Origin of the sequence: Flagellimonas flava (genome assembly GCF_900129665.1) — a bacterium.
Taxonomy (GTDB): Bacteria; Bacteroidota; Bacteroidia; order Flavobacteriales; family Flavobacteriaceae; genus Flagellimonas; species Flagellimonas flava.
Window position 1 is genome coordinate 1 of record NZ_FQWL01000003.1, and the last position, 115,343, is coordinate 115,343.

The 115,343-nt window shown below is 42.7% G+C and carries 100 protein-coding genes and 2 tRNA genes (1 of these 102 running past the window's edge); 32 read left to right on the forward strand and 70 right to left on the reverse strand.

Annotated features, from left to right (window positions below):
- The 5 genes from BUC10_RS09620 to BUC10_RS09640 all read right to left on the reverse strand — a co-directional run.
- Window positions 1-571, reverse strand: a 571-nt coding sequence (locus BUC10_RS09620; protein ID WP_222843721.1) for a hypothetical protein, incomplete at its 3' end; no start/stop codon positions are given.
- 158 nt (window positions 572-729) lie between these two features.
- Window positions 730-1,611 carry an ACP S-malonyltransferase gene (gene fabD, locus BUC10_RS09625; RefSeq protein WP_073178943.1) on the reverse strand — a complete coding sequence of 294 codons (882 nt, stop codon included), beginning with the start codon at window positions 1,609-1,611 and terminating at the stop codon, window positions 730-732.
- 107 nt (window positions 1,612-1,718) lie between these two features.
- Window positions 1,719-2,234 (reverse strand): gamma carbonic anhydrase family protein, encoded by a 516-nt coding sequence (locus BUC10_RS09630; protein WP_073178945.1) that lies wholly within the window; start codon window positions 2,232-2,234, stop codon window positions 1,719-1,721.
- A gap of 10 nt (window positions 2,235-2,244) precedes the next feature.
- The gene (locus BUC10_RS09635) at window positions 2,245-2,976 is read right to left on the reverse strand and encodes a LytR/AlgR family response regulator transcription factor (RefSeq protein WP_073178947.1); all 732 of its coding nucleotides are present in this window, start codon (window positions 2,974-2,976) and stop codon (window positions 2,245-2,247) included.
- Entirely contained in the window at window positions 2,976-5,189 is a 2,214-nt protein-coding gene (locus tag BUC10_RS09640) for a histidine kinase (protein WP_073178950.1), read from the reverse strand. The genes BUC10_RS09635 and BUC10_RS09640 overlap by 1 nt, the downstream gene beginning before the upstream one ends.
- A 208-nt stretch (window positions 5,190-5,397) precedes the next feature.
- On the opposite strand from BUC10_RS09640, the gene BUC10_RS09645 reads away from it, so the two are divergent.
- Window positions 5,398-6,567 carry a VWA domain-containing protein gene (locus BUC10_RS09645; RefSeq protein WP_073178952.1) on the forward strand — a complete coding sequence of 390 codons (1,170 nt, stop codon included), beginning with the start codon at window positions 5,398-5,400 and terminating at the stop codon, window positions 6,565-6,567.
- Window positions 6,568-6,623: 56 nt separating this feature from the next.
- On the opposite strand, the gene BUC10_RS09650 is transcribed toward BUC10_RS09645, so the two are convergent.
- The gene (locus tag BUC10_RS09650) at window positions 6,624-7,619 is read right to left on the reverse strand and encodes a PorP/SprF family type IX secretion system membrane protein (protein WP_073178954.1); all 996 of its coding nucleotides are present in this window, start codon (window positions 7,617-7,619) and stop codon (window positions 6,624-6,626) included.
- 126 nt (window positions 7,620-7,745) lie between these two features.
- Between BUC10_RS09650 and BUC10_RS09655 the strand changes: the two genes are divergently transcribed.
- The 4 genes from BUC10_RS09655 (at window position 7,746) to BUC10_RS09670 (ending at window position 11,958) form a co-directional block, all read left to right on the forward strand.
- The gene (locus BUC10_RS09655; protein WP_073178956.1) at window positions 7,746-8,642 is read left to right on the forward strand and encodes a NifU family protein; all 897 of its coding nucleotides are present in this window, start codon (window positions 7,746-7,748) and stop codon (window positions 8,640-8,642) included.
- Window positions 8,643-8,713: 71 nt separating this feature from the next.
- A complete protein-coding gene (locus BUC10_RS09660) occupies window positions 8,714-8,914 on the forward strand; it encodes a dodecin family protein (protein ID WP_073178959.1) in 201 nt (66 codons plus the stop codon).
- Window positions 8,915-9,046: 132 nt separating this feature from the next.
- Window positions 9,047-11,083 carry a thioredoxin domain-containing protein gene (locus BUC10_RS09665; RefSeq protein WP_313785884.1) on the forward strand — a complete coding sequence of 679 codons (2,037 nt, stop codon included), beginning with the start codon at window positions 9,047-9,049 and terminating at the stop codon, window positions 11,081-11,083.
- A gap of 47 nt (window positions 11,084-11,130) precedes the next feature.
- Window positions 11,131-11,958, forward strand: a complete 828-nt coding sequence (locus tag BUC10_RS09670; protein WP_073178963.1) for a mechanosensitive ion channel family protein — start codon at window positions 11,131-11,133, stop codon at window positions 11,956-11,958.
- Here BUC10_RS09670 and tsaB read toward each other — a convergent pair.
- The 17 genes from tsaB to cyoE all read right to left on the reverse strand — a co-directional run bounded on the left by tsaB (window position 11,955) and on the right by cyoE (window position 27,485).
- The gene (tsaB, locus tag BUC10_RS09675; RefSeq protein WP_073178966.1) at window positions 11,955-12,632 is read right to left on the reverse strand and encodes a tRNA (adenosine(37)-N6)-threonylcarbamoyltransferase complex dimerization subunit type 1 TsaB; all 678 of its coding nucleotides are present in this window, start codon (window positions 12,630-12,632) and stop codon (window positions 11,955-11,957) included. The genes BUC10_RS09670 and tsaB overlap by 4 nt on opposite strands.
- Window positions 12,633-12,652: 20 nt before the next feature.
- A complete protein-coding gene (locus BUC10_RS09680) occupies window positions 12,653-14,002 on the reverse strand; it encodes a TolC family protein (RefSeq protein ID WP_073180053.1) in 1,350 nt (449 codons plus the stop codon).
- 40 nt (window positions 14,003-14,042) lie between these two features.
- Window positions 14,043-15,155, reverse strand: coding sequence for an efflux RND transporter periplasmic adaptor subunit (locus tag BUC10_RS09685; protein WP_073178968.1), 1,113 nt, complete (start codon window positions 15,153-15,155; stop codon window positions 14,043-14,045).
- 41 nt (window positions 15,156-15,196) lie between these two features.
- Complete coding sequence (locus BUC10_RS09690) at window positions 15,197-16,453, reverse strand: ABC transporter permease (protein ID WP_073178970.1); 1,257 nt, start codon at window positions 16,451-16,453, stop codon at window positions 15,197-15,199.
- A gap of 2 nt (window positions 16,454-16,455) precedes the next feature.
- Window positions 16,456-17,685 carry an ABC transporter permease gene (locus tag BUC10_RS09695; RefSeq protein ID WP_073178972.1) on the reverse strand — a complete coding sequence of 410 codons (1,230 nt, stop codon included), beginning with the start codon at window positions 17,683-17,685 and terminating at the stop codon, window positions 16,456-16,458.
- On the reverse strand, window positions 17,678-18,379 hold the full coding sequence (locus tag BUC10_RS09700) for an ABC transporter ATP-binding protein (RefSeq protein ID WP_073178974.1): 702 nt from the start codon (window positions 18,377-18,379) through the stop codon (window positions 17,678-17,680). Before BUC10_RS09700 ends, BUC10_RS09695 begins: the two co-directional genes overlap by 8 nt.
- A 97-nt stretch (window positions 18,380-18,476) precedes the next feature.
- Entirely contained in the window at window positions 18,477-19,589 is a 1,113-nt protein-coding gene (locus BUC10_RS09705; RefSeq protein WP_073178976.1) for an efflux RND transporter periplasmic adaptor subunit, read from the reverse strand.
- Between the two features lie 32 nt (window positions 19,590-19,621).
- Complete coding sequence (locus BUC10_RS09710; RefSeq protein WP_073178978.1) at window positions 19,622-20,881, reverse strand: ABC transporter permease; 1,260 nt, start codon at window positions 20,879-20,881, stop codon at window positions 19,622-19,624.
- Window positions 20,882-20,904: 23 nt separating this feature from the next.
- Entirely contained in the window at window positions 20,905-22,149 is a 1,245-nt protein-coding gene (locus BUC10_RS09715) for an ABC transporter permease (RefSeq protein ID WP_073178979.1), read from the reverse strand.
- Window positions 22,150-22,263: 114 nt separating this feature from the next.
- A complete protein-coding gene (locus BUC10_RS17840; protein WP_165614882.1) occupies window positions 22,264-22,404 on the reverse strand; it encodes a hypothetical protein in 141 nt (46 codons plus the stop codon).
- A 124-nt stretch (window positions 22,405-22,528) separates the two neighbouring features.
- The gene (locus BUC10_RS09725) at window positions 22,529-23,065 is read right to left on the reverse strand and encodes a DUF420 domain-containing protein (RefSeq protein ID WP_073178980.1); all 537 of its coding nucleotides are present in this window, start codon (window positions 23,063-23,065) and stop codon (window positions 22,529-22,531) included.
- Window positions 23,062-23,808 carry an SCO family protein gene (locus BUC10_RS09730; RefSeq protein ID WP_073178983.1) on the reverse strand — a complete coding sequence of 249 codons (747 nt, stop codon included), beginning with the start codon at window positions 23,806-23,808 and terminating at the stop codon, window positions 23,062-23,064. Before BUC10_RS09730 ends, BUC10_RS09725 begins: the two co-directional genes overlap by 4 nt.
- The gene (locus tag BUC10_RS09735) at window positions 23,786-24,421 is read right to left on the reverse strand and encodes a hypothetical protein (RefSeq protein ID WP_073178986.1); all 636 of its coding nucleotides are present in this window, start codon (window positions 24,419-24,421) and stop codon (window positions 23,786-23,788) included. The genes BUC10_RS09730 and BUC10_RS09735 overlap by 23 nt, the downstream gene beginning before the upstream one ends.
- Window positions 24,422-24,499: 78 nt before the next feature.
- A complete protein-coding gene (locus BUC10_RS09740) occupies window positions 24,500-24,883 on the reverse strand; it encodes a cytochrome C oxidase subunit IV family protein (RefSeq protein WP_073178988.1) in 384 nt (127 codons plus the stop codon).
- Window positions 24,884-24,929: 46 nt separating this feature from the next.
- Window positions 24,930-25,904 carry a cytochrome c oxidase subunit 3 gene (locus BUC10_RS09745; RefSeq protein WP_073178990.1) on the reverse strand — a complete coding sequence of 325 codons (975 nt, stop codon included), beginning with the start codon at window positions 25,902-25,904 and terminating at the stop codon, window positions 24,930-24,932.
- A gap of 92 nt (window positions 25,905-25,996) precedes the next feature.
- On the reverse strand, window positions 25,997-26,578 hold the full coding sequence (locus BUC10_RS09750) for a cytochrome c oxidase subunit 3 (protein WP_073178993.1): 582 nt from the start codon (window positions 26,576-26,578) through the stop codon (window positions 25,997-25,999).
- Between the two features lie 4 nt (window positions 26,579-26,582).
- Window positions 26,583-27,485: a heme o synthase gene (cyoE, locus tag BUC10_RS09755; RefSeq protein ID WP_073178995.1), complete on the reverse strand. Its 903-nt coding sequence runs from the start codon at window positions 27,483-27,485 to the stop codon at window positions 26,583-26,585.
- 125 nt (window positions 27,486-27,610) lie between these two features.
- On the opposite strand from cyoE, the gene BUC10_RS09760 reads away from it, so the two are divergent.
- Window positions 27,611-28,498, forward strand: a complete 888-nt coding sequence (locus BUC10_RS09760) for an MBL fold metallo-hydrolase (protein WP_073178997.1) — start codon at window positions 27,611-27,613, stop codon at window positions 28,496-28,498.
- Window positions 28,499-28,728: 230 nt separating this feature from the next.
- Here the strand turns inward: BUC10_RS09760 and BUC10_RS09765 are convergent, their stop codons facing one another.
- On the reverse strand, window positions 28,729-28,968 hold the full coding sequence (locus tag BUC10_RS09765; protein ID WP_073179000.1) for a helix-turn-helix domain-containing protein: 240 nt from the start codon (window positions 28,966-28,968) through the stop codon (window positions 28,729-28,731).
- Between the two features lie 124 nt (window positions 28,969-29,092).
- Here BUC10_RS09765 and BUC10_RS09770 point away from each other — a divergent pair, with 124 nt between their 5' ends.
- Complete coding sequence (locus BUC10_RS09770) at window positions 29,093-29,512, forward strand: hypothetical protein (RefSeq protein WP_073179002.1); 420 nt, start codon at window positions 29,093-29,095, stop codon at window positions 29,510-29,512.
- An 18-nt stretch (window positions 29,513-29,530) separates the two neighbouring features.
- Here the strand turns inward: BUC10_RS09770 and BUC10_RS09775 are convergent, their stop codons facing one another.
- Window positions 29,531-30,115 (reverse strand): hypothetical protein, encoded by a 585-nt coding sequence (locus BUC10_RS09775; RefSeq protein ID WP_073179004.1) that lies wholly within the window; start codon window positions 30,113-30,115, stop codon window positions 29,531-29,533.
- A gap of 235 nt (window positions 30,116-30,350) precedes the next feature.
- Here BUC10_RS09775 and BUC10_RS09780 point away from each other — a divergent pair, with 235 nt between their 5' ends.
- Window positions 30,351-30,722, forward strand: a complete 372-nt coding sequence (locus BUC10_RS09780; RefSeq protein ID WP_073179006.1) for a SnoaL-like domain-containing protein — start codon at window positions 30,351-30,353, stop codon at window positions 30,720-30,722.
- 86 nt (window positions 30,723-30,808) lie between these two features.
- Here the strand turns inward: BUC10_RS09780 and BUC10_RS09785 are convergent, their stop codons facing one another.
- The 8 genes from BUC10_RS09785 to gtfA all read right to left on the reverse strand — a co-directional run bounded on the left by BUC10_RS09785 (window position 30,809) and on the right by gtfA (window position 45,851).
- Complete coding sequence (locus BUC10_RS09785) at window positions 30,809-31,513, reverse strand: energy transducer TonB (RefSeq protein ID WP_073179008.1); 705 nt, start codon at window positions 31,511-31,513, stop codon at window positions 30,809-30,811.
- A gap of 52 nt (window positions 31,514-31,565) precedes the next feature.
- A complete protein-coding gene (locus BUC10_RS09790) occupies window positions 31,566-31,967 on the reverse strand; it encodes a VanZ family protein (protein WP_073179010.1) in 402 nt (133 codons plus the stop codon).
- A complete protein-coding gene (gene gcvH / locus BUC10_RS09795) occupies window positions 31,960-32,340 on the reverse strand; it encodes a glycine cleavage system protein GcvH (protein WP_073179012.1) in 381 nt (126 codons plus the stop codon). Before gcvH ends, BUC10_RS09790 begins: the two co-directional genes overlap by 8 nt.
- A gap of 114 nt (window positions 32,341-32,454) precedes the next feature.
- Window positions 32,455-39,594: a T9SS outer membrane translocon Sov/SprA gene (gene sov / locus BUC10_RS09800; protein WP_073179014.1), complete on the reverse strand. Its 7,140-nt coding sequence runs from the start codon at window positions 39,592-39,594 to the stop codon at window positions 32,455-32,457.
- 5 nt (window positions 39,595-39,599) lie between these two features.
- On the reverse strand, window positions 39,600-40,181 hold the full coding sequence (gene ruvA / locus BUC10_RS09805) for a Holliday junction branch migration protein RuvA (protein ID WP_073179016.1): 582 nt from the start codon (window positions 40,179-40,181) through the stop codon (window positions 39,600-39,602).
- 55 nt (window positions 40,182-40,236) lie between these two features.
- Entirely contained in the window at window positions 40,237-42,534 is a 2,298-nt protein-coding gene (locus BUC10_RS09810) for an NADP-dependent malic enzyme (RefSeq protein WP_073179019.1), read from the reverse strand.
- A 112-nt stretch (window positions 42,535-42,646) separates the two neighbouring features.
- On the reverse strand, window positions 42,647-44,242 hold the full coding sequence (locus BUC10_RS17965) for an MFS transporter (protein ID WP_245812811.1): 1,596 nt from the start codon (window positions 44,240-44,242) through the stop codon (window positions 42,647-42,649).
- Between the two features lie 145 nt (window positions 44,243-44,387).
- A complete protein-coding gene (gene gtfA / locus BUC10_RS09820) occupies window positions 44,388-45,851 on the reverse strand; it encodes a sucrose phosphorylase (RefSeq protein ID WP_073179023.1) in 1,464 nt (487 codons plus the stop codon).
- A 286-nt stretch (window positions 45,852-46,137) separates the two neighbouring features.
- On the opposite strand from gtfA, the gene BUC10_RS09825 reads away from it, so the two are divergent.
- A complete protein-coding gene (locus BUC10_RS09825; RefSeq protein WP_073179025.1) occupies window positions 46,138-47,184 on the forward strand; it encodes a LacI family DNA-binding transcriptional regulator in 1,047 nt (348 codons plus the stop codon).
- Here the strand turns inward: BUC10_RS09825 and queG are convergent.
- From queG to ruvB, 4 genes are all read right to left on the reverse strand, one after another.
- Window positions 47,152-48,048, reverse strand: a complete 897-nt coding sequence (gene queG, locus BUC10_RS09830) for a tRNA epoxyqueuosine(34) reductase QueG (protein WP_073179028.1) — start codon at window positions 48,046-48,048, stop codon at window positions 47,152-47,154. The two genes, BUC10_RS09825 and queG, sit on opposite strands and share 33 nt — an antisense overlap.
- A gap of 151 nt (window positions 48,049-48,199) precedes the next feature.
- Window positions 48,200-48,598, reverse strand: a complete 399-nt coding sequence (locus BUC10_RS09835; protein WP_245812812.1) for a DUF4242 domain-containing protein — start codon at window positions 48,596-48,598, stop codon at window positions 48,200-48,202.
- Between the two features lie 95 nt (window positions 48,599-48,693).
- Window positions 48,694-49,794 (reverse strand): nickel-binding protein, encoded by a 1,101-nt coding sequence (locus BUC10_RS09840; protein WP_084732614.1) that lies wholly within the window; start codon window positions 49,792-49,794, stop codon window positions 48,694-48,696.
- A gap of 154 nt (window positions 49,795-49,948) precedes the next feature.
- Window positions 49,949-50,971, reverse strand: coding sequence for a Holliday junction branch migration DNA helicase RuvB (gene ruvB, locus BUC10_RS09845; protein WP_073179033.1), 1,023 nt, complete (start codon window positions 50,969-50,971; stop codon window positions 49,949-49,951).
- A 118-nt stretch (window positions 50,972-51,089) separates the two neighbouring features.
- Between ruvB and BUC10_RS09850 the strand changes: the two genes are divergently transcribed.
- Complete coding sequence (locus BUC10_RS09850) at window positions 51,090-53,354, forward strand: acyl-CoA dehydrogenase family protein (RefSeq protein ID WP_073179035.1); 2,265 nt, start codon at window positions 51,090-51,092, stop codon at window positions 53,352-53,354.
- 2 nt (window positions 53,355-53,356) lie between these two features.
- On the opposite strand, the gene BUC10_RS09855 is transcribed toward BUC10_RS09850, so the two are convergent.
- The 9 genes from BUC10_RS09855 to BUC10_RS09895 all read right to left on the reverse strand — a co-directional run bounded on the left by BUC10_RS09855 (window position 53,357) and on the right by BUC10_RS09895 (window position 65,994).
- Window positions 53,357-54,181, reverse strand: coding sequence for a GIN domain-containing protein (locus tag BUC10_RS09855; protein WP_073179037.1), 825 nt, complete (start codon window positions 54,179-54,181; stop codon window positions 53,357-53,359).
- A 121-nt stretch (window positions 54,182-54,302) separates the two neighbouring features.
- Complete coding sequence (locus tag BUC10_RS09860) at window positions 54,303-56,120, reverse strand: cytochrome c oxidase subunit I (protein ID WP_073179039.1); 1,818 nt, start codon at window positions 56,118-56,120, stop codon at window positions 54,303-54,305.
- A 46-nt stretch (window positions 56,121-56,166) separates the two neighbouring features.
- Complete coding sequence (locus BUC10_RS09865) at window positions 56,167-57,225, reverse strand: cytochrome c oxidase subunit II (RefSeq protein WP_073179041.1); 1,059 nt, start codon at window positions 57,223-57,225, stop codon at window positions 56,167-56,169.
- 27 nt (window positions 57,226-57,252) lie between these two features.
- A complete protein-coding gene (locus tag BUC10_RS09870; protein WP_073179043.1) occupies window positions 57,253-58,596 on the reverse strand; it encodes a quinol:cytochrome C oxidoreductase in 1,344 nt (447 codons plus the stop codon).
- Window positions 58,597-58,611: 15 nt separating this feature from the next.
- Entirely contained in the window at window positions 58,612-59,181 is a 570-nt protein-coding gene (locus tag BUC10_RS09875) for a c-type cytochrome (RefSeq protein ID WP_073179045.1), read from the reverse strand.
- 4 nt (window positions 59,182-59,185) lie between these two features.
- A complete protein-coding gene (locus BUC10_RS09880; protein WP_073179048.1) occupies window positions 59,186-59,713 on the reverse strand; it encodes a DUF3341 domain-containing protein in 528 nt (175 codons plus the stop codon).
- Window positions 59,714-59,715: 2 nt separating this feature from the next.
- Window positions 59,716-61,440, reverse strand: coding sequence for an NrfD/PsrC family molybdoenzyme membrane anchor subunit (gene nrfD / locus BUC10_RS09885; protein ID WP_073179050.1), 1,725 nt, complete (start codon window positions 61,438-61,440; stop codon window positions 59,716-59,718).
- Window positions 61,441-61,472: 32 nt separating this feature from the next.
- Complete coding sequence (locus tag BUC10_RS09890) at window positions 61,473-64,607, reverse strand: TAT-variant-translocated molybdopterin oxidoreductase (protein ID WP_073179052.1); 3,135 nt, start codon at window positions 64,605-64,607, stop codon at window positions 61,473-61,475.
- 31 nt (window positions 64,608-64,638) lie between these two features.
- Window positions 64,639-65,994, reverse strand: coding sequence for a c-type cytochrome (locus tag BUC10_RS09895; RefSeq protein WP_073180059.1), 1,356 nt, complete (start codon window positions 65,992-65,994; stop codon window positions 64,639-64,641).
- Window positions 65,995-66,229: 235 nt separating this feature from the next.
- On the opposite strand from BUC10_RS09895, the gene BUC10_RS09900 reads away from it, so the two are divergent.
- The gene (locus BUC10_RS09900) at window positions 66,230-66,601 is read left to right on the forward strand and encodes an SPOR domain-containing protein (protein WP_073179054.1); all 372 of its coding nucleotides are present in this window, start codon (window positions 66,230-66,232) and stop codon (window positions 66,599-66,601) included.
- A gap of 185 nt (window positions 66,602-66,786) precedes the next feature.
- Here BUC10_RS09900 and infB read toward each other — a convergent pair whose 3' ends face one another.
- The 5 genes from infB to BUC10_RS09925 all read right to left on the reverse strand — a co-directional run bounded on the left by infB (window position 66,787) and on the right by BUC10_RS09925 (window position 73,109).
- Window positions 66,787-69,483 (reverse strand): translation initiation factor IF-2, encoded by a 2,697-nt coding sequence (gene infB, locus BUC10_RS09905; protein ID WP_073179056.1) that lies wholly within the window; start codon window positions 69,481-69,483, stop codon window positions 66,787-66,789.
- A gap of 43 nt (window positions 69,484-69,526) precedes the next feature.
- Window positions 69,527-70,759 carry a transcription termination factor NusA gene (gene nusA / locus BUC10_RS09910; protein ID WP_073179059.1) on the reverse strand — a complete coding sequence of 411 codons (1,233 nt, stop codon included), beginning with the start codon at window positions 70,757-70,759 and terminating at the stop codon, window positions 69,527-69,529.
- 13 nt (window positions 70,760-70,772) lie between these two features.
- Complete coding sequence (gene rimP, locus BUC10_RS09915; protein WP_073179061.1) at window positions 70,773-71,234, reverse strand: ribosome assembly cofactor RimP; 462 nt, start codon at window positions 71,232-71,234, stop codon at window positions 70,773-70,775.
- Window positions 71,235-71,361: 127 nt separating this feature from the next.
- The gene (locus BUC10_RS09920) at window positions 71,362-72,945 is read right to left on the reverse strand and encodes a sulfatase family protein (RefSeq protein WP_073179063.1); all 1,584 of its coding nucleotides are present in this window, start codon (window positions 72,943-72,945) and stop codon (window positions 71,362-71,364) included.
- A 92-nt stretch (window positions 72,946-73,037) separates the two neighbouring features.
- Window positions 73,038-73,109 (reverse strand) — tRNA-Gln (locus BUC10_RS09925).
- A 170-nt stretch (window positions 73,110-73,279) separates the two neighbouring features.
- Between BUC10_RS09925 and BUC10_RS09930 the strand changes: the two genes are divergently transcribed.
- Window positions 73,280-76,618, forward strand: a complete 3,339-nt coding sequence (locus BUC10_RS09930) for a glycosyltransferase family 117 protein (protein WP_073179066.1) — start codon at window positions 73,280-73,282, stop codon at window positions 76,616-76,618.
- Between the two features lie 23 nt (window positions 76,619-76,641).
- Here the strand turns inward: BUC10_RS09930 and BUC10_RS09935 are convergent, their stop codons facing one another.
- From BUC10_RS09935 to BUC10_RS09945, 3 genes are all read right to left on the reverse strand, one after another.
- On the reverse strand, window positions 76,642-76,938 hold the full coding sequence (locus BUC10_RS09935) for a thioredoxin family protein (protein WP_036382448.1): 297 nt from the start codon (window positions 76,936-76,938) through the stop codon (window positions 76,642-76,644).
- 90 nt (window positions 76,939-77,028) lie between these two features.
- On the reverse strand, window positions 77,029-78,264 hold the full coding sequence (locus BUC10_RS09940; RefSeq protein WP_073179068.1) for a metallophosphoesterase: 1,236 nt from the start codon (window positions 78,262-78,264) through the stop codon (window positions 77,029-77,031).
- Window positions 78,265-78,318: 54 nt separating this feature from the next.
- Window positions 78,319-79,041 carry a copper homeostasis protein CutC gene (locus BUC10_RS09945; RefSeq protein WP_073180061.1) on the reverse strand — a complete coding sequence of 241 codons (723 nt, stop codon included), beginning with the start codon at window positions 79,039-79,041 and terminating at the stop codon, window positions 78,319-78,321.
- 40 nt (window positions 79,042-79,081) lie between these two features.
- Between BUC10_RS09945 and BUC10_RS09950 the strand changes: the two genes are divergently transcribed.
- The 4 genes from BUC10_RS09950 to BUC10_RS09965 all read left to right on the forward strand — a co-directional run bounded on the left by BUC10_RS09950 (window position 79,082) and on the right by BUC10_RS09965 (window position 85,481).
- Entirely contained in the window at window positions 79,082-80,077 is a 996-nt protein-coding gene (locus BUC10_RS09950; RefSeq protein WP_073179070.1) for an isoaspartyl peptidase/L-asparaginase family protein, read from the forward strand.
- 100 nt (window positions 80,078-80,177) lie between these two features.
- The gene (gene polA / locus BUC10_RS09955) at window positions 80,178-83,012 is read left to right on the forward strand and encodes a DNA polymerase I (RefSeq protein ID WP_073179072.1); all 2,835 of its coding nucleotides are present in this window, start codon (window positions 80,178-80,180) and stop codon (window positions 83,010-83,012) included.
- Window positions 83,013-83,054: 42 nt separating this feature from the next.
- Window positions 83,055-83,921: a YihY/virulence factor BrkB family protein gene (locus tag BUC10_RS09960; protein ID WP_073179074.1), complete on the forward strand. Its 867-nt coding sequence runs from the start codon at window positions 83,055-83,057 to the stop codon at window positions 83,919-83,921.
- A gap of 24 nt (window positions 83,922-83,945) precedes the next feature.
- Window positions 83,946-85,481 carry an arylsulfatase gene (locus BUC10_RS09965; RefSeq protein WP_073179077.1) on the forward strand — a complete coding sequence of 512 codons (1,536 nt, stop codon included), beginning with the start codon at window positions 83,946-83,948 and terminating at the stop codon, window positions 85,479-85,481.
- A 27-nt stretch (window positions 85,482-85,508) separates the two neighbouring features.
- Here BUC10_RS09965 and BUC10_RS09970 read toward each other — a convergent pair whose 3' ends face one another.
- Window positions 85,509-85,952: a MarR family winged helix-turn-helix transcriptional regulator gene (locus tag BUC10_RS09970; protein ID WP_073179079.1), complete on the reverse strand. Its 444-nt coding sequence runs from the start codon at window positions 85,950-85,952 to the stop codon at window positions 85,509-85,511.
- Window positions 85,953-86,114: 162 nt separating this feature from the next.
- Here BUC10_RS09970 and hppD point away from each other — a divergent pair, with 162 nt between their 5' ends.
- From hppD to BUC10_RS09995, 5 genes are all read left to right on the forward strand, one after another.
- A complete protein-coding gene (gene hppD / locus BUC10_RS09975; protein ID WP_073179082.1) occupies window positions 86,115-87,248 on the forward strand; it encodes a 4-hydroxyphenylpyruvate dioxygenase in 1,134 nt (377 codons plus the stop codon).
- An 81-nt stretch (window positions 87,249-87,329) separates the two neighbouring features.
- Complete coding sequence (locus BUC10_RS09980; protein ID WP_073179084.1) at window positions 87,330-88,487, forward strand: homogentisate 1,2-dioxygenase; 1,158 nt, start codon at window positions 87,330-87,332, stop codon at window positions 88,485-88,487.
- Between the two features lie 98 nt (window positions 88,488-88,585).
- On the forward strand, window positions 88,586-89,806 hold the full coding sequence (gene fahA, locus BUC10_RS09985; RefSeq protein ID WP_073179086.1) for a fumarylacetoacetase: 1,221 nt from the start codon (window positions 88,586-88,588) through the stop codon (window positions 89,804-89,806).
- 29 nt (window positions 89,807-89,835) lie between these two features.
- Window positions 89,836-90,747 carry a flavin reductase family protein gene (locus BUC10_RS09990; protein WP_073179088.1) on the forward strand — a complete coding sequence of 304 codons (912 nt, stop codon included), beginning with the start codon at window positions 89,836-89,838 and terminating at the stop codon, window positions 90,745-90,747.
- Entirely contained in the window at window positions 90,747-91,853 is a 1,107-nt protein-coding gene (locus BUC10_RS09995; protein ID WP_073179091.1) for a pyridoxal phosphate-dependent aminotransferase, read from the forward strand. Before BUC10_RS09990 ends, BUC10_RS09995 begins: the two co-directional genes overlap by 1 nt.
- Window positions 91,854-91,886: 33 nt before the next feature.
- Here the strand turns inward: BUC10_RS09995 and BUC10_RS10000 are convergent, their stop codons facing one another.
- Both BUC10_RS10000 and BUC10_RS10005 read right to left on the reverse strand, forming a co-directional pair.
- Window positions 91,887-92,384: a lipocalin family protein gene (locus BUC10_RS10000; protein ID WP_073179094.1), complete on the reverse strand. Its 498-nt coding sequence runs from the start codon at window positions 92,382-92,384 to the stop codon at window positions 91,887-91,889.
- 72 nt (window positions 92,385-92,456) lie between these two features.
- Window positions 92,457-95,108 carry a DUF5916 domain-containing protein gene (locus BUC10_RS10005; protein WP_084732616.1) on the reverse strand — a complete coding sequence of 884 codons (2,652 nt, stop codon included), beginning with the start codon at window positions 95,106-95,108 and terminating at the stop codon, window positions 92,457-92,459.
- A gap of 247 nt (window positions 95,109-95,355) precedes the next feature.
- On the opposite strand from BUC10_RS10005, the gene rplM reads away from it, so the two are divergent.
- The 4 genes from rplM (at window position 95,356) to tsf (ending at window position 98,433) form a co-directional block, all read left to right on the forward strand.
- Entirely contained in the window at window positions 95,356-95,811 is a 456-nt protein-coding gene (rplM, locus tag BUC10_RS10010; RefSeq protein ID WP_073179096.1) for a 50S ribosomal protein L13, read from the forward strand.
- Window positions 95,811-96,197 carry a 30S ribosomal protein S9 gene (gene rpsI, locus BUC10_RS10015; protein WP_073179099.1) on the forward strand — a complete coding sequence of 129 codons (387 nt, stop codon included), beginning with the start codon at window positions 95,811-95,813 and terminating at the stop codon, window positions 96,195-96,197. Before rplM ends, rpsI begins: the two co-directional genes overlap by 1 nt.
- Before the next feature lie 206 nt (window positions 96,198-96,403).
- Window positions 96,404-97,552 (forward strand): 30S ribosomal protein S2, encoded by a 1,149-nt coding sequence (gene rpsB, locus BUC10_RS10020; protein ID WP_073179101.1) that lies wholly within the window; start codon window positions 96,404-96,406, stop codon window positions 97,550-97,552.
- 56 nt (window positions 97,553-97,608) lie between these two features.
- The gene (gene tsf / locus BUC10_RS10025) at window positions 97,609-98,433 is read left to right on the forward strand and encodes a translation elongation factor Ts (protein ID WP_073179103.1); all 825 of its coding nucleotides are present in this window, start codon (window positions 97,609-97,611) and stop codon (window positions 98,431-98,433) included.
- Between the two features lie 66 nt (window positions 98,434-98,499).
- On the opposite strand, the gene BUC10_RS10030 is transcribed toward tsf, so the two are convergent.
- The 4 genes from BUC10_RS10030 to BUC10_RS10045 are packed head-to-tail and all read right to left on the reverse strand — an operon-like array spanning window position 98,500 to window position 101,594.
- Window positions 98,500-99,315, reverse strand: coding sequence for a DUF4097 family beta strand repeat-containing protein (locus BUC10_RS10030; protein WP_073180066.1), 816 nt, complete (start codon window positions 99,313-99,315; stop codon window positions 98,500-98,502).
- A gap of 4 nt (window positions 99,316-99,319) precedes the next feature.
- Window positions 99,320-100,186 carry a DUF4097 family beta strand repeat-containing protein gene (locus tag BUC10_RS10035; RefSeq protein WP_073179105.1) on the reverse strand — a complete coding sequence of 289 codons (867 nt, stop codon included), beginning with the start codon at window positions 100,184-100,186 and terminating at the stop codon, window positions 99,320-99,322.
- 57 nt (window positions 100,187-100,243) lie between these two features.
- Window positions 100,244-101,038, reverse strand: a complete 795-nt coding sequence (locus tag BUC10_RS10040) for a HEAT repeat domain-containing protein (protein ID WP_073179107.1) — start codon at window positions 101,036-101,038, stop codon at window positions 100,244-100,246.
- A gap of 4 nt (window positions 101,039-101,042) precedes the next feature.
- Window positions 101,043-101,594 carry an RNA polymerase sigma factor gene (locus BUC10_RS10045; protein WP_116465771.1) on the reverse strand — a complete coding sequence of 184 codons (552 nt, stop codon included), beginning with the start codon at window positions 101,592-101,594 and terminating at the stop codon, window positions 101,043-101,045.
- A 163-nt stretch (window positions 101,595-101,757) separates the two neighbouring features.
- Here BUC10_RS10045 and pyrH point away from each other — a divergent pair, with 163 nt between their 5' ends.
- From pyrH to BUC10_RS10075, 6 genes are all read left to right on the forward strand, one after another.
- On the forward strand, window positions 101,758-102,465 hold the full coding sequence (gene pyrH / locus BUC10_RS10050) for a UMP kinase (RefSeq protein ID WP_073180068.1): 708 nt from the start codon (window positions 101,758-101,760) through the stop codon (window positions 102,463-102,465).
- A gap of 42 nt (window positions 102,466-102,507) precedes the next feature.
- Complete coding sequence (frr, locus tag BUC10_RS10055) at window positions 102,508-103,062, forward strand: ribosome recycling factor (RefSeq protein WP_073179111.1); 555 nt, start codon at window positions 102,508-102,510, stop codon at window positions 103,060-103,062.
- Between the two features lie 75 nt (window positions 103,063-103,137).
- Entirely contained in the window at window positions 103,138-105,534 is a 2,397-nt protein-coding gene (locus BUC10_RS10060; RefSeq protein WP_073179113.1) for an efflux RND transporter permease subunit, read from the forward strand.
- 87 nt (window positions 105,535-105,621) lie between these two features.
- A complete protein-coding gene (gene asnS / locus BUC10_RS10065) occupies window positions 105,622-107,055 on the forward strand; it encodes an asparagine--tRNA ligase (protein WP_073179115.1) in 1,434 nt (477 codons plus the stop codon).
- A 45-nt stretch (window positions 107,056-107,100) separates the two neighbouring features.
- Window positions 107,101-108,558, forward strand: coding sequence for an RNA polymerase factor sigma-54 (rpoN, locus tag BUC10_RS10070; protein ID WP_073179117.1), 1,458 nt, complete (start codon window positions 107,101-107,103; stop codon window positions 108,556-108,558).
- Window positions 108,558-109,160: a hypothetical protein gene (locus BUC10_RS10075; RefSeq protein WP_073179120.1), complete on the forward strand. Its 603-nt coding sequence runs from the start codon at window positions 108,558-108,560 to the stop codon at window positions 109,158-109,160. Before rpoN ends, BUC10_RS10075 begins: the two co-directional genes overlap by 1 nt.
- Here BUC10_RS10075 and BUC10_RS10080 read toward each other — a convergent pair.
- The 8 genes from BUC10_RS10080 to BUC10_RS10115 form a co-directional block, all read right to left on the reverse strand.
- Window positions 109,155-109,853, reverse strand: coding sequence for a porin family protein (locus BUC10_RS10080; RefSeq protein WP_073179122.1), 699 nt, complete (start codon window positions 109,851-109,853; stop codon window positions 109,155-109,157). The two genes, BUC10_RS10075 and BUC10_RS10080, sit on opposite strands and share 6 nt — an antisense overlap.
- 159 nt (window positions 109,854-110,012) lie before the next feature.
- Entirely contained in the window at window positions 110,013-110,495 is a 483-nt protein-coding gene (locus BUC10_RS10085; protein ID WP_073179124.1) for an ExbD/TolR family protein, read from the reverse strand.
- 11 nt (window positions 110,496-110,506) lie between these two features.
- The gene (locus tag BUC10_RS10090; protein ID WP_073179126.1) at window positions 110,507-111,112 is read right to left on the reverse strand and encodes an ExbD/TolR family protein; all 606 of its coding nucleotides are present in this window, start codon (window positions 111,110-111,112) and stop codon (window positions 110,507-110,509) included.
- Between the two features lie 13 nt (window positions 111,113-111,125).
- A complete protein-coding gene (locus BUC10_RS10095; protein ID WP_073179128.1) occupies window positions 111,126-111,563 on the reverse strand; it encodes a hypothetical protein in 438 nt (145 codons plus the stop codon).
- Window positions 111,564-111,588: 25 nt separating this feature from the next.
- Window positions 111,589-112,323: a MotA/TolQ/ExbB proton channel family protein gene (locus BUC10_RS10100; RefSeq protein WP_073179132.1), complete on the reverse strand. Its 735-nt coding sequence runs from the start codon at window positions 112,321-112,323 to the stop codon at window positions 111,589-111,591.
- Between the two features lie 78 nt (window positions 112,324-112,401).
- Window positions 112,402-112,489, reverse strand: a tRNA-Ser gene (locus tag BUC10_RS10105).
- Between the two features lie 67 nt (window positions 112,490-112,556).
- Complete coding sequence (locus BUC10_RS10110; protein WP_073179135.1) at window positions 112,557-113,588, reverse strand: asparaginase; 1,032 nt, start codon at window positions 113,586-113,588, stop codon at window positions 112,557-112,559.
- Window positions 113,589-113,591: 3 nt separating this feature from the next.
- On the reverse strand, window positions 113,592-114,359 hold the full coding sequence (locus BUC10_RS10115) for a TatD family hydrolase (RefSeq protein WP_073179137.1): 768 nt from the start codon (window positions 114,357-114,359) through the stop codon (window positions 113,592-113,594).
- Between the two features lie 37 nt (window positions 114,360-114,396).
- Between BUC10_RS10115 and BUC10_RS10120 the strand changes: the two genes are divergently transcribed.
- Window positions 114,397-114,837 carry a retropepsin-like aspartic protease family protein gene (locus BUC10_RS10120; protein ID WP_073179140.1) on the forward strand — a complete coding sequence of 147 codons (441 nt, stop codon included), beginning with the start codon at window positions 114,397-114,399 and terminating at the stop codon, window positions 114,835-114,837.
- A 30-nt stretch (window positions 114,838-114,867) separates the two neighbouring features.
- Here the strand turns inward: BUC10_RS10120 and odhB are convergent, their stop codons facing one another.
- Window positions 114,868-115,343, reverse strand: the 3' portion of a protein-coding gene (odhB, locus tag BUC10_RS10125; protein WP_073179142.1) for a 2-oxoglutarate dehydrogenase complex dihydrolipoyllysine-residue succinyltransferase. Its footprint extends 745 nt past the window's final position; the window shows 476 of its 1,221 coding nt (coding positions 746-1,221); the start codon falls outside the window, past its right edge — the gene reads right to left on this strand; its stop codon occupies window positions 114,868-114,870.

Below are 115,343 nucleotides of genomic sequence, written 5' to 3' on the forward strand. Positions count from 1 at the left end.
TCACCGTAAGCACAACGTTCGTCAAAGGCTGGCTGTCAAGCACAACCGTGAAGTCGTCCGTGGTGCCACTCTCCGAGGTCGCCGTCGAACCGCCGCTCTCGACTATCGTGAAGCCCGGAACTTCGTCATCGGCATTGTCCACAGATACCGTCTGCGGGAGTACTCCGGCATAGGCGGCATCACTGCTACCCACATTCACGCTGATTGTTATATCGTAGTTCTGGGTGCCGTCCACAAGTGCATCGTCCACACCGGTGACCGTCACCGCCTGGGGCGTGCCGAAGTTCGCCGGGGTAAAGGTCAGTGTCGCAACGTCAACGGTACCCTCCCCTGTGTCGTCCGACACAACGTCAAGGACAACATCGGTCGCAGGCTGAACGTCAAGCACAACCGTGAAGTCGTCCGTGGTAACAGTCTCCGAGGTCGCCGTCGAACCGCCGCTCTCGACTATCGTGAAGCTCTGCCCAAAACCAATGGAAAAACCGAATAGCAGAAATGCAAAGGCATGTGCTTTCCGTAAATGGAATATGAAGGATTTAGAAAAAAGATATTTTACTAAGAAGGTTAACATCACCTATTTAATGATTTCATTTGGGTTCTTTACTCCATAAAATAGGTTGGCAATTTGGGAAGAGCCAATATTACCAAAAATTTAAAGAAAGCACCAACTTTGTGGATTAAAACTAAGTTTCTTGGGTGAAATACATTTGCACCTCCTAAAAAAGAAATTTATAAGGCCGCGGAAGCAGTTTCCACACCAGATTCAATCTTCCTAACCAATCCCTGTAACACCTTACCAGGACCTACTTCCACAAAGGATGTCCCCCCATCTTTCACCATTTGCTGTACACTTTGTGTCCATTTCACCGGAGCGGTAAGCTGAAGGATAAGGTTATTTTTAATTTCTTCAGAATCATTTACAGCAGTCGTAGTCACATTTTGATAAATAGGGCAAATAGGAGTATTAAAACTTGTGTTTTCGATAGCTGCCGCCAATTCCTCCCGGGCTGGTTCCATTAAAGGTGAATGGAATGCACCTCCCACCGGAAGTAACAGTGCCCTTCTTGCTCCAGCTTCTTTTAGTTTCTCACATGCTGCATTTACCGCATCAATTTCGCCTGAAATTACCAGTTGACCTGGACAATTATAGTTTGCAGGTACCACAATCCCATCTGTGTTTTGACAAATATCCTCAACGACCTGATCTTCAAGACCTAGAACGGCTGCCATGGTACTTGGCTTCAATTCGCAGGCTTTCTGCATTGCCTGGGCCCTTTGGGAAACCAGTTTAAGCCCATCCTCAAAATTTAAGGTATCATTGGCTACCAAAGCCGAAAACTCACCCAATGAATGACCTGCAACCATATCGGGTTTGAAATTATCCCCTAAAACTTTGCTTAAAACTACAGAGTGCAGGAAAATAGCAGGTTGTGTGACCTTCGTTTGCTTTAAGTCTTCAGCTGTACCTTCAAACATAATATCCGTAATGGAGAATCCCAAGATATCATTGGCCTGCTCAAAAAGTTCTTGGGCCAATGGATGGTTTTCGTACAGATCCAAGCCCATTCCTACAAATTGGGCGCCTTGGCCGGGAAAAATATATGCGTTCATTTAGTTCGGTTTTAGTGCCGCTAAAATAGGGATAATTTGCATTGCGCTGGCTTATGACATCCTTTAAAAAACGTACGGAAAAATGGTCAATTATTTAAGGTTGAAAATTAGTCTTCCTTAAACCAACCTGAATAGATAACATAGGCTTCTGCAATTCGGTCAATTTCTCCGGAGCTCAGTTCGGGACTAATATCCTTGATTTTCTTGGCGGGCATTCCTGCATAGATACTACCTGCCTCTACATGTGTACCTTGGGTGACAACGGCACCCGCTGCGATTATTGAATTACTTTCCACCACACAATTATCCATGATTATACTTCCCATTCCAACCAGCACATTATCTTTTAAGGTGCATCCATGCACAACGGCGTTATGACCAATGGAAACGTTGTTTCCGATGGTAGTCGCGGCCTTTTTATAGGTTCCATGGATTACCGCCCCGTCCTGAACATTCACTTTGTCGCCCATTTTAATGTAGTTTACATCTCCACGAACCACGGCATTGAACCAAACACTGCATTGATTCCCCATGGAAACTTCGCCTACAATAGTGGCATTCTCGGCTATAAAACAATCTTCCCCAATCTCTGGAGATTTTCCTCTTACGGGTTTAATTATCATAAGTTAATTTTTATTGAAAATAAGACAACAAGCCGGCTTTTTTGGATGCTGAAACAGAGAGTTCCTTCCCATTGGACAACACCACACTTCCCCCTTTACCTTTTTTATACTTTACGACCTCACCCACATTTACAAGATACGATTTATGGATTCTTGAAAATGCATAGTCTTTCAAGGTATCTTCAAAATATTTGAGGGTCTTACTAACCACAATTTTTTTGTGTTCCAAATAAATTTCCGTGTAGTTATCATCTGCCTTGCAAAAATATATATCCCCAACCTCTAACACTTGAAATCCGTCTTGCTGTGGTATGGTAATCTTACCCTCCGCTTTTATTGGTTTAGCCTTGAGAACCTGACCTTCCAGCGCATTTTCTTTTTCCTTAATGTCCTTCACATAATCCACTGCCTTAATCAACTCATCAATATTAATGGGCTTCATAAGGTAGTAAGCTGCATGGTTGTTCAAAGCATCCATGGCATACTGATTATAGGCTGTCACAAAAACCGTTTCAAACGAACGGTCAGGGACTTTATCCAATAGGTCAAAGGCATTTCCAAATGGCATTTCCACGTCCAAAAAAACCAAATCGGGCTTATGCTTTTGTATCAGCTCAAGACCTTCATCTATGTTGGAGGCCTCGCCCAAAAGCTTTACTCCTGGGCAGTACTTCGCCAAGTAGTTCCTTAGAATTTCCCGGCTATTGGCCTCATCTTCCACAAGTATCGCCTTTAAATCCATTAATTCTTCTTTAATTTCAAGTTTACCAAGGTGCCCGTTTGGTCTTCTAACAAATCTGAAACCGATACTTCCACTTTGTTTTTATACATATCGTTTAAGATTTGAATCCGTTTCTTTATGTTGCCCATCCCTTTGGATTTCTGTTTCTTTTGATTTGCAGTCTTGATGGCAGCAGATTTCTTTCGGCCAATACCATTGTCCGCAATAGTAATTTCAAGCAAATCCTTGGTCAATTCCTGCACATTTATTTTTAAAAAGCCTTTTTCCTCCTTATATCTAAGTCCATGCCAAATGGCATTTTCAATATAGGGTTGCAGCAGCATTGGAGGTATTTGATAAGCCTCGATGTCGATTTTGTCATCCACATCAATGGTGAAGTCGAATTTGTCGGAAAACCTAGAATGTTCCAATTTCACATACAGTTCCAGCAATTCCAATTCTTTGGCCAGGGGGATAAAATCCTCTTCGGAGTTTTCCAACACGCTACGCATCAGTACCGAGAAATCGCTCAAAAACCGATTCGCACTACGTTCATCACTTTTTGCAATGAAATTGTTGACGGAATTCAGCGCATTAAAAATGAAATGTGGGTTCATTTGGGTACGCAAGGACTTTAGCGCTAAGAGGTTATTGGCCAATTTCTGTTGCCTACTACTGCGATAGTACAAAAATGTGGTCAATGCCATTAGTGCCATTCCAAAAACCAAGGAATATATGATCCACTTTTGTCTTTTGCTAGTCTCTGCGAACAACTGCTGCTCCGTTACCGCCAAGCTATATTTGCTTTGTGAAAGCTCCCGCTCCTGCTCCAAACTTGAAATTCGGTTTTGCTTGGTGGCAATTTCCCGATTAAATCTCGCCGCCCTTGATATTTCTTGCTCCTTCCTGGCGTAGAGGCTATCCACCACCGCTACATAATCTTGATACGACTCCAGAGCCTTGGTAAAATCACCTTTGTACCGATACACTTCGGACAGTCTTCGGGTGGCATCTTTTTGCACCACCAAATCATCCTCGTTGTCTGCCTCCACAATACTCTTTTGCAGATAAGGAATGGCCTCATCCAATTTATCTTGGGCTATATAGGCCCTGCCAATCTTATAATTGATTTGTTGTGAGGTTATGGAATCAGGAAGGCCTGCCAATGCGCTATTATTATTTATGGTATTGCTCGGCAACTGTTGCAGTTCCACCAAACTTTGTTTGCGCAACTGTATCTCGTCATCATAGCGATTTTCCTCATTGTAGAAATCTGCCACCTTCTCATTTTCCTGGATCAACCGCTCGGGGGCCACTTCCCTCGAAAGGTTTAGCGAATTATTGAAAAAGCCCTCTGCCTCAATAAAACGATCATCACCGGCATAGGTATCGGCTATTTTCGAGTTTAGGTCTATCACCTTTGGTGAAATTTGGTTTTTCTGGGCTATTCGCAGGCCCTCCTGATAAAACTCCAGAGCCAATTCTGTTTTTGACAACCCTTTGTTGGCATCGCCCAACGCCTCATACAACTCTGTTCTTTGATAGGGCACCATTCCCTTTACTTCTTCCAAGGGTTTTAAAGTGGCCTCGGCCAAATTAAATTCATCGGTTAAAATGTATGCTTGTCCTAGCAACAATTCTGTTTTCACCATTTTATTTGCGGCCAAGGCATCCTTGAAACTTGTTATTGCCAAATCGTACTGTTGATGGTAGAGGTAAATTTCGCCCAAGGCCGTCAATGAGTTGGACAACTCCGTTTTGCTCCCTCTTTTTCCCAGTTGTGCAATGGATTTGGCTATGAAGTCTATACTTTTTTCCAGATTCGACTTTTTGTAGTGGTTGGCCGAATCCAAAAAACGCTGGTGCCCAAGGGCTGTTCTTGAACCCATGCTCGCCTTCTTTTCCCTTTTTGAACTTCTTGATGGAGCGTATCCTTCTACCTGCACTGCAATATCCTCATCTGAGGTAATTCTATGTTGGACTGTTTCAAAATCAGGACTCTCAAAAGTCAACAAATCTCCTACCGAAGCCCTTATTGAAAACTCTCCCAATCCATTGGTTGTTGCATAATAACCAGTATCTGTTGAAACCGAAACCCCCGAGATGGGCATGAAATTCCCCTTCCCCTTTACGGTTCCGTTGATTTCAAGCAATGGGCGTCCACTTCGCTCTTGGGAGAACCCAAATAGACTTGTGATGAGCAGGAAAATCAATATGTATTTTCGATTCAACATTTTATGGCAATACAATGGTAAACTTACTTCATCTAGAGCGTTTTAAAAAATGGCTTCGCACCATATAAGCGTAAAAAACCGGGCTATTTACCCTCTTTACAAAACCATTTGGACCATTCACTCACTGAGTGGGCGTGTTGCCTCATTTTCGGTTTTTATCCAAAAAAGTTGGTGCTAGTTTTAGCCTAAAATCAGAAAATATTGAATCATGAAAAATTTAAAACATCTATTAGGTATAACACTTTTTACCATAGCCGCAGGTACCGTTTATGGATGCAACATAAAGGTCAAGGAAAAAGAAGATATGGCCTTTTTAACCACAAAAGTATCTGAAAAGCCAGCCAAACAATATGTGAAAATCGCCCTCTTGTTGGATACCAGCAATAGTATGGACGGTCTTATCAATCAGGCCAAAGCCCAACTATGGGATATTGTTAATGAATTTACCCATGCAAGATGCGGTACTTCTTCCCGGCCATCCCTTCAAATTGCACTGTACGAATATGGAAATGATGATTTGGCCTCAAGGGAAGGCTATATTAGGCAGGTGATAGGGTTTAGCAGCGATTTGGATGAAATCTCTGAAAAACTGTTTTCCCTGACCACCAATGGAGGTGAGGAATATTGTGGTCAGGTGATTCAAACCTCCCTAAAGCAATTGGACTGGGGTAAAAATGCCGATGACCTAAAAATGATATTCATTGCAGGAAATGAGCCTTTTACCCAAGGGAAACTCAACTATAAAGATGCGGCCCACAACGCCAAGGAAAAGGATGTTATTGTAAACACAATTTTCTGCGGGAATTACGAGCAGGGTATCCATACCGATTGGAAAAGTGGCGCCATGTTAACAGGTGGAGAGTATATGGCCATTGATCATAACCGTCAAGTGGTACATATTGAAACTCCCTACGATGATGTCATTATTAAACTGAACACCCAATTAAATGGCACCTATATCAGCTATGGAGGCCTGGGAGCCGCTAAGGTGGCGGCCCAACGCGAGCAGGATTCAAAGGCTTATGGCATGAACAAAAGTGTTGCGGTAAAACGATCCGTGAGCAAAAGTTCACGATTGTATAAAAACTCCCAATGGGATTTGGTAGACGCTGTTGAAGACGATGAGTTTGAAATCGAAGAGTTGGAGGTAGAAGCCCTTCCGAAGGAACTACAGGGAAAAACGGAAGAAGAAATCAAGGCTTATGTTGCCGTCAAAAAGAAAGAGCGCGAAAAAATTCAAAAGCAAATTCAAGAATTGAATGCGAAGCGTGAGGCTTATATCGCCAAAAACCAGAAGGAGGAAACTGGAGAATTGGAAAATGCATTACTGTCCGCTATAAAGAACCAGGCGGCCAAGAAAAACTACAGGTGGGATTAGATTTTTGGTTGATTGTATGTAGTAAGGATGGTCCATCTTAATTGATGGGCCATTTTTTAGTTGTTGGCTGCAGGGCAATAGCAGTCGTAACGCTTGCCTTGATCGCTTTGTCCAAAATCGTAACCCAAGGTAATCTGATGGAACCCTCCATTATCAAAACGGATATCCCCAGTCTGGTACGAATAATTATAAGAGAACAGAAAGCGGTTCACATTGACCCCAACAATGGGAGTGAAAAGTTGCAATCGTTGTTCCCCAACTCCACCGTTGGTCAAAAATTGCGCTCCATCAAAGCTTCTTCTATATGATAATCCGGCCCAAACGGTTCCGAAACTTACATCGCGATAGACTTTTGCATTGATGTCCAAGGTCTTCTCTTGGGTAAACTCGGTCAATTGAAAAAGTATGGAAGGCTCTATCCTTGTTTTATTCCCAAAAACATATCCAACCGAAAAAAGATACCTTCTCAGGTTATCAAATTCTGCTAAACTATAAAGATCTCGCCCCGAGCCCAAAAGGTTTAAAACGGCGGCATGGGCATAAAATTCAAAAATATTATAGGAAACCCCTAAATCAACATTAAAGTAGCTGGTGGTGTTTTTTGTTCCAGTAATAACCGGATCGGGAATCACCGACCTAAACTCTGTTTCATCCAAACTACTAAGAATCACTCCGGCACTAAGACCAAAGGACAATTGGTTCAACGTCCTAAAGTCCCCTGCCAACTGTAAATGATGGGCATACGTAGCTTTAAAACCGGTTTGCGAATGATATCCATTTCTATCGTTGAACATAATGGCTCCCACTCCGCTTCGCTCTCCTACCCTTGAATTGAGGTTCACGGTCTGTAAACTCGGTGCTTCGTCCACATTGAACCACTGTTTTCTGGCTGTAAGCCTGATTTTGGTTCCCTCGGCAATACCTGCCATGGATGGATACACCAGATAATAATTGTCCGCCAAATAATCAAAATACACAGGTATACCTTCCTGCGCCTTTCCGGCAAGACCAAAAACAACGGTTAAGATGAATGAGGTTAGATAGCGTCTCATGCAGTGTTTGGGGCTATAAATTGGGGTTTAAAGGTAATCAAACAATTAAATAACGACCTCCGGCCCACATTATTATATATTTTGCCCCTCATCTTTACTTTGGTATTTTTGTACCAAATCTCAGCTATGAAAGAATTCAACATAACCGTTGTACCTACCAACAATCCCAAAATCCTAAAATTTGAGGCCAATCACTTCTTGAGCAAGGGAAATTACGAGTTCAAGAACATTGATGAAGCCAAGAATTCGCCCCTCGCACAACAGCTGTTCTACCTGCCCTTTATCAAAACGGTATATATTTCCGGAAACTTTGTGGCCATGGAACGATTCGATATTGTGGAGTGGGAAGATGTTAAAGACGAAGTGGCCCAGCAATTGGTGGATTACTTAAATGAAGGAGAGCCCGTGATACATGAGGAAAAAATCCAAAAAAAACAGCCCATCACCGTGTATGCAGAGGTAACACCCAACCCGGGAGTAATGAAGTTTGTTTCCAATAAAAAAATAGTGCCCGCGACATACGAGTTCAAGAATATTGATGAGGCCAAAGATTCCAAACTTGCCCAAGAATTGTTTCATTTTCCCTTTGTTAAAGAGGTTTTTATGGATGAAAACTATGTATCTGTCACCAAATATGATATGGTGGAATGGGATGAGGTCAACATGGAGGTAAGGGAGTTCATCCGCGATTTTCTGGCCGATGGCAAAGAGGTGGTATCGGAAGCCAGCATCGAAAAAAACAAGGAATCGGCCGAACAACAAAAGGCCCAAGTACATCATGATGATACTTCCAAACAAATCATAGATATTTTGGAGGAGTATGTAAAACCTGCAGTAGCGAGCGATGGCGGGAACATCTTGTTCCAGTCCTACGAAGAGGACAGCAAAACCGTAAATGTGGTGCTTCAGGGAGCATGTAGCGGGTGTCCTTCCTCTACTTTTACGCTTAAAAATGGGATTGAAACCATGCTCAAGAACATGATGGGTGACAAGGTGAACGAGGTAGTTGCCATTAACGGCTGATTTCAGCTGGATACCCTGCCAGATATGGTCAATTTTTCCTAAATTGAATAAATTTAAAATCATTAACTATTATGGCAGTATTAAAAGTAATCGAAGTATTGGCCAACTCGGACGAGAGTTGGGAACAGGCGGCTAAAAACGCTTTGGATCAGGCATCCAAATCTGTTAAAAACATCCGCTCTGTTTATATCAATGAACAAAGCGCATCTGTTAAAGATGGCAAAATAGATGACTATAGAGTCAACGTAAAAATTACCTTTGAGGTAAAATAATCAAAGGGCATCTATAAAAAGCGCCCAAATGGGCGCTTTTTTTATGTTCTTACAGCAACTATGATCAGAAAAATCTTCCTTTTGGCCGTCCTGTTTTCCCTAACACAAGGCTGTACGCAAAAAACAAGCAAAGTGACGCATAAACATACCAATGCCCTTATTAATGAAACCAGCCCCTATTTGTTGCAGCACGCCCATAATCCAGTAAACTGGGAAGCATGGAAACCTGAGGTGCTTGAGCGAGCTAAAAAGGAGGACAAACCATTACTTATCAGCATTGGATATGCGGCGTGCCATTGGTGCCATGTCATGGAGAAAGAGTGTTTTGAGGATGAGGAAGTGGCCCAAATGATGAACGAGAACTTCATTAACATCAAAATTGATCGGGAAGAAAGACCCGATGTGGACCAAATTTATATGGATGCCATCCAAATGATGTCCGGGAACGGCGGGTGGCCCTTGAACATTATCGCTCTGCCCGATGGCAAACCTTTCTGGGGAGCGACCTATGTTCCTAAAGACAATTGGATAAAATCTTTAAACCAATTGATTGAACTGTACCAAAACGATAGGTCCAGAATAGTGGACTATGCTACCAACCTATCCAACGGAATTACGGCCATCAACCTAGTTGAAAACAAATCGGACTCAGGCCTGTTCAACATGGAACAACTAGATCAATCCGTAACCGGTTGGGCCAGACATTTTGATAATTATTTAGGTGGACACAAACGGGCGCCCAAATTTATGATGCCCAACAACTGGGATTTTCTGCTGCATTATGCCCAGACCAACGACAAACCAGAATTGATGGAACAAGTCAATGTTACCCTTAAGCGAATGGCCTACGGAGGTATCTTTGACCATATTGGCGGAGGGTTCTCCAGATATGCTGTGGACACCAAATGGCATGTGCCTCATTTTGAGAAAATGCTCTATGACAATGGCCCACTTACCAGTCTATATTCCAGAGCATATGCAGTTACCAAGAACAAACTCTACAAAGAAGTGGTGGAAAAGACCATTGCCTTTGTTCAAGAAGAATTAACCGACGATAAAGGTGGTTTTTATTCTTCCTTGGATGCAGATAGTTTGGATAAAAACGGGGAACTGGAAGAAGGTGCCTATTATGTGTGGACCAAGGAACAACTTGGTCAGCTTTTGGGAGCTGATTTTGAAATTTTCAAGGATTACTTCAATATCAATTCTTATGGTCTTTGGGAACATGGCAATTACGTATTGATTCGGGATAAAGACGACGTTGAAATTGCAGAAAAGTATAATTTATCCGTTCCCGACCTAAAAGAAAAAATGAACAAGGCCCTTAGCGTACTTAAAACAGAACGGATAAAGCGCTCCAAACCGAGACTGGACGATAAAATCCTGACTTCTTGGAACGGACTTATGCTCTCCGGATTAGTTGATGCCTACCGCTATCTCGGAAACGAAGAGTATTTGACCATGGCCCTAAAAAATGCAGAATTTCTGGAGCGGGAAATGATTGGAGACGACTATTCCCTATTCCGAAACCACAAAAATGGCAATAGCGATATTGACGCATTTTTGGAAGATTATGCCGTTTTAAGCGAAGCATATCTTGGCCTTTATGAAGTGACTTTTGATGAAAAGTGGCTCAAACATTCCAAAGGATTGATGGAATATGCCAAAGCTCACTTTTATGACATCAATTCTGGGATGTTCTTTTATACCTCAGATAAGGACAAATCCCTCATTAGACGTTCCATAGAGACGATTGATAAGGAAATATCGTCATCCAACTCCATTATGGCTAAAAATCTGTTGAAGTTCCATAAACTTTATCCTGATGACGGTTATGGCGCTATGGCCAAACAAATGCTCAAAAATGTACAGGATGATTTTGCGGAGAGTGGTCAAGGGTTTGCCAACTGGTTGAATCTTGTTCTGTTTGAAAATCAAAACTTTTACGAAATCGCTGTTGTAGGTGAAAACTACAAAAAGATTGGAAAGGATATCAGCCATTCCTATCTGCCCAACAGTATTTTGGTGGGTTCAGAAAAAGACGGACCGGTGGAATTGTTGACCAACAGATATGCCGAAGGGGAAACGTTCGTATACGTTTGTATTGAAGGTGCCTGCAAGCTCCCTGTTCAGACCGCGGAAGATGCCGTGGGATTGATGACCAAATAGAATTACATATAATAAAACCGTACTGTTTTAAATTGCTAAGTCAAATCATGGAAGAACTAAGGAATTTTGAAAAGCACTTGGAAAATGCCATAGATTGGTTTTGGGGGTTTATGCCCGACCTGATCCTGGCCATCATTATCTTTTTTGTAGGACTCTGGATTGTCCGTTTCATCAACAAGATGGTACGTCGATTCTTTGACAAAAAGGATTATGACGAAACTTTAGAGAGTTTTCTACAAAGTTTTATCAGTATCACCCTAAAAGTACTCTTGTTTGTGGTGGTCGTTACCCAGCTTGGTGTAAAATCTTCCTCCTTAGTTGCTATGGTAGGCGCTGCAGGGCTAGCAATCGGTTTGGCCCTTCAAGGATCTTTGGCAAATTTTGCAGGCGGCGTATTGATTTTGGTTTTCAAGCCTTTTAAGGTAGGCGATTGGATTTCCGCCCAAGGTTTGGACGGCTCGGTAAAGCAAATTAGCATTTTCAGCACCAAGCTGAATACGTTTGGAAACCAAGTTGCCATAATCCCAAATGGTCAACTATCCAATGGCAGCATTGTCAACTATAACATGGAGGATACCAGAAGGGATAAATTTGACGTGGGCATTGGCTACGGATCGAATATTAAAACTGCCAAGGACATTCTACTTCAAATCTGTGCGGACAACCCCGATATTCTTAAGGACCCCATACCTGAAGTTTATGTTGGGGAATTGGGGGATAGCTCAGTAAATCTTACGCTACGATTTTGGGCAAAAAACGAACTGTTTTGGCCAGCTCATTTTTATGTTATCGAAGAAACCAAACTTCGCTTTGATGAGGCCGGTATCGAAATTCCATTCCCGCAGCGGGTAATCCATGGGATAGACAGCGATTAGGCTTTCTTTTTGCCTTGAAGCACAAAATCCTTTAAATAGTAGGGCTCAAAATAGGCGACATCTTCAAACTCACTTTTTTGAAACTTTGCAAATGCCAACCGGGCCATTTCATTGGCCGAGGGTATTACTGAAGTATGAAACTGAAAATTGTTATGCGAAATGACATCCTTGCATTTTTCTGCACCACTGCCCACGACATGAATTTTATCAAATTGCACAAACTCTGAAAAAGAATTTCCGTCTACGATTTCTGCCTTTGTTTCCCTGATTTGTTTCCTGGATTCATCAAAAACCGCGGCGTACACCTCCATACGCCTGGCATCCAAAGCCGGAATCACAATTTCATTAGGGCCTGTTTCAACTTGCTGGGCCATACTTTCAAGGGTAGGGATTGAAATTAGGGGCAAATCCAAGGCAAAACAAAGGCCTTTTGCCGCAGAAACCCCAATTCGCAATCCGGTATAGGACCCTGGCCCTTTACTAACCGCAATAGCATCTATTTCTGAAAAAGATAAGGAAGCCTCTTCCAAGACTTCCCTTATAAAGATGTGTAGCTGTTCCGAATGCGAATAACTGGCTGCATTGTTCTCCTTAAGAACAACAATTTCACCTCCATTGGATACACTTACCGAACAATTGGTAGTGGCAGTTTCTAAATTGAGTATTCTGGCCATAGCGGCCACAAAGATAACTACTAGTTTAAAGATATGGGAATACCAAAGTAGAACTCCAAAATCTTCAATCGGAAGATGTAGTCGTACTTTGTTCGGATGGCATCCGCCTCTGCGTTATCAACCCGCGATTGTGCTTGACTGAAATCAAAGGCGTTCATCAAGCCCACATTAAAACGTTCCTTGGCATAATCATAAGCCAAACGTCTAGCTTCCAACGTTTTTTCAGCCGCCTCATAGGCCTTGAAAAAGGTAGTTACATCTACATAGGCCTGCTGGATGTTGGTTTCCAAATCCAATTTATCCTGTTCAAACTGCAGTCTCGCTTTTTCCAGATTAATCTGAGATCGCTTTACATTATTGCGTGTACTCCACCCATTAAAAATGGGTACATTCACTTGTGCTCCGTAGGAAATACCATCAAAAATCCATAACTGGTCCGTAAAGTTTGGGGTAAACGGAACCCCATTGGCATCAGGAATCTGGGTTACATCCGAGTACCTTGTTCCGTATTGAAGGAAGGCCGAAAGCGTTGGGTAGTATGAACCCTTGGCTATTTTTAAATCATCTTCAGCCAGTTTTACATTGGATTCCGAGAACTTAATGTCGTTTCTAAAGCTTAAAGCTTTGTCAAAAATCACCTTGGCCGAGTTATTCAAAATGTCCGAAGGTGGAATCTCAAATTCCTCATCGGCAATATCAAAATTCTCATAGTCAGTTATCTGAAGTAACTGTGCCAGGTTGATTCTAGAGATCAAAACCAAACTTTCACCATTGACCACCTGCTGTTCCTGGTTAGCCGCTGTAGCTTCAATTTCCAATAAATCCCCTCGTGGCACAACCCCTGATTCTACCAATTCCTTGGTTCTATTCAGGTCTTGCTCTGTAACTGCCAATTGAGCCCTAAAGGTTTTCAGTTGTTCCTTGTTTGAAATCACCTGAAGATAGGCGTTGGCCACATTTAGGCGGATATCATCTTTAAGGTCGTCCAACCTATATTGACTGGCGATGGCATTCAGTTTTGCCCGATTCATTTGCCGTATGTTCCGCAACCCGTTAAAAAGGGTCACGTTAGAACTTATGGAACCATTAACGTTAAATGCTGTACTGTTGGTGGGCAAGTTGTTTGTAGGATTAATGGAAAAACCGGTGTTGCTGGACACGGTACTAGATCCATTTAAATTGGGAAGCATATTTCCCAAAGCATCCGACTTGTCAATTTTAGCATTTTCCAAATCCAGCTCAAACTGTTCAATGGACAAGTTGTTTTCAACCGCATAGGCAACACATTCTTCCAAGGTCCATTTTCTCATTTGGGCATTGGTCGCGAACACGGCACATAGTGCCATGAGTAAAAAGATCTTAAGTTTCATTCGTTTTTTGATTTTTTGATTGATTATTGATTGGTCGGTCTTAAGAGTCCTCATCTGTTTTCTTCTCCAATTTGTTCCAAACCTTGACCTTGGCGCCTTCATCCAATCCGGAAACCACTTCCACATCAATTCCGTCACTTACACCTAGTTCCAAATCTTTGCGTTCAAACTCGTTTTCCCCAGTTTCCACTTCTACATAAGGTTGCTCCGTATCCTTATCAAATTGTAATAGGGCCTCTTTTATGGCAAGTACATCTTTCTTTTCTTCCAGAACAATAGAGGCATTTGCGCTGTAACCAGCTCGTACATAGGTGCTATCATTAACTGCCAAGTCGCCTTCTATCTTAAATTGTACCGCACCCTCTTCCTCAACACCTTTTGGGGCGATAAACTTCAGCTCTGCGTTAAACTTGTTTTTCTCCAAGGCACCCAGACTGATTTCCAATGGCATTCCAACATGTAGTTTTCCTACCTCTGCCTCATCCACTTCGCCCTCAAAAATCATTTTGTTCATATCCGCAATGGTTGCGATCGTGGTGCCATCGTTAAAGTTGTTACTTTGGATGACCTGATCACCTTCCTCAACAGGAATCTCCAAGATAGTACCGGAAACTGTAGCCCTGATATTGGTATTGGCAGTGGACGAACCACCTGCTGAACCTCTTCTGATGATTTGATAGTCGGCCCTTGAGTTTGTCAGCTCTTGGACGGCTTGGTCATAGGTCAACTTTTGGTTGTTAAAATCCTGGCTTGAAATCACACCTTTATCAAAGAGCGCCTTGTTTCTATCGAACTCAATCTTGGCATTATTGAGTGCCAATTCCGCATTTCTTACTCTACCGGCAGCTTGATTCAAAGATTGTTCATTGGGCACCACCTTGATTACCGCGATCAGATCTCCGGCCTTTACATCAACACCTTCGTCCAAATATATCTTGTCGATAATACCAGAAATCTGAGGCTTAATATTGATCTCATCTTCTGGGATAACCTTTCCAGTTACGATAACCTTGTTCACGATATCTTTACGTTCCAATTCCTCTGTCTCGTAGATCTGGGTTGGCGTACTGTTCTGTTTCAGGAAATACACAATTGCAGCTAAAATACCGATACATGCAATTCCTATCAACCCATATTTTACGTACTTATTCATTACTCTTTATTTGATCGTTATTTATTTTATTTTCAAGCTTTTTATTCTTCTCGGAGTGCCTCTATCGGCCGTACCCTAATGGCTTTGTTTGCCGGAATCAACCCAATTAAAAGGCTAAGACTTACCATGAGCAGGAACGAGACCAGAAATTGGGGTATGCTCACCATAGGTTTTACAAAAGGGAAATCCTCCCCGCTGCCCCATAGCGAATCCAATACGGCCAATATTCCCACCGAAATTGCAAACCCTATCAATCCCGCAAAGGCTGTAAGTACAATGGCTTCCACCACAATTTGACGTTTTACCACCCGAGGGGTAGCTCCAAGTGCCCTACGAACTCCAATCTCCTTGGTTCGCTCCTTAACCGTAATCAAAAGGATGTTACTTATGGCGATAACCCCCGCTAAGAGCGTAAAAATCCCCACAAAGAATGAAAACCCCTTTAGGACATTGGTAAAAGAAGAGATATTGTTAAAGATTTCGGACATGTCGAAACTTCCGATGGCCCTTTCATCATCTGGATGAATATCATACTTGCTTTTCAAAATCTTCTTTATCTGATTCTCCACTATAGCAACTTTGGTATTTGGCTCTACAGCAATGGCCATCCATCCCATCCTGTCTCCCGAATTAAATGCCTTTTGGAAGGTGGTAAACGGAATAAACACCGCATTCTCACCATCAATATTGATGTTCTTGTTAGGTTTATAGATACCCACGACGGAAAAGAACACCCCATTGATTCGAATATCTTCGCCAATGGCATTCTCTCCTTTATCGAATAAAAGTTTGTAGGTTTCTTCCCCAATTACGCACACTTTTTTGGACTCCTCGATATCGGTATTGTTCAAAAATCGGCCTTCCACCAATCGTTTTTTGGTGATATTGTCGATTTCCGGATAATCCCCGTAAACAGAAGAACCACTTGTTTGCCCATTTCGGTACACAGTCACTACGCTCCTATGGCTCCCTAATTCTATTCTTGGCGCCAGTACCTGAATTTCAGGGATTTCACGCTTCAATATTTCAGCATCTTCAATTTTATAGCGGATTCTTCGCCCTCGTTCAAAACCTTTGTAAGGCTCCGAGGTAGACTGCCCCCATACAAATAGGCTGTTGGAAGCGGTACCTGCAAAAACTTTATCAAAACCATTACTCATACCATTGGCGGAGCCCAAAAGCAAAATGAGTATAATCATGGCGAAAATAACCCCCAGCATGGTCAGAAATGTGCGGAACATGTTCTTTCCAAGGGTGTGGAAAATCTCTATCCATAAATCTCTATCGAATAACCACATAATTATTTATCGCTTAATGCCACAATAGGTTTAACATTTGCAGCCTTGACCGCTGGGATAAGTCCTGCCAACACTCCGGCCACTATTAAAATAATGGTTGCCGTAACCACGGTAGATAAACTTACCGAAGGATTTGTGAACGCAGGCGTGTTGATCGTAGGCCCAATTAGGGACAAAATGATCCAAGCGAACACCAAACCAATAAAACCTGAAAGCGCTGTAATAAAAACTGACTCCAACAACACCAAGTTGATAATCTGTTTGGGTTGGGCGCCAAGTGCTTTACGCACCCCGATTTCCTTGGTTCGTTCCTTAATAGTAAATACCATGATATTCCCTATCCCTACAATACCGGCGATCAAAATCAGGAATCCAACACCTATACTTATTGCATTCAACACTGAGGAAAACTTACTAATATCGTCAAAGGCCTCCGCATAATTCCAAACATAAAGTCCCGCCTGATCTTCCGGGGAAATCTTATGTCTTCGTTTCATTAAATCCTCCAACTTGCCCGAAAATTCTAATGCCTTGGTTAGGTCATAAGTTGGATTATAGGTGAGTACTACCTGATTGATGTCATTGGTATTCCCGTAGATTCTTTGGTAGGTTGTTATAGGCGCATAAATTATTCGCTCGGCATTATCATCTCCTTCATCTGTAAAAATTCCGATAACCCGAAACGGCAAACCGTTAAACTCCACAAATTTGCCAAGCGGGTCCTCTTTTTTGAAGAGATCCTCCGCTACTTTTCTTCCCAGGACCGCAACCTTTGCCTTGTTTATAACATCCGATGTGTTAAAGAATCGACCTTCTGTGATCAACGTCTTTTCAATAATTTGATGATCTGGATGTACTGCCTGCACGGAATAACTTCCTGTCTCACTTTTATATCTGGCGGTAGTGCCCGAAAAGTACCTTGCACTTATATATTCAACATCTTTAGGGAAGCTGTTTTTAATGTAATCAAAATCGTCATTTTTAAGCTGGATTCTTCTACCCGCTTCAAAACCGGCATAGGCTTTTGCCGTTGTGCCAGGGCGAATAAAAATGGAATTGGTGGCATCATCGTTGAACTGCCCAGTGAATCCATTTTGCATGCCGTTTACCGAAGCCAAGAGCATCACTAAAATGAAGATGGCCCAGCCCACGGAGAAACCGGTCAGGAACGTACGTAACTTGTTGTTTCTGAGGGTGTGAAAAATCTCTTGCCAAATATCCCGATCAAACATATTGTTCTGCCCTTACCTGCTCTATTTTTTTATCTTCTACGATAACACCATCCTTAAGGTGTACAATGCGCTTGCACATATGTGCTATGTCTTCTTCGTGGGTCACCACCAAAATGGTATTCCCTTCATCGTTGATTTTTTGGATCAAATCCATGACCTCATAGGAAGTAGTACTGTCCAAGGCTCCGGTTGGCTCATCCGCAAGAAGAACCTTCGGTTCCGCAGCCATAGCCCTAGCAATTGCCACCCTCTGTTTTTGACCACCGGAAAGCTCGCTTGGCAAGTGTGTGGCCCACTCTTTTAGACCTACCTTATCTAGGTAACTCAAAGCTTTTTCTTGTCTTTCTTTCCTACCAACTTTTTGATAATAGAGCGGAAGTGCAACATTTTCTAAAGCTGATTTGTAATTGATCAGGTTAAAAGATTGGAAAACAAATCCAAGAAATTTATTTCTGTATTGCGCGGCTTTGGTCTCGCTTAGATCCTTGATTGGCACCCCGTCCAAAGTGTAGGCACCGGAGTCTGCAACATCCAACATTCCCAAAATATTGAGCAAGGTGGATTTTCCAGAACCTGAAGACCCCATTATGGCCACCAACTCCCCAGCTTCTGCCTTAAAATTGATGCCCTTGAGCACATGGAGAGAATTGCTTCCCATCTTATAGGATTTGTGAAGGTCTTTGATTTCTATCATGATTGGTGATATTAGCTATCCGGCATTTAAACTCCTGTAATATGACTTACAAGTTGTTAAAATGTTACAAGATTATTTGAAATTTTTTGTTAAATGATTAGTTGGCTTCTTCTTCGTCCTCGACCGCATTCCAGATTTTGACGTTATCCTCTGCCGAAAGTCCAGATTTCACCTCAACAAAGATGCCATCACTGATGCCCAGTTCCACATCCTTGCGTTCAAATTGCTGCTCTGAGGTTTCTATCTCCACATAGGGTTCTTTGGTCTCCCCATCAAATTGCACCAAGGCCTCTTTCAGGGCCAAAACACTGTCTGCACGTGCCAAGATAATGGACGCATTGGCACTAAGCCCAGCTCGAATAAATATAGAATCCTGTTTTTTCAAAGTGCCTTTTATCTCGAATTGTATAGCTCCATTCTCTTCTTTTCCCTTTGGTGCGATATAATCCAAAACCGCATCAAAAATTTGGTCCTCGATGGCCCCAACAGTAATTTCCAATGGAAGGTCTTCCTTGATTTTACCCACTTCGGACTCATCCACCATCCCTTCAAAAATCATTTTTTCCACATCGGCCACGGCGGCAATTGTAGTCCCCTCATTGAAATTGTTGCTTTCAATAACCTGGTTCCCTACTTCCACAGGTACTTCCAGCACCATTCCGCTGACCGTGGATTTTATAAGGGTGTTTGCTGCATTTCTAAACCCGCTCGTAGTACCCGTATTTACAATATCGTACCGTTTGTTGGCCGCTCCATAGGACTGTTTGGCCTGATCATAGGCCACTTGCGCACGTTCTAGATCCGCTTTGGAAATAACCCCCTTATTAAAAAGTGAAAGTTGTCTCTCATAGTTCCGTTTTTGGTCGTCCAAATTGATTTTGGCCTCATCAATCGAGTTTCTGGCATCATTAAGAGCATTTAGATTGGGCACTACCTTGATCTTGGCCAATAAATCGCCCGACTTCACATAATCCCCTCCTTCTACATAAATCTCTTCAATTACTCCTGAAATGTTGGGTTTGATCAACACCTCCTCCAGGGGAAGTATACTGCCCGTGGCCACAGCCTTTTTGATAATGTTCTGTTTGGACGGTTTTTCCGTCTCGTATACCACTGGGTCTTCAGAATTCTTTTGGTACAGATAGTACATGGAGCCCCCGAACACAATGACGATGAGCAAAAGAATGATAATGGTTACTGACTTTTTCATTTTGATTATTATAGTTATTTGATTGATATATTTTATTCGGTTCTCAAGGCTTCTATGGGTCTCACCCGGATGGCGCTATTGGCTGGAATAAACCCGGCCAATAATCCCGATACCATTAAAATCATCAGTGCCCCGCTGACCACACCAACACTAACACTTGGGCTGATGAACATGTCGACTGGCCCCACACTATCCAATAGGGAATTGATACCATAAATGACCAAGGTGCCAAAAATAATTCCTGTCATTCCGGAAATGATGGTCAAGAAAATGGACTCCATGAGTATTTGTTTTTTAATGGACCAAGGTTGTTCGCCCAGTGCTCTCCGAATCCCAATTTCCTTGGTTCGTTCCTTAACCACAATAAGCATAATATTGCTTACCCCAATGATTCCCGAAAGCAAGACCATAATTCCCACTAGATAGGCGATTGCCTTGAGTCCCACGAACAGACTCTCCACCCGGTTGAACTGCTCATACAAATCAAAATACCCTATGGCCCTATTGTCCTCAGGGTGTATCTTGTGGCGATTCTTCATGACCCCAATAATATCTTCCTTAAGTTGGGAAATGGAACTTCCGTCATGTGCTGTTATGGCCATCCAACCCACATCTTCCCCTCGATTAAACGCCTGTGAAAACGAGGTGAAAGGGACGAAAATCTCCTTCTGCGCTTCCTCTCCATCACCATCATTATTCTTCTTCTTATACGTTCCGATGACCATAAAATTGACTCCTTGAATCTTGATGTAGGTACCTAAAACCTCCTCACCCTTTTCATAAAGTTCTGATTTTACCCCTTGGCCAATGACCGCTACTTTTCGTTTGGCCTTGATATCATTGTGGTTGATAAAACGACCAGAGGTGACTGTCATGGGGTCTTGATTGATGATCTCTGGATAATCCCCATATACATTATAGGCTCCAACCCGGATACCACGGATTACATTCCCTCCGCCCCTAAATCCTCCCAATTGGTTTCTGGGGGATATAAATTTCAGGTTGGGCACATTGTCCCAAATCGCTTGAACGTCACTTACCTTGAATTCAAAAACCCTATCCTTCGGAAGTCCCTCATAGGGTTTAGTAGTTCTGCGGGTCCACATGAACATGGTATTGGTGGCAATATCGCCAAAGTCTGCGCGAATACCATTTTCAAAGCCCTTTCCCGCCGCCAAGAGGACGATTAGGATAAAAATACCCCAACACACCCCGAAAGCGGTCAAGATGGTCCGGCCAATATTGCTGGTGAGGACCTCTAAAATTTCCCGCCATCTATCCCTGTTGAACATAGTTATTCTCGTTTAATGATTGGTTATTCATCTCTCAAGGATTCTATTACCTGTACCCTTGCGGCCCTTAATGCGGGAACGAGTCCTGCTATTGCACCGGCCACTACCAAAACCATTACGGTGGTAAAGGCCACATTAAAGTTTACCGAAGGATTAACCACATAATCAATCTGCACATGGGGGCCAACGATTTCCAACAACAACATACTAAAAATCAAACCGGAAAACCCTGAAATTGCGGTCACAAAAACGGACTCATGCAGAATCATCCCTACGATGGACCAAGGTTTGGCCCCCAAGGCTTTTCGTATCCCAATCTCGCGGGTACGCTCCTTGACCACAATGAGCATAATATTGCTTACCCCAACCACTCCTGCTATAATGGTACACACGCCCACAAACCAGAAAAATATTTTCATGTTGTTGGTAATTCCATAGTAACGCTTGGCCTCTTCCATAGCACTCCAAACCCGAACTCCCGAATCATCTTCCGGAGCAACCACATGCTCTTCCTTTAAGTATTTTCGAAGGTTTTCCTTGAAAGTAACTGCTTGCGCCACAGCCTGGTCAAAATTTTCTACTGGTGGCAATGTATAGGTCAATGTGTTCAACTTGTCATTTCCATTGAAGACACGTTGCGCCGTAGTAATGGGGATATAAATACGTTCTTCTTCCCGTTCGTTTTGTTCGTTGAACACTCCAATTATGGTGAAGCGAATACCTGAGATCTCTATGGCCTCCCCTATAGGAGTTTCCACTTCCTTAAATACGTCTTGTTTGATTTTCTTACCGATAACGGCCACCTTTCCCAGTGAAATCTCATCCTTATAATTCACAAAACGTCCCTCTATGGTCGATACGCCCTCAATAAACTGGAACTCAGATGAAATCCCTTGGATGCCGTAAACCAATGCCTCATTTCCATAGTTAATCGTTACATTATTTACGAATACCCTTGGGGATTCATATTCAATGTCTTCCTTGAACATTCTTCCGGCCGTTTCATAGTCCTCGTTCTTAAACTGTATTCTTCGGCCTGGATTCAATCCTTTATAGGCTTTGGAAGTGGTTTCGGGCCATGCCCATACACTTGTGGTGGCATCTTGTTTAAATTCATGCTCAATGCCATTGCGCATACCTTGGCCAAAACCCAATAAAATAACAAGGATAAATATGCCCGAGGCCACGGAGAGCCCGGTCAAAAACGTACGGAGTTTGTTCTTCCGTATGGTGTCAAATATTTCTTGCCACCTTTCAATGTCGAACATGCTGGTTGGTGTTTGATGATTGATGAAATACGCAAGCGTATGTTAATAAGACAGTAACTAAAATATTATGTTACACCCAAACCAGAAAAAAAATGTTAAAATTTTTAAGAAACCTTAGCCACGAAGCTTCTTGTACACAAAAAAGAACAGTCCTGCCACCAAAATATATGGGATTGCCATTAGGTAAACGATTCCATTATTAATTCCTTCGGCAGTATTTCCACTAGCCTCACTTTCCACTACAGCACGACACATAGCACACTGCGCTTCCATAAATTGTGGGAAGAGAAAAAGTAAAGCTACCCATACAAAAATGCCACTCCGTATTGATGATTTTATCGGGATGCACCTGCGAAAAGAAAAACCGGATTTTAAGCCTTTAGTGTACATAATAAGGTGAAATCATAAGGTATACAACTACTCCAGTTACCGCAACATATAACCAGATGGGAAAGGTAAACTTGGCCCATTTTCTATGCTTTGCATAGTCACCTAAATAAGCTTTGGAATAGGTAATCAAAACCAAGGGTATTACCAAAATGGACAGGGCAATATGGGTTATTAAAATAAAGAAGTAGATATACTGCACAAAACCATCACCTCCAAATTTGGTGCTTTCCGAAGTCATGTGATAGGCCACATACATCACCAAGAACAAGGCTGAAAGCACAATACATGTTGTCATCAGCTTTTGGTGCAATTCCCGTTTTCCATTTTTTATGGATACCACCGCCCAAACCAACAAAATTGCAGTAATCCCATTTATTCCAGCATAGATTGGCGGCAAAAATGACAATGGCTCCGCATCTGGAATCTTATATCCGAACAGCAAAGCAACCACTAAGGGTATTACAACCGATACCACCGCTATCCATCTATTAAAACGTTTTTCCCTTAATGCAACTTGTTCGCTCATTCTTCCAGCAGTAATTTTTTAATATCCTCTTTCAGCATGGTGATCTGTTGAGGTTCTCCCTCCTTGTTCACTCCTTGTTTTTCAGTTATCGTTCCCCGATAGTAGATCAGCGGGTTACCATTTTCATCATCTCTTGAACGGATATAGCCTTCCTTATCCACCAGGGCAAACATCCCGGAATGTTCAAACCCGCCAGGAGCATCCTCTACTTCGTTCGCTACAATATAAAACCCTTCCTGGGCCAGTTTATATATAGCATCCCTATCCCCGGTTAAAAAGTTCCAATCTTTATCGTTCACGCCATAGCCTTCGGCATACTTTTTTAGTATGGACGGGGTATCGTACCGCGGATTTATGGTAAAGGAAGCCACCCCAAAATCTGGATATTCTTCAAAGGTGTTTTGGAGTTCCACCAAATTCTTGGTCATAATTGGGCAGATGGTAGGACAGGTGGTAAAAAAGAACTCCACCAAATACACCTTTCCCAAATAATCCTTTTCGCTAACAAGAATGCTATCCTGATTTAGAAAGGAAAAGCTTGGCACTCTTCTCTTCTTTCCATTGCTGACCACAAACCCCAGCTTTTTTTGGATGTTGGCAACACTCATTCTATCGGTTTCCACCATGGAACCCTCTTTGAGCTTTTTTGAAATTTCGTGTATCGCGAAAATTCCAAAAACCAAAACCACTGCGGACACCCATACGTAGGTGTACTTCTTTTTACTTGTTGCTCCTGTCGGCATTGTTTTTCTTTAAGGCGAGACGATATTCTGCCAAAATAATCTTGACATCGTCTTCCATTTTGTTGTTGAGTTCGGCCACTGAGGTGGTATTAAAGCCGTATTTGGTCCCTTCGTCCTCATCATCATTTCTGCCACGGAGGTTTCGATCCTTGTCGATGATGAAGACATAACTGGTTCCCAAGTCCGAATCCAGTTTTATGTTGCTCTTCAGTTGGTTGAAAATGGAGGTGATCTCATCCGTGGTCCCAAAGGCAAAATTCCATTTCTTAATTTCGGATAGCTTACCCAGTTCCTTTTTGAGATCCTCTACTTTTTTCTCCTCTCCTTTTGGCACCAGCATAACGATCTGAAAATCCTTGAACTTCCCGAAGCGTTTATAAATCTTCTGATTTAGGTTAAAGGCATTTCCCTGTTTAAGATCAATATTGGTTCCTAAGAACCCCAGAATGGTAATCTGGTCATTAAAGGTGGCACCACCTTCAAAATGGGCTATATCAGAAATATTTTCCGTTAGGATGGGAAGTCTCCCAAAGTTGTTCACCCCTGAAGCAAAGAACAGATAGGCCACTAAGGGAAAGACAAAAAGAATGAGTAAAACAGAGGCCTTTTTCATGTGAACTTTGCTGAGTGCAAAAATAAAAAAAGACGGTCAAGAAACCGCCTTTTAAAATTGTTAATACTTGTCAATTTGCTAGAAATTCCAAGCTAGAAAACCTTCCTTGAACACGGTATAAATATAGTCCGCTTCAAAAAGTAGGATGAAAATCAAATAGCAAATCAAGAATATGGGTGTCCAAACGATGGCCCTTCGCAATGAACTTCTTTCATCACGCAAGTGCATAAAATCCCAAGCAATATAATAGGCTTTCACCAAGGTAAGGATGATGAAAATCCAGTTGAGGAGTTTCATCCCAATAAAATAGGTCTTTGTTAAGAACTCTGGCTTGGTAATACCCAAGGCCACCTCCACAGCCGTGACTATGGTAAGGAAAATTAGTACGCCCCAAATTTTTTGGATGTTGGACTTAAACTTTACAAGTCCCCTAAAAATTTCAAGTTTATGTTCGTGTGCCATGCTTTATTGTTTTGTAAGATTCCCTCTCTGGGAATACCATAAAAATTTATACCAAGTAGAAGAATGTAAATACGAATACCCAGACCAAATCCACAAAGTGCCAATACAGTCCAACCTTTTCTACCATTTCATAATGTCCCCTACGCTCATAGGTTCCCAAAATGATATTGAAAAAGATGATCACATTGATCACAACCCCGGAGAATACGTGAAACCCGTGAAATCCTGTGATGAAAAAGAAGAAGTCCGCGAACAAACGGCTTCCATATTCGTTTCGGATAAGGTTAGCACCTTCAACCACAAGGGCCGCATCCTTTAATTTGGCCAAGGAGGCACTTCTATCCAAAACGGTTTTCTCACCTTCCTCGTTGATCGTTTCGGTACGAATCAGGATATTTGGAGAGGTTTTAAAACCTTCTACCACTTCATTTAGGGAGAAGGACGTTTTATAGCCTTCGTCCATATACCAAACCCCTTCGCTCTTCACGTGCTTTACCCTATCCTCAGGTAAAGTCTTGGCAAAATCGGCCAGGGCAGCCCGCTTACCGGTTTCGGCATTTACGAATTGAAGGATCCTACCACCTTTTGTTTCTATGGCTCCATAATCGCCTTTAATAAAAGTAGCCCATTCCCAAGCCTGCGAGCCCACGAAAATGGCACCTCCAATAATGGTAAGGAACATATATAGGATAACCTTCTTTTGCATCATTTTATGACCTGCATCCACAGCCAATACCATGGTTACGGAAGACATGATCAGAATAAATGTCATAAAGGCCACGTAGTACATGGGGAAATTCCCGTGGAAGAAAGGAACGTGGGTGAACACCTCATCGGCAATGGGCCAAGTCTCAATAAACTTAAACCTGGAAAAACCGTAGGAAACCAAGAATCCAGAGAAGGTCAAGGCATCCGAGACGATAAAAAACCACATCATCATTTTTCCATAACTGGCATTCAGCGGGCGATTTCCGCCTCCCCAAACGCTTTCTTCAGTACCGGTAGTCACCGTTGTATCCATATAAAAGGTCGTTTTAATAAAACTTTAGCAAAAATACATCTTTTGCCGTATTGAAAAAGACAAAGTGCAATGAAAACTACTTCAATAAAAATTTATTTCACCAAATACATAAAAAGTATGAGGTATACCCATAAAATATCCAAGAAATGCCAGAATGTGGCACCCAATTCCATACCCAACATATTTCCGGGCAGATATTTGCCCCTGAGCTGCTGTACCAATACCGTGAGCAAGGAAATAAGCCCCGCCACTACGTGGACAATATGCACCGCCGCGATCAAAAACACATAGGACATTTTTATGTTGCTGGTGGGGCCCGTAAAATAGTAGCCGTTGTCCAACATTTGCGAAAAGCCAACAAACTGCACCACAATAAAGGTAATCCCCAAAGCCAAGGTCAGCAGCAATAGCATGGTCGCCCTCTTCTGTTCGTTTCTGGCCACCGACTGTTTCGCAAAAAAGTAAGTGAAACTGCTTATGATTATGATGGCTGTACTCACCAAAAAAGCCTGGGGCAAATCCAAATCACTGATCCAATCTTCCCGTTTGGAACTTACAATATAGGCACTTGTCCATCCGGCAAACCCCATGATCAGGCTCACAATTCCGAACCAAAGCATCATCTTCTTGGCGCGCCTGTTCTTTACTTCAATATCCACTTCGGTCAAATCCATATTCCTAACCAATAAACTTATCTATTACGTAAACAATCTGTATCAATGAAATGTAGGTAACACTGGCCAGCATCAATCTCCTTGCGGCCACATTATCCCTTTTCTCGTATAATTTGAATGCAAAAATGAGCATTACCAAGCCTGCCAACAACACAATTGCTGCTGCGGGAATGGACAAATGTAATCTTCCTGTAAACCCAAAGGCGGGCATAATGGAAATGACGATCATCCAAATGGTGTATAAAATAATTTGAAGTGCGGTACCCGTATCCTTCTTTCCGGTCGGCAACATTTTAAATCCGCCGCGCTTGTAATCCTCGTCCAGCATCCAACCTAGAGCCCAGAAATGTGGGAACTGCCAAAAAAACTGGATCATGAACAGTGTGCCGGGCTCTATGCCAAAATCGTTGGTGGCCGCCACCCATCCCAACATAAATGGAATGGCGCCGGGAAATGCCCCCACAAACACAGAAAGTGGTGTTTTGGTCTTCAAAGGGGTATAGGCACTAGTGTACAAAAAGATGGATATAGCCCCGAACATGGCCGTTTTTGGACTCAAAATGTATAGGGCCACCACTCCAAGGATGGTCATGACAATGGCAATGGCCATAGCCGTTTTTACAGACATGCGTCCCGAAGGAATAGGCCTGTTACGGGTACGCTTCATCAAAGCGTCCAAATCTTTTTCTATAACCTGGTTGTAGGCGTTGGATGCCCCCACCATGCAGTAACCTCCAAAGGCGAGGAGCAATACGGAGACCAAATCTATCTGGTAAGCACCCAGAAAATAGCCAGCAATGGATGAGAACACCACACTCACGGCCAGTTTGGCCTTGGTGATTTCCTTAAAATCGGTAAAAATTAAGGATAAGGATGTTGTTTTAACAGAACCTACGGCAGATTTCATCCACATTTTTATTGGCGGCAAAGATAACGCCGACCTTCATCTTTTCCAACCTATTGACGGTCTTTGTGTTATTTTTGAAAGGACGAAACGTCCAAGTTTAGGTAACAACGCTTAAAACCATCATCATGGAAAAAATTTTAGCCGCGCTTCTCTTATTCCCCGTTTTGGCCCAAGCCCAGATGGAAGATGTCACTATAACCATAGATACCTTAAGTTCAAAAGTCTATATGCTCACCGGCCGTGGGGGCAATATCGGTGTTTATGTTGGGGCGGATAAGGTGTATATGGTGGATGACCAATTTGCTCCGCTGAGCAACAAGATCAAAACCACCATTACCACGCTTACGGACAAGCCCATTTCCTATTTGGTGAACACCCATATGCATGGCGACCATACGGGCGGAAATGCCAATTTTAATTCGAGCGAAACCACCATAGTGGCCCAGGATAGGGTGCGGACACGACTCCAGGAACGGGGTCAAAAAAGAGTTTCGGAGCAAAAAATGAGTCAAACCGATTATGAAAAGAGTCTGCCGGAGATTACCCACTCCGAAGGAATGACTTTCTACGAAGGCGACGAGACCATTCTTTTGATGCATGTGCACAATGCCCATACGGATGGGGATACCCAGGTGTATTTTATGACTGAAAATGTGTTGCATATGGGCGATACCTATTTTGCCGGTCGCTATCCATATATCGACATCAACAGTGGCGGCAGTATTGACGGTTATATTGAAGCCAGTAAAAATGCGTTGATGGTAATTGATGAGCAAACCAAAATTATCCCGGGGCACGGGCGACCGTCCAATAAAAAAGAACTGCAGGGCTTTGTTGCCATGTTGAAAGAGGTTCGGTCCCTTGTTCAAAAAGAAATTGATGCCGGGAAAAGTCTGGAAGCTGTAAAAGGTAACACTACCCTATTGGCTAAATATGATGCTACACATGGCAACGGTTACATTAATGGGGAACGAATGCGGGAGGCGGTTTATCGTAGTCTGACGGAAAAGTGAATAACCGGACATCAGATATCAGACTTCAGTTTACATACAGCTAGTCTCTGACTTCTGAACACTGATTACCCAAGATTCAAGAACCAAGACCATTGAACTTGCATTTTGAACTTGAACTTGAGCTTAATACTGGGTAAAGGGCGAAAGTTCAGATGTCAGACATCAGAGTCAAGAACCAAGACCATTGAGCTTGAGCTTGCGTTTTGAACTTGAACTTGAGCTTTAAAAGATTATTCCTCGAAATCAAAGAAACTTTGAATATCCACTTGTAAGGCTTTGGCCATTAAGTTTAAGTTGGCCACAGAGGTACTGATTTCACCTCTTTCTATACGTCCAATTTGGTTTTTAGACATTTTAGAATCGATTTCCAAAGCTGCTTGGGACAAATCGGTTTGTTCGCGAAGTTCCCTGATACGATGCCCCAGTTTCCTTAGAAATTCATAATCTTCTTTCGTGTACTTTCTTCTCATAGGCCAATTTGCATTATGACCACAAGTTTATTCACCACATGTATGTGTTAATTGATTTTAATTGCTTACATTGTTCATTGTAAATTGAATTTCTGCATAGCCCTGTTAACCAATACCATTGGCTATGGCTCCTATTTCTATTTTGGAGGAAATCCAAAACTTTTGGGAAAGCAACTCCCACTCCACCCTAGAACTCACCTTTGAAACCTTGGAAATTACCCTGTTCAACCATGGAAAATACGTGAACAATGTGGTACGGGAAGAAGCGGAACTTATCCTCCAAAAGTCCAGTGATCCAACGCTCCTAAAAATGGATGTGGTCGACAATCTAGTGTTCCCTTTTATGTTTACATTCAACGCACAGGAAGCTCTGTCTGGCCAAACCACCCAAATGCAAAAACTCCCCAGGCCTTTGGGCCAAGGGGGCTTGCATATTATAAGTCATTCTTTGGTGTTGGAGTTTACTATTGATTCTCCGAGTGAGGAATTGGGGTTAAAAGTACAGCATCAGTATCGCTACAATAAACACTTTTCAAAGACATGAAGGGTTAGAAATTGAAATTCACCATTTTTCAATCTTATTATCTAATACCAATTCAATTCCATTTAGCACAATCTGTTCATTCTCAATCTCAATATTGCTTTGCACCGACCTCGCAATGTATTTTCCCTTGGTAAGCTTTAAGTTGCAGTAAGAGTTAAAACTATTTTGGTTAACGGTGAAAACCCCCTTCGACCCTTTATTTTCCTCCAGTATTTCTTTACCCTGAAATGTTGCGTCATATACATACAAACCACCTTCATGGTTATTAATCAAAATATCTAAATTCTTCGTAGGTTGGAATTCTAGCTCTGAGAAATTAATTGATTCATTATAATAAAGCCCCTCACAAAGAACGAAACCTGTTTTTGATTCAAATAATTCAACCCTTCCCGACGGACTAAAATAAATGTGGTAAATCAAATTCTCATCCTTAGGATGCAAATCCAATTTATCATTGCTAAAACTTAAACTTCCTTGTAAACTATCATAATCAGAACCATATTCCGTATTTGAATGACAACCACCCCATAGTCTTAATGAATTTGAATCCGATATTAAAAAAATACGTCCGTTCAGTGCCCCTAGATATTTATAGTAACTCATAATTATTTGTTTCTAAGATACTGATTGACCAGCTACCACATAGTCCTCCGCTACCGCAAGATTACTTTGTCAAGCTCAGTGCAGGTTTCTCTTATGGTCATCCAAAGTAAACAAAAAACCAGCATTCTGGTGTGTTAGGGAAATCCATAACAGTCATCGGGAAAGATGAACAAACAAGAAGGCACCGCACAACGCTACTTTTGTTTCGATTCATTAACATCTTAAAATTTCTATTATGGAAACTACAATACAAGAACAAGAATTACTGGCAAAAGCAAATGAGGTTACCGCATTATTGGCCGAAGGCAAATTCATTGAGGCCATGGAAAACTACCTAGCCGATGATGTCCAACTTTTTGAGGGAAACAATCCCGCCAAGGTCGGCAAAGAATTTTGTTTGGCCGAAGAAAAGAAATTGTTGGATACGGTTACCGCATTCCATGGTTACAAAGTAACCAGCGGTCCTGCGGTAAAGGGGGATACTACTTTTTACGAGGCCGTTATGGAGTTCACCACTGATGATGGCACGGACCACAGATTTGAACAGGTTGTCCGAACACAATGGAAAGACGGAAAAATCAGCAACGAGCGCTACTATCACGCATAGTACTCTTCTTTGAAGCACAAAAAAAGCCCTGACGTTTCCATCAGGGCTTTTTCATTCCTGCCTCGACAGGAATCGTAAATCGTATTTTACTGTAGCTTAAAGGTAATTGGAATACTGAAAGGTACCTTTACAGCTCTACCCCTTTGCTTACCAGGAGTCATTTTTGGAAGCCTCTGGATGATTCGCAAAGCTTCTTTCTCCAAGTTCTTGTCCGGTCCACGCATTCTGATGTTTCCGATACTTCCATCCTTCTGGATAACGAAGATTACGTTCACCCTACCTTGAACACCCATTTCCTGGGCAATCTCAGGATAACGGAAGTTTTTACGGATGTGCTTCTGCATCATATCCTGGAAACATTGCTTTTTATTGCTGGATCCCTCACAACCAGGGAAAACCGGTACGTCTTCAATTACGGCAAATGGAACCGAAATATCTTCTTCCACTTCCTCAACCTCAACCTCTTCAACTTCCATTACCTCTTCTTCCTGGCTGGTTTCCGTGGACTCAATTACGGTTTCTTCAACTTCCTCTTCATCTTCAACAACCTCGATAACTTCCGGTGCAGCTGGTGGCGGTGGAGGCGGTGGTGTCTTGATCTGTTCGGTCATTGGCACCTCTTCGTCCAACTGATCCTCAACGTTCATTGAGATATCATAATCATTGGATTTATCATATTTTTTCCACTCCATGGCTCCATAAACCAACCCCAAAACAGCGGCCAACCCTATCACAAAATAGAGCGAACTGTTTTTTCCTACATCTGCTTTTGGATTCTTTTTTAGTTCCATCGTTCTGATTTTAGTGTTTGCTAATTTAATTATTAATTGATGAAATAAACAATTAAAATTTCCATTTTAACGGCCTTTCTTTGGAAAAATACCATTTAATTAGGATAACTCCTGCAAATGCCCCAATGGTATTGGCCAAAACATCACCCCATTCGGCCATCCGGTCCTCGGTGACCGTATGTTGTAATCCCTCAATAAGTATACCATAAAAAATTGCGGCAAGGGGTGCCCACACCAAGACTTTTTTTAATGGCATATTGCCTTGTGTCCTTTCACGAAACACCAGAGCTGCCAACACGACAAAAATGAAGTAAAAACCGAAATGTGTGATCTTGTCAGCATAAGGAATTTGAAATGTACCGGTATCCAAATCCGAAAAAGAAAATAAGCTGAGCGTTGTTAAAAACAAAACCCAGCTTATGAATAATAAGGTGTATCTATTTTTTTTAAGCACCAATCAATGCTTTGTAATCGGCGTCGCTCATCAATCCATCAACTTCCGAGGCGTCACTGATCTTAATCTTGATCATCCAGCCGTCACCATAGGGATCAGTGTTTACCTTTTCTGGTTCATCTTCCAAGGCCTCATTGAACTCAACGATTTCCCCACTTAATGGCAAAAACAGGTCGGAAACGGTCTTCACGGCTTCCACAGTACCAAAAACCTCCTCTTTTTCCAAGGTTTCATCCACGGTTTCAACTTCAACATAAACAATATCACCCAGCTCGCCCTGGGCAAAATCGGTAATTCCAACGGTGGCAATGTCCCCGTCAATCTTGATCCATTCGTGATCCTTGGTGTACTTTAATTCTGATGGTATGTTCATGGTCCAAATTTGTTTTAGTCAGGTAACAAATGTAACGGATCACCCATAGCTTTTCAAGTAAACTTTGCAACAAAAAAACTTAGGTCCAAAATTTAGGATTACACTACCCTTTTCCTAGTTTCCAAAATTGTAGCGGATGGTAAATCCGGTGTTGATGGTAGTCTGCGGAAATGCCGTGGACACGGCAAACTTGGAGAACGAGTGATCATAGAAGAACAGTGCGTTAAGACTCTTGCTCAGGGCATAATCCGCGGTAAATTTGGCTGAAACAAGCTGCTGTCCAGAAGTAATCTGGTTGTTGTCTATATCCAGGTTTCGTATGATCGTAATGTTATCCCTAAGGGATAAATCGGCCTTAAGGTTTAGATCCCCTTTTAAACGGGTACGCTCACCCCCAATATTGGTCACAAATTTCACATCCTTGAATCTGTACCCCAATCCAAGAGTGTACTCTTTTCCATTAATCTCTGTCAAAAGGTTGTTGTCAAAACTTAGGGATAAAGTCCTATCGGTGCGAACCTCAGCTAAGAAGCTAAAGGAGTTTTTCATCTCAAAATCGACTCTGACCAATGGGTTGAACTGGTCTGTCAATACCACATTATTGATAATCTGCTCTGGAAGGAAATCGTCATTCTCTGGGTCGAAAATCCCGTTTTCACGTTCCAAATTGGTCTGGAACGAATTGATACTATACGCAGCCCTATAGCCATGGCTTAAGGAGAAACGCTTGAATTTCTTCTTGAACCATCTGTTTTTCATAAGACCGGTATACTTGATGTTCCAGTTCGGAATTGGAATCTCGCGGAAGGCATCCAAATTTACCCGATTGACATCCTGTCCCGTATAGGCCGCAAAGAATGCCGGCAACAATACTTCTTGCTGCGTTTTCCCATAGCGTTCCGGAAAACCGTCCTCATCCAAGGTGCCCGGGCTTTGCCCTCGGTCCGACACCAATCGGTTGGCGATGGTGATCCTATTTTCCTTGAATTGTTCAAAAGTCTTGGAATCGAACTCGTCACTCTTATTGAACACCGTGCCGATCATTACAGTGGAGATGCTAAAATTACCCAGTTCATTGATAAGGCCATCGTTGTTGTTGATCCATTCCTCTGGACTGTAGTTTTCCTGAGAACTTCGGGACAATTGTCGGTCCGCGGTAAAATCTATGGTAAGATCTTGGGTAGGCTGTGCCGTGGCAGTAATATTGAGCTGCCTATTGGTATTTCTTAGGTATTGCGAGTTGAACTCTGGGAACGTGGTCAACCATCCATTTCGGGCCGCCTCAAAACGAACATCGGACTGGCTACCAAAGACAAATCCCAGCGTAGGCCTTGTTGTACCGATAAACCCTATGGATTGGGTATATCCCGGCAAGACCGTACCGCTATTTCTACTGTAGTTCACGTTGATACGCTTCACCATGGTCAATATATCCACAACAGTATTGAATGTTTTACTTGTTTTCTTAGGTGGTTTTTCATCCGTGTCCCCAGAAGCAGGGTTTCCAGCTTTGTCCCTACGTCGCTGTTGAGCCTGGACCGCCGTGACCTTGCCGTCCCGTTTCTTAAGTCCCAAAAAGTCGTACAAACGCTGCATGCTAAGATTGGCAGTTAAATTGTGGGTGCTTGCATTTTGAACGGTATTGACCTGTTCTCCTGGATTTTCCTCTTGCACCACCTCATTTAAGGCATCCCCGCCCCGCTGCCAGTCAAAATTACTGGTGTAGGTATATTGGGAATTGATGAAATTCAGGAACGGGAACTTACTGAACGGCAATTCATAGTTGAGCTGCATGCTTTGCTGGTGCCTGTTGGGTTCCCCTATATCGAAGAAACCATCCCAGAGATCTAGGGCTTCATTGATGCCGGAGTCCGGATTGTCATCCAGATTAAAATAGTTACGGACAATGTTGTTGTTTGAAGCGGTAAGGTTCAGACGAAGCGACTTCGAAATACTATAATTCAGGGCATATTGCCAGTTGAACAAGTAATTACGTTGTTGTAATAAGGGCAGTTCCAAAGCATCTACTCCAGGTTCCAGCACATCCCTAAAACGCTGCTGGTTAAAGGAGCGGTTGTAATTCGCATTGACCGATAAACTTGTAGGTAAGGGATTGAAATTTAAATCTTTTAGCCATTGCCAATATCTTCCGGTAAACAAGGAATCTTTTTTAGCGAAGGGCGCTATCGTTGCCGGCTTAAAATTGTGATTGTACACAAAGCCCGTAGTAACATTTTGATCCCTAAGGTCTGCTACCTCAAAATCCCTATGATTGGTTTCGTTGTACGAATAGTTGAAGGTGAAATTTTCCACATCGAAGAAGTTTTCCTTGGCTTCCTCTCCCCTATTTTTTCGTACACCAATAAGGTTGATACTGGTCCGTTTGGTATAGTCCTCTGCCTGTTTTCTTATCGTTTCCGCATCTTCTGCGGTAGAAGCGGCTGCAATCCGGTCGTCCAGCTTCAAATCATCGTAAACGGGGTCAAATTCTGGTGTGATCAAGGTTTCTGAAATTCCGTAATTGAACGGCAATTGAATACCCCATTTTTTTGGCAGCAACTGCCCTACGTTCACATTGGTCACCACATCATAGGATATGGCATCCTCTCGCGAACGCTCATTGGGCATCTGATCTATGGAACCAAAGCCGGAGGTACTTCTGCTACCTGTGGCCGTAATGTTAGCAAAATCAGCCATATTGGCGTCCAAGGCGGCTATTGCTGCCCAACCCCCATTATTGTCCAATCCGGCAAGTCTAAGTTCATTGAACCATACCTCACCCCTAGCTGGAAGATCATCTATGTTCTTGATACCGACCATCATTCCCCGGATACTTCCCAAGGATGGATTACCACTTATACCAATACGAAGCGTCCCGAGGGTGCGAGGGGCAAACTCGTCCACGGGAACCGCTTCGCCATTGACAATTTCATAATACCTAATTTGATCCAAGGTTTGCTCCGCAATACCTCTGGATTTTACCTTGTTCAAATCGCTGAGTGCGATATCTATCTGGTTTACATCGGGCCAAATCTCCTCTGGAGAAGTCACATTAAATGAAGTGAACTGCAGGGGCAATTCAATCTGATAGAAGTTTTCAGAGAAATCTGTTCCTATCCGAAGGAAACCAACCAATGGAGTATCGTCGTCAGAATAGTCACCATTAAGAATTTTTTCTGCGTGCATGAACATTTTAATGCGCTCATACTGCCTCACATCAATATTCACGTTTTTAAAGACCCCTCTAGAATCCTGGGATTCCAAGTTTTCCACCACAAAGGACAAGGATTGCTCGTTTTGGCGGATAATCGTATTGTTATTGTTCAGCTGTTCCCTAACCACTCCTGGCGGTAGGACATACGGTATAGGTTGTCGTCCAAAATTTTCCTCGATGTTTACCGTATTCACATCCGTTACGGTACCATCATCCGAAGGATCGTTATCCACATCCGGCTCCAAAGAGTTGGTATAGGTACGCCAGTCCCCCCGAACCAAATCCAAGGTAGCAAAACGAAGTACAACGTCGTCCGTAAATCCGGTCATATACATCCGCATAAAACTAATGGACCTAAAATCCGTAATTCCGCCCACAGCTTCGGTGAAGTCGCTTAATGGAATTTTATATTGAATCCATCTTCGGTTCAACTGCGTTCCATTGGGTAGGGTTTGGGTCAAGCCTTCCCTAATATCTGTTACATATTGATCATTGATATCCGTATTCGGTCTTATTTGAATACGATATTCATAATAGCTATTTACCGTATTCATGGTTAGGTCACGGTCAATATCCTCCACATCCGGTAAGGTGGTGGAACCTCTATTGGTATTCGTTACTGTCACGGGAGAGTTACCATCCGGGTTGTTAAAATCGAAATAGCGCTCCAAAATACTTCCCTCGCGATTCAGATAATACTGATAGTTGTCCAAAGCAGGATCCTCAGCAGGGCCATTGTAGATAGCTTGTTCTCCAGCATCATCTAAGCCGTCAAACCCAACATCCTGAAGGGTTCGGTTGCTCTCATCGGCATCAAAAGCGTAAACCAAAGACTGTGTGGACGGCACCTGACCCCAAATGGTGGTTCTGGGAATCTCGTTATTGGTGCTTGCAGGCAAACCGTTTTCATATTGCTTCCGACCATCTTTTAGAATATCCTCCGAGATATTTCCCAGATTCAGGACCAGTTCTCCTGCATTTCCGTCAGTTGTTTGTCCATCAATATAGGGGTCCAATACCCAAAACTGAACAAACTCTACATTTGATTGCTCAAAATTTGTGCTGCTCAAAGGGCGCATGATTCCTGCCCATTTATCTTGGGGAGTCTCTGCTCCAAAGTTTGGATTGGCATTGTAAGGTCCTTTGTCATTTGGGTAATACACCAAATCCAGAGTTCCTTGTACCTGGGTCTGCCCTTGTGCAATATCCGTTTCGGTAAACACTTCGTTGATGAACACCCTTCGTGTAGTGTTTAGAGAGATATCGTTATCCGATAATCCGGACGGTCTTTGATTGGTATAAAAAATAGGGTCGATGGTATACCAGGACATTTTGGCCCGTTCGTATCCCACATCAATATCTGTTCGGTCTTCCAAAAACTCCACCGGCGGGCTGGCCAGCGTCCATCCCAAACTAGATCGTATATCGATTAAGGCCTGAGCCCCTTCAAAATCATCTAAATATGTGGTGGTTTCCCCTTCAAAATCGGCGTTTTTGGGTGAATTCGGTTTTAAAAAGGCCACCTCACCACGTATGGAAAGGTTGGAGGGCACATCCGTATCTATATTGGGGAGCTTATTTGCCAATCGGGTCAGAAATGGAATCTCGGTACTGAAGTTTCCATTTAAACCAAAAATTGTGTTGTTCACGGGCTCCACACCAAAGTTGGATTTCTGGGTCAAAGGTCTTTCGTTCAGATTCAGAACGGTTCCCCCCAAGACAAAATTCTCATTGAACTGGTGCTCTACATTGATTCCGGTAAACCTTCGTGTCTGCTGTCCAAAAACCGCATTGTTTTCTACGGAAATGTTGATGGGTGTATTGGAAGCCGCCAAACTTGGGTCCAAAATCTGTACGGTCCCTGCCTGATAGTTCACGGTGTAGTCGATACCTTCTTGCAGCTGTCTCCCGCCAGCGGTAACCCTAACCGAACCTCTTGGCACATTGAATGCACCGATGGGAATACCATTATTTCCTTGTGATTTGTAGCGCCCTTTAATTTGGAAACGGTTCTTTTCTGCATCCTGCAACGAGGCCGCCTTGGTCTTGGCGTACATGTTTCGAAACACATAGCGCTGCTGGTTTACGTTGTATCCCTGATCGTTTTCCACATCATAGGTTCCCCCTCCCAATTCACCAAACAAGAATTCCCCAAAGGGTTCAACCTTCGTGAAAATGATTCGGCCAGACTGCGTATCCACAGTGATTCCCGGCACATAGTCAAAGAAACCGTCCCCGCCTGGTTGTACATCATTGTAAATGTTCAAACGGTCAAGATTAAAGACATCGATCAGAATGCGTTCTTCCAAACCTGCTGGCCAGCCCGCATTGGGGTCAACCGGTGTAATGTAATTTCTTGGTGTGGGGTCTGAATATAAAATATTGAGCTTAAAATCTTCCTGACTTAATTGAAATGCCCCTGTGGCATAAATATTTTTCATCATCAAATCCCAGATGGGATCGTCCACGTTGGTAATGTTACTTTTCAGCAACTTCAGAATCAAGGTATTGTTCTCAATAATAGGATTCACTCCACCGGAAACCGTAGTGGCATCCACTCCGCCGTTGGCAAACTCCCCTACTTGGAAAACCTCATCACCTATGGTGTATTGAAAAGCCACTCCCAACACCTCATCATTGCTCAATCTTTGGTTCAAGGAAATATATCCCAATTGTGAATCAAATTGATAGTCCCGACCCTGTTCCAATTTTCGGGCATTTTCCAAAATAGCGTAGTCAAACCCCTGGTTCACGGTATATCCGGGAATATTGAACCCTTGTTCCACAGTTGCAATATCCCTGATGGATTGGGTCAAAGCACCTGTACCGATCAAGGCCGGGTCAAAATCATTTGCCTCATTCTGGGGTGGTGCACCAGCACCAAAAACATTAAAGAAACCAGCAGGTGCTCCCCCGGCAATACCAATTCTTGTTTTTGGATTTCCGTTTTGGCCCAATTCAGCTTCTCCTAAATCCTGGATTGCCACAACATTTCGAACGTTTAAGGTCTGTTGGTTTCGGTTGGTTACCCAAACTTCTAATCGCGTAATCTGGACTTGACTTCTAATAAAGGGATAGTTCTGCAAAGCTTGGTCGTAGTTATCCCTAAAATATTGGGCCAGGAAGAAATGTTTATCCTCGTCATAATCCAGAGCGGTCAAAGAGAATTCGTTCAAAGTCCCTCCTCCTTGGGCCACTACCGTATTGTTTTGTGATCGTTGTTCAGAAAAAACAGCGGTAACCGTGGTTCTTCCAAACTGCAACTGTGTTTTCACCCCAAAAAGACTCTGCGCACCGGTAATAAGTGAACTGTTAAGCGGCATGTTCACATTTCCGATTTCTATCTTTTTAAGTATATCGTCCTCCGTTGGGGTATAATCCAGCTTGACTAGATTCTGAAAGTCAAACGTTGCTTCGGTATCATAATTTGCGGTGACTTGAAGGCGTTCCCCTACCTTTCCCAAAAGACTTAGACTTATCCTTTGATCAAAGTCAAAGGATAGGTTGGTTCGGTTTCTTGGCGAAAGTGCTGGATTATCATTTTTCTGCCATAACACCCCCAAATCCATGGCCACGGAACCTTGTGGAATTACCTCAATGGTGTTTCCTCCAAAAATGGATTCAAAGAAACTGCTGTTCACATAGAAATTGGGCAACAAGTTTTTGCGAGCTTCTTCGCTACCTTCCTTTTTCCCACTGAAAGCATCAATTTTTTTATGAAAATAGGCCTTCATCTGCTCCTTTTGTACCAAATCAAAGTATTGCTCCGGGGTTAGGATGATGGGATGGCTAATATCAAAATCCCCAACACTTTCAGTATAGATATACCGGTCCGTCTTAGGGTCGTACGTGTATTTTGTAATGATGCTATTGGGGTTTTCCAAAATCAATCGACCAAGATCAACACCTGTTTTCACAGAGTCCTGAACCTGTTCATTGGTTTCCTGGCCCATAGTGGTCGCGGCCATCAGAAAACATATACAAAAGAAAAAGTACTTAAATCCAGATGATTTAAGCATTGGTTTTGCCCCTCTTTTCAAACTTGTTACAAATTTTTCAGCGCCAGTTTAATAATGTCCTCAACGCTTCGTGAAGGATCTTCGGATAGTACTTTGTCCACAACCTTTTCGGATTGTCTTCGGACGAAACCGAGAACCTCTAAAGCAGATAACGCTTCTTCTTTGCTTGTATTGTTTGATTGAAGGGAAACTTCGCCCATATCGTAGACTTTTAAAATCTTGTCCTTTAGGTCGAGAATTACCCGTTGGGCAGTTTTGGCACCTATTCCCTTGATTGCCTGTATGGAAGCAACATCCCCATTGGCGATGGCATCCCGAACCTGGGTAGGCGAAAGAGATGATAACATGGTCCGCGCAGTACTTGAACCTATCCCTGAGACCGACAGCAATAATCTGAAAATCTCCCTTTCTGCCTTTTCCACAAAACCAAACAAGGTATGCGCATCTTCCTTGATTTGAAGATGGGTGAAAAGACGAATATTTTCCTCATCGCCCAGCAAGGAGAAAGTGTGCAGGGAAATATTCAAAAAATAGCCCACCCCGTGGCATTCCACAATTACATAGGTAGGATTCTTTTCAACCAGTTTTCCGGAAAGATGGGTAATCATAAAAGATATGTTAGAGAAATTCTATTTTTCGCTTATCAGTTTGTTAGTTTGAATATTATTCGGCCTCCATTCTTGCTTTTCTGCGTTTCTCCCGTTCCTGGGCATCTATAACGGCAACGGCCGCCATATTGACCATTTCATCCACACTTGCCCCCAATTGTAAAATATGGGCAGATCTTCTAAGTCCAACCATAATGGGGCCAATAGATTCCGCATTGTGCAGTCCTTTGAGGAGTTTGTAGGTGATATTTGCCGAATCCAAATTTGGGAAAATTAGCGTATTCACCTTTTTCCCAGCCAGTTTTGAAAATGGAAAATTGTTATGACAGAGCTCTTGATCCAAGGCAAAATCTGTTTGTATTTCTCCATCAACCACCAACTCTGGATTGCGTTCGTGCAATATTTTAACCGCTTCACGGACTTTTTGGGCATTAGGATGACTAGAAGACCCATAGTTTGCATAGGAAAGGAGAGCCATCACCGGGTTAAACCCAAAAGTACTGGCCACATTGGCTGTCATTTGAGCTATTTCTGCCAACTCTTCAGCATCCGGGTCCACATTGATGGAGGTATCTGCTAAAAATAGGGGGCCACGATCTGTGATCATAATATTCACGGTTGAAGCTTTTGCAACCCCTTTGGCCCGGCCTAAAACCTCAAAAACAGGTTTCAATACCTTGGGATAGGAGCGGGAGTATCCAGAAATCATACCATCAGCATCACCTTCCAGCAGCATCATAGCTCCGAAATAATTTCGCTTGCCCATGTTGATGCGGGCGCTGTATTGGGTTTCCCCCTTTCTTTTTCGGGATTCCCACAATTTCATGGCATATTGGGTGCGAATCTCCTTGGACTCATCCGATCTGGGGTCTATTATGGTAACTTCCGCATCAAAATCAAGTTCTTTCTTGAGTTCCTCAATAATCTCTCGGTTTCCAAGAAGAATCGGGATGGCAATGCCTTCATCATGTACAATTTGGGCCGCTTTCATTACATCCAGCAATTCAGCCTCCGCAAAAACAATCCGTTTGGGATTTAAACGAGCCCTGTTGTGCATCAATCGCACTGCCTTATTATCGTTACCCGAGCGCTGATAGAGCTCCTCTTCGTATTTTTTCCAATCTTGGATGGGTGCTTTTGCCACTCCACTTTCCATGGCAGCTTTAGCTACCGCAGGAGGGATTTTGGTAATCAGCCTTGGATCAAATGGTTTTGGGATAATGTAATCCTTACCGAATGCCAATCTGGTGGTGTCATAGGCGATATTTACCTGTTCCGGCACGGGTTCCCTGGTCAAGTCTGCCAAGGCTCTCACGGCGGCCATCTTCATTTCCTCATTGATTTTGGTAGCCCGAACATCCAATGCTCCTCTGAAAATAAATGGGAAACCCAGTACATTGTTCACTTGGTTGGGATGGTCGGAGCGCCCCGTGGCCATAATGATGTCATCTCTTGTTTTACAGGCAAGACCATATTCAATCTCAGGGTCTGGATTCGCCATCGCAAAGACAATAGGTTCTTTGGCCATGGACAAGAGCATTTCCGGGTTTAGGATATCCGCTATGGACAATCCTATAAAAACATCGGAATCTTTCATGGCTTCCTCCAAGGTGTCAATTTTCCGATCTGTGGCAAACTCCAGTTTTTCCTTCGAAAGATTGTCTCGATCACTTCGGATAACTCCTTTGCTATCCAACATTACTATGTTTTCTGCTTTCGCCCCAAAGGCCTTGTACAAACGTGTGCATGAAACGGCAGCAGCTCCCGCACCGCTCACGACTATTTTCACCTCATCAATTTTTTTGTGGGTAAGTTCAAGGGCATTCAACAAAGCGGCAGCTGAGATAATCGCCGTTCCATGTTGATCATCGTGCATTACAGGAATATCAAGCTCTTCCTTAAGGCGTTTTTCTATCTCAAAAGCCTCCGGAGCTTTGATGTCTTCCAGATTGATTCCTCCAAAGGTTGGAGCAATGGTTTTCACTGTTTCTATGAACTTTTCAACATCCGTAGTATCCAGTTCCACATCCATCCCATCGATATCCGCAAAAATCTTGAATAGTAAACTCTTGCCTTCCATGACAGGTTTGGAGGCCTCCGGTCCTATATTTCCTAAACCCAACACGGCCGTACCGTTTGATATTACGGCCACTATATTTCCTTTTGCCGTATACCGATAAACATCTTCTTTATTCTTTTCAATTTCTAGGCAGGGTTCCGCTACACCTGGGGAATACGCCAATGCCAAATCACGTTGGGTGGAATAGGGCTTTGTTGGAACTATCTTTATCTTACCGGGTTGGGGCTTTGCATGGTACAGCAGTGCCTCACGCCGTTGTCTTTCTTTACTCATACCTTAGGTTTGGATCGGTAAATTTATGCTATTCCATGGGATAAATGCCAATAGCTCCACTTAATCAAAAGAAAACCTCCAGAACCTACCAAACACGGTGGGTTACCCTATGTCAGTCTTTTGAAATGTTGAGGCGCATCGCCAAGAATCCAGCAATTACAAAGAAAACACCCCCAAAAACAATTGCGTTTACCGCATTGTTATCCAATACATTCTTGATGATGGGACCAAAGGATACGGTTTGAATCAGCATGGGAATTACAATCATCATGTTAACGATACCCATGTACACACCTCTTCGTTCTTCTGGGATTACCTTGGAAACCATGGCATAGGGTATACCCATCATAGCAGCCCAACCAATTCCAAAGAGAACCATAGGTGCCAGCAAGAGCCATTGGTTACTAATGTAGGGCATACTGAGCATGGCAATTCCCGTTAAGAACAGGCAGAGCACATACACCAGTTTTGAGCCAATTCTGGAGGCTATGGGCACCAACGCCAAAGCCACCAACATGGTGACCAAATTATAGGTTCCGTTCATTAATCCGGTCTGGGCCAAAGCCTGCTCTGCCAAAGATTGGACATTTTGTGCGAATGCCATGTCCTCAGCACCAATTACAGCACCTTCCTTACAAGCCTCCATGATTCCCTCGAACTTTTCGTTATCTGAATTGCTTATTCCATATAGGCTGTTCCTCAGCATAGGGGTTATGAACTGCCAATAGACAAAAAGAGCATACCACTGAAAGAAATATACTGCGGCCAATTTCCATAAAAATCCTGGCATTTCGCCAATGGCCTCTGCCGCCTCAACAAATGGATTCAGTACATCCCCAAGTTTTTTGATTGCTGGTTTATCAGGGTTTTTCTTGATAATACGATAGAGTATAAACAGCCACAGAAAGGCTATGATAAGCACAATGATTACCCAAAGGTTGATGTCCTCAAAAAGAGAGGGCACCATCTTTCCTATGACATAGCCCAGAGCAACCGGAACCGAGAAAATCACCAACAAGACACTTAGAATTTGAATAAGCGGTGCTGGTTTTCCCTTATTAAATTCGGTAATCTCTTCCAATTCTTCATCAGAAGGAGGGATTTCCGGAGTTTTCCAAACCGACCACATCACTGTTCCTATAGAGGCTATGGCTCCCAAAAAGAAAGAATAGTACACCCATTTCGGAATGCTTGTAACCGCTTCGGCACCTGTACTGCAAAGTCCGGTTGCCTCCGCAGGCACACTGAACCAATCTTGGAATAGAAATAGGGAAAAGTTGGCCAAGGTAATTCCCGCGCCCACAAAAAGGCTTTGCATCTGGTACCCAAAAGTCAGCTGTTCATCCGGAAGTTTATCCCCAACAAATGCCCTATAGGGTTCCATGGCCGTATTGTTACCCGCATCTAAAATCCAAAGTAGCCCTACTGCAAACCAAAGTTCTGGGCTGAAAGGAAATGCGAACAGACAAAGACTGGCCAAAATAGCTCCAATTAAGAAAAAGGGCTTTCTTCTCCCTCCCCATTTTGGTGACCATGTCCTATCCGAAATTGCCCCAATGATAGGCTGTATCAACAGACCGGTAACCGGCCCGGCCAAATTCAACAAAGGAAGTTCATCATGATGTGCTCCCAGAAAGGAAAAAATAGGGTTAACAGCAGTTTGCTGCAATCCAAAACTGAACTGGATTCCGAAGAATCCGACGTTCATATTCCATATTTGCCAAAAATTGAGACGAGGTTTGGTAATCTTTATCATGGTTTCGTTTGGTTTAGTTCTTCAAATATGGAAGGTTAGTGGTTTCAACTAACGCTTATCAAGATAACATTTTAAGTTTTTTCATAAAAATGATGCTTTAAGGAACCTTCATCAATAGTTGCTTGCCGCTTCCATTAATTCCCTGAATGGTAAATTTTTTGAGTGCCAAATCCACTTCTAGAGCAATCGAATCCTGATTATTTGTCCACTGAATAAGAAGCTGTTCATCCGTGGTCTGTTTTAAACCAAAGATTCCATTAAAAGCTTCATGATTATTTCGCAACCGCATCAACTTTGATAATTGTTGGAACAAGGGGGTTTCTATTTTTTTACGAATTTCCTCTTTTGAATAATAATGCCTATTGATGTCACGTCCTACGTTGGTACGTTCCAGCAACTCCATGTCATTGTCATCGCCAAAAAGACCCACATAATATACTTGGGGAACACCAGGTGCAAAAAACTGAATGGCCCTTGCTATCAAATACGCAGTTTCATCTTTTCCCAAGGCTTCAAAATAGGTGCAATTTACCTGATAGAGGTCCAAGTTTGATGCAGCTGCCCCAGTAGCTTTTCGACTTCTCCCTTCACTATTTTTATGGATTTGTTCTACAATCACATCCAATTCCTTGTCTGGTATCAATCCTGGCTTTCCTTCAAAGCCTGCAACATCAACAACGCCAATTCCGTCATGGGTATCTAAAACGGTTACGGCATTCCGAGGTGCTATTCTTAACCACTCTTTTAGATGTTTTGCATTGCTATTGAACAAGCAATCCAAAACCAGGACTGGAAGAGCGAAATCATAGACAAAATCCACTTTTTTGGCAATCTCCATCTGTGTTTCGTAAAATGAATGGATCTCCACCAAAACCTCAATTCCTTGTTTCTTTGCTTTTTGCGTCAGCTCGTCAATAAAATTGAAGGTCTCAGGAATCATGAAACAAGAGCTACCAGCTTTTTTTATGGCATATCCGGCAGCATCCAACCTGATCATTGAAATTCCAGCTTTACCGTAGGTTTTCAGCATGGATTCAAGGTAGGTGGACCCAGACTCTGAATGCACATCTATATCTATCTGTTTTTGAGTGAAGGTTGTCCAAATCATTTTTTCAGAACCATCGGACAACTTGTATTCTGTAAAGGGTAAACCTGGCCTGGGGCGATAAATAGATTGCAAATCGTCCTTTGAGGGGCCCTCTGGAAATACGGAATCAACGGTTAAGAACAAGGAAGCATACTTGGAATCATCCCCATGTTCCAAAAAATCTTGAAACTCCTTTGATTCCGAAGACATATGGTTCACGATCAAATCAGCCATAACGTCCAAAGTGGCCGTCAAACTTTTTACATCGGACCAATCGCCCAATCGAGGGTCTACCAAACTATGGTCTATGGGATCAAAGCCAGCATCCTCTCCATCTATTGGATGAAAAAAGGGCAGTACATGTATACCGCCAAAGAGTCCATCGAGTTCGTTCTGTAAAAGCGAATTCAGCTCTTTGAATCCCGAACAACCAATCCTATCCACATAAGTAATCAACTGAATTTTATTCTTCACAGACGTATCAAAATTGAAAGGATCGTTAATGTCGTGTACTAAAGTAAAGAGTGAAAGCACAGGTGAATGCTTTCACTCCCACATCAACTAAAAAAATAAACTAAACTTATTGAGCTACAATAATTTACAATGTTTTGAACATGTTTGCCCATTCCTCAATATACTTCTAATTTATAATAGTTCCAGCGGATAAAACAGTTTTTTCCTACGAAAACGTTTTCGACAAAGCTGTTGATCCTTTTTGTAACTTTATGTGATATAATTTCACTGATTTCGTACCAAAAAAATGGGCAGGACCACGCTTCAACAAATTGCTTTGAGCTTGAATCTTTCGGTGACCACGGTTTCCAAAGCCCTTAGGTCCTACCCAGATGTGAGCGAAAAAACCATTCAAAAAGTTAAAGAAGCGGCCAAACTGCTCAACTACAAGCCAAACACTTTTGCGGTGAACCTGAGAACCCAAGAATCCAAGACCATAGGACTGGTGATTCCGGAAATTGTGCACCAATTTTTTTCCAGTGTTATAAAAGGGGTCATTGAAGAGGCTGAAAAAAACGGCTATGTGGTCATTGTGCTGCAAACAAGTCAAGATTTTGAAACAGAAAAGAAGCGCATCGAATTCTTGATCGATAAACAGGTGGACGGTATTCTTATCGCCATTGCGGACCAAACGGTGGATTGCTTCCATTTGTACGAAGTACAATCTATGGATTTGCCCGTGGTCATGTTTGACAAAATCAGTAAGTCCGTGAGCTGTTCCAAAGTTATTATTGACGATATCAAAGCCGGATACGAGGCCACCAAACATCTCATTGACTGTGGTTGCAAAAACATTGCGCATTTTAGGGGACCTCTCACCTCCCAAAACTCCATAGACCGGTATTTGGGTTATAAAAAAGCATTGGAGGAATCAGGACTAAAATTTGATGAATCCAATGTATATCATTGTATCAAAATGAATTTTGAGGAAGGTCAGGAACAGGCCCAAAAATTATTACAAAATAACAGGAGTGTAGATGGTATTTTCATCAACACCGACATGGTGGCGGTAGGGGCCATGACCGAGTTTAAGGCCCAAGGCATAAAAATACCTGAGGAAATCTCCATTGTGGGATTCGGCAATTGGTTTCTTTCCTCGGTGATCACACCTTCATTGACCACCATTGACCAACCCAGCTATACCATGGGCAAGATTGCGTTCAACACCCTGCTTTCCGAACTCACGAAACGAAAGAAAAACGAACATGTGGAACACGAAACCGTAATCCTTCCCACAGAAATCATTGAGCGCGAATCCACTTTAGCGCGAAAGAAATTTAATATTTCGTTGTAAACCGGAATATTTGGTCCGCTTTACCGCTGATTTTTTAAATATTTTCTTGAAAACATCCTCCGTGATTTCTTCCCAATCCTTTTTGGTCATGGAAAGAAGCTCAGGTTGAGGATGGAACAAAGGCTCTTGATGGGACTTGGAGAATCTGTTCCATGGGCACACATCCTGGCATACATCACAGCCAAACATCCAATCATCAAATTGACCCTGAAAGGTAGATGGAATCTCATTTTTTAACTCGATTGTAAAATAGGAAATGCATTTACTCCCATCCACCACGTAGGGTTCTACAATGGCCTGTGTTGGGCAAGCGTCAATGCAAGCTGTGCAGGTTCCGCAGTGATCGGTAACCGGATGATCGTACTCCAATTCCAAATCCAAAATGAGTTCCGCAATAAAATAGAAGGAACCTACTTGTTGGGTAAGCAAGTTGCTATGCTTCCCGATCCACCCCAAACCACTTTTGGCCGCCCAGGCCTTGTCCAAAACAGGGGCCGAATCCACGAAGGCCCTACCCTGCACCTCACCAATTTCATCCTTAATAAAATGAAGCAAAGATTTAAGTTTGTCCTTTATCACAAAGTGATAATCCATACCATAGGCATATTTGGAAATTTTAAAGGCATCCTTATTCTGCTCTTCCGAAGGAAAATAATTGAGTAAGAGGGATACCACAGATTTAGAATCTTCGACAAGTTTTGTTGGATCTAATCGCTTGTCGAAATGGTTTTCCATGTAATGCATCTCGCCATGCATGTTCTGATTGAGCCATTTCTCCAGACGTGGCGCCTCGTCCTCCAAAAATTCAGCTTTTGAAATACCACATGACAAAAAACCGAGGCGCTTGGCTTCGGTTTTTATCATTTCGGTATGTTTTTGATTTGATTTCAGTGCTGATTTTCATTGAACATGAACTAAAGTACAATTAATTGAAAAATCAATCTAAGTTTTTTTGAGGCATGGTTAGAAAATCAAGGAATCTCCCTGGACCGCCTTCATGTTTGGACTCTTGTTCCTACTCAGAAGTGGATGGATTAATTGTTGTGGACAACTCTTGAATTGAATTTACAGGAAAACCTCCCAGTTCTGCGTGTCTCCTGACCATGTCTTTGTTTTCAGCCTTATACAAGCAATATACCTTATCATCTGTAACATAACTTTGCAACCATTCGATACCTGCACCCATTTCTCTTAATACGGAGCAAGATTTTTGTGATATGCCCTTCAACTGTTCCTTGGTAAGCTTTCCAGCTTCGGGAATTTCCCGTTCAATCAAATACGTTTTCATGTTATTGTCTTCTCGTTGCTCGCTGGACATCTTTGTGTAAATGACTTCTTGTTGCTGTGCTATTGCCATATGAGAGAAAAAAAGGAATCCCAAAATAGTAAGAGCACAAACATTGATTTTTTTCATGACTTTCAATTTTAAAGGTTAAACACCTCAAAACTAATGTCATAAAAAACTACAAACTCAAAGGAATATGTCAAAAACTAAAAGAAATGGTTCAGTTAACCCAGTTTTTTATAGGCCAAAGGAGAGATTCCAAAACGCTCTTGGAAACACTTTGTGAAGTAGGAGGGACTGCTAAAACCTACATCAAAAGTAGTTTGGGCTATATTACGGTCGGTCTTTAAGAAGGATAGTGCCTTTTTTAGACGGTAATCCCGAATCAATTCATTGGGAGACATGCCTAAAAGCGTGGTGCTTTGCCTGTATAGTTTGGATTTGCTCATACCTGTACTTAGGCAAAAATCACTTATTGCAAATTGTGAATCCATATGCCTGCCTTCCAAGACATCAAACATCAATTGCAATACGTTTTCATTGGTCGGTGAAACGGATTTGAAAGCCGATTCGTCAGCAAGGTTGTTTTTCCCGTCATCCTTGTAGATTTCGTTGATGATGGATGCCATCACAATCTGGTTTGATGCTCCTGTACAACATAGATATTCCGCCATCCTAATCACATCCCCAAAAATACTTTTATCCTGGGTAACGGGCATTCCCGCATTGAGCCCCACACGCAAATCAATCAATTCACCGGCAACATGAAGTCCTTTTTGTATGCCGGCCGCGCAGGCCATGGCCTGGGTCACAGAAACGAAGGAAGCTATGAACCGCTCACCCTTCAACTCCACTTCCCTACCCTGATTTTCGTGCAATTGTTGACGCATGATTTCATGGTAAAGTGCCAACAACTTTTCTGATTTACGAACGCCTAAATCGTTCTTTAATAATCTGGAATCTTTTGTTTGTGAAACGAGGATAATCCTAAAAGCGGGATCATTAAAAATCTTAAGGTTTGGCTCATTGGGATCATAATACCCTTCTGGGTCTGTGACGCGCCCCAAGAATGCCTCCACTACGTTACTATTCACCTGAACGATTTCATGAGGGATTAGACCATGGGCTTGATCATGCATCTTTTTGACGGCCTCTTCATCAGGTGCATCAATCAAACAAAATGCACTCCCCCTTTCTTCGTCTACCCAATATGTCATACATCGGCATCCATATTCATCTTGAATTTTCAAATCTTCACGATGAGCTTGAGCCGCATGTTTAGCCTCAATTCCCGGAACAATATGACGGTCCATGTATATAGGCATATCAGATAAAATTGCCGATTCTGTAAAAAAGGATTCAAAAACAGCTATATAACTCTAAAGAAACTGATGTTTTAGCTAAGAAAATAAAAAAAATAAATCAAAAAATGGCAGAAATGATTCAATATGAAGCCTTTAAAAGAAGTTCATCAGGACTTTAAAACAACCCACCCTGTGTTCCGTCCTTAATTTTACCCAGATGTTTATAGGCCAACTCGGTCACTTCCCGTCCGCGTGGAGTACGCATAATAAAGCCCTGTTGAATCAAAAATGGTTCATAAACTTCCTCTATGGTCTCAGCGCTTTCCGAAACCGCGGTTGCCAAGGTGGTAATGCCCACCGGGCCGCCCTTAAATTTGTCAATGATGGTGGACAATATCTTATTGTCCATTTCATCCAAACCGTGCGCATCCACATTCAAGGCCTTGAGGCCAAACCTGGAAATTTCCAAATCAATGTTCCCATTACCCTTGATTTGGGCAAAATCCCTGACACGTCTTAAAAGTGCATTACAAATTCTTGGAGTACCCCTGCTACGTCCGGCAATTTCAATTGCAGCTTCATTGGAAATGGGTACTTTTAAAATATCCGCGCTCCGTTCCACAATGGTAGAGAGCAATTCGGTATGGTAGTATTGTAATCGACTTTGAATTCCAAATCGGGCACGCATTGGTGCTGTTAAAAGTCCAGAGCGTGTTGTTGCCCCAACCAACGTAAAAGGGCTTAGATTAATTTGAACGGTACGGGCATTGGGGCCCGTTTCAATCATAATATCAATCTTATAATCCTCCATTGCTGAATACAGGTATTCCTCAACAATGGGGCTTAGCCTATGGATTTCATCTATGAATAGCACATCGCGTTCTTCCAGATTTGTCAGTAATCCTGCCAAATCCCCAGGTTTATCCAACACGGGTCCCGAGGTCACTTTGATTCCAACACCCAATTCATTGGCCAAAATATGGGCCAAGGTAGTTTTTCCCAATCCTGGAGGTCCATGGAACAGGGTATGGTCCAGCGCTTCTCCCCGAAGATTCGCTGCCTGTACAAATACCTTAAGATTTTCGAGGACCTGCTCCTGCCCAGTAAAGTCATCAAACGTAATGGGGCGTAATGCCCTTTCAATATCCAATTCCTCTTGGGAAAAATTCTCAGATGATGGGTCTAGGTTTTCATTCATGTTCCAACAAATATAGTTGAAAACAAAATGAGGCAACAATCCATTCCCGTACCATTCTTTTCCTAAAAATCTATGACTTAAATTAGATACCAAATAGCAACATGCTCAACTTTGCGATATGATCCCTTTAAAATATTCCATTGGTATCTTACAGTATATCCCATTTTTCTATGTGATTTGGTCAGACGACCTTCTTTCAGTTTCCGAGATTTCGGTTGTAAAGAATGCCATCGGGGAGGATCTGTCCTTGAATACAGGAGAAAAAAAGCAGCTTGAAGGATGGTTAATTCGTGAGAAATCACCCTCCGAACAAGAATTCAAATATTGGAAACAACTTATTTCCACTTCGGGAATAAAGCTTGTGGAGAGTGACACTTATCCCCTTAGTTCTTTATCCCAACGATTGGGAAATGCATATTGTGAGGATTGTGATTTTAACAATCAGCTTAAGCATATTGAAATCAACCTCGGTATTCAACCTAACCATTACAACCACCTTTTTGATGTGGAGGTGGTTCATAAAAAATCTTCCAACCACTACAACGCCAAGAAACTTGACGCTATTTTAAAAGGAGGACATGTCAAGGAAGTGGATACTTTTCGAGTCTTTTTAGACCAACCCAATTTTGCTTGGGATGTAGTCCGTGATAAATCTGAATTTAGAAACAAAGTATTACAACAAGTTCAGCTTCTGGGGCAAGAAGGATATGGCGCGATGGGATATGAAAAGGTTTATGGGGGCACTAACAATATGCCAGCTTATGCGGCCATTTTTGAACATCTTATGTTTGTGGACGGAAGTCTAGCTGTAAAGTTCGGAGTCCAATTTGGGCTTTTTGGTGGAAGCATTCAGAAATTGGGTACCAAAAAGCATCATGACAAATACTTAAAAGCTGCCGGCGAGGCTCAACTTTTGGGTTGTTTTGCCATGACAGAAACCGGACATGGTTCCAATGTGAGAGGCATAAAGACCACGGCAACCTATGATTCCGGCTCGGACTCTATTGTCATCCACACCCCTGGGAAAAACGATAACAAAGAATATATAGGGAATGCCTTACATTCTAAAATGGCCTCTGTTTTTGCACAGCTCATCGTCAATGGAAAAAATGAGGGTGTACATGCCATATTGGTGCCACTAAGAGATGAAAATCACCAAGAATTGGAAGGCATCACCATTAAAGATAATGGCTATAAGCTTGGACTGAATGGGGTGGATAATGGTAAGATATGGTTTGACCAGGTACGGGTTCCGAGAGCAAATTTGTTGGATAAATACGGTGAAATCAATGACGACGGCACCTATTCTTCCCATATCAAAAATCCCAACAAACGTTTTTTTACCATGTTGGGCACCTTGGTAGGAGGCCGTATCTGCGTTGCAAGAGGCGCGTTAGGAGGCGCAAAAATGGCCCTGTCCATTGCCATAAAATATGCTTTGAACAGAAGACAGTTCAATGACAATGTCAAGATACAGGAAGACCTGATTATGGACTACCCTACCCACCAGTTACGTCTAACACCGGCGGTTGCAAGCACCTATGTATACCATTTTGTGCTAGAGGAGATGATGCAACGGTACAGTGATGATGCGGTACCAGATAAAAGACAGGTGGAAACCCAAGTGGCCGGGTTGAAATCCGTAATCACCTGGTTTGCCAACCAAACCATTCAGGAATGCAGGGAGGCCTGCGGTGGCAAAGGATATTTGCTTGAGAACAGGATAGCGGACCTGAAGGGAGATGTGGATATTTTCACCACTTTTGAAGGGGACAACACGGTGTTGCTTCAACTTGCGGCCAAGGGGGTATTATCTGATTTTAAAGCGGAGTTCAACAGTGCAGGATTTACCTCTGTACTTAAATTATTGGGTAGTCAACTAGCCGATAAACTTAGCACACTTAATCCCATATATGCCAACAAGGTTGATTCTGAACATCTCTACAATCTGAAATTTCACCAACATGCATTTGATTACCGAACACGTCGGCTGACCTATACCTTGGCCATGCGCATTCGAAACTATATAAAAAAAGGTATTCCTTCCTACCAGGCATTTTTGAAGGTACAGACGCACTTGGTTACCCTGGGAAAAGCATATAGCATTGAATTGGCGTATCAGGTTTTTACTGCGCAATATGAAAAGGAATCCGATGAAACATATAAGGCATTGTTGGAAAAGTTAGGCACTCTATTTGCCCTGCATCATATGCGTGAAGACGCCCAATGGTTTTTGGAACAGGGTTATATTTCAGGTACCAAATCCAAGGCGATTCGGCAGCGGGTGGAACGATTATCTACGGAACTGCGTCCACACTTAGAAGTTCTCGTGGACGGATTTGGTATTCCCAAGCATTGTTTAAGCGCACCTATTGCCCAATAGATTCATTCCACTTTTTTAATGAGCTGGGCCGTATCCAAAAACTGCAATATGGTAATCTGGGGATTTCCAAAAAGATATATACGGGAATTGCCCTTTGCGCTTAATTCTAAATCGCGATAGGCATAGATGCGCGCATTGGCGGTATTTTCCAAATTTACTGTGAGTGTTCCAGCCTCCATCTTTTCTGCCTTCAATTTGGCACTACCTGTTAAGGTAGTCTCCATACTGTCCGAAGTCCCTTCTAACGTAAGTGCTCCGTTTTGCTCTACTTCAATCAAGCTTTTCTCGTTTACGGCGTAAACATAAGCCTCGGCCCTATTGGTCAACCTAATATTTAAAGAATCTACATCAAGGTTAAAATCGGCGCGACTACTGTCCTCTAAATTGATATCCATAACGGCTGCACTGGCTTTCAAATCGAGACGGGTATCGGCAAAGGCATCAACAAACAATTCATCACTGTTGATAATATCGTCAGAAGTAATACGCCCCTCTTTTACAGAGATTGCCTTAAGGTCTGTATAGTTTACGGTAATATCCAATTGTTTTTTCGCGGTAACATCGTAAAAAGAGGTGATAACCAGAGTGCTATCCTGTACTTTAAATTTAAGAATATCAATAAGATTGTCGTCCGCTACAATATCATAGCCGGGGCCAAAGGATTTTTTTAGCACGATATCCAAATTGTCATTGAGCTGAACTGCATTAAAGGCAGGAAGTTCACCATTCACTTCCGTTACAATGCGACTGCCCTTGATTTTTGGTTTACGCTGTGCCACAAGAGCTACATTGCATAACAGAACGAGGAGGATTGTCAGATTTTTCAAAAGTGTTTGATTTAAAGGGTTATTAAAGATATTACAATTACAGCTAACAATCGTTGTACCAAACTCCCCTAAAACAAAAAACCCATCCGATTGGATGGGCCTTGTTAACTTATATTCTCCGCTAATGGTTGAGTTCTTCCTCGTTTTCCTGAAGTGGTACTGTTTGCGGCACAAAATCTTGGCCTTCGATGATGTACTCCCCATTTTCATGGGTTTTGCTATAATCATATGCCCAACGGTGCACATGTGGGATTGCTCCCGGCCAGTTCCCATGGATATGCTCCTGCGGAGCGGTCCATTCCAAAGTAGTTGCCTTCCAAGGGTTCAGAGGACCTCTCTTGCCGTAGAAAATACTTCTTACGAAATTGAAGGCAAATACCAATTGTGCTGCTGCAGTAATTATTGCAAAAACAGTCATCAACACTTGCACATTGGTCAATTCGTCAAACATTGGGAAGGCGGTATTTTCATAATATCTCCTAGGCACCCCAGCCATTCCCACAAAGTGCATTGGGAAGAAGATTCCATAGGAACCAATGGCGGTAATCCAGAAATGGACATAGCCCAAGTTTTTGTTCATCATTCTACCCTGGAACATTTTCGGGAACCAATGGTACACTCCTGCGAACAGACCGTACAAGGCAGAGATACCCATTACCAAGTGGAAATGAGCCACAACGAAATAGGTGTCATGCACATTGATATCCAGTGTACTATCTCCCAAAATGATACCGGTCAAACCTCCAGAAATGAAAGTGGAAACCATACCTATGGAAAAGAGCATTCCCGGGTTGAGTTGAAGATTACCCTTCCAAATGGTGGTAATCCAGTTAAATGCTTTTACAGCGGAAGGAATCGCAATCAAAAGGGTGGTAAAGGTAAATACAGACCCCAAGAATGGATTCATTCCTGATATGAACATATGGTGTCCCCATACAATTGTGGACAAGAACGCAATGGCCAATATAGAAGCAATCATGGCACGGTATCCAAAAATTGGTTTTCTGGCGTTTACGGCCATTACCTCGGATACGATTCCCATTGCTGGAAGAATTACGATATATACCTCAGGGTGACCCAAGAACCAGAACAGGTGCTCAAACAATACAGGTGAGCCTCCCTGGTAATGCAATACTTCTCCTTGAATGAATATATCCGATAGGAAGAAAGATGTTCCAAAACTTCTATCCATAATCAGCAATAGCGCTGCGGACAACAATACCGGGAAAGAAATAACCCCAATGACCGCAGTCACAAAGAAAGCCCAAATTGTTAATGGTAGCCGGGTCATGGACATTCCCTTAGTTCTTAGATTCAATACGGTTACAATATAGTTTAGGGAACCTAGCAAGGACGAGGCAATAAAAATTGCCATAGAAACCAACCACAAAGTCATACCAGCCCCAGAACCCGGTTGGGCCATCGGCAGTGCACTCAAGGGCGGATAAATCGTCCAACCAGCTGCGGCCGGACCTGCTTCCACAACCAATGAAATCACCATAATCACAGCTGACAAGAAGAACATCCAGAAAGAAAGCATATTCAAAAATCCGGATGCCATGTCTCGCGCGCCTATCTGTAGTGGAATAAGAAGGTTACTGAAAGTACCACTCAAACCGGCGGTAAGTACGAAGAACACCATAATGGTTCCGTGCATTGTCACCAAACCTAAGTAAATGTCCGCATCCATAACACCTCCTGGTGCCCATTTCCCTAGGACTGCCTCAAAAACAGAAAAAGATTCTCCGGGCCATGCCAATTGCATTCTGAATAACAATGACATTGCTATTCCGATGAAACCCATAATCAAAACACCTGTGATAAGATATTGCTTGGCAATCATCTTATGGTCTTGACTAAAGATGTATTTGGTCACAAAGGTTTCCTTATGATGATGTCCGTGATCCTCGTGTCCGTGTTCGTGTCCAGTAGCTGACATATCCTTCTTTAATTTTGTTTTTTATTTCTTCTTTTCCTGGCTCGTTTTATTCTGCTGGGGCTATGGTCTCCTTAAAAGTAGCCTGTTCCGCAATCCATTTATTGTATTCCTCCTCGGTCTCTACAATAATCTTCATCTGCATATTATAGTGGGATTTTCCACAAATCTTGTTACATAATAGGATGTAATCAAATTCCCAAGGTTCGGAATTGGGTCTGCCTTCCGCAGCCCATTTTGCCCTTAAGGCATTGGTTCTTTTTACTTTGTCCACAACATCTGGATTCAAACGCATCTCCTCCGTTGTTACCGTGGGCGTAAACGAGAACTGAGTAATCATACCTGGAACACAGTTCATCTGTGCTCTAAAGTGAGGCATATAGGCCGAGTGCAAAACATCTTGTGAACGCATCATAAAATTTACCTTCCGACCTACGGGCAAATGCAATTCTTTTACTATAACATCATCAGATGCATTTGGATCCGCTTCGTCCAAACCTAGAACATTGGCACGGTCGATATCAATCAACCGAACACTTGCATCACCTAGCACATTATCCTCGCCTCCATATCGAGCGGTCCAATTAAATTGCTGGGCATAGAGCTCAACAATCAATGGGTCATCGTCATCATTGATATCCATGATATTGGTCCATGTATACAATCCCCATAGAATCAATCCTGCCAATACAATTACCGGGATTATGGTCCAGATAAATTCCAATCGGTCGTTATCGGCGAAGAACAAAGCTTTTTTGCCCTTCTCCCCGCGGTATTTATATCCGAAATAGTGTAATAGAAACTGGGTAATGGTCTGCACAAAAAAGATAATGGCAAAAGACACCCACATTAACTGGTCGTATTCACCACCATGAGCCGATGAAGACTCTGGCAATAGCATTTTTCCATATTTTGCAAAGCTGAATATGGTAATCCCGTAGATAAAAATTACGAACCCAAATAAAAGGTAACCATTGTATTTGTTATCCTTATCCGTGGCTACCTCTGTATGCTCTGCTTTAAGTTGGGACAATTCGAAAATCTTGGTCATTTGCCAGATTGCAATTGCCACCAGTACTAAAACAGTCAATGTTAATAATGCAGTCATTGTATATCTCTCTAAGACTTAATCGTATTAATAATGAAATTGTCTACTCTCTTCCAAAAATGGATTTCGCTTGGGTTGCAATGGCGCTTTGGTAAGCGTATTGAACACCCAGAACACGAACAATCCTCCAAAGAACAAAATCCCTCCAATTTCCGGTATTCCAATATGCCATTGGTCACCAACAGTTGCTGGCATGATCATATTGAACACATCCAAGTAATGGCCCAATAGCACAATGATACCTGCCATGATTACAAACCAATTTACACGTTTGTAGTCGCTGTTCATCAAGACCAATAAAGGGAATATGAAGTTCATGGCCAACATTCCGAAGAATGGCAGTTTATAATCTTGGAACCTTGCTATATAGTATGTTACCTCCTCAGGAATATTCGCGTACCAAATCAACATGAACTGTGAAAACCATAGGTAGGTCCAAAAAATACTGATGGCAAACATAAACTTGGCCAAATCATGTATATGACTATCATTCACATTTTCCAAATATCCTTTGGATTTCAAATAAATGGATATCATGGCGATTACCGTAATTCCCGAAACGAACATACTTGCAAAAACATACCATCCGAAAAGGGTACTGAACCAGTGTGGGTCCACACTCATAATCCAATCCCAAGACATCATGGATTCTGTAATCAAATAGAACACCAAGAAGGCCGCTGACCATCTAAAGTTCTTTACAAAGTTTGTATTGTCATCGGATTCATCCTGTGCCAATGATAGCTTTCTTGAATACTCCCTATAGAATATCCAACCACCGAGGAAAATAGCGGCCCTCACCAAAAAGAAAGTTGGGTTTAGGTAACCAGCTTTTCCCTGTAGTAACTTATCATGCGCCACCACATCGGCATCCATCCAAACAAACATGTGGTTCATGTGCAGTACGGAAAGTACCAAGATTACAAAAACGATTATTCCACCAGGCACCAAATAAGCCGTTATCCCTTCCATAACCCTAAACAGAAGAGGGGACCATCCTGCCTGTGCGGCTCGTTGAATAGCGTAAAATGCCAACACCCCCAATGAAATCATAAAGAAAAAGAAGGCAGCAACATACAGCGCCGACCAAGGTCTATTCTGTAATTGGTGCAATAGGTGCTCATCATGCGAGGCATCGTGAGCAGCTTCTTCTCCATGGGCGGTCGAAGCACCATGTCCTTCATTTCCTCCTTCATGGGCATTCACCTCACCATGTCCTCCCCCGTGACCATCATCATGGGCAGCGGCCACTATGGCTTTAGCTTCCTCCACCGTACTTGGGGCAGAAATAAAACCGATTGCCAAAAAAATCAGTCCCACTGCCATGGCAATGAAAGATCCTATTTTAAGTCTGTTTGAAAACGTGTACATAGTATACTAATCCAATTATTTTGTTAGGTCTTCCTTTAATTTCATCACATACTCGGAAACCTGCCACATTTCTTCCTCATTGGCCAACTGGGCGGCATAGGACCCCATGGAGTTCAGTCCGTAGTATATGGTATGATAGGTACTTCCCACAGTGATGTTACGTGCAACGTCATCATAACTGGGCACACCCAATATCTTTTCGCGCTTAACAAGAGTTCCCTGTCCTTTTCCCTTAGGGCCATGGCAAATGGCGCAGTAGATATCGTACAATTCCTTTCCTTTTGCCAGATTGGTTTCCATATCCAAAGAATCCAATGGACTAGGTTCTAAACGAGCCAAATCCTTTCCTTCGGGAGTGTTTTCAAATTTATAAGGCAAATATCCCCTTGCCACGGTGTTTTCAGCAGGAAGTAAAGCTTCAGTTCCCTGAGGAAACAATCCGTTATCAACACCTTCGTAGGTTTCATAGCCAACTGATTCGTACATATTGGGCATGTACTGATAGTTGGGACTATTTTTATCAAAGCAAGAAGTCATTAGAAGGACCAATGCCAAGACCATACTTATTTTTCCGATACGCTTCATAGTATTAAGACTCCTTTTCTGTAACTTTTAGTTCCACTGCTCCTGTTTCCCACAATAATGCAGTCAACTCATCTTCGTTATCGTGTATCCCAACTTCCATCAAAAAATGGTCGTCCGTTGTTCTAACATCCGGATTTTCCGCCTTCTTGAAAGGCCACATTCTACTTCTTAGGTAAAAGGTGATTACCATTAAATGCGCCGCAAAGAACACGGTCAACTCGAACATAATTGGAACGAAAGCGGGCATATTCTCCAAATAGCTAAAACTTGGCTTACCCCCAATATCTTGAGGCCAGTCGTCAATCATGATATAATTCATCATCACAATCGCCACCGCAAGTCCCAAACAGCCATACATGAATGAAGTAATGGCGATACGAGTATCCTCCAAGCCCATAGCCTTGTCCAAACCGTGTACTGGGAAAGGAGTATAAACCTCTTCTATATGATGGTGATCCGCCCTGACCTTTTTCACGGCATGCATCAACACATCGTCATCAGTATAAAGTGCCTGTATAACTTTTGAAGCCATAACTACTTTTTATCGTTTAATTTTTTCGCCTGTCCGGCCCAATCATCGCGTTGTGCCCTTCCTGGGAACGACCCGGTAATGGAATCCAATAGGTCATATTCTTTTTCGGTCATCTTACTTACTTGTTCAAAAGTGTAGATTCCGATTTGGTTTAGGGTCTCCTCCATTTGAGGACCAATACCCTTAACTTTTTTCAAATCATCGGCAGTCTGCTTATCCGCATCAAATGTCCCGATAGCATCCAATAGTGACGACACCTGTTTCTCTTCCGCTTCGGGCTTTTCTACCTTAGCCTCGACTTTTTCTACCTTTCCGGCCTTTGATGGCTTTTCATATAAAGGTTTTCCGGCATCCCGAAGTTTTTTATATCGCTCACCTGAAGCCTTTAAGATAGATTTCACCTCAGCCTGGGCGATTACCGGGAATGTTCTGGAGTACAATAAAAACAGTACAAAGAAGAACCCAATAGTTCCCACAAAGATTCCTATGTCCACAAAGGTTGGAGAGAACATGGTCCAAGAAGATGGCAAGTAATCCCTGTGCAAAGAGGTAACAATAATAACGAAACGCTCAAACCACATTCCAATGTTCACCACGATAGAGATAAAGAAAGAGAACATGATACTGGTACGCAATTTCTTAAACCACATGAACTGTGGTGAGAACACGTTACAGGTCATCATGGACCAGTAGGCCCACCAATAAGGTCCAGTAGCCCTGTTCAAGAATGCATATTGCTCGTATTCCACACCGGAATACCATGCGATAAAGAGCTCCGTAATATAGGCACAACCCACAATGGAACCTGTGATCATGATTACGATATTCATCAACTCAATATGCTGAACCGTGATATAAGCTTCAAGATTACATACCTTTCGCATGATGATCAAAAGTGTATTTACCATCGCGAATCCGGAGAAAATCGCACCCGCAACAAAATAAGGCGGGAAAATAGTTGTATGCCAACCAGGAATTACCGACGTGGCAAAGTCAAAGGATACAATGGTGTGCACAGAAAGTACCAAAGGAGTAGCCAAACCGGCCAAAACCAAGGAAACTTCCTCGAAACGCTGCCAGTCTTTGGCCCTACCTGTCCAACCAAAACTCAACAGGCTGTATATTTTCTTTTGGAAAGGCTTTATCGCCCTGTCGCGAATCATAGCGAAATCTGGAAGCAATCCAGTCCACCAGAACACCAAGGAAACCGAAAGGTAGGTGGAAATCGCGAACACATCCCATAGGAGAGGTGAATTAAAGTTAACCCATAACGAACCAAATTGGTTGGGAATGGGAAGTACCCAATACCCTAACCATGGACGCCCCATGTGTATAATCGGGAACAGACCTGCCTGAATCACCGAGAAGATGGTCATCGCTTCCGCAGAGCGGTTAATGGCCATTCTCCATTTCTGACGGAACAACAGCAATACCGCTGAAATCAAGGTACCTGCGTGACCTATACCTACCCACCATACAAAGTTGGTGATATCCCATGCCCAGTTTACGGTTCGGTTAAGACCCCAAACCCCAATACCTGTTGAAATGGTATAAATGATACATCCTAGACCCCAAAGGAATGCCACCAAGGCAATGGTAAACACAATCCACCATTGTTTGTTGGCCTTTCCCTCAACCGGAGCAGCAATATCCACAGTTACATCGTGGTATCCTTTGTCTCCAAGTACTAAGGGCTTTCGAATAGGTGCTTCGTAATGCGACGCCATAATATATCTTCTAGTTACTTCTTATTTATTGATTAAGCCTCGTTGGTATTTCTCACCTTAACATGGTAGAACACATTGGGTTTGGTACCCACATGCTCCAACAAATGGTACATTCTATCATCATGTTTCAACTCGGACACTTTACTGTGCTCGTCATTAACGTCACCAAATACCATGGCGCCACTGCTACAAGCAGACGAACATGCAGTTTGGAACTCGCCATCCTTAACGACGCGTCCATCCCTCTTTGCATCCAAAATGGTCTTTTGTGTCATTTGAATACACATAGAGCATTTTTCCATTACACCTCGGGAACGTACGTTGACATCTGGATTGATGACCATTTTACCCAAATCATTGTTCATGTTGAAATCGAACTCCTCATTGTCATGGTACAAGAACCAGTTGAATCGACGTACTTTATAAGGACAGTTGTTGGCACAATATCTTGTACCCACACAACGGTTATAAGCCATATGGTTTTGACCCTGTCTGCCGTGCGAGGTTGCCGCCACAGGACAAACTGTTTCACAAGGCGCATGGTTACAGTGTTGACACATTACCGGCTGGAATGCAACCTGGGGATTGGCCGATGCATCTTCCATCTCACCAAAACCGCCCAAGGCACCATTGTCCCCGAACAGGCCTTCCATACCTTCCTTCTTCTCATTGTCTTGTTCAAAACTTTCTTCCGAAGAATAGTACCTATCGATACGCAACCAGTGCATATCCCTTGAACGACGAATTTCCTCTTTTCCAACAACGGGTACATTATTTTCTGCATGACATGCGATAACACACGCCCCACAACCTGTACAGGCATTTAAGTCGATGGACAGGTTGAAATGATGTCCAATAGAACGATCAAACTCCTCCCATAAATCGGCATCTGGGGAAGTAACAGGGATCTCTTGGTGATTTAGACTTACATGTGGCATTGGATTCCACTCATGGTGGTCCTTGGTATTGAAAATCTCCAAGGTAGTTTCCTTGATGATATCCCCACGCCCCATCAATGTTTTATGTAACTGAACGCAGGCAAACTCATGCTCTCCTGCTGCTTTTTCAACGCTTACCGATTGCACATTGGAAAAATCCTTGTACAATGCATAGGCATTTACTCCAGTTGCCATTTCTTCTTTCATTCCAGCTTCCCTTCCGTATCCGTAGGAAAGACCAACTGTACCTCCTGCTTGACCGGGCTGAATGATGACCGGCACACGTTCCAAAGTGGTTCCGTCAACGGTAAGATTCACATAACTACCATTTAGACCTCCATTGGCCACGTTGGTATTTTCCAAACCTAATGCCGTGGCGTCAGCCTTGGAAATAGTAACATAATTATCCCACGAAACCCTGGAAATTGGATCAGGAAATTCCTGCAACCATGGGTTGTTGGCCTGTTTACCATCTCCCATGCCCACTTTAGAGTAAAGCACCAATTCGGTTCCTTGACTAGTTGCATTAACCAGAGAACGGACAGCAGCCGATATCGGCGCAATGCTCTCCACTTCCTCAGTCTCCTCATCCGTTTCAGATATCACCGTAGCAGCTCCTTCAGCATCGGCATCAGTCACGGCCGCCGGAACAAAAACACCGTCTTGTAATGCTTTATTCCAGTCACCACCTTGCAACAGATTGGTATTCCAATTGTCTTTAATGTATTCGTAATAGCTCTGCTCACTGCCCATCCAATTCAACAAGGCCGACTGGAACTGGCGCGTATCAAACAACTCGCGAATTGCGGGCTGCATCAAACTATATTGTCCTTTTTTAATCTCCGCATCTCCCCAAGATTCCAAATAGTGGGACGCAGCGGCAACAAATTGTGAAGATTGGGCCGTTTCATCATTGTTAAATGAAAAACTAACAGAAACATCAACCTTTCCAACTCCTTCAATAAACTCAGCAGCATTGGGAAGTGAATAGGCAGGATTAACTCCATCCATAATCAACAATCCCACACGGCCAGCATTCATATCTGTAACCAATTTGGACACTTTGGCGGTATCTCCTTGGCGTACAAATTTTGGGTTTTCAGCATCAAACGCCTCACTGGCCAACAATTTGTTGATGGCCAACACCACAGTTTGAGCGTTAATATCATTTAGACCGGTCACAACAACCGCTTTATTTCCTGCTTTTCTGATTTGCGCCGCTACACTTTCCACAGCTGCATCAACTTCAGAAGTTCCACCACCCACATTGCTGCCATTAAGCTTGCCATACAATTTGGCCAAGGCAATTTTCTGCTGGGTAGGCGTCATGGGGTAACGCTTGTCCGCATTTGCACCCGTCAGAGACATATTAGCCTCCAACTGCACATGCTTGGACATTTTCCCATTCTTGGGCACACGTCCTTTTGCATAACCACTGTCATAGCCTCCACCTTGCCAATCTCCCAAGAAATCAGCACCGAAAGAAACTATCAAGTCAGCTTTTTCAAAATCGTAATCCGGCAAAGCTCTTTTGCCATAGGCAGCATTGAAAGCATTTAGCGCAGCGTCCTCGGAAATGGCATCATAAACCACATGGTTTACACTATCCCCATATTCCGCTTTGAACTCCGCAATCAATTTATCGGTAGACGGACTTGCATAGGTCTGCGTCAACAAAACAATTTGACGATTGGACCCCTTGAGACTTCCCAATTTAGCCTTTACATTGGCATCTAAAATATTCCATTCTACAGGTTCCCCATTTTGCATAGGCCCCTGAACCCTTTTACTATCATAAAGTGACAATACGGATGCGTTCACCCTAGCATTGGCATCTCCATTAACTTTAGCGTAGGTATTGTTTTCGATCTTGATCGGCCTTCCTTCCCGTGTCTTTACCAAAACACTTGCAAAGTCAAATCCATCTGCAATGGTAGTAGCATAATAATTGGCCACTCCCGGAACGATATTGTCCGGTTGAACCACATAGGGAATGGATTTATGAACAGGCCCTTCACAAGCCGCAACCGTAGCAGCTGCAGTACTAAAACCAACGTACTTCAAAAAGTCTCTTCGACTAGTAGCAGTTTCCGACAGATTCTCTTTATCTCCCAAAAACTCATCTACGGGAATCTGCTCTGTGAATTCGTTATTTCTTAGCGCCTCAACAATGGAATCGTTCGGATTTAACTCCGCTTCGCTCTTCCAGTATTTTTTGTTTGATGCCATACGATATATCTGAGATTATCTTCTTTTATTTTTAATAGTGGCACTTACCACATTCCAAACCGCCCATCATGGCCGCCGTAAGCTCCTCTACTCCATATTTCTTGGAAAGCTCAGCATGAATGGCCTCATAGTATTCGTTGCCTTCCATTTTCACATTTGTTTCCCTGTGACAATTAATACACCATCCCATGGTCAATGGAGCGAACTGGTACATGACTTCCATCTCCTCAACAGGACCATGGCAAGTTTGACATTCGATACCTGCTACGGATACGTGCTGAGAGTGATTGAAATAAGCAAAATCGGGCAGATTATGAATCCTTACCCACTCTACAGGTTGAGTCTCACCAGTGTATCTCTGGTTCTCCTCGTCCCAACCAACTGCTTTATACAATTTTTTTATTTCCCCTGTGTAGAATTCATTGGTATACCCATTCGCCACATCCTCTGCACTTGGTCCTTCTGGATTACCCTTGTATTCATAAATTGATTTATGACAATTCATACATACATTCAATGCGGGAATACCCGAGTGCTTCGAAACCCTTGCAGATGAGTGACAGTACTTACACTCTATCTTGTTATCTCCTGCATGGATCTTATGGGAGTAGTGAATTGGCTGTACTGGAGCATATCCCTGATCCACTCCAACCTGCATCATCCAACCGTAGGCAAAATATCCACTTGCCAACAAAAGAAAGATGGCAGTGACCAATACCAGGAACTGATTCTTAACAAAAGCTTTCCAAATTGGAAGTCCTTTATCAGCTTTATCTTTTTCGATAACAACACCATTGGCCTCGGCAATTCGCCTTAGCGTATTGTTGACCAAAATCAGCATAACCACCAAGAGACCGAATACCAATGCCAAGGCTCCAAGAATAATCTCATTGGAAATACCACTTCCAGATTCAGTTGTGGCTGCGGTTGCACCAGAAGCTGCTGCAGCGACCGGCGCTGGGGGTGGTGCCGCGGTATATGCCAAAATATCATCTATATCCTGATTGGACAATGTAGGAAAAGCGGTCATTGCCGCTTGGTTATACTCTGCGTAAATTTTGTTGGCATAGGCATCCCCGGATTTGATCATCCCGGGGCTGTTCTTGATCCAAGTGTAAAGCCATTCCTTGTCCAATCCCTCGTCTTCGGACAACCTGCTTTCCACATTGGCCAAGGCAGGACCGGTCATTTTTCGGTCCAAAGCGTGGCACGCCGCACAATTCTGGTTGAACAACTGCTTTCCCTTCACTGGATCACCTCCACCAGCAGCTTCTGCAACAACCTCAGTTGGAGCAGCTTCTTCTTGCGCATAAAATGAAACGGAAAAAAGTAGGAGAGAGAAACCTAAAACTTTTGAAAATAGATGGCGGTATAAAACCTTTTTCATACTAACAGAATTTCTATCGAAATCTTTGGCACGATTATTCCAATTGATACTGAGAACAATAGCTTTTGGATGGCCTAAAATCGCAGACAAAAGTACGACATAAGGTCTTTTTTCAAAATGTTAATGGATCTATAATTTCTAATTTATAAGGATTCTAAATAACATAAAAGACCAGTGGTTATACACTAAAAATTTACATTTGCACGTATACATAATTGGTAAGGAACCATTTACTATGAAAACCCCTGTATTGACATTGTTTTTGTTAGGTTTGACTTTTCATCTTTCTGCACAGGAAGGTCAGGTCAGTATAAATCAAGACCCAAGGATTGATGAGTTGATGAAGTTGTACACCCAAGTCAATTCCAAGGCAGATTATTATCAAATCCAAGTAGGTTTTGGAAGCTATCAAAAGGCACAAAACCTAAAATCCAAAATTGATATTGATTTCCCGGGATGGTATTCCAAAATTGAATTTGAATCACCTACTTATCGTGTTCGTTTGGGAAAATTCAAGACCAAATTGGAAGCTGAACGCAAATACCTCGAAGTCCGCAAAAAATACCCCGATGCCATGCTCCTAAAACCGGAGAGCAGTTCCAGATAGGTTCAGGTGCATCGCCAAAACAAAGTCCCATTTTAACAGCATCCTAAACTACGGGGACCTACTGGATTCAAAAATCTAGACTTAAAGGCCACAGACTACCAGCTATTTGCCGAAAATCGACATCCCACCCCAAAATATTGTGCAAAAAAAATCCCGCCGAAGCGGGACTTATTAATATTGATTTATTAAAGTTTCTTCTTAACGGCTACCTCTTGGAAGGCTTCAACTATATCACCTTCCTTGATATCATTGTAGTTCTTAATCTGCAGACCACAATCATAACCTTTTGAAACCTCCTTCACATCGTCTTTGAATCGTTTCAATGAAGTCAGCTCTCCTGTAAAGATAACGACGCCATCCCTGATCAAACGAATTTGTGAGTTTCTAAATACCTTGCCACTGGTCACCATACAACCTGCAATGGTACCAATCTTGGAAATCTTAAAGGTTTCACGAATTTCCGCATTACCGGTAATCTCTTCTTTCATTTCCGGGGAAAGCATTCCTTCCATGGCATCCTTAAGATCGTTGATCGCATCATAGATAATGGAGTACATTCTAATATCAATTTCCTCCTTATCGGCTACGGTACGCGCATTACCCATGGGCCTTACATTAAATCCGATGATAATCGCATCTGAAGCACTTGCCAACAGCACATCAGATTCCGTGATGGCTCCAACACCTTTATGGATGATGTTCACCTGGATTTCATCCGTAGAGAGTTTCTGGAAAGAATCGGTCAAGGCTTCCACGGATCCATCCACATCACCCTTAAGGATTATGTTCAATTCCTGGAAGTCACCTAGGGCGATACGTCTTCCAATTTCATCAAGCGTAATATGTCGCTGCGTCCTAACGGATTGCTCACGCTGTAATTGCGAACGTTTGGCAGCTATTTGCTTGGCCTCCCTCTCATCATCCAATACATTGAACTTATCCCCGGCCTGCGGTGCACCATCCAATCCTAAAATTGATATTGGAGTAGCCGGACCAGCCTTTTCAATATTTTTTCCACGTTCATCCTGCATGGCTTTCACCTTACCACTGCAAGTCCCCGCCAATACATAATCACCTATCTCCAAGGTACCGGATTGCACCAAAATAGTTGAGACATATCCACGACCTTTATCCAAGAAAGCTTCCACAACGGTACCGGTGGCAAGCCTATCCGGGTTGGCCTTGAGCTCTAATAATTCCGCTTCCAAAAGCACCTTTTCCAAAAGTTCGTTGATTCCCTGTCCAGTTTTGGCCGATATATCATGGGACTGGATTTTTCCTCCCCAATCTTCCACCAGCAAATTCATGCCGGCAAGACCTTCCTTAATCTTATCTGGATTGGCCGTTGGCCTATCTATCTTGTTTATCGCGAAAACAATAGGAACACTGGCTGCTTGGGCGTGACTAATGGCCTCCTTGGTCTGTGGCATAATATCATCATCAGCGGCCACCACAATAATAGCAATATCCGTTACTTGCGCACCCCTAGCACGCATAGCGGTAAAGGCCTCGTGACCCGGAGTATCCAAGAAGGTTATTTTTTGCCCGTCTTCAAGTGTTACGCCGTAAGCACCAATGTGCTGGGTAATACCTCCACTTTCACCGGCGATTACGTTTTCTTTACGAATGTAATCCAACAAAGATGTTTTACCATGGTCAACATGACCCATTACCGTAACAATAGGGGCTCGTGCCTGCAAATCCTCCGGAGCATCCACATCTTCTTCAATAGACTCCTCAATTTCAGCGGTAACGAATTCTACTTCATAACCAAATTCCTCCGCCACAATCGAAAGGGTCTCAGCATCCAAACGCTGGTTCATGGTCACCATAATTCCCAATGACATACAGGCGGATATGATCTGGGTAGTGGAAACGTTCATCATAGTGGCCACCTCATTCACGGTAACAAATTCGGTAACCTTAAGGATTTTACTTTCAAGTTCCTGCTGTTCAAGATCCTTTTCAGTCTGCTGCCTGTGTTGATCTCGTTTCTCCCTTCTATACTTGGCTCCTTTGCCCTTATTGGATTTCCCTTGAAGTTTTTCGAGGGTCTCCCGCACCTGTTTTTGAACTTCCTCCTCTGTTGGCTCCACCTTTGGAACCGAACTTCGCTGTCCCCTTCTTCCCGGACCGCTTCCACCTCTTTGGTTTTGACGTCCGTTACCGGATTGTTGGGAATTCTTGCTTACAATACGTTTTCTCCGCTTCTTGCGGTCCGTAGAACTATCCGAAGCTTTGTCAGAGCTTTTGACCTCTTCCTTTTTCTTCTTTGGTCGTGCAAATTTGGAAAGGTCAATTTTATCACCGGTTATCTTGGGACCGGAAAGTTTCTTGTATTGGGTCTGAATGGCCTCTGGCTCCTTAGGCGCCTCGGCGGCTTTTTTGTCCTCCGCTGGCTTCTCTACCTCAACCTTTTTAGTTTCTGGCACGACCTTCTCCTCCACTTTGGTTTCCTCTGGTGCCTTCTCAGTTTCGGCCACCTTTGGTTCTTCCTCGGTTTTAGGAGCCTCCGGTTTTTTCTCGAGATCTATTTTACCTACAGTTTTAGGACCGGATAATTCGGCTTTCGCCTTGATAACTTGCTCGGCATTTCTCTTTTCCCTGGCAAGCCTACGTTCTTCCTGCTCCTGCTCAATTTGGATTCTGAGCGCCTCTTTTTCCTTCCTCTTTTCCTCACCAACTTCCTTGGAGGCTACTTTTTTGCTCTTATCCGTTTGGAACTCATCCAACAGCACCTGATACACTTCATCCGTGATCTTTGTGGTAGGCCTTGCCTCTATATCATGCCCAGCAGATGAGAGATAGTCCACAGCCCGATCCAAAGAAATGTTCAATTCCCTGAGAACTTTATTAAGTCTTATTGTTGGGTTTCCTGCCATAAATTGTTTTTCCTAGCCCTAAAATTCGCTGCTAATATATAGTTTAATCTTCAAATTCCTCTTTGAGAATGCGCACTACCTCCTGAACAGTTTCCTCTTCCAAATCAGTACGCTTGATCAAGTCCCCTACTTCCTGCTCCAAAACACTTCGTGCGGTATCCAGTCCAATTTTCTTGAACTCTTCGATTACCCATGCCTCTATTTCATCCGAGAACTCGGTAAGCTCCACATCCTCCTCGACACCTTCACGGAATACATCAATCTCATAACCAGTTAATTGACCGGCCAATCTAATATTGTGACCTCCCCTACCGATAGCCTTGGACACTTCCTCAGGCTTCAAGTATACTTGGGCAGTTTTCTTTTCATCATTCAACTTAACAGACGAAACCCGAGCAGGACTCAAAGCCCTTGTCACCATCAATTGGGAATTATTCGTCCAGTTGATAACATCTATATTTTCATTCCCCAGCTCGCGCACAATTCCATGAATACGACTTCCTTTCATACCCACACAAGCACCTACAGGGTCAATTCTATCATCATAAGAGTCCACAGCTACTTTGGCTTTTTCCCCTGGAATCCTGACCGCTTTCTTGATGGTGATCAAACCATCGAAAACTTCAGGAATTTCTTGGAAGAACAATTGTTCCAAGAATGCCGGAGAAGTTCTGGACATAATAATGGCGGGCTTATTGCCTTTCAGCTCCACGCTTTCTATTACCCCTCTTACATTATCCCCTTTGCGGAAGAAGTCAGATGGAATTTGCCTATCCTTTGGAAGAATGATCTCATTCCCTTCGTCATCCAATAAAATAATGGCCTTATGGCGAATATGATGCACTTCAGCCGTATAGATTTCACCTTCCAAGTCCTTGAACTGCTTATAAATAGTGGTATTGTCGTGCTCATGAATTTTGGAAATGAGGTTTTGGCGCAACGCCAAGATAGCCCTTCTTCCCAGATCCATAAGTTTCACTTCTTCGGAAACATCTTCACCTACCTCAAAGTCAGGTTCAATCTTTCTGGCTTCAGTAAGCGATATCTCCTCATTGGGTTCTTCCACCTCTCCATCTTCAACCACGATTCGGTTCCTCCAAATTTCCAAATCCCCTTTATCTGGATTGATTATGATATCGAAGTTCTCATCTGAACCAAACTTCTTTTTCAAGGCATTTCTGAAGACATCCTCCAAAATGGCCATTAAGGTTACCCTATCAATAAACTTATCGTCCTTAAACTCCGAAAAGGATTCGATGAGCGCTAGGTTTTCCATTTTTGAACTACAATTAAAATTTTAAAATAACTTTTGCTTTATGGATATCAGAAAATGGAATCACCTCCTTCTTCTGTACCGTAACTTTTCCTTTACCCACAGGCTTGGGCTCTCTGGCCTTCCACTCCAAGGTAATAGTATCCGTTGTGGCTTCGGTCAAAGTTCCTTCCAACTCTTTATCTTCCGTTTTGACCGCTAATTTTCTACCAATATTTTTTTTATACTGACGGGGCAGCTCCAAAGGTGATGTGGCGCCGGCCGAGGTCACCTCAAGTGAAAAATCCTCGTCTTCCCGATCCAAATTGTGCTCTATGGCCCTGCTAATGTTCATGCAGTCCTGAAGATTCACACCCTGATCACCGTCCAACACTACCCTGATCGTGTTATCGCTTCCCATCGTAAAATCGATAAGGAAAAGCGAAGGATGTTCCTCCAAGGCTTTGTCCAACAGCGATGTTACTTTCTCCTTCAGCATAAAATCAAGTAATAAAAGAGGGGACTAGAAGTCCCCTCATGAATACAATTATATCCGTTCAGTGGTGCAAAGATACAATAAATATAGAGTTTGCAAAATTGTTGTCCATGAAGGTATTGCAATGGTTTTAATCTGATTCCTGCATCCACCACAATTGTTCCCAAATATTCTCATCACCATCGTTTTTTTGGGATTCACCTGGCGTACTCCTTCCATCCTGAACATATTTGGTAAGCAAACTTTTGAGCTCTTCCACTTTTTGCGGATTTGAAGACTGTAGATTTTGGGCCTCACCAGGGTCATCTTTTAAATTATACAATTGCAGTTTGGGCAGTTCTTTCAACACATCCTTATCCATAGGTGTCGGATAGCTCCATCCTCCAGAACCAGGACACAGAATCAGTTTCCAATCCCCTTTGCGAATGGCAAAGCTCCCGTTGATGGAATGATGCACCGTAGCCTCTCTAAATTCTCCAGCAAAAAAATCCCCCTCAAATAAGGGCAGCATATTATAACTATCCTCCGCTTCGTTGTTTTTAAGCTCATACCCAACAATAGCGGCACAAGTGGCAGCAAAATCAGTAGTGCAGATGGTTTGGGTGTTTTTGGAACCTGCTTTCACCTTTTTGGGCCATTTCACCAAAAAAGGCACTCGATGTCCACCTTCAAAAATATCTGCTTTATGGCCTCTATATATATGACTGGGATTGTGTCCTTCTTCAACAAGTTCTTCAATTTTGGCTGCAGGCGAACACCCGTTGTCACTCGTGAAAATAACAAGGGTATTTTGCTCTGCACCAGATTTTTTGATAGCCGTGTTCAATTGTCCCACGTAATCATCCACCATCATCATAAAATCCCCATATGGGTTCAATCCACTTTTACCCTGCCATTCCGCCGAAGGTAAAATTGGGGTATGCGGTGATGGTAATGCCAGGTAAAGAAAAAAAGGGTTTTCGTCCTGCGCATGTTCCTTTATATAGTCTATGCCCCTTCGAAAAAAGTTAGGAGTAACGTCTTCATGAACGAAATCTTTGGATGTGGGCCCTTTCCTCCACCAAGAATATTTCCCCCTACTGACCGTGGTTTCTTCAGGAATTTCAGTCGCCATCCCATTTTCCACATAAACATAGGGAGCCATATCCAAGGAGCCGCTATGCCCGTAAGCATACTCAAATCCCAAATCATTTGGGGTGTTCTTCACCGGCTTTGTATAATCAATATTGGTGAATGTGGTGTCTTGCCAACCTGTTGTTGGTTCCAGCTCTGGATTTTTAAGTGCCCAGTCCCAACCTAAATGCCATTTCCCAATAAAAGCTGTGTTATATCCTTTTTCCTTTAAAATGGAAGCCACTGTTGTTCTTGAATTCGGAATCAAGGCCTTGGAAGCACCTAACAATACACCCTCCTTTAGACTACTTCTCCAATTGTAGCGGCCTGTAATAATACCATATCGCGTAGGGGTACAAACCGCTGAAGAGGTATGGGCATCGGTAAACATCATACCTTCTCTTGCCAATAAATCCAATTGGGGAGTTTTGATTTTGCTGTGCTTGTTAAAGGCAGTGATATCACCGTAACCAAGATCATCGGCCAAAATGAAAACAATATTTGGGTTTTTGTGGGTCTGCTTCTTCTTTAGCTCATTGTTCTTGCAACCAAAAGCCAATAGTAAAATGGTGAGAAGTGATATTAATCTAAGGTGACTCATAGTTCAGTGGACCAGTTTTGAGTTGAAAGTACCCAAATTACTCCAAACAAAAAATCCCAATTTCCTTAGAAATCGGGATTTAACTCTTTCTGTTGGCCCACTAGGACTCGAACCTAGAACGACTGGACCAAAACCAGCTGTGTTGCCAATTACACCATGGGCCATTTGCCATTAAGAGGGTGCAAATTTATAACAAACTTTGGTTTCGGCAAATATTTTCGAAATAATCAGAACTATTTTTTCAGGAAAAAAGCCTGTTAAAGCTTTTCCAAAATTCCACCATCGTCTCTACTATATTTACTAAATTCGCCCCAATCCGGTAAACACCATATTTATGTTTGCAAAAGACTTCAAAAAATGGGACACCATCCTTGGATGGGTATCCTTTGCCATAGCATTTATTGTCTATGCCTTAACGGTTGAACCCACAGGAAGTTTTTGGGATGCCGGAGAGTATATTACCACTTCCGCAAAGTTACAGGTAGGTCACCCACCAGGTGCACCCTTGCTACAAATGATAGGTGCTTTTTTTGCCATGTTTGCTTTCAACGACCCTTCCAAGGTCGCTCTAATGGTCAATGCAGTTTCAGTTGTTTCCAGTGCCTTTGCTGTGCTGTTCACATTCTGGACCATTACCAATTTAACCCAGAAAATGATTTCCAAAAAGAAGGATTTATCCAACGCTAAGGCCATAGCCGTTTTTGGCAGTGGTTTAGTTGGTGCCCTGGCCTTTACTTTTTCAGACAGTTTTTGGTTCAATGCAGTAGAAACCGAAGTTTATGCAATGGCGAGTCTTATTATGGCCTTACTGCTTTGGCTTGGATTGAAATGGACGGATAACTTAGAAGACCAAAGAGGACACCGATGGTTATTGCTCATATGTTTCATGATCGGTCTTACGTTCGGAATCCAGTTTATGGGTTTCCTTGCCATTCCATCAATAGGATTGCTTTTTTACTTTAAGAAGTACAAGAAGACCACCGTTAAAAATTTCTTGTTGGCCAATATTGCTGTTGTGACCATTTTGATGCTGGTCTACAAGTTCTCCCTTACCTATGTGCTAAAACTTTTTGGATGGAGTGAAGTGTTCTTTATCAATAGCATAGGATTACCTTTCAATTCGGGGACCATAATCATGGGGCTATTGTTTATCGCTGCCTTTTATTTTGGATTACGTTATACACGAAAAAATGGTTTCCATGCTGGAAATTTAATCGTCCTTTGCCTCATGTTCCTTCTATTGGGGTTCTCGTCTTGGCTTATGTTGCCCATTCGCGCCAATGCCAATACGGTAGTGAACGAAAACAATCCGTCGGACGCCCGTTCACTTTTGGCCTATTATAACAGAGAGCAATATCCAGGTGTTGAAAGTCCTTTTTATGGAGCTTATTACTCCGATACATTTGCGCCAGCAGGTGAAGACCAAGATGATCGTCCAAAATATGAGAAAGATGAGAAGCTCGGCAAATATGTTATAGTAAACAATTACAAAGGGGCCATTCAAGGACCCAATAGCAAACATGTAGGTATACTTCCCCGCTTATGGAGCGATCAGCACGCGGAAAACTACATGCGTTATTTTGGAGTATTGGATTTCAAGATTAAGTCCGAGTACATCTCCCAGAACGATTTAAGGGATGCTGTGGCCCAGTTCAAAAGTGCATTTGATAGCGGCGAACTGGACACTGATCAATATATTCGGTTCCTTCGGGAATTTAGCGACTACATTGAAGTGGAACCTCCTTCTTTAGGACAAAACATCCGCTACCTATTTGAATTTCAGTTTGGGTATATGTACATGCGATATTTCATGTGGAATTTTGCGGGAAGACAGAATGATGTTCAGGGACGCTACGACGAAAACGGAAACTGGCTCAGTGGAATAGGTTTTGTAGATAGTATGAGATTGGGGAGCCAGGACAACCTCCCAAGTGATTGGAAGAACAATAAAGCCCGAAACACCTACTTCTTTTTGCCCTTGCTCCTCGGAATTTTAGGCATAGTGTTTCAGATTTCCCGAAACCCAAAGCAATTCTGGGTGCTCTTTGTATTTTTTATGTTCACCGGTCTTGCCATCCAGTTTTATACCAATCCCTATATCTTTCAGCCAAGAGAGCGGGATTATTCACTGGTAGGATCATTCTATATTTTTTGTATTTGGATAGGTATTGGAGTTTATGGGCTTTTTGATGAGTTCAGAAAATTGTTGTCAGCCAAAATAGCTGCCCCGGCAATAACCACAATCTGTCTGCTGGCAGTTCCTCTGTTAATGGCCTTTCAAAATTGGGATGACCACGATCGCTCAGGTCGATACACAGCCCGATCAACGGCAAAGGCCTACTTGGATTCCTGCGAGGAAGATGCAGGAGCTATACTCTTCACCATCGGGGACAACGACACCTTCCCATTATGGTATGCACAAGAGATAGAAGGACACAGAACAGATGTACGTATTGTGAACACCAGTCTCTTTGCCACGGATTGGTATATCGATCAAATGAAACGAAAAGCTTATGATAGCGACCCTATCCCTTCGCAGCTTACCCATGACAAGTATCGTTATGGTTCCAGGGATGCTGTTTATTACCAAGGCATAACGGACAGCCGATGGGACATCAAGGACTTTATCAATTGGATTGGTAGCGATAAACCACAGACCAGATACCGTTACTTGCTGGAAAAGCAGGGTGCCGACGTAAGTGATATTCCCGAGGGGACCTTGAACATAATTTACTATCCAACCAATAAGATTCGGATTCCTGTCAATAAAAAGAATGTTTTGGAGAGCGGTTTGGTGAAACCAAAAGATTCCGCCTTAATCGTGGATTATATAGATATTGACCTTCCACAGGGCGCACTTCCAAAAAATAGGATCCTCATGTTGGATCTCATTGCCAATAACGATTGGAAACGCCCAATATATTTTTCAGGGGGAAGTTTCGACCGAGCCGAATACATCTGGATGAAGGATTATTTGCAACTAGATGGCTTGGTGTACAAACTGGTTCCTATAAAAACCCAGAACCAAAGTTCCTTTGAGATGGGCAGGGTGGATAGCGATCTTATGTACGATATTGTGAAAAAATGGGATTGGGGAAATTCTGGGGACACTTCTATTTATCATGACCCACAAACCCGTTCGCAAGGTCTTTCCTTCCGCAGTAATCTAGCAAGGTTAACCGAAACTTTGATTGCGGAAAACAAGATTGACAAGGCCAAAGAAATCATAGATATCGCCATGACCAATATGCCGTTGGAGCAATATGGGTTTTACGCATTTGTGGAACCATTTGTGGATGGTTATTTTAAGGTTGGTGAAAATGAAAAGGCCCTTGTCTTATTTGAAAAATTGAAAGGAATTTATCAGGAAAGGCTGGAATACTACGCAGAAATACCACTTGATGAGCAGTACGAGAGATTGGATGACGTACTAGCTGACATGGAAGCCTATCAACGAATTATTTATATCCTAAGTGACAACCAAGAAAGGGATCTTGCTGAAAAAGAGATGGCGGTATTGCGGGAACAATATATCAGCAAGTTCAGTTTTGTGGATGATGAGGAACTTGAGGATTTGGAAGAGGCCCCAATCGTAGACCCGGATATGTTGGATTCTGTCCCCGTGGACACCATGGTAACCGGTGAAGATACAGTGACTACAGTTACAGGATAAAAAAACAGGGCAAAAACCCCGTTTTAGATATATTCGTTTAAAATACCAATGAGTGTATTGGCATCTTGTTCACCGCTCTGTCGCCAGACCATCTCACCTTTTTTATAGATCATTAAGGTTGGAAGGCCTTTTATTCGCAATGCTTGGGACAATTCCTTGTTTTTATCCACATCGATCTTAATTACCTTGCCTTTGTCTCCAAGGGCCGCGGCCACATCGCGCAATACCGGATGCATAGAGGTGGATTGTTCATTCCATTCTGCATAAAAGTCCAGTAATACCGGCACTTTTAAATCAATAAGTTCACCAAATTTAGACATGTATATTCCCTGGTTTACTAGCCAAAAGTAAGAAAAATTGTTAAAATTTAGTGGAGGCCCTTGTTCAACTCCAAACGAAGTGCGTTAAATTCACGTTAAACCTTTTCTTTTTAGGGTGATCACGGTGATTTCAGGCCAGATACCAACACGCCCTGGATATCCAATAAACCCAAAACCGCGGTTCACATTTATAAATTGACCCAGCTCCTGGTAAACCCCAGCCCAATATTTATATCTCCATTTTACTGGGCTCCACTTTACCCAACCGGGAATCTCGACGCCAAATTGCATTCCGTGCGTATGTCCGCTCAAGGTCAAATGGAAATGATAATCATCCTGAATAACCACATCTTCCCAATGCGATGGATCGTGGCTCATCAATATTTTAAAATCTTCTTTGGAAATACCTTTCTTGGCCTTCTCTAAATCACCAGCTTTTTTAAATCCTCCCCGTCCCCAGTTTTCCACACCCATCAGGGCAATGCGCTGTCCGTCCTTTTCTAAATAGCGATGGGTATCCAATAGGAGATCAAAACCTATTTCCTTTTGGAGGTTTTTTAAATCCTCCAAATTCCGTGTTTTGTCATCATCAGATGGCCATGACGTATAGTCCCCATAATCGTGATTTCCCAGAATGGAAAATTTCCCATCCTTGGCTTTCAAAGTGGAAAACAAATCTGCCCAAGGCTCCATTTCAACAGCTTTGTCGTTGACCATATCACCTGTAAACAGGATAACATCACTTTGTTGCTTATTGATCAAATCAATCCCGTAGGCCACCTTTTCCCTATTGTCAAAACTTCCACTGTGCACATCGGAAATCTGAGTAATCTGATACCCATCAAAGGCTTCGGGAAGATCATCAAACTCCAGTTCGTACTTTAATACCTTGTAATTATACTTCCCTTTGTACATACCATAGAGCAATGCTCCAAAAGGAAGTGCCGCAATGCCCAAGGCAATGCCGCTAATGAATTTTCGTCGTGATGGGAAAAATCTAGTTTGATCATCGGCCACCCCTGAAATCTTGTTGTATCCGAACACAAACAATCGCACTACATCTTCAAGCAGCAATACAATCCCCAGCACCAAGGCCAACATTAAAAAAGAAAAGAAAATTCCTCCGGCAAGCGCGATCTGCCCTCTGACCCCATCCCCAGGAGTATAATTAAGTACCCGAATGATCAAGTTGAGCCAAGCAGCCAAGAAAAATACGCCGTAGGCAATCTGCACCCATACGCTTTTGAACAGGGTCTTGAAGCCTTGTAGCCCATAAAAGGCCATAACGAGGTAAATAACTGAAAGAACTATTAAAAATCTAGGCATGCATTTTTTTTGTAAAGATATTTTTTTAGATACTGGAACTTAAGCTTTTGACTATTATTTAACGCTCCGAACCATTTGACGAATGGTTTCCGGTTTTGTTACGGCCAACCGGTCTTCCCGTAAATGTTTGCTCGAATTCATGGGGATTTTACCTTCCAAGGAAAGTGATTCTCCCAAAACCGTTCCCGAAAGATGTACCGCTTGCAGCCCTACCTCTTTAAACTTATGGGCATTCTCCGGATGTACGCCCCCTCCAGCCATAATGGTCACATTGTTTGCTACGGAATGCAATTCTTTGAGCAATTCCAATCCATCCACTGCCGAGGGAGCCTGACCGGAAGTCAAAATGGTATGGATACCCATATTTTCAAGCTGCTCCAATGTAGTTATAGGATTCTCAACCCAATCAAATGCTCTGTGGAATACCACTTTCATGTCCCCTGCTGTTTGCTTAAAGGTTTTCATCACATCTCCATCCAGGGTAAAATCCTTTTTTAAAGCACCAATAACCACACCCTCAACACTCAAAGAACGACAGTGGTCAATATCGGCCAACATTACATCAATTTCGTGATTGGTGTAAGAAAAGTGCCCGCTTCGTGGGCGAATCAGCACATGAACAGGAATACCAAGTCGTTTTTTTACCAATTCCAAAAGGCCTGCCGAAGGAGTAATTCCTCCCACGCCAAGCTCAGTACAAAGTTCAATTCGGTCTGCCCCGGCCTTTTGGGCATTTAAGGCGGATTCTAAAGAATTGGCGCAAACTTCTACTAGCATATCCCTATATTTATCAGGCCTAAAAATAAACATCCAATTCATGCGACGAAGAAAGTTTCTCAAAAAATCCGGGTTGAGCACGGCCGGACTTTTATCAGCGCCAGTGCTTGCCTCCTGCAATACCAAATCGAATGCAACTGTTGCGCAAACCACCTCCAGCTCCACAAAACCGATTGTAATCTGTACCTGGAACTTTATGAATGCTTCTGCAAAAGCCTGGGAAGTTTTGGAGAATGAAGGTAGTGCCCTCGATGCCGTTGAAACTGGAGTGAAGGTTGAAGAAGCGGATATAAACAACCAGACCGTTGGGATTGGAGGACGTCCCGATCGTGAAGGAAGGGTTACCCTGGATGCCTGTATTATGGACAAAGATGCTAATTGCGGAGCCGTGCTATGCATGGAAAACATAGCCCATCCAATTTCAGTGGCCAGAAAGGTAATGGAAGAAACCCCGCATGTCATGCTCGCCGGATTAGGCGCGGAACTGTTCGCCTATGAACAGGGCTTTGAAAAAACCAATCTACTTACCGAACAATCCAAAAAAGAATGGGAAGAGTGGAAAAAGACATCCAAATATGAGACCATAATCAACATAGAAAACCACGATACCATAGGGATGTTGGCCATAGATGCCAACGGAGACATTGCTGGAGGCTGTACCACTAGTGGTATGGGTTACAAGATGGCCGGAAGGGTCGGCGATTCTCCCATAATCGGGGCCGGGCTCTTCGTGGACAATGAGATAGGTGGTGCCACCGCCACGGGAGTTGGTGAAGAAGTTGTACGAACCGTTGGGAGTTTTTTAATTGTGGAGCTCATGCGTCAAGGAAAATCCCCGCAAGAAGCTTGCGAAGAAGGTGTAAAACGAATCATGAAAAAAAATGAGGGCAGGAAGGACTTTCAAATTGGGTTTATTGCCGTCAACAAAAAAGGAGAGACCGGCGGTTATTGTGTTCACCCTGGTTTTACCTATAGGGAATACTCTGAAAATGGACATGAGAACAAGGCCGTGGAAAGTTTTTATCAAGGCGGGTAATTCCAAAATATTATCACTTTTCCCTACTTTTAAAGACTGTTCAACAAAATTTACGAATACGTAATTCGTACGTCTAATTTCATACTTCAAATTTTTGACCATGTCCAATCAAAAACGTCTTTTCCTGCTAGATGCCTACGCTTTGATATTTAGAGGGTACTATGCCCTGCTTAAAAATCCTAGAATCAATTCCAAAGGCATGGATACCTCCGCCATAATGGGGTTCGTTAATTCTCTGTTTGATGTGATCAAAAGGGAGAAGCCGGACCATTTGGCGGTATGTTTTGACAAGGGTGGCAGTGTGGAGCGTACCGAACTGTTTGAAGCTTACAAGGCCAACAGGGATGAAACTCCTGATGCAATAAAAATCGCAGTACCATATATCCAGGATATCCTCAAGGCTATGAACATCCCCGTAGTGGAACTGGCAGGTTATGAAGCGGATGATATCATTGGAACATTGGCCAAACAAGCCGAAAAGGAAGACTACCAGGTTTTTATGGTGACACCTGATAAGGATTTTGGGCAATTGGTTTCCGAGAACATATTTATGTATCGCCCTGCCCGTATGGGCAATGGGATTGAAATCTGGGGCATCCCCGAAGTACAAAAACGTTTTGGGGTGGAGCGCCCAGACCAAGTAATCGATTATTTGGGGATGATGGGTGATGCCAGTGACAACATTCCTGGACTTCCGGGAGTTGGTGATAAAACTGCCAAAAAGTTTCTAGCGGATTTTGGTTCCATGGAGGAACTTCTGGCAAACACGGACCAACTCAAGGGAAAAATGAAAGAAAAGGTGGAGGCCAATGCCGAACTGGGCAGACTTTCCAGAAAATTGGCCGAAATCAAGATAGATTGCGATGTAACCTTCAATGCAGATGATTATGAAATGTCCGAACCTGACGGCGGAAAGGTACAGCAGATTTTTGATGAACTGGAATTTCGTCGACTTAAAGAACAGTTTGCCAAGATATTTTCTGGCGAGACAGAAGCCGCTCCTGTGGAAGCTTCAACTTCAAAAACCGTGACCAAACCTCAGGCAGCAGGTAGTGGTCAATTCAGTCTATTTGGTGCCAACCCTGCCGATGCTCCGGCCACAATAAAAGATGCCAACAGCAGAAATACGATAACCGACATTTCCCATTTGTATCAAAATGTATCTTCAGGACTTGGGCTGAATCTTTTTATGCAAAAGCTCATGCAGCAAACTTCCGTTTGTTTTGACACCGAAACCACATCCATCAATCCTTTGGAGGCGGAACTGGTAGGTATTGCCTTTAGCTGGGAGGCAAAAAAAGGTTTTTATGTCCCTATTCCAGAAAATCGAGAGGAAGCCATGGAAATCTTGGACCAACTGCGTCCCTTTTTCGAGTCGGAGACGATTGAGAAAATTGGACAGAATTTGAAGTATGACATAAAGGTCATGAAAAACTATGGGGTTGAGGTCCGTGGAAAGCTCTTTGATACTATGTTGGCTCATTACCTCATCAATCCGGATATGAGACATAATATGGATGTCTTGGCGGAAACCTACCTCAACTATAGTCCGGTATCCATTACCGAACTTATCGGTAAAAAAGGTAAAAATCAGTTGAGCATGCGCCAAGTCCCTTTGGACAAACAAACGGAATATGCCTCTGAAGATGCCGATATCACCTTGCAGTTAGCGCAACATTTCAGACCTGAATTGGCAGAAGCCAAAACGGACGAGCTTTTTGAAACCATCGAAGTGCCATTACTCAGGGTATTGGCGGATATGGAGACCGAAGGCATCAACTTGGACGAAGGTTTTTTAAATTCCCTTTCGGATGATCTGGACACCGATATTAAATCCCTTGAACAAAAAATTTACGATGCCGCAGGGGTACAGTTCAACATTGCATCACCAAAGCAATTAGGAGAAATCCTGTTTGAAAAAATGAAGTTGGTGGACAAGCCCAAAAAGACCAAAACAGGTCAATATTCCACCGCTGAGGATGTTCTGTCCTATTTAGCCAAGGATCATGAGATTATCCAAAACGTATTGGATTTCAGAGGGCTTTCAAAACTTAAGAGCACCTATGTGGATGCCCTTCCCAATGAGGTTCAAAAGCATAGCGGTCGGGTACACACGGACTATATGCAGACTGTTGCCGCTACTGGCCGATTAAGCAGTAACAATCCCAATTTGCAAAATATCCCCATCAGAACGGAGCGGGGTCGCCAAGTCCGAAAGGCTTTTATTCCGCGAGATGAAAATTACACCTTATTGGCCGCGGATTATTCGCAAATTGAACTTCGAATCATTGCCGCCCTAAGTGAGGAGAACACCATGATAGAGGCCTTTAAGAACGGAGAGGATATTCATGCCTCAACCGCTGCACGGGTGTTTAACGTTCCCCTTGGGGAAGTAACACGAGAACAACGTAGCAACGCCAAAACAGTGAACTTTGGAATTATTTATGGAGTTTCCGCCTTTGGATTGAGCAATCAAACCGATCTTAGTCGGTCCGAGGCCAAAGAATTGATAGACACGTATTACAAAACCTATCCCAAACTCCGAAACTTCATGGGAGACCAGGTAGACTTTGCCCGTGACAATGGTTATGTCCAAACCGTACTGGGAAGAAGGCGCTATCTAAAAGACATCAATGCCGGGAATCACGTGGTGCGCGGAGCGGCCGAACGAAACGCGGTAAACGCGCCTATCCAAGGTAGTGCGGCGGATATTATCAAAATTGCCATGATCAATATCCATAAAAAACTCTCAGAAGGGAATTACAAGACCAAGATGTTGTTGCAGGTACATGATGAATTGGTCTTTGATGCCTATAAACCAGAATTGGAAGAGGTGAAGACACTCATCAAAACCGAGATGGAGAATGCCTACCAACTAGCTGTTCCACTTGATGTAGAAGTTGGCATTGGCGACAATTGGCTTGAAGCACATTGATATGGTTCTGATTGACTGGGCAGAGATTCAAACGCATAATGCATGATACAGTTCCTGAAGACCGTTTTCAAACATTTTTTTAATAGCAATACCTTTCAAAAAGGTGCGGCCTTGGCCTATTATGCGGTCTTCTCTATATTTCCCATCATAATAATTCTTATTTCTCTCTTGGGAATGATCTTCGGTAAAGAAGCGGTTTCAGGGGAAATTTTTGCGCAACTAAAGGATAATCTGGGAAGTGATGCCGCATGGCAAATTCAGGATTTAATCAAAAATCAACATGTAAACCACAACTCTTTGCTTACCGCAATCATCGGTTTTGCCACTTTGGCCTTAAGTGCTTCGGGAATGCTAGGACAAATTCATAATGCTTTCAATGCAATCTGGGGCATTAAAGCCAAACCCAAGAACAGTATTCTACGATACTTTACCAAGCATCTTGCCTCGCTATCAGTTTTGATCTTCCTTTTTTTCATCCTGTTGGTAAGCACTTCGGCCAATTCCTTTTTGGTAAAACATAACGCCTACGTAAATCCGGATCACCAATTCTTGCTCATTTATGAACATTTAGTTTCATTCGGCATTGTCTCCTTAATGTTTGCCATTATGTTCAGGTTTTTGGGCGATGCCCAAGTGCACTGGAAATCTGCTTTGTTTGGTGGTATTTTTACAGGCTTCCTATTCATTTTCGGAAAAATTGGAATAGGCATGTATCTGGGGAAAATGCATATTAGCTCCGTCTTCGGTTCGGCCAGCGTTTTGGCATTGATCATGCTTTGGGTATATTATACCTCACAAATTATGTTCCTAGGTGCCTCTTTTGTCAAGGTATTGAGTGATACCACAAATCGGAAAATCAAGCCCACCAGTAATGCTGTAGCTATTGAAAATCAAGAGATTTCCTCGTAAAAACCCACCCTTTACACCACTATTATGATACGCAAAATTTCAACCTTATCAGTTTTAATCGGTTTTCTTTTGATCGGATTAGAATCGATTGCGCAAGAAGGAAATTACAAACCCAATATCGTCTATTTTCTTGCCGATGATCTTGGATATGGCGAAGTGGGAGTCTACAGTCAGGAAAAAATCAAAACACCCCATATGGACGCATTGGCGAAAAGCGGAATGCGCTTCACACAGCATTATTCCGGAGCACCAGTATGTGCCCCGGCACGATATATTCTTCTGACCGGCAAACACGCTGGGCATGCCTACATTCGCGGAAATGACGAATGGGATGAGCGAGGGGATGTCTGGAACTACGAGAAAGCGGTCGCCGACCCAAGTCTGGAAGGACAGCGTCCAATTCCCACCAACACGGTAACTCTTGCAAAAAAACTGAAAGAAGCAAACTATGTCACCGGAATTTTTGGCAAATGGGGCCTCGGCGGGCCGGGAACCGAAGGCGTTCCAACAAAGCAAGGTTTTGACCAATTCTACGGTTACAATTGCCAACGACAGGCCCATACCTTATACCCCAACCATCTTTGGGAAAATGAGCAAAAAATAATGCTCAATAATGCCTTGATCCCTCCGCACACACCGCTTCAATCTGATGCAGACCCTAATGTTGAAAACAGCTACTCAGATTTTATCCAAAAAGACTATGCCCCGCAGCTTATTCATGAAAAAGCACTTGAATTTGTGGAAACCCATAAAGACTCCGCTTTTTTTCTGTATTATGCCTCACCCCTTCCCCATTTACCTTTACAGGTACCTAAGCAAGATGTTGACGTATACCGTGAAGTTTTAGGTAGCGAGAAACCCTATACGGGTGATCAAGGTTATTTCCCAAACCAACATCCCAGAGCTGCCTATGCTGCCATGATTACCTATCTCGACAATCAGTTGGGAGAGCTTGTTGGGAAACTCAAGGAACTGGGACTCTACGAGAACACTTTGATTATTTTCTCCAGCGATAATGGCCCGACCTATACCGGCGGTGTTGACTTTGACTTCTTTGAAAGTTCTAAACCCTTTGGCAATGGAGCGGGTAGAACCAAAGGAAATGTGTATGAGGGTGGAATTCGGGTTCCCATGATCGCCAGTTGGCCGGGGAAAATCAAAGAAGGAAGCACATCCTATCATATTTCTTCCTTTTACGATGTATTGCCAACGCTGTGCGATATTACTAAAATTGAAATACCAGAAGCTATTGACGGCATGAGCTTTAAGCCAACCCTTTTTGGGGAAGAACAACCCAAACATCACTATTTGTATTGGGAATTCCCAAGCTACAAAGGGCAGCAGGCGGTACGTATGGGAAAATGGAAAGGGATTCGTAAAAACATTTTCGAAGGCAATCTCTCCATAGAACTCTATGATTTAGAAACAGATGTACTTGAGGAAGTGGACGTATCACGTAAACACCCCGATGTTGTAGAGCGCATAGCGGCCATTATGCAAAGAGAACATGTGCCGGCGGAGAACCCAAAGTTTCGATTCAAAGAATTGGGGGATAAATAGGTCCAAACAGGATTTGCTTCCGGATCATTACTTTTCGTAGTTCTCGCCAATCTGGTTAAGAACCCTGAGAAATGCTTCAAACTCTTCACCATTCAAATCCCGAATGGCCTTTTTTCTAAGTTCGACAGCGTGGGGCAGTATAAGGTTTATAACTTCCTGTCCTCTTGGAGTGAGTTCCAGCTTAAAACGTTTTTGATCTCCTTTAAAGCGAAGCTTGCTGATCCATCCTTTGGCTTCTAGTTTTCCTATGACCCTTGAAGTTGTCGCCCTGTTCCGAAAATTGGTACGCACAATTTCCCTTTGGGATGCCTCATCACCCAGTTCCGCTATCCGATGTAGAATTACCCATTGCTCGATCGTTAGGTCTACGCCAAGCTCCTCAAACTTGCGCAAGTAGGCATCTTGCACCTTGCGAAGCACAAGATCTAAGTGCAGTCCAATACCGGAAATTTTGTCAATATGGTTCAACATTTCTTAAGAGGATCGCTTTGATTCCATAGCACATGGGAAACTACAACATAAATATCTATCAATTTTAACAAAAATTTGTCCAATACCTGATGAAAATCATTTCAAAAATACTATTTTTGTTGCACTAACAACAATTTTAATATTTGTATCAAAATAAAACCTATGGAAACCACAGCAATACCAAAAATTCACGATACGGCAAAAGACTTCATGCCGATCAACGGTACAGATTATGTCGAACTGTATGTAGGGAACTCCAAACAGGCGGCACATTTCTATAAAACTGCATTTGGATTTCAATCCCACGCCTACGCAGGTCTTGAAACCGGACTAAAGGACAGGGAGAGCTACGTGGTTATCCAGGATAAAATTAGACTGGTACTTACCTCCCCTCTTAAAAGTGGTACGGATATAGGGAAACATATTGATAATCACGGGGACGGAATCAAAGTAGTGGCTCTTTGGGTGGATGATGCCACCTATGCCTATAACACGGCCATGGAACGTGGTGCCAAATCTTATATGGAACCCCAAACTGAAGAGGATGAAACCGGAAAGGTAGTCCGATCTGGAATCTACACCTATGGGGAGACCGTACATATTTTCGTGGAACGAAAGGCTTATGAAGGTGTCTTTTTACCCGGTTACAAAAAATGGGAAACGCCAGATTACAACCCAGAGCCGGTGGGTCTTAAATATGTGGACCATATGGTAGGAAACGTGGGTTGGAACAAAATGGACCATTGGGTTGAATTCTACGAAAAAGTAATGGGCTTTGTGAACATCCTTTCTTTTGACGACAATGATATTTCTACCGAATACACCGCGTTGATGAGCAAGGTAATGAGCAATGGTAACGGACGTATCAAGTTCCCAATTAACGAGCCGGCCGAAGGCAAGAAAAAATCCCAGGTTGAGGAATATTTGGATTTCTACGAGGGCGAAGGTGTACAGCATGTTGCCGTAGCTACAGATGATATTATTACCACAGTAAGACAATTGCGTAGTAGGGGTGTGGAATTCCTAAGGGTTCCTGACACCTATTATGACGTGGTTACCGACAGGGTTGGTGAAATTGATGAGGACATCGCTCCATTGAAGGAATTGGGCATTTTGGTTGACCGGGACGACGAGGGCTATCTGTTGCAGATTTTCACACGTCCTGTGGAACCAAGACCTACCATGTTCTTCGAAATCATTCAAAGAAAGGGTGCACAATCATTTGGAAAGGGTAACTTTAAGGCACTGTTCGAAGCCATTGAGCGCGAACAAGAAGTAAGGGGAACTTTACACTAAACAAGTTCAGAGGTAAGAGTGCAACGTTGATTCTGTATTGTTAACTACGTGCTCTTAGCTCATAACTCTAAACTTTTAATAATGCCCATTTATCACAAGCTTGGAAAGATTCCGCAAAAAAGACATACCCAGTTTACCAAATCTGACGGGAGTCTTTATTACGAACAATTGTTTGGCACCATTGGTTTTGATGGCATGTCGTCATTGATGTACCACGAGCATCGTCCAACACAGGTTTCATCGATAGGGGAAGCCATTGATCTAAGTCCAAAAATTGCGGTCCAAAAAAACATCACTTCTAGAAAACTAATTGGATTTGATGTACAACCAAAGGATGATTTTTTAGAAGCGCGAGAACCTCTTTTGGTGAATTCGGATGTCCATGTTGGACTAGCAGCTCCGAGAAAATCGATGACCGAATATTTCTATAAGAATTCGGATGCCGATGAAATGTTGTTCATCCACCGGGGAACTGGTACCTTAAGAACTTTCTTGGGCAATATCCCTTTTGAATATGGGGATTACCTTATCATTCCAAGAGGCATGATTTATCAAATAGATTTTGACACCGAGGACAATCGCATTCTATATGCGGAGTCCTTCCATCCCATTTATACACCAAAACGCTATCGAAACTGGTTTGGGCAACTCTTGGAACACTCTCCCTTTTGCGAGCGTGACTACAAACTGCCTGAGAATTTGGAAACCCATGATGAAACTGGGGAATTTGTTATTAAGATAAAGAAACAAGGCATGCTCCATAGTTTGGTCTACGCTTCACATCCTTTTGATGTGGTAGGCTGGGACGGTTACAACTACCCATATGGGTTCTCCATCCATAATTTTGAACCCATCACGGGCCGTGTGCACCAACCGCCACCTGTGCACCAAACTTTTGAAACCAGTGCTTTTGTCGTCTGTTCATTTTGCCCAAGGCTATACGATTACCATCCCAAGGCCATTCCTGCACCTTATAACCATTCCAATATTGATTCCGATGAGGTCCTCTATTATGTGGATGGGGATTTCATGAGCAGAACAGGTATTGGACCAGGGTATATTTCGTTGCATCCAGCAGGTATTCCCCATGGACCACATCCTGGCACCTATGAAGCCAGTATTGGCAAAAAGGGAACCGAAGAGCTAGCTGTAATGATAGACACCTTCAAACCTTTACAGGTGACCGAGAATGCCCTTAAGATAGACGATGGCACCTACTATAAATCTTGGGTAGAGTAGTAAATAACGAAGTTAGACCATAGATGTTGGATAAGTGTGCTTCACCACCCAAAAACCTGCTCACATCAAACGTCTAAAATCTCATATCTAAACAAAATATGATCATTAATATTCCTGATAATTCAGACTTTTCAATACACAACATTCCCTTTGGGATATTTTCCACCACAGATCGCGCTCCGCGTGCCGGGGTTGCCATAGGCGACCACATCTTGGATTTAGCTGCAGTGGCCGAACTGGACGTGTTTGAGTTCAACACGGCGGTTTTGGAAAAGGATACGCTTAACGATTTTATCGCGTTGGGAAAGTCCATCACCAAAAAGGTTCGGAAAGACATCCAACACTGGTTGCAAGAGGAGGATTCCATTTTGGCTGGAAGGCCCGAATTGTTTGTGCTACAATCCGAAGCCCAAATGCATATGCCGGTAATCATCGGTGATTATACCGATTTCTATTCCAGCATTGAACATGCCACCAATGTAGGCAAAATGTTCAGAGATCCAGCAAATGCCCTTCTACCCAACTGGAAACATATTCCTGTTGGTTACCATGGACGCGCATCTTCCATAATCTTAAGTGGAGAACCCATTTATAGACCACAAGGACAAACCATTCCCAACGGAGCGGACCAACCCGTTTTTGGGCCCTCTCAACGCTTGGATTTTGAGTTGGAAATGGGATTCATTACGGGAAAAAATACCCAATTGGGTGAATCCATTCCTACCGATGAGGCAGAGGATTACATTTTCGGAATGGTGCTCTTTAATGATTGGTCGGCAAGAGACATTCAAAAATGGGAATATGTGCCCTTGGGGCCATTTTTAGCCAAAAATTTTGCTTCCCATATTTCACCTTGGATCGTAACCTTAGAAGCCCTGGAACCCTTTCGCGTTTCGGGACCTGAACAACAACCCAAGGTGCTCCCGTATTTGGAGTACAACGGAGAAAAAAACTTCGACATCAACCTTGAAGTGGGAATAGCACCGGAAGGAAGTGAGGAACAAGTGGTTTGCCGGTCTAACTTCAAATACATGTACTGGAACATGGCCCAGCAGTTGGCTCACCATACGGTAAATGGGTGTAACATCAATGTCGGTGATCTATATGGTTCCGGTACTATTTCAGGTAAGGATGAAGACTCTTATGGTTCTATGTTGGAATTGGCCTGGATGGGTACCAAACCATTGACGATGAAAGATGGTACGGAACGTAAGTTCATCCAAGACGGCGACACTGTGATTATGCGTGGTCACAGTCAAAAAGGGGATGTACGTGTTGGTTTTGGCGAAGTAAGTGCCAAGGTGCTTCCGGCCAAATAGATGTTTATCTTCGCATAAAATCCTTAGGAATGTCCAGTATAAAAACAATTGACCCCTTATCCATTCCCCAACCAGAACTGCATGCTTATTTGTTGACGGCCGTAGCGCCAAGACCCATCTGTTTTGCGAGTACAGTTGATGCCGAAGGAAATGTAAATTTGAGTCCATTTAGTTTTTTCAATGTATTCAGTTCCAATCCGCCAGTGATGATCTTTTCTCCGGCTCGGAGTGGACGGGACAATTCGCTAAAACATACCCATCAAAACATAAAGGAAATTCCTGAAGTGGCTGTTAATATCGTGGATTATCCCATAGTGGAACAGATGTCTTTGTCCAGCACGGCCTACGACAAAGGGGTAAACGAGTTTCTTAAATCCGGATTGACAGAGGTCGCCAGTGAAAAAATACGTCCTCCAAGGGTTGGCGAGGCACCGGTTTCTTTTGAATGCACCGTGGATCAAGTTATTGAGCTTGCCGACACTCCTGGTGCAGGAAACCTTATTATAGCCAAGGTAGTTTTATTGCATATTCGTGAAGATTTCTTGGACGAACTTGGAAAGCTGGACCCTAAAAAATTGGATTTAGTTGGACGAATGGGAGGTAGTTGGTACACCCGATCAAGTGGGGATTCTCTTTTTGAAATACCGAAACCAATCCGAAACAAGGGAATTGGCGTGGACAACCTACCTGAAAGCGTAAGGAACAGCACGGTACTTACCGGGAACAATCTTGGTCGTCTGGGAAACATGGAACAACTACCGTCGGACGAATTGATCGATTCCATCGGAAAAGGCGATGAAGTCTTAATGCTGGAAAAGAAACTTAAATCGAATCCTAAAAAACTACAGAAAGAGCTGCATTGGTTGGCCCAGCAAATTTTAAAGGAAAATCATACCGAAAAGGCAATGGCAGTATTGATGTACGCAGAAAAAATAGCTTAATGAGCAAAGGAATAGAGTCTATTTTCAAGCCATATCTACAACCCAAAAAAGCTTATGAAGGAGGCAAGGGCTTACCCACCGACAAAGGGAAGAAAATCTATAAGCTCTCATCCAATGAGAATCCTATAGGACAGTCCCCTAAGGCCAAATTGGCCATCATCAAGGCTATTGAAAAGTTGGACATTTATCCGGACCAAACGGATATTCGTTTACGCGAAGCGCTCGTAAAAGATTTCAACAATCAACTAACCGAAGACCAGTTTATTTGTGGCAATAGTGGTTCGGAGCTTATTGATATGATTCTTAGGGCCTTTATCCAAGAAGGAGATGAAGTGATCTATTCCAACCCCTGTTTTTTACCCTATTCCGTGTTTTCAAGGTGGTATGGGGCACAACAGGTGGATGTTCCCCTCCTGGAACCGGATTATAGATTTGACTTGGATGGAATTTGCAATGCGATTACGGACCGCACCAAAATAATATTCCTGACCAGTCCCAATAACCCTACGGGTTCCTATATTCCAAAATCTATTTTAGATGCATTTTTTAACAGCATCCCAGATAATATTCTTGTGGTATATGACGAGGTGTACCGGCATTTTGCTGATGCGGAAGACTATGCTACGGCTCTTGACTATGTAAAAGAAAGGCGAAATATCGTAGGTATCAACAGTTTTTCCAAGACCTATGGTTTGGCCGGGCAGCGAATCGGATATTGTTACTCCACTCAAAAAATTGCCCAATATATAAGACAAATACACAAGCCCTTTCTCTTGCCTATTACATCTATTGAAGCCGGAATTGGGGCCTTGGAAGACATAGCGTTCATCGACAAGACTGTTACGACCGTTTTAGAAGGGCGTAACTATCTGGCTAATGCATTTCAGAGGTTGGGTATTAGGTTTTGGCCCACACAAGCCAACTTTTTCCTGATAGACCCACCCCTACCAGAATTTGAATTCACGGATTTTTTAATGGAGGAAGGGGTCATGGTACGTCCTGTGTCACAATTTGGTGCTCCCGGCAAGGTAAGGATCACCATCGGCGATGAAGAGGCCAATAAGGCCTTGGTGAGCGCTTTGGAAAAAATAAAGCCCCGCAATTAAATTACGGGGCCTTTTATCCTTTCTGGCAGGGTACTACTGTCTCGTAAATACAGCATCCGCACCAGCATAGTTATTTGCATCTACACTTTCGCCCGGCACAATAAGCGTATTTCCATCCAATTCGATGGTAAATGCCTCATCGGCCTCCCCTTCTTTGGAGATGGTGAGCTGGTCGCCATTCAACACCCATAGGGCAGACTCTTCATCCACTTCGGTAGGACATGGAATATCCAAACCTCCTGTTCCAACATTAATGGATAGGTGATCTACCTTACTATCGGTATCCAAGGTACCGCTTTCGTTAAAGGTGAATGTTATCAATTCGCAGTCAATTCCTTGCAAAAAACCAAGAATCTGTTTGGCAAAATTTAAATCGTCATCATTTGTCCCAGCATCAATGCGAATATCCGTCAACAACCACGTACCGACAAGACCATCGGATTCGGCTGGCGTATCATCAGAGTTGTTATCCTCAGAACAGGAAAAGGCAATTGTGGCGACATAAAACAGTAGCAATATATACTTCTTCATTTGGGGTAGATTTAGAAATCCTATCGGAATAACGGAAAAAACCCAAAATTAGTGCAATAGTTCGCCAAGTGGCTACAGCACAAATCTATAGGTGGCCTTGAGCAGAAAGATGTTCTGTGGTTTCTGTCCGAAAATATTATCCCCCAAACCAGACAATAGCCCTGAGGAAGGATCTCCATCGCGCGAAACATCTTGGGACCACACTAGAAAAATCTCCGAACCAGGTATGTACTCCCATCGAATCACCAAATTGGACCGAAACTGCACCGCTGAAAAATCAGGATCATCAAAACTGAAATCCTCAGTGCCACTCAAGTCCTCATCAACCGAATAAGTGCCGTCAGCAAGGGTCAGTTGATTGGCTGTATATGGGGTAAAACGATCTTCGAAGTACTTTGCAGTTGGATTGGAAACATGTTTAAAATTAGAATACCTTCCTCTTGATATAAACGGTTGCCCCCAATACTGTATCGTCAAATTTGGATTGATGGTATAATTCAATCGAAACGACATGCTCAACGTACGCTGGCTGATTTCACCATTTAGATACCGTGTTGCCCCATTAACATCGTCAAAATTGTCAATGTATTGCAACCCGTCATTGTTGATGCGCAAGGAAGGAAAGGCAGATATGCGCAATGCGTTTATGGGCTGATAGGTTAGGCCTGCTTCCACAAAATAAGACTTAAAGGAATTGTCAACCGCTTTTCTACCATTGTGAAAAAAGCGAAATACCACCTTTTTTCTGCTGTCTGTGTTGATACTGTTCCAAAAGCTTATCCATGGCGACTGGCGTAATCTAGGTCCTCCCCGTAGCGCAAAATTGTCATATTGGATAGGTGCATAATTGAATCCAAAATTTGTAAACCAATTGTTCTTCCAATTTTGCCAACTATTGGTATTGAATTGCAAATAATTATGATTACCTCCAAAATCCCATGCGCTCCAATGGTTATAGTTAATCCCTACCCGTCTAAAGGTACTGTCGGGTTTAAGGGTTTGATAGCCAATCCATGTGTAATGCCTTATATCGTCCGCTTGGCGCTGAAACCCAATGTCGTTCAACTCCAGTTCAGGGGAACGCCAGGTACCACCGGATTCAAATCGCCAATGTCCGTTTCCTATCTTCCCGATCTGAAGGTTACCCCCGCTTCCTGTCAGGGAGGTTCTATCTGAATCTATTTCAACATGATCCGCCCCTTCTCTTTGGAACAAATGGGTTATGGATTCTTGGGTATTTGTTATAGCTTCCGTACTTCCCTGGACATGACTTAGGATGAGGTTACCTTCAAGATACCAATCACGATTGTTCCATTGGTGTTTAAAGTCCACCCCACCAGTAAATGCCGACTTATGCAGAAAATCCAGTTCTTGGGTTAAGTTGTCCCTATTGGTCGCTGTGAAAATTCCACCTATATAGGAGTTCCTATTGTTAAAATCCTTTTGAAGTCGTCCTACAAAATAGTTGGTCAAGGGCTCCACCACTTCCCTATACTCATCGCCATTTTCTTCGCGGACTGTAGCATAGCGTTTTGCGGTGACACTTTCCAAAACCCCAATAGCCCATCCATTTTTGGTCTTTCCACTGAATTTGGCCGCCCCTACGATTGGAGTATTGTCCGGCTGTTCCACAAAATCGGTGTCCTCAGTATCTGGTGAACCTTGGGGACTTCTTCCAATTCGTCTGGAATAGAAAACATTATCAAAACCAAAAGTGTTACCCGCCTCGGATTGGGAAAGGTTGAAATCAAATATGTTTTTGTTTTCCACGAAAAATGGACGTTGTTCCCTAAAGAAAATTTGGAATCCGTCCAAGGCAATGGCAGATGGGTCTGCTTCGACCTGACCGAAATCTGGGTTTACCGTTAGGTCTAGGGTAAGGTCATTGGTGACGCCAATCTTGGCATCCAGACCAACCGTAAAATCGCTCTCGTTCCCATCCCTAAAGGGGTTGCCTTCTTCTGCTTCATAGGTTTCCCCGCTTGTAACAGTATACGGTTGAATTTCCAGTTGCTTCTGAGGCTCTATATTCTTCAGCCCGTGTAGCTCTCCAAACTCGCTCACCCAACCTGGCTGATCTATAGGTTTTCGCTGCCACAATGATCGTTCCTCGGCTCGGAATATCCTTCTGGTAGATTGCAGTCCCCAAACTTGGTCTTCTTCTGCCCCAAATTTGAGTTGACTTAGGGGAATCCGAAATTCGGCCGTCCAACCCTCTGCATCCACATTGGTCTTGGTATACCAAATGGGGTTCCAACTAGAATCCCAGTTATTTCCGTTATTCGAAACAAACTCATCCCCTTTGACACCAGACACTGTTGTAGTAAATGAAAAAGCGGTGCGTTTATCGTGATAACTATCTATATTAAATTCCACCCAATCCCCTTCAAAACCATCTCTCCGGGAAAGTCGCTTTTCAATTTTGTCCGGTTCCCCATCATAACATCGTACTCCTATATATAGATTTTTGCTGTCGTAAACAATCTTAAACTTGGTTTGCTGCTCTGGAGGTGTATTCTCATCAGGTTGGAATTCTATATAGTCACCGGCCCATTCGACAAGGTCCCAAACAGGGTCGTTCAACAGCCCATCAACCGTTGGGGGCTGTTCCTCCCCTATGGGCTTGGTAACATAAATCTTCTTTGGAACCACTGTAGTTGAATCCTGAGCACATAAAAAAAAGGAAATACAGAACAAAGGGATAAAGATGATTAGTCTGTTCACCGTGATTTGTTTTTGATTGATTCGTTGAAGTAAAGACCGCCAAAAATCCAAACAGTTACACTTCTTATTATCTTTGCCCAGATTTTAACATAAAAACCATCACTTTTGATTTCGGATTGGGTGCGGTTTTACCCTGACTGGAAAAAGTCAAAAATATTCCCGATCAACCATTTGTAATTCAATCTAATAATTGTACATTTGCAGCCCGTTATTCGGGATAGGTTTTTAAATCAATAATATTCTAGGAGTGGACACATTAAGTTATAAGACTATTTCTGCCAATAAATCTACCGTTGACAAACAATGGTTATTGGTTGATGCTGAGGGACAAACATTAGGAAGAATGGCTTCAAAAGTAGCCAAGTTGCTTAGAGGTAAACACAAGCCCAATTTTACCCCGCACGTAGACTGTGGTGATAATGTTATTGTTATTAATGCAGAAAAAATCAACCTGAGCGGAAACAAGTGGGAGGACAAAGAATATTTGAGGTATACTGGATACCCTGGAGGTCAACGCTCCACAACCGCAAAAGAGTTGTTGGACAGAAACCCAGAGCGTATTGTTGAAAAATCCATCAAAGGAATGCTTCCAAAAAATAGATTGGGAGCTGATTTGTTCAGAAACCTAAAAGTATATGCTGGACCTGATCATGGTCAAGAGGCACAGAAACCTAAAGCAATAAACTTAAACGACTTTAAATAATGGAAGTGGTTCATAAGATTGGTAGAAGAAAAACTGCTGTAGCTAGAGTATATGTTTCCGAAGGAAAAGGGAACATCACCATCAATAAAAAAGATTTAAAGGACTACTTCACCACCGCAACCCTGCAGTACAAAGTGAAGCAACCTTTTGCCTTGACCGACACTGAAGACAGTTACGATGTTAAAGTAAATGTATACGGCGGTGGAATCACTGGTCAGGCCGAGGCAGTTCGTTTGGCCTTGTCCAGAGCGATGTGCGAAATTAATGAGGAAAACAGAGCTGTTCTTAAGCCAGAAGGTTTATTGACCAGAGACCCAAGAATGGTAGAAAGGAAGAAATTCGGTCAAAAGAAAGCCCGTAAGAAATTCCAGTTCTCTAAGCGTTAATATTTCAGGTGCTAGCACCTATTATATAAGTTCATTGAAAACCCTGGATATTTTTTCAGGGTTAAATTTTTAACCAAGTTGTCGTTGTTCCAAAAGGAAAAAACGAACTTTTGGAATTTAGTTTAGCATCTAAATGGTAAGGGCGCGCATGTTTTTGCAACCACCGGACCATTGCTACTACAACGGAACGTAAACTAATTACAGAAATGGCAAGTAAAATCGAAGTCAAAGACTTATTGGAAGCAGGTGTGCATTTTGGACACCTCACAAGAAAGTGGAACCCCAACATGTCTCCTTATATCTACATGGAGCGAAACGGTATCCACGTTATCAACCTTTACAAAACAGTTGCAAAATTGGATGAGGCCAATGAGGCCCTAAAAAAGATTGCAGCTTCTGGCCGAAAAATCCTTTTCGTTGCCACTAAGAAACAAGCCAAGGACATTGTTGCGGATAAAGTATCCAAAGTAAACATGCCTTACATTACGGAAAGATGGCCAGGTGGTATGTTGACCAACTTCGTTACCATACGTAAGGCGGTTAAGAAAATGGCCGCTATTGATCGCATGAAAAAGGACGGTACGTTCAACACACTTTCCAAAAAAGAAAGACTTCAAGTTGATCGTCTTCGTGCCAAATTGGAAAAAAACTTAGGTTCCATTGCTGACATGACCCGTTTGCCAGGTGCAATCTTTATTGTTGACACCATGAGAGAGCATATCGCAGTTAAAGAAGCACAAAAATTGAACATTCCAATTTTTGCCATGGTGGACACCAACTCTGATCCAAGACCTATCGATTATGTGATTCCAGCCAATGATGATGCTGGTAAATCCATTGAAGCGATCATGACCGAGGTTACCCAGGCTGTAGCAGATGGTTTGTCAGAGCGCAAGAACGACAAACAGGAAGAAAAAGAAGCCAAGGCGACAACTGAAGCTGAGGCTCCAGCTGCCAAAGCGGCCGCTCCTGTAGAGGCAAAGGAAGCAGCTGAGCCTAAAAAAGAAGCTCCGGCTCCAAAAGCAGAAAAAGCTGAGGCTCCCGTTGAGGAAAAAGTAGAAGAGGCACCTGTGAAGGCCAAAGCAGAGCCAAAAGCGGAAAAAGCGGATGACCTTACCAAAATAGAGGGAGCTGGACCAAAGGCAGCCGAAGCCTTGGTAAACAAGGGAATTGACACCTTTGCCAAACTTGCAAAGGCCGACCCTGAAAAAATCAAGGAGATTTTGACGGAGGCGAGTTCAAGAATGGCCCATCTAGATCCAACTTCTTGGCCAAAGCAAGCGCAAATGGCCGCTGACGGAAAATGGGATGAGCTAAAAGAATGGCAAGACAACGCTAAAGGTGGAGTTGAATAAATCAACCCATCTTATTTAACGTGTTTTACTTTACATAAATTTTAAAAAAAGAAAAAATGGCAAAAATTACCGCCGCAGAAGTAAATAAATTAAGAAAGACCACCGGAGCTGGAATGATGGACTGCAAAAATGCGTTGGTTGAGGCTGATGGTGATTTTGAAAAAGCAATTGAGATCCTTAGGAAAAAAGGACAAAAGGTAGCTGCTAAAAGAGCGGATAGAGAATCTGCCGAAGGTGCGGCCATCGCTAAGGTCAATGCAGAAAATTCAACTGGGGTTATCATCTCCTTGAATTGTGAAACCGATTTTGTTGCCAAGAACGACAGCTTTGTAACATTGGCCAATGACTTGGCCGATTTGGCCCTTGGTTTTGACAGCAAAGATGCTTTTCTAGCTGCTTCCTTCAACGGAATGACGGTTGCCGAAAAACTTACAGAGCAGACAGGGGTTATCGGAGAGAAAATCGAGATTGGTGGATTTGAAAAATTGAGTGCTCCTTTTGTAGGTTCTTATATTCACGCAGGAAACAAAATCGCTACTTTGGTAGGTTTGTCTGCTGCAGTTGATGGTGCCGCCACAGCTGCCAAGGATGTAGCTATGCAAGCTGCCGCTATGAATCCGGTTGCATTGAATGAAGAAGGCGTTGATCAGTCCGTTATTGACAAAGAAATTGAAATAGCCAAAGATCAACTACGTCAAGAAGGAAAGCCGGAAGCCATGTTGGAAAACATTGCCAAAGGAAAATTGAAGCGTTTCTTCAAAGACAACACTTTAGTGAACCAAGCTTTCATTAAAGACAGCAAGCAAAGTGTTGCCCAATATGTTAAGTCAGTGGATTCCAACCTTGAGGTTACTGGATTCCAGAGAGTGGCTTTGGGTTAAGAAAACTAGTGTACAAATAAAAAAACCGCCTCAGTTGAGGCGGTTTTTTTATGCATGAAAACTAATCTATTTCGATTTTATAAGAATATTACCATTAAAGGTCTTAAACAGCATCTCGGGTCCACCTCCATTGATCTTGCCCCTAACCCACTGCTCCAATTGCACCTTGTAGGTCCCTCCGGAATTATTCTTTTTAATTTCTGGTTGATTGGAGCCCACCTGCATATCAAAATCAGTAAAAATATCGCCCATATCGGTCTTGGCCTTTACATCAGCTTTTAAAGAGCTTGGAAACGTAATATCCAAATCACCATTTAAACTGCTAAAGGCCATATTCGCATTTTGGTCGATCGTAATGAAATCGACCTTAATGTCTCCATTAACCGTATCGGTTGTAGCAGAACCACTGACGGCCTCCATGGTGATCCCTCCATTGACGTTTGTAATTTCCATCTCTCCGTTGATACCCTTTACGGAAATCTCACCCTCATTAATCGTTCCCAGCTTCAATGAAAAGTTCTTGGGCACCTTGACCTCAAGATCAGTAACCTTGTTTACCTGGTCATTGTCTACAACAACCACATTGTTTTTCTCTTCGGCACTGATATCCATGGAGGAGTTTTGGATTCTTTTAAGTCCAGAGGTGCCTCCTTTTGTCCGATGATGACCACGTCCATCGCCAAAACTTGCCTTAACGACCACTTCCGTACCTTCATAGGCCTCCACATGGATAGAGCCCGTTACCTGTTCAATAACAAGTTTCCCGGGACTCCCAGGATTGCTTAGCGGGATGGTAAATAAATCCATGCTCTTCTCCTGCCCCATTAGACTATGGGCAAACAAAAAGGCCATAACGATACCTAGCATATTCAACTTTTTCATAACCTTATATTTTTTTGATAAACACATTTCCGTTCAACGTTTCAAAATCGAAGTCAACCACTCCAGAGCCAATCTGTACAACCGGTCGAGCTTCGTATTTGTATTTGGGCTTATTTCCTTTCCCGGTTTTTTTCTTGGTCCGCATAAATTGTTTGTTCACCTCAAAATCCGTGAACATCTCCCCATTCATGCTTTTAAATGAAATATTTGCAGATAGGCTCTTCTGATAGGAGATATTGATATCCCCATTAAGTGAATAGTACTCCGAAGCACTATTGGGATTATCAGCATAGCTGATATCCACAGCACCGTTAATGCAGTGCACCTTGGTTTTTCCAGTTACATTGGTTAGGGCAATTCCCCCATTTATGTTTTCCGCTTTTATATCAGTCCCACGGGTTTCTTTTATCACAACCTCACCATTATTGACCGTACTTATATTCAGCTTAAGCTTATTGGGAACCTTAATTTTAATGTTTAGCACATGTTCATAAGATGGTTCATCATGGTTATTGCACCAATTATACTTTAAGTTTTTACCATCAAAGTCAATGTAAGGTGCATCCGGATGCAATACCACCCTATTAGATTCCTCAATAATGTTGAGCTTAAGCTCTTTTTTTCCCAATTCCAGTTCCTCTTTGGTGTCAGCGGTAATCGTTTTTTCAGCATCCAGTTGTATGGTATTACCATTGTACCCTTCCACGCTAACTGAGCCAAAAACATTTTTTACCACTAAGGTGTTGCCGTTTTGGTTCCCCATTTGGATTTCCTTTTTTATCACCTCCGTGAATTCCGTTTCTTGGGCCGTGCAGCCCGGCACACTGATCAAAAAAATCAGTGCCATTCCTAAAACTAACTGTTTCATCATGTTAAAATTTAACTGTTCGTGATTTGATTTTGCCCGATTGGGCGATTGATAAATAAACTAGATTATTGATTCTATTGAATTCTGAAGCTTTTTCTTCACCGTAGTATCCAATTTCTTTTCCTTGAGCAATTCTTTAAATGGTTCTACCGAGGCTTTTTCCTGAAGGGCTACCATTAAATTGGCCAGGGTAATCTGAAGAATCGGTGATTCTTGATTGGGAATGGATTGCACTAAACCTTGACGCACCTCTGGCCTGTCCACGTAATTCGTCAAGGATTCTATGGCCGCCAGCCTAACATTTACATTGGAGTCATTGTTTAAGGTCTGGAGCAAGGCACGTATTACAATCTCATCAGCCTCCTCAAACTTATTGGCCTCACTTACACCCTGCAACCGTTGATTGGCTGAAGGTTGTTCCAAAAGGGTCAAGACCAATTTCTGCCGCATACTTTCCGTCTCATCATCTTGGGTGACTACTTCAATTGGCTCAGGACCTTTTTGATCATTGAGTAAATACCCAATGGCCAATCCAAGGCAAAGCACAACTAGGCCCAAAATCCATTGCGATTTTTGAACTGGCCATAGATACCTCAGGAAACCGATGTCGATTTGCTTGGCTTTTTGCCTGCCAATCTCCTCGGATAAGCTTGAAAAGAAAACTGTGTCCATTTTGGCACTTGGTTCAGGGGCGTCCATTGTCTTTACCATTTCCAGAGTGTCCTGTAATTCCTGCAATTCAATTTTGAAATTGGGATGCTCTCCAATAAACTTCTCAAAGTCCAACTTTCTTTCATCCGTCATTGCCCCTGACAGATATTCCATTGCCTGTATTTCAAATTGTTCCTTGTCCATCACATTAAACTATTTCCAATTCTAAAAATGTTCTTTTTAATTCCTTAAGTGCCCGATGTACCCTTACTTTTGCTGCACCCTCGGAACACCCTAAAATTTCACCTATTTCCCTGAATTTTAGTTCCCGGTACTTGCTCAATACCAAAACTTCTCTTTCATTTTGGGACAACTTGGCCATCGCCCTGTTCAATATTCTGGTATCCTCTTCTTTTTCTAATCCATCCGATAGACCCTCTGCTTCCATTTGCACTTCCTCAGGTGCAATTCCCGACGTAATCCTAAACTTGGATGCTTTTTGATGGTGGTCATAGTTAATATTCCGGGCCATACGGAACATCCAAGCCGTAAATGAACCCTCGCCCGTATAGGACCCCCTATATTTCATCATCCTAACAAATACATTTTGCACCAAATCCTCACTAATGGATGGATTATTTCCCAGGTTGTAAAAGAAACCGAAAAGCCGCTTCTTATGGCGCTCATATAACAACCCCAGTTTATCCAGGTCTCCAGATTTCACTTTTAGCATAAGTGCTTTGTCGGTTAGGTCGTGCAATTTGATGGTATTTTTAGGCTTGTTGAAGGATATACTGGCGATTTTACAAAAGGTTACAAAAGCTATGGTTTTTTTATTCAATTTGAGGGGAAATCATCCTATTTTTGGGCAATTCCCCATAAATAATTTTGATTATTTTTGTCCGGACTTCAACAAATCCTCAATGCAGTACAAAAGAATTTTATTAAAGCTTAGTGGTGAAGCCCTGATGGGTGAACAACAGTACGGAATCGATGCCAAACGTTTGGCGGAATACGCGGAAGATATCAAATCGGTCATCGGAAAAGGTGTTGAAGTGGCCATCGTTATAGGCGGAGGCAACATTTTTAGGGGACTCTCCGGTGCCAGCCAGGGAATGGACAGGGTTCAGGGCGACCATATGGGAATGTTGGCAACGGTAATCAATGGGTTGGCATTGCAAAGTGCTTTGGAACTACAAGGTGTGGAAACCAGGTTGCAATCGGCCATCAAGATCAATGAGGTGGCAGAGCCTTTTATCCGACGAAGGGCCATACGGCATTTGGAAAAGGGTAGAGTGGTTATTTTTGGCGGTGGTACGGGCAACCCCTATTTCACTACAGATTCAGCCGCGGTTTTGCGCGCTATAGAAATTAAGGCGGATGTAATCCTTAAAGGCACCAGAGTAGACGGAATTTATACATCTGACCCTGAAAAAGATAAAACAGCGACCAAATTTGATAAGATTTCCTTCAACGATGTGCTTTCCAAGGGGTTGAAAGTTATGGATACCACTGCTTTTACCTTAAGTCAGGAAAACGAACTCCCAATTGTAGTTTTTGACATGAACACAAGGGGTAATTTGATGCGAATTGTATCGGGGGAGAATATCGGAACCGTGGTCAACATCTAATTTTGGTACAACATTTGAAGCCAAGCGTTAAAAATTACTATTATGAACGAAGAAGTTAGTTTTATACTGGACACAACAAAAGAGAGCATGGATGGTGGTATTTCCCATTTGGAAAAAGCCCTGGTAAAAATTCGTGCCGGTAAAGCAAGTCCTGTTATGCTTTCCACCGTAATGGTGGAATATTATGGTTCTCCAACGCCGCTTTCGCAGGTTTCCAACATTAATACCCCAGATGCACGTACTATTTCAGTGCAGCCCTGGGAAAAATCCCTTCTTCAAGAAATTGAGACCGCTATCATGAATTCCAATCTGGGCTTTAACCCGATGAACAATGGCGAAATGATCATCATCAACGTGCCTCCGCTGACAGAGGAACGAAGAATCCAGTTGGTAAAACAGGCCAAGTCTGAAGCTGAAGATGCCAAGGTTAGTATTCGAAACGCCAGGCAAGATGCCAACAAAGAGCTCAAGAAATTGGAAATTTCGGAAGATTTACTGAGCAACGCCGAAGTCGATGTTCAAGAACTCACGGATACTTTTATCAAAAAAGTAGATTCCATTCTCTCCGTGAAGGAAGCTGAAATCATGAAGGTTTAATTTCCAGTATTCCCCCTTGGTTTTCCTTAGGAACACAGCTTATCATTTTCTACCTTTGCGGCCAATAAAAATGAGATGGTAGCAAAGTTCACAAAAGGATTTTGGCCCCTTGTGGCCCGTATTATTCTTCGTAACAGAATCCTGATTCTTTTGGGCGTTGCGGCCTTTACCGTCTTTTTGGCAATGCAATGGAAAAATATGCAGTTCTCCAATACGGAGGCCAATATTCTTCCAGATGACCATCCGGCCACCATACAGTATAATGCCTTTAAAAGTATTTTTGGTGAGGAAGGAAATGCTATAGTCTTGGCTATCCGGGATTCATCATTGTTTACGCCAAGTAAATTCAATCGTTGGAACAAGCTCAGCAAACAACTGGAGGCATTTCCAGAAATCGATTACGTAGTTTCCACCGATAATTTAAAGGTTTTAAAAAAGGACAACGAGCGACAGGTATTTGTCATGGAACCTTTTATTAAGGAGGAGCCAAAAACCAAGGACAAGATTGATGAGTTGACGCACCATCTGTTCGAAGAACTCCCTTTTTACGACAATCTAATTTACAACCCGGAAAGTGGCACTATCCAAACCATTATCTACTTGGATAAGGATATTATGAACACAGCGGTTCGGAACGAATTTATTCTGAACGACCTTGGCGATCTCGTTCAAAATTTTGAGGATGAGACCAATCTGGATGTGCGTGTTTCGGGGATGCCCTACATCAGAACTTGGAATACCAAGTCCATAGTTGATGAAATAGGAATATTTATCGGAGCCGCCCTGTTGGTAACCTCCATAATCTTCTTCTTTTTCTTTAGAAGTTTCCGTGCAACTTTCATTTCCATGTTTGTTGTGATCATAGGGGTAATGTGGGCCTTTGGAATTTTGGGACTGTTCCGTTATGAGATAACCATTCTCACCGCCTTGATTCCGCCATTGATAATCGTAATAGGTATCCCCAACTGCATTTTTCTCATCAACAAATATCAGCAAGAAGTAAAAAAACACGGAAATCAGGCGCTTTCCTTACAACGTGTCATTTCTAAAATTGGTAATGCCACCTTGATGACCAACATTACCACAGCTTCCGGTTTTGCCACCTTCATTATCCTAGATAGTGACTTGCTCAAAGAATTTGGTATCGTTGCATCCATCAACATTGTGGGAATTTTTATTCTATCCCTGCTGATTATCCCGATTCTCTATAGTTTCATGCCCCTTCCAAAAACCAAGCACCTAAAACATTTGAACAAAAAATGGATAGACATTTTTGTGAGTTGGATGGAACGTATGGTTAGGCACCATCGGATCGGAGTCTATATTACTTCTGTAATTGTTTTGGTATTGAGCATTATTGGGATTTATCAAATCAAAATCACCGGTAGCCGGATAGAAGACCTACCAAAAAACACCCATTACTTCAAGGACATCCGTTTCTTTGAAGAGGAGTTCGATGGGATTATGCCGATGGAAATTGTGGTGGATACCAAAAGAAAGAACGGGGCCACAAAACCTGCTACCCTAAAACGCATAGACCGCCTTGGAACCGTTATCGATGAAATCCCAGAACTATCCAAGCCCATTTCTGTTGTCAATTTGGTAAAATACTCCAAGCAGGCATTTTACAATGGCATTCCAAAATATTATCAATTACCCACATCCCAGGAAAACACTTTTATCATGGATGTGGCCAGGAAATCCTCGGGAGATAGCGATTTATTGGAAAGTTTTGTGGATAGTACTGGCCAAACGGCCAGGGTTACCACTTTTATGCGCGATGTAAAAATAGAACGCATGGAAGAAATAGAGCAGGATGTCCAAGAATCCATTTCCAAATTTTTTCCTTCCGAACGGTACAGTGTTTTTATGACGGGAAAGGCCCTCCTCTTTTTAAAAGGAACGAGGTATTTGGTAAAAAACCTGTTGCTTTCCCTCGCATTGGCCATTGGCCTTATTTCCTTGTTCATGGCCTATCTGTTCCGGTCATTCAGAATGATAATTATCTCCCTGGTCCCCAATTTATTGCCTTTAGTTATTACAGCTGGGCTGATGGGATATCTCGGTGTGCCCATAAAACCATCAACAATTCTGGTGTTTAGTATTGCCTTTGGTATTTCCGTGGATGATACAATTCACTTTTTGGCCAAATACCGACAAGAATTGGCGGCCAATCGTTGGCAGATTAAAAAATCGGTCTATGCTGCACTACGGGAAACAGGAGTTAGTATGTTCTATACCTCTATAGTGTTGTTTTTTGGTTTCTCCGTATTTATCATTTCCAGCTTTGGGGGCACCAAGGCCTTGGGAGGTTTGGTATCCGCCACCTTGTTGTTTGCCATGCTGGCAAACCTTGTTTTGTTACCATCTTTACTTCTTTCACTTGAGCGTAGTATAGCCAATAAACAGGTGCTTCGAAAACCACAGATCGACATCCTCCCAAGGGAAGAAGTCAACATCAAGGATAAATAGCGGGGTTTTCATCTTTTATTGGATGGAGCATTGCCTTCATTTTTGTCCAAAAACCTATCTTTACCGCTTAATTTATCAGAAGTTAAAATGAACTCGTATTCGGTAAAAGAACTGCTAAGCAAGCAACCTTTAGGAGATAGTGTTGAAGTGAATGGTTGGGTAAAGACCTTTAGAAGTAATCGCTTTATTGCGTTAAATGATGGGTCTACCATACACAATGTTCAATGTGTTGTCGATTTTGAGAATTTCAGTGAGGACTTGTTAAAGCAAATTACCACTGGTGCGGCACTCAAGATAACGGGGACCCTTGTGGAAAGCCAAGGTCGTGGGCAACAGGTTGAAATCCAAGCTTCCGATGTCTTTGTACATGGAACGGCCGACCCGGAGACCTACCCTATTCAGCCTAAAAAACATTCTTTGGAGTTTTTAAGGGAAAAAGCGCATCTAAGAGTTAGGACCAATACCTTCTCAGCGGTCATGCGGGTAAGGTCTGCTCTGGCATTCGCCATCCATAGTTATTTCCAGAAAAATGATTTCTACTATATGCATCCGCCTATTATAACAGGGTCGGATGCCGAAGGTGCCGGAGAAATGTTCAGGGTGACTACCATGGAACCAAAAAACATACCGGTTGATGAACAAGGAGAAGTTGATTATTCTGGGGACTTCTTTGGAAAAGAAACCAATCTTACCGTGTCTGGCCAGCTGGAAGCCGAAACTTATGCCATGGGGCTCGGCAAGGTCTATACTTTTGGGCCCACTTTTCGTGCAGAAAATTCCAACACCTCCCGTCACCTTGCGGAGTTCTGGATGATAGAGCCCGAGATGGCCTTTTACGACTTGGATGCCAATATGGATTTGGCGGAGGATTTTATCAAGTCAATTGTTACATATGTGCTGGACAACTGCCAAGACGACCTGGAGTTTTTGGAAAAGCGATTATTGGATGAAGAGAAATCCAAACCACAAAATGAACGCTCCGAAATGGCATTGATCGAAAAGCTGAAGTTTGTTGTGGAAAACAATTTTAAAAGAGTTACTTATACGGAAGCCATTGATATCCTTAGAAACAGTAAACCCAATAAGAAAAAGAAATTCCAATTCCCAATTGATGAATGGGGTGCAGACTTGCAAAGTGAACACGAACGTTTTTTGGTGGAAAAGCACTTTAAGTGCCCGGTAATTCTTTTTGATTACCCAGCAAACATCAAGGCCTTTTACATGCGCCTCAACGAAGATGGAAAAACTGTAAGGGCCATGGATGTTCTCTTTCCCGGTATTGGGGAGATTGCAGGTGGTTCCCAAAGGGAGGAGCGTTTGGAGGTACTACAACAAAAAATTAGTGACTTGGGAATTGAAGAGAAGGAGTTATGGTGGTATCTAGATCTAAGGAGATTTGGTACAGCCGTACACAGTGGTTTTGGACTCGGATTTGAGCGTATGGTTCAGTTCGCTACCGGAATGGGAAATATTCGGGACGTTATTCCTTATCCGAGGACACCGCAAAATGCGGAGTTTTAATTGTAATACTTAATTTTATAGGAAAGGAAGCAGTATAGAATCCATATGCTAAAACAACATCTCCAATTTAAGCTCTCGCAAAAGCTGTCGCCACAGCAAATTCAACTGATGAAGTTGATTCAGCTGCCCACACAGGCTTTTGAGCAACGATTGAAGCAAGAATTGGAGGAGAACCCTGCGCTGGAAAGTGGTAAAGCTGAAAGTGAAGGCGCCGATGATGGATTTGATGATGCTTATGACGACAGTGCGGATAGCGAGACCATTGCAGCGGAAGAAATCAATATAGATGACTATCTGAGCGATGACGAAATCCCCGATTATCGCACCCAAACCAGTAATTACAGTGCTGATGATGATGAAAAGAGCATTCCATATGCCTCTGGAACATCCTTCAACCAATATCTTATAAGTCAGCTGAACACTATTTACCTGGATGACCAAGAATGGGCCATTGCAGAATTTTTAGTGGGCAGTGTGGATGAAAGTGGATATATCCGTAGACCCTTATCGGACATTATGGATGATCTGGCCTTTACCCAAAACATTTATGCCGAGGAAACCGATATTGAAGCGGTACTTAAAACAGTTCAGGCCTTGGATCCGCCAGGTGTAGGTGCTCGTTCGCTTGGAGAATGCCTTATTATCCAACTAAAACGAAAGGAGAAGACCCCGTCCATTGAATTAGCTATTGCCATTTTGGAAAAATCGTTCGAACAATTTACCAAAAAGCATTACACCAAGTTGCTTCAGAAGCACCATATTTCAGAACAAGAATTGAAGGAGGCCATTTCGGAAATAGAAAAGCTCAATCCAAAACCTGGAGGGTCTTATGCAGGTAATACCCGTATCATAGAACATATTGTTCCTGATTTCTCCATCAAAATTGTAGAGGGTGAATTAGAACTCACCCTAAACGGCAGAAATGCACCTGAACTTCATGTTAGCCGTGATTACAACAATATGCTGGAAGGTTACAAAAATTCCAAGGAAAAGTCCAAAGCACAGAAAGACACCGTTCTATTTATAAAACAAAAACTGGATGCCGCCAAATGGTTCATAGATGCGATCAAACAGCGTCAACAGACTTTGTTCATTACCATGAATGCCATCATGAACTACCAACATGATTACTTTTTAAGTGGTGATGAGCGAAAGTTACGGCCAATGATATTAAAGGATATCGCGGACCAAATCAACATGGATGTTTCCACGGTATCACGCGTGGCAAACAGTAAGTACGTGGATACTCCTTATGGCACCAAGCTAATTAAAGAATACTTCTCTGAGGCCATGAAGAATGAACAGGGAGAGGACGTATCCACTAAGGAAATCAAAAAGATATTGGAAACCGTAATCGGCGAAGAAGAGAAAAAGAAGCCACTGACGGATGATAGGCTGGCCAAAATCCTCAAGGAAAGAGGGTACCCTATTGCCAGGCGGACTGTAGCCAAGTACAGGGAACAACTTGGAATCCCTGTGGCGCGGCTACGAAAGCAAATCTAATGCATCATTTTTTAAACGCTGTTTCTTACATTTTCCATCCCCTATTCATTCCTATTGGCGGCACGGTGCTGTATTTTATGGTAACTCCCTATAGCAGTCTGGAGGTTCAGAGTGGAAACATCCTACCTATTTTCATCCTTACGGTCATTATCCCCATCATATTCTTTCTTATTCTTAAAAATCTTGGTGTCATCAATTCCATTTTCCTCCCTACCCTACAAGAACGAAAATACCCGCTGTACATAAGTTGCGTTTTGTTGCTGATGATCCTTTACAAGGTAATCCCAAATAACTACGTGCATGAACTGTTTTATTTTTTCACCGGGCTATTAACCGCTACTGGGGCGGCCCTCATTCTACTTTTCCTGAAGTTTAAGGCCAGTATTCATCTATTGGGTATGGGAAGCCTTCTCATGTTTATGATTGGCCTAAGCATCCATTTTGAAATCAACATAACATTGGCCATTAGCTTGTTCACATTGTTAACAGGCGTTGTAGCTACCTCAAGGCTATACCTAAAGGCCCATAGCAGGGCGGAACTATTGATTGGTTTTTTTATTGGATTGGGATCCCAGTTGCTAATCCTGAAATACTGGTTATAGGATATAGAAAATCACTCCGATGCGAAGCACTCTGGTATCTATGGGTTCGGTGCCGTTTAGAGATGTACTATCTTCCAACAAAGGATTTAACGCATAATAGGCATTAATGTTCCATGTATTGTACCCAAAGCTCAGTGTAAGTCCATACTGTAGTTTTTGGATATCATTGTTGGAAAAGCCCTGTGCGCCATTTTCATCTGTAACCAGACGGGAACGACCCGAAAACACATAGCCGATTTTCCCTCCGGCATAAATCCTCCAAAACTTATAATCCGCAGGCGTGGACGTCCGCCAACGCACTTCCAGCGGAAATTCAATGGCATGGGTCTCCAACTTGCTTCTAGTAAAATCTTCTGTGCTTCTTACCTCGTAAGTTATCGTATTGGTCTCATTTGATGCGACTAAGTTTGTGTAGTACGAATTGACAGAGTAGCCCAGTCCCAGTCCCAGTCCGAAATCCCTGTCACTGTTTAATGGGATATCTTTAATAAATCCCATCTGAAGATTATAAGACAGATTCCGTTGCACCACGTCAGAAGGACGATCCAATAAAAAGTTGAATCCCAACCCTATATAGAATTGATCTTCCAAATATTTACTATCGACTTCGGAAATACTCTGGGCGCACATGGTGGTACCGGTGCCACCAAGAACTAAACATAATATAGCTATAGTACAACTAAGACTTCTCATCTAGATTACAAAAGTAAAACAAACCAAAGTACACATCTGGATTGTTATTAATGAAATTTGTCAGCATACCTTCACATTATTGGTATTGCTAATAATGAGCATAAAAAAACGCTCCAAAACCATGTTCTGGAGCGTTTTCCACTAAATCTAAGTTATTGCCTACTGCAAATTGTTAAAGGCATTACCCTCATAGGTCGTATAGTTGACCTTTAGAGCGTTAACTTCCCTTAATTGTTGTTTAATATCAGCAATAAGGCCCATATTGGCATCCTTATCCACCTTAAGAGCAGTAGTCAATACATTTTGTAATTCTTGTGGTTTTTTGGCGCGTTCCGCTAAAATATAGGAACCCACCTCATCGACACTGGCAAATTTATCATTCAACTGGATTTTTGGTTCTGTACCAAAAACCTTTTGATATTCTTGAGTGGGTTTACCCACATAGATATAGATCACCCTGTCTTTCTTCTCAAGCTTCTTAATCTCAGAAGCATTGGGAAGCGTATTTTCAACCAACAAAGAACTATCCTTCATAGTTGTAACTGTCATAAAGAAAAACAGTAACATAAAGACGATGTCGGGAAGCGAAGCAGTGGATACCGCTGGCAAATCCCCATCCTTCTTTTTTGCAAATTTTGCCATACTATTTTAGTTTAATTGGTTGATGTTTCCGCCTCGGACAGTTTCTGTGGAAACATGTCCTGAACGCGCTTAACTTTGTCCTTTAAATCATCCCTCACGTTAGACGGCGTTTCTGGATTTAGATATTCCGATTCCATCTCCGTAAAGTCCCTTCCGAACAATTTTTGAGCTTCTCGGTTTCTCAAATCATTATACGCTCCTACCAACTCATTCTGAACCGTTATATAAGTACTATACTTTGTTTCACGGTCGTTTTTTAAGGAAATAATTGCTTTTGAAGGATTATCAGATGAAGCAGGATCTTTTCTGCCACCGCAATAGTTGCATGATCCATCGGCCCCATTTTCCAAGAAAGCCATAGCGGCACTTCTTAAACCTTTTAAGTCCATCAATTCGTCCTCTACAAGCAACTGACCATTTTTATTGATGTTTACCGTAAAAATGTTCTTCTGTTTGATAACTACGTCCTCCTCTGGCGGTTCCATAGGTGGCAACATACGATCTAATCCCGCATCAGTCTCAATGGTTGTGGTAACCAAGAAAAAGATAAGTAACAAGAAAGCAATGTCTGCCATAGAACCGGCATTCACTTCAGGTGCTCCTTTTCTTCTAGGCATAACTTTTAGTTTTTTACTTAACGAACATTTTTTTCAAACCTGGGAAGACCATAAGCACTACAGCCACGGCGGTAAGGATAAAGAATACATTCAATCCCATCCCAATATTCTTAACTGTACTTTCCGTTGCTCCTTTATCTGCCATGGCATCAGCTACCGCCTTTGCCTCAGCTCCAGAAGAAAGTCCATAAGAAATAGCAACAACAATTGCCAATCCACCAATACCAAACAATGCCTTTTTAAGGCTGCCCGGAGTGGACAACAATTTCTTAAGCCCAAAAAACACTGTAGCAATAACAGCAATGGCCAATAACAGGTACATAATGATAAACATGAAGTTCATTGAACCACTGTTTATAGCATCAGGGTCATCACCGGAAGGCATACCAAACCAAAGTACCGTAGCCAACAGCCCTATGATGATAAGTACTATTTTAATTATTTTATTCATGACTCTCGATAGTTTTAGTTCGTAATTATTTCTTGTGCGCCGCCAACATATCTATTAGAGATATGGAGGAGTCTTCCATGTCGTTTACGATACTATCGATTTTAGCAATAATATAGTTGTAGAAAATTTGAAGGATAATCGCCGTAATAAGACCAAATACTGTGGTCAATAAAGCAACCTGAATATCACCTGCAATCAACGAGGCGCTCAAGTTACCAACAGCAGCAATTTTCTGGAATGCCGCAATCATACCGATTACCGTACCCATGAACCCAAGCATGGGCGCAATTGCGATAAAGAGAGATAACCATGAAACATTCTTTTCCAATTGACCCATCTGAACACCACCATAAGCTACAACAGCTTTTTCAGCGGATTCCAATCCTTCTCCAGCTCTATCCAAACCTTGGTAGAAAATGGAAGCAACAGGTCCTTTTGTGTTTCTGCACACTTCTTTTGCAGCTTCTACCCCACCTGAAGCCAATGCGTCCTCAACTTGCTGCTTTAGTTTGGCAGAGTTGGTACTGGCAAGGTTAAGATAAATTATTCTTTCAATGGCGACGGCCAATCCCAAGATCAAACATAATAGTACAATTCCCATGAAGGCAGGACCCCCTTGAATAAATTGTTCTTTCAGTACTTGGGTGAAACCTTTGCCCGCTTCGGCCGCAGCTTCATCTTGAAACATGGCTGCAGAAGCAGTTGTGGTTCCCATAACAAACATTCCGGCAGCAGCCAGAGTAAAGGATAATTTTTTCATTTTTCTCAAACTTAAATTTAGTTAGTTAATAATGTTAAAGATATAAAAATTTTATAATTGAAAAATTAAAATACCTAGCAGAGAGGAAGGGATTCGAACCCTCGATACACTTTTGGTGTATACACACTTTCCAGGCGTGCGCCTTCGACCACTCGGCCACCTCTCTAATTTGTATAGTTAGGCCGAGCAATAAACAAAAAAATAATTATTAAATGAAATTTGGGGCGTTAATTTTAGTCCATTTCACCCCGTATCGAAGTCTCAAAAATGGTCTTGAACAACTTTCCTGACACCCCATTGCCTAAAAGGTACATAGCCTTGGCAACAGCTGCCTCGGTTGTAATGTCCTTTCCATTAACCAATTGCAATTCCTTGAGCTTTTCGCTTGTCTCATAATGTCCCATGGAAACCGCTCCGCCAGAACACTGGGTCACATTGATGATATGGAGTCCAGCTTTAACGGCCGCTTCAACAGCGGAAAGAAACCAATCGTCCATGGGGGCATTTCCCGCCCCGTAGGTCTCCAGAATGAGGGCCTTAAGTCCCGAAATGGTCAATATGGATGTCAGTACCTGCTCGTTCAATCCAGGAAAAAGCTTTAACACAGCCACATTGTTGTCCATGTTTTTGTGTACCACCAGCGATCTGCCTCCATTCTTGGTTTTGGTTAGATACTCATGGTGAACATTTAAATGCACTCCTGATTCCACCAGAGGAGGATAGTTCAACGAAGCGAAGGCCTGAAAATGCTCGGCATTGATTTTAGTGGTCCTATTGGCCCGGTATAATTTGTACTCAAAATAAAGACCAACTTCCTGAATAAGCGGTCTACCCTTCTCACGAAGGGCTGCAATCTCTATAGAAGTAATAAGGTTTTCCTTGGCATCGGTCCGTAAATCCCCAATGGGTAATTGCGACCCTGTGAAAATCACAGGTTTTGATAAGTTCTCCAACATAAAGCTCAAAGCAGAAGCAGAGTAACTCATAGTATCACTTCCATGAAGTACCACAAAACCATCATACACATTGTAATTCTCATCGATTATCGAAGCAATTTCACCCCAATAGGTCGGGTTCATATTGGAGGAATCAATGGGTCGGTCAAAGGAAACCCCTTTGATATTGCAATCCAATTGGTTTAATTCGGGAATATTGCCAACCAATTCTTCAAAATTGAAAGCTTTTAAGGCACCAGTATCATAATCCTTTACCATGCCAATGGTTCCTCCTGTGTAAATGAGGAGAATGTTCGTTTCTTCTTTCATACCTTAAATACCAAAAACTTGTTTTGAATTGGACGTGGTGGTTTCCGCAATCTGAGCCTGAGGCAGATCATAGATCAACGAGAGTTTTTCCAGCACCTTTATAATATAGGAACTTTCATTTCTCTTACCCCGATACGGGACAGGCGCCAGATAAGGCGAATCCGTTTCCAAAACTATATGCTTCAAATCAATCTGGTTTAAAAACTGATCGATTTTTCCATTTTTAAAAGTGGCCACTCCCCCAATACCTAGCTTCATATTATAGGACAAGGCCCTATGGGCCTGTTCCAGGGTTCCTGTAAAGCAATGAAAAATCCCGTACAAACCATCTCCCTTCTCCTGCTCAAGTATCTCAAAAATCTCATTAAAAGATTCCCTACAATGAATCACTATAGGAAGTTGCAACCGCTTCGCCAATCGGATTTGATGTACGAAAGCTTCTTGTTGCTGCTTCAAATAACTCTTGTCCCAATACAAGTCAATCCCAATTTCCCCAACGGCATAAAATTTTCTGGATGATAACATTTCCTCCACATGTGCCAACTCCTCCTTATAGTTATCCTTTACATGGGTTGGATGAAGTCCCATCATCAAAAAAACATTGTCAGGGTATTCCCTTTCCAAGTCGAGCATGGCCTTGGTGTAGGTAGAATCTATGGCCGGAATAAAGAAGCGTTCCACCCCCTGTTCAATAGCATTTTGAATGATCTGGTTTCGGTCTTCATCGAAAGCCTCACTATATAAATGTGTATGGGTATCCGTAATTAGCATACCGCAAAAATAGGTTTATCTTTAAGAAAAAATGCGAATGAAATCCCTCAAAAAGTTTCTAAGGTCAAAAAGCTACGTGCGCATTCCGCTGGTGTTGACCGAAACCAATCATTTTGAGATAACTGCCAAAATCAATGGGGTTTCAGGCCGCTTTATTTTGGATACGGGAGCCTCCAACACCTGCGTGGGAATGGACAAAATTGAATTCTTTCAGATGGTCTCTGAAGTATCGGACATTAAAGCAGCAGGAGCCGGAGCTACCGAAATGGAAACCCTTATATCTTCCAAAAACAAAATTGAAATTGGTGATTGGTCCAAGAAAAAACACAAAATCGTTTTATTCGACCTAATCCATGTAAATCAAGCCTTGACGTCGCACAATTCACTACCCGTTGATGGGATTATCGGAGCGGATATCCTAAAGAAGGGAAAAGCGGTAATCGATTACAATAAAAAAAACCTTTACTTAAAAAAGTAAAGGCCTTTTACAATTTAAAAATTGTATTGCCTAAAGCTCTAAAGCCTTTTTCACATTATTGTCCATCAACAATTCTTCAGGACTTTCCAATGCCTCCTTCACGGCTACCAAGAATCCCACGGATTCCTTACCGTCAATAATTCTGTGATCATAGGAAAGCGCCACATACATTATTGGGGCAATAACCACCTGACCATCCTTAGCGATGGGTCGTTCCACAATGTTGTGCATGCCTAAGATTGCACTTTGAGGCGGATTGATGATTGGCGTGGACAACATAGAACCAAAGACCCCTCCATTGGTAATGGTAAAGGTTCCACCTGTCATTTCATCAACTGTAATCTCACCTTCCCTTGCGCGAATGGCCAATCTTTTCACCTCAGATTCCACCCCTCGGAACGTTAAATTCTCTGCATTTCTTATAACGGGCACCATGAGTCCCTTAGGTCCGGAAACCGCGATACTGATATCGCAAAAATCGAAAGACAGCATTTCCTTGCCATCGA

Excerpts from the sequence above, each read along its gene's own strand:
- fabD (WP_073178943.1), bottom strand. The coding sequence starts at position 1,611 with ATGAACGCATATATTTTTCCCGGCCAAGGCGCCCAATTTGTAGGAATG.
- BUC10_RS09630 (WP_073178945.1), bottom strand. The coding sequence starts at position 2,234 with ATGATAATTAAACCCGTAAGAGGAAAATCTCCAGAGATTGGGGAAGAT.
- BUC10_RS09635 (WP_073178947.1), bottom strand. The coding sequence starts at position 2,976 with ATGGATTTAAAGGCGATACTTGTGGAAGATGAGGCCAATAGCCGGGAA.
- BUC10_RS09640 (WP_073178950.1), bottom strand. The coding sequence starts at position 5,189 with ATGTTGAATCGAAAATACATATTGATTTTCCTGCTCATCACAAGTCTA.
- BUC10_RS09645 (WP_073178952.1), top strand. The coding sequence starts at position 5,398 with ATGAAAAATTTAAAACATCTATTAGGTATAACACTTTTTACCATAGCC.
- BUC10_RS09650 (WP_073178954.1), bottom strand. The coding sequence starts at position 7,619 with ATGAGACGCTATCTAACCTCATTCATCTTAACCGTTGTTTTTGGTCTT.
- BUC10_RS09655 (WP_073178956.1), top strand. The coding sequence starts at position 7,746 with ATGAAAGAATTCAACATAACCGTTGTACCTACCAACAATCCCAAAATC.
- BUC10_RS09660 (WP_073178959.1), top strand. The coding sequence starts at position 8,714 with ATGGCAGTATTAAAAGTAATCGAAGTATTGGCCAACTCGGACGAGAGT.
- BUC10_RS09670 (WP_073178963.1), top strand. The coding sequence starts at position 11,131 with ATGGAAGAACTAAGGAATTTTGAAAAGCACTTGGAAAATGCCATAGAT.
- tsaB (WP_073178966.1), bottom strand. The coding sequence starts at position 12,632 with ATGGCCAGAATACTCAATTTAGAAACTGCCACTACCAATTGTTCGGTA.
- BUC10_RS09680 (WP_073180053.1), bottom strand. The coding sequence starts at position 14,002 with ATGAAACTTAAGATCTTTTTACTCATGGCACTATGTGCCGTGTTCGCG.
- BUC10_RS09685 (WP_073178968.1), bottom strand. The coding sequence starts at position 15,155 with ATGAATAAGTACGTAAAATATGGGTTGATAGGAATTGCATGTATCGGT.
- BUC10_RS09690 (WP_073178970.1), bottom strand. The coding sequence starts at position 16,453 with ATGTGGTTATTCGATAGAGATTTATGGATAGAGATTTTCCACACCCTT.
- BUC10_RS09695 (WP_073178972.1), bottom strand. The coding sequence starts at position 17,685 with ATGTTTGATCGGGATATTTGGCAAGAGATTTTTCACACCCTCAGAAAC.
- BUC10_RS09700 (WP_073178974.1), bottom strand. The coding sequence starts at position 18,379 with ATGATAGAAATCAAAGACCTTCACAAATCCTATAAGATGGGAAGCAAT.
- BUC10_RS09705 (WP_073178976.1), bottom strand. The coding sequence starts at position 19,589 with ATGAAAAAGTCAGTAACCATTATCATTCTTTTGCTCATCGTCATTGTG.
- BUC10_RS09710 (WP_073178978.1), bottom strand. The coding sequence starts at position 20,881 with ATGTTCAACAGGGATAGATGGCGGGAAATTTTAGAGGTCCTCACCAGC.
- BUC10_RS09715 (WP_073178979.1), bottom strand. The coding sequence starts at position 22,149 with ATGTTCGACATTGAAAGGTGGCAAGAAATATTTGACACCATACGGAAG.
- BUC10_RS17840 (WP_165614882.1), bottom strand. The coding sequence starts at position 22,404 with ATGTGTCGTGCTGTAGTGGAAAGTGAGGCTAGTGGAAATACTGCCGAA.
- BUC10_RS09725 (WP_073178980.1), bottom strand. The coding sequence starts at position 23,065 with ATGAGCGAACAAGTTGCATTAAGGGAAAAACGTTTTAATAGATGGATA.
- BUC10_RS09730 (WP_073178983.1), bottom strand. The coding sequence starts at position 23,808 with ATGCCGACAGGAGCAACAAGTAAAAAGAAGTACACCTACGTATGGGTG.
- BUC10_RS09735 (WP_073178986.1), bottom strand. The coding sequence starts at position 24,421 with ATGAAAAAGGCCTCTGTTTTACTCATTCTTTTTGTCTTTCCCTTAGTG.
- BUC10_RS09740 (WP_073178988.1), bottom strand. The coding sequence starts at position 24,883 with ATGGCACACGAACATAAACTTGAAATTTTTAGGGGACTTGTAAAGTTT.
- BUC10_RS09745 (WP_073178990.1), bottom strand. The coding sequence starts at position 25,904 with ATGGATACAACGGTGACTACCGGTACTGAAGAAAGCGTTTGGGGAGGC.
- BUC10_RS09750 (WP_073178993.1), bottom strand. The coding sequence starts at position 26,578 with ATGGATTTGACCGAAGTGGATATTGAAGTAAAGAACAGGCGCGCCAAG.
- cyoE (WP_073178995.1), bottom strand. The coding sequence starts at position 27,485 with ATGAAATCTGCCGTAGGTTCTGTTAAAACAACATCCTTATCCTTAATT.
- BUC10_RS09760 (WP_073178997.1), top strand. The coding sequence starts at position 27,611 with ATGGAAAAAATTTTAGCCGCGCTTCTCTTATTCCCCGTTTTGGCCCAA.
- BUC10_RS09765 (WP_073179000.1), bottom strand. The coding sequence starts at position 28,968 with ATGAGAAGAAAGTACACGAAAGAAGATTATGAATTTCTAAGGAAACTG.
- BUC10_RS09770 (WP_073179002.1), top strand. The coding sequence starts at position 29,093 with ATGGCTCCTATTTCTATTTTGGAGGAAATCCAAAACTTTTGGGAAAGC.
- BUC10_RS09775 (WP_073179004.1), bottom strand. The coding sequence starts at position 30,115 with ATGAGTTACTATAAATATCTAGGGGCACTGAACGGACGTATTTTTTTA.
- BUC10_RS09780 (WP_073179006.1), top strand. The coding sequence starts at position 30,351 with ATGGAAACTACAATACAAGAACAAGAATTACTGGCAAAAGCAAATGAG.
- BUC10_RS09785 (WP_073179008.1), bottom strand. The coding sequence starts at position 31,513 with ATGGAACTAAAAAAGAATCCAAAAGCAGATGTAGGAAAAAACAGTTCG.
- gcvH (WP_073179012.1), bottom strand. The coding sequence starts at position 32,340 with ATGAACATACCATCAGAATTAAAGTACACCAAGGATCACGAATGGATC.
- ruvA (WP_073179016.1), bottom strand. The coding sequence starts at position 40,181 with ATGATTACCCATCTTTCCGGAAAACTGGTTGAAAAGAATCCTACCTAT.
- BUC10_RS09810 (WP_073179019.1), bottom strand. The coding sequence starts at position 42,534 with ATGAGTAAAGAAAGACAACGGCGTGAGGCACTGCTGTACCATGCAAAG.
- BUC10_RS17965 (WP_245812811.1), bottom strand. The coding sequence starts at position 44,242 with ATGAACGTCGGATTCTTCGGAATCCAGTTCAGTTTTGGATTGCAGCAA.
- BUC10_RS09825 (WP_073179025.1), top strand. The coding sequence starts at position 46,138 with ATGGGCAGGACCACGCTTCAACAAATTGCTTTGAGCTTGAATCTTTCG.
- queG (WP_073179028.1), bottom strand. The coding sequence starts at position 48,048 with ATGATAAAAACCGAAGCCAAGCGCCTCGGTTTTTTGTCATGTGGTATT.
- BUC10_RS09835 (WP_245812812.1), bottom strand. The coding sequence starts at position 48,598 with ATGAAAAAAATCAATGTTTGTGCTCTTACTATTTTGGGATTCCTTTTT.
- BUC10_RS09840 (WP_084732614.1), bottom strand. The coding sequence starts at position 49,794 with ATGCCTATATACATGGACCGTCATATTGTTCCGGGAATTGAGGCTAAA.
- ruvB (WP_073179033.1), bottom strand. The coding sequence starts at position 50,971 with ATGAATGAAAACCTAGACCCATCATCTGAGAATTTTTCCCAAGAGGAA.
- BUC10_RS09850 (WP_073179035.1), top strand. The coding sequence starts at position 51,090 with ATGATCCCTTTAAAATATTCCATTGGTATCTTACAGTATATCCCATTT.
- BUC10_RS09860 (WP_073179039.1), bottom strand. The coding sequence starts at position 56,120 with ATGTCAGCTACTGGACACGAACACGGACACGAGGATCACGGACATCAT.
- BUC10_RS09865 (WP_073179041.1), bottom strand. The coding sequence starts at position 57,225 with ATGACTGCATTATTAACATTGACTGTTTTAGTACTGGTGGCAATTGCA.
- BUC10_RS09870 (WP_073179043.1), bottom strand. The coding sequence starts at position 58,596 with ATGTACACGTTTTCAAACAGACTTAAAATAGGATCTTTCATTGCCATG.
- BUC10_RS09875 (WP_073179045.1), bottom strand. The coding sequence starts at position 59,181 with ATGAAGCGTATCGGAAAAATAAGTATGGTCTTGGCATTGGTCCTTCTA.
- BUC10_RS09880 (WP_073179048.1), bottom strand. The coding sequence starts at position 59,713 with ATGGCTTCAAAAGTTATACAGGCACTTTATACTGATGACGATGTGTTG.
- nrfD (WP_073179050.1), bottom strand. The coding sequence starts at position 61,440 with ATGGCGTCGCATTACGAAGCACCTATTCGAAAGCCCTTAGTACTTGGA.
- BUC10_RS09890 (WP_073179052.1), bottom strand. The coding sequence starts at position 64,607 with ATGGCATCAAACAAAAAATACTGGAAGAGCGAAGCGGAGTTAAATCCG.
- BUC10_RS09895 (WP_073180059.1), bottom strand. The coding sequence starts at position 65,994 with ATGAAAAAGGTTTTATACCGCCATCTATTTTCAAAAGTTTTAGGTTTC.
- BUC10_RS09900 (WP_073179054.1), top strand. The coding sequence starts at position 66,230 with ATGAAAACCCCTGTATTGACATTGTTTTTGTTAGGTTTGACTTTTCAT.
- infB (WP_073179056.1), bottom strand. The coding sequence starts at position 69,483 with ATGGCAGGAAACCCAACAATAAGACTTAATAAAGTTCTCAGGGAATTG.
- nusA (WP_073179059.1), bottom strand. The coding sequence starts at position 70,759 with ATGGAAAACCTAGCGCTCATCGAATCCTTTTCGGAGTTTAAGGACGAT.
- rimP (WP_073179061.1), bottom strand. The coding sequence starts at position 71,234 with ATGCTGAAGGAGAAAGTAACATCGCTGTTGGACAAAGCCTTGGAGGAA.
- BUC10_RS09920 (WP_073179063.1), bottom strand. The coding sequence starts at position 72,945 with ATGAGTCACCTTAGATTAATATCACTTCTCACCATTTTACTATTGGCT.
- BUC10_RS09930 (WP_073179066.1), top strand. The coding sequence starts at position 73,280 with ATGTTTGCAAAAGACTTCAAAAAATGGGACACCATCCTTGGATGGGTA.
- BUC10_RS09935 (WP_036382448.1), bottom strand. The coding sequence starts at position 76,938 with ATGTCTAAATTTGGTGAACTTATTGATTTAAAAGTGCCGGTATTACTG.
- BUC10_RS09940 (WP_073179068.1), bottom strand. The coding sequence starts at position 78,264 with ATGCCTAGATTTTTAATAGTTCTTTCAGTTATTTACCTCGTTATGGCC.
- BUC10_RS09945 (WP_073180061.1), bottom strand. The coding sequence starts at position 79,041 with ATGCTAGTAGAAGTTTGCGCCAATTCTTTAGAATCCGCCTTAAATGCC.
- BUC10_RS09950 (WP_073179070.1), top strand. The coding sequence starts at position 79,082 with ATGCGACGAAGAAAGTTTCTCAAAAAATCCGGGTTGAGCACGGCCGGA.
- polA (WP_073179072.1), top strand. The coding sequence starts at position 80,178 with ATGTCCAATCAAAAACGTCTTTTCCTGCTAGATGCCTACGCTTTGATA.
- BUC10_RS09960 (WP_073179074.1), top strand. The coding sequence starts at position 83,055 with ATGATACAGTTCCTGAAGACCGTTTTCAAACATTTTTTTAATAGCAAT.
- BUC10_RS09965 (WP_073179077.1), top strand. The coding sequence starts at position 83,946 with ATGATACGCAAAATTTCAACCTTATCAGTTTTAATCGGTTTTCTTTTG.
- BUC10_RS09970 (WP_073179079.1), bottom strand. The coding sequence starts at position 85,952 with ATGTTGAACCATATTGACAAAATTTCCGGTATTGGACTGCACTTAGAT.
- hppD (WP_073179082.1), top strand. The coding sequence starts at position 86,115 with ATGGAAACCACAGCAATACCAAAAATTCACGATACGGCAAAAGACTTC.
- BUC10_RS09980 (WP_073179084.1), top strand. The coding sequence starts at position 87,330 with ATGCCCATTTATCACAAGCTTGGAAAGATTCCGCAAAAAAGACATACC.
- fahA (WP_073179086.1), top strand. The coding sequence starts at position 88,586 with ATGATCATTAATATTCCTGATAATTCAGACTTTTCAATACACAACATT.
- BUC10_RS09990 (WP_073179088.1), top strand. The coding sequence starts at position 89,836 with ATGTCCAGTATAAAAACAATTGACCCCTTATCCATTCCCCAACCAGAA.
- BUC10_RS09995 (WP_073179091.1), top strand. The coding sequence starts at position 90,747 with ATGAGCAAAGGAATAGAGTCTATTTTCAAGCCATATCTACAACCCAAA.
- BUC10_RS10000 (WP_073179094.1), bottom strand. The coding sequence starts at position 92,384 with ATGAAGAAGTATATATTGCTACTGTTTTATGTCGCCACAATTGCCTTT.
- rpsI (WP_073179099.1), top strand. The coding sequence starts at position 95,811 with ATGGAAGTGGTTCATAAGATTGGTAGAAGAAAAACTGCTGTAGCTAGA.
- rpsB (WP_073179101.1), top strand. The coding sequence starts at position 96,404 with ATGGCAAGTAAAATCGAAGTCAAAGACTTATTGGAAGCAGGTGTGCAT.
- tsf (WP_073179103.1), top strand. The coding sequence starts at position 97,609 with ATGGCAAAAATTACCGCCGCAGAAGTAAATAAATTAAGAAAGACCACC.
- BUC10_RS10030 (WP_073180066.1), bottom strand. The coding sequence starts at position 99,315 with ATGAAAAAGTTGAATATGCTAGGTATCGTTATGGCCTTTTTGTTTGCC.
- BUC10_RS10035 (WP_073179105.1), bottom strand. The coding sequence starts at position 100,186 with ATGATGAAACAGTTAGTTTTAGGAATGGCACTGATTTTTTTGATCAGT.
- BUC10_RS10040 (WP_073179107.1), bottom strand. The coding sequence starts at position 101,038 with ATGGACAAGGAACAATTTGAAATACAGGCAATGGAATATCTGTCAGGG.
- pyrH (WP_073180068.1), top strand. The coding sequence starts at position 101,758 with ATGCAGTACAAAAGAATTTTATTAAAGCTTAGTGGTGAAGCCCTGATG.
- frr (WP_073179111.1), top strand. The coding sequence starts at position 102,508 with ATGAACGAAGAAGTTAGTTTTATACTGGACACAACAAAAGAGAGCATG.
- BUC10_RS10060 (WP_073179113.1), top strand. The coding sequence starts at position 103,138 with ATGGTAGCAAAGTTCACAAAAGGATTTTGGCCCCTTGTGGCCCGTATT.
- asnS (WP_073179115.1), top strand. The coding sequence starts at position 105,622 with ATGAACTCGTATTCGGTAAAAGAACTGCTAAGCAAGCAACCTTTAGGA.
- rpoN (WP_073179117.1), top strand. The coding sequence starts at position 107,101 with ATGCTAAAACAACATCTCCAATTTAAGCTCTCGCAAAAGCTGTCGCCA.
- BUC10_RS10075 (WP_073179120.1), top strand. The coding sequence starts at position 108,558 with ATGCATCATTTTTTAAACGCTGTTTCTTACATTTTCCATCCCCTATTC.
- BUC10_RS10080 (WP_073179122.1), bottom strand. The coding sequence starts at position 109,853 with ATGAGAAGTCTTAGTTGTACTATAGCTATATTATGTTTAGTTCTTGGT.
- BUC10_RS10085 (WP_073179124.1), bottom strand. The coding sequence starts at position 110,495 with ATGGCAAAATTTGCAAAAAAGAAGGATGGGGATTTGCCAGCGGTATCC.
- BUC10_RS10090 (WP_073179126.1), bottom strand. The coding sequence starts at position 111,112 with ATGCCTAGAAGAAAAGGAGCACCTGAAGTGAATGCCGGTTCTATGGCA.
- BUC10_RS10095 (WP_073179128.1), bottom strand. The coding sequence starts at position 111,563 with ATGAATAAAATAATTAAAATAGTACTTATCATCATAGGGCTGTTGGCT.
- BUC10_RS10100 (WP_073179132.1), bottom strand. The coding sequence starts at position 112,323 with ATGAAAAAATTATCCTTTACTCTGGCTGCTGCCGGAATGTTTGTTATG.
- BUC10_RS10110 (WP_073179135.1), bottom strand. The coding sequence starts at position 113,588 with ATGAAAGAAGAAACGAACATTCTCCTCATTTACACAGGAGGAACCATT.
- BUC10_RS10115 (WP_073179137.1), bottom strand. The coding sequence starts at position 114,359 with ATGCTAATTACGGATACCCATACACATTTATATAGTGAGGCTTTCGAT.
- BUC10_RS10120 (WP_073179140.1), top strand. The coding sequence starts at position 114,397 with ATGAAATCCCTCAAAAAGTTTCTAAGGTCAAAAAGCTACGTGCGCATT.